Below are 85,065 nucleotides of genomic sequence, written 5' to 3'. Positions count from 1 at the left end.
CCGCCGCCGCGGCCACCCAGCCGACGCCACGTCGGACCCGGAAGAGGGCGGCAGCCGCTCCTCTGCTGGCCGCCGAGGCCGACGCCGAGGCCGCGCCCAAGCCGCGCCGGACCCGGAAGGCTGCCGAGGCCGCCGTCGACTCCGCCGAGGGCACCGAGGTCAAGCCCCGCCGCACCCGCAAGGCGACCACAGCCGCCGCCACCGCGGAGATCCCGGCGCAGGCCACCGAGGAGCCGGAGGCCAAGCCGAGGCGACGCACCACCCGCAAGGTCGCCGAGACCGTCGTCGTATCCGCCGAGGCGGCCGACGCGGAGGCGAAGCCGAAGGCCCGCCGCACCCGGAAGGCCACCGCCGCGGCCCCCGAGGCCTGAGCGCGTCCCGACGGCCCGGACCACCCCGTGTGGTCCGGGCCGTCGGCGTTTGCGCAGCGCACGGCTCGTCCCGGTGCCGGGATTCACCCACCGGCTCCCGGTCGGTCACCGCGCTCCGGATACCCTCTGCCTCATGAGCAGGCCTCGTACCTTCGTCCCGCCCGCCGGTGCCCGTGCGTATGCGCTCGCCACCGACCGGGGTGAGTTCGCCGTCGTCGACGCGCCCGTGGCCGCCGGGGTCGGGTCCAGGGGGGTCGCACTGTTGCTGCCCGGATTCACCGGCAGCAAGGAGGACTTCAACCGGCTGCACGAGGCGCTGGGCCGGCGCGGGTACCGGACGGTCGCCGTGGACGGGCGCGGGCAGTTCGAGTCGGACGGGCCGAAGGACGACGAGTCGGCGTACGCGCAGGAGGAGTTGGCGCGGGACGTACTCGCGCAGGCGGCGGCGGTCGGCGCGGGCCGGCCGGTGCATCTGCTGGGGCACTCCCTCGGCGGTCAGATCGCACGAGCGGCCGTGCTCCTCGACCGCACGCCGTTTCGCTCGCTGACTCTGATGGCCTCGGGCCCGGCGCAGATCTCCTCCTCCCAGCAGCAGCGCGTGAAGCTGCTGCGGGACGCGCTCGCCGTGATGTCGATGGCCGAGGTGTGGGACGCCATGCAGGCCCTGGAGGCACCGGAGGAGCTGGCGGAACCGGACGCGCTGGACGACGACCCGGAGGACGGCGAGGATCTGCGGCGCCGCTGGCTGGGCAACAAGCCGGCCCAACTCCTCGCCACCGGACGCCAGTTGTGCACCGAGCCGGACCGCGTCGCGGAACTCGCCGCCGTACCGCTGCCGTTCCACGTCCTGTCGGGCGCCCGGGACGACACCTGGCCGGTACCGCTGCTGGACGACATGGCGCTGCGGCTGCGGGCGCACCGGACGGTCGTCGAGGGGGCGGAGCACTCGCCCAACACCGACCGGCCCGCCGCCACCGCCGAGGCGATCGCCGACTTCTGGGACGGCATCCGGGACCAGGACGAGGGCCAGGGCGAGAACCGGGACTAGTACTGCGTCTGGAGGTGCTCCCAGAAGCCGTCTCGCAGGGCGCGGCGCAGGTCGGCCTGGCCGCGCAGGGAGTACTGGAGCATTCCCTCGGCCTCGACGAGGAGGTCCTGGTCGACGGGGCCCGGCAGGTAGGGGTGGCCGGGCAGCAGCTCGACGAGCGCTTCGCGGCCCCGTGCGGAGAGCCACTTCGCGGCGATCTGGGCGCCGACGAAACGGACGTCCTCGCGGGTGGGTCTGGTGGTGCCGGCCTCGTAGGCGGGAGCGGCGCGCCTGGAGACGTACGGCTTGAAGAACTCGAGGTCGAGGGTGCGCTGGCTGTCGACCTCCCAGAGCAGCGGCTCGGCCTGGTTGCGGCCCTCGGGGGCCTCGATGCCCCACAGGTGCACGCGGGCGCCGTAGCCCTGGGCGGCCTCGACCGCCGATACCAGGTCCTCGTCGCCGCCGAGCAGGGCCGCGTCGCTGATGGCGCGGTGCCGGGCGAGTGACTCCAGGTCCGTGCGGATCAGGGAGTCGACGCCCTTCTGCTGGTTGTTGGCGTTGAGGTTGCCGAGGCGGACCTTGACGTCGGGGAGTTCGGCGATGGTCTGCTGCTCGGCGGTGTGGATGCGGCGGCGGGCGCCGTCGTACCAGTAGACGCGCAGCAGCCGGCTGTCGGCGAAGATCTGGCGCGCCTTGTCGATGAGCGCCTCGATCAGGCCCTCGGCGTCGAGGTCGAAGGCGCGGCGGTCCTCCGTCCCGGCGACGAGCCGGCCCGTGGCCGCGTAGAGGTAGCCCGCGTCGACGAAGATCGCATGGGTCGAGGGCGTCTTGGCCACTTCGGCGAGCATGCGGGTGAGCAGCTCGTTCGTGCGGTCGATACGGGCTTGGAGGGGGGCGAGGTCGTCGTTCATCGCCTCCATTGTCCCGGCGGTCACGCTGCGAACACAACCGGTCCCGGTCAGTCTCCTAGAGACTCGTACCGGTCGGTAATTAGGCGTTCGAAAAATTTCTTTAGCGTAGGGAATGTTTGTAACACGCAAGTCGTTGACTCAGAAGGAACAAGACGACGAAGGGAGAGGCCATGCGCTTCGAAATCATGCGACTCGACGAGGTCGACGGCACCACCGTGGACAGCACTGTCGTGGACGCCGCCTCCGTCAGCAGGATCGTGCAGCAGGCCGCCGCCGTAGGGCAGCGCCTCTGGATCCGACCGGCCGAGACCCAGGCTTCGTAACGAGGCCCTCGTTACGAGGCTTCGCAACGAAGCTTCGTAAGAAGACGACGCGACACGACAGACGAACAGCAGCCGCAGCGACGGCACGCGGAGCACCGCACAGTCTTCAGAACCCCCGTACGGCACCGGCGCCGTGCGGGGGTTCTGCGTTCGGAGCCTGGGCCCGCGCCCCTCTACGCACCCTTGATCACCTGGGTGACACCGTTGATGATCTGCTGCACGGCGATCGCGGAGAGCATCATGCCCGCGAGGCGCGTCACCAGGACCACGCCGCCGTCCTTGATGACCCGGATGATCAGCAGCGAGTAGCGCATCACCAGCCACAGCACGACATGGATGGCGAGGATCGCGGCCCACACGGACACCTGCATGGCCACGCTGTCGGCCTTCTGCACGGCGAGGATGACCGACACGATCGCGCCGGGACCGGCCAGCAGCGGCATGCCCAGCGGCACCAGCGCCACGTTGACGTCCTTGGTCTGCTTCGGCTCGTCGTTCTTGCCGGTGAGCAGGTCCAGGGCGATGAGCAGGAGCAGCAGCCCGCCCGCGATCATCAGCGCGGGCACGGAGACGTGCAGGTAGTCGAGGATCTGGTGGCCGAGGAGCCCGAAGACGGTGATCACCCCGCCCGCCACGCAGACGGCCTGGAAGGCCATCCGCTTCTGCACCTTGCCGGGCCGGCCGGCGGTGAGGGCGAGGAAGATCGGGGTGATCCCCGGGGGATCCATGATGACGAAGAGGGTCAGGAAGAGGGAGCCGAAGACGGCGAGATCGAACATGGCAGTGCTACAGGCCTTGCGGGAGTGAGGGACTTGGACGTGCGGGGCCGGACCTCAGGCCCCGCCGGTCCCCGGCACCGGGAACGCGCCCGTCGCCCGGCGCGTGATCTCGCCGTACACCTCGGGGTCGGTGGTGTACTCGCCCAGCGTCACCGTCTTGCGGCTGCCGTGGTAGTCGGACGACCCCGTGACCAGCAGCCCCAGCTCCCCGGCGAGCCCCCGCAGCCGTGCGCGGGTGTCCTCGTCGTGGTCCATGTGGTCGACCTCGATGCCGTCGAGACCGGCCGCGGCCAGCTCGGCGATCGCCGACTCGGGCACCGTACGCCCGCGCTTGGCGGCTCCGGGGTGCGCGAACACGCACACTCCGCCGGCACCCTTGACCAGCCGGATCGCCTCGAAGGGGTCGGTCTCGTGCTTCTCCATGAAGGCCCGGCCGCCGTCGGCCAGCCACTCCTCGGTGAAGGCGTCGCTCACGGTCGGTACGACACCGAGCTCGACCAGCGCTGAGGCGACATGCGGCCGCCCGACCGAACCGTCCCCGGCGATCCGCTTCACCTGCTCCCAGGTGACCGGCACCCCCAGCGCGTTCAGCTTGGCGATCATGCCCTGGGCGCGCGGCACCCGGTCGTCCCGGACCAGCTCGCGCTCGGCGAGCAGGCCGGGCTCCTCGGGATCGAAGAGGTAGGCCAGCATGTGCATGGAGACACCGTCGACACGGCAGGACAGCTCCGCCCCGGTCACCAGGGTGAGCCCCGCGGGCAGTGCGGCGACGGCCTCGGCGTATCCGCGGGTGGTGTCGTGATCGGTCAGCGCGACGACGTCGAGCCCGGCAGCGGCGGCATTGCGCACCAGCTCGGCCGGGCTGTCCGTACCGTCGGAGGCGGTGGAGTGGCAGTGCAGATCGATGCGCACGACGCGGACTCCAGCGGGACGGTAACGGATGGGAACGCGTCAAGGATAACGGCCGGCAGGGGATGCCCTGTCACACCCGCAACCTGTGAGCGCCCTTTACATGACCTACCCAGGAGCGCGAGGCTTATCGATATGCGGCTCCGCCGCGTGGGCGCGACCAGCCACAACGGCGCCGCAGCCGCCCACGTACGGCACCCCCCTACGGCTCCAGCAAGCGCGGCGACAACGCCCCGCACGGCACCAGATCCAGCTCCGCCCCCGCGTCCCGCAGGTCCGTCAGCACCAGCTCGTCGTACATCAGCAGACCCGTCTGCTCGGGCCACACCACGATCCAGAGCCACAGCCCGCGGGCCTCCCCCGCGAAGACGGCCCTGTCGTCCGGCGCCCCGGAGACATGCCACAGCGGCGCCGGCCGCCCGGCCGCCAGCACCTTCGCCTGGGCCGGCTTCTCCACGTTCATGTACGGTCCCGGATCCGGCCCGTCGATCCCCGCGTACCGCGCGCCGAGCCCGACGCCCAGTTCCTCGGCGACCAGGATCATCTCCCCTATGCCGCCGAGCGGCGCGGGCCCGGAGCAGGCGACGGCGGTCGCGCGCCCCCCGCTGCGGTCGTCACCGGCGCACGCCACACCCGTGAACAGCCAGCCGACCGGCAACGGCCAGGGCATCCACACCGGAACCTGGGTGCGGTGCAGCACCACACCCAGGGCCTCGACGCTGGGCGGGATCACGGGCTGTACCGGATGCACGGTCCCGTGCACATCGCACTGCCAGGTGTCGGCGAAGAGTCCGGGAGCCCTGACCCGGCCACCACACTTCGGGCAACTGGGTTCGCCCCTCATAGAGCCCCACGGTCCTACCCCGGATCCCCCACGTCAAGGACGATCACCCGTCCAGCGCACGCGACCTCGCGGATGAACGGCCGTCCGTGGGAGGCCGCAGAAACGGCCCCGGCGCGGCACGGCGCGGACACCGGAGCCGGGGCAGCGGCACGGTCTTTGCCAACTGACGTTCCCCGAGCGGCGCTTGGTGAGCTTGCTCACCCCGCCCGGTCAGTCCAGCGGGACGGATGTGCGGTGCGGGTCCCGGAGGTCCGTCCCGTTCGCGAGCCAGCGCTCCTGGAGCGCCCCGGCGCCGTGCACCCGCTTCCAGGCGGCCTCGTTCGGCGTCATCGGCAGCAGCGGCAGGAACCGTACGGGATCGAGAGGCTCGTCCAGCTCCAGATCCTCGACGAGACCGCCCGGCTCGCCGACCAGGACCGAGGTGAAGGGCGCGCCCGGCCACAGCGGGTCGCCGACGTCCAGCGATGCGCCCGGCGCCACGACCAGCCCCTCCACCTGCGGGGACGCGGCGAGTACGGCGAGCGCGCGGAGCACCTTGTCGGTCTCGGCGAGCCCGGCCCGGACCGACAGGACCAGTTCGGCACGCGGCCCCTGCACGGGGTCCGCGACCATCGCGGTGGGGTCGGCCATGGGGTGCGCGGACATGCCGAGCGTGGCGTAGCGGACGACGTTCTCGCCCTGGAGGTCCTCGTGGAAACGGAGCACCTCGATGCGGTCCGTACCGAGGAAGGTGACCGCCGCGCGCGCGTCCGGTGCACCCAGCGTGGTGGTCAACCGGGCCTCGACCAGAGGAAGAACTTCAACCATGTCGTGAGCATAGAACTCGTCAGTACCGGGCAAAGCGGCGCCTTGACACTGAGGGCTACTGCTACTCTGGCCGCGGCGGTTCGGGGCAGCACGCAGTGCGTCGCGGTCAGACCCCGACGCCGACAGGACTCCCTTACGAGGGACCGGCTGGAGGAGGTGGGGCTGTCATGGATCGAAGTCACCCGTGCAGTACCACTCGCTCTTCCTGCCTCTGATTTCTTCTCTGGCTGGCTGCCGCCTTCTTGTGCGCGTTGTCGTTCGGAAGAGCACTTCGTTTCGCTTGCCTGATCCCTTTGACCGGTCCGCTCCGGATCTGTCTGGATCCGTTCGTCTGATCTGAATCAGTAGCGAAGTCGCCACCGCAACGGTGCGGTGCTCCCCGCTTTGTGGACGTGCCAAACATCCGCAGTCAGGACGTCCCCATTCCGGGTAGTTCCACCCGTTCGCCCGCGGTCTTCCGCTGCCTGTCGCGAAGGAGCCTGCCCATGTCGATGATCCGCGACCTCCGTGCCGTGGTCCGCCCCTCCCGCCCCTCGCTGCGCAAGAGTCTGCGTCCGGACAACGGCGCGTACGACACCACCCGCGACCCCGGTACGCCGTCGGCCGTCGTCGACTGCGCCGTCTACCGCGACGGCGCCCGGATCGAGACGGGCAAGCCGCTGACCCCGCACGAGGCGATGCGGCTGGTGCGCCGGGACGGCGGGTTCGTGTGGATCGGCCTGCACGAGCCGACCGAGGCCGAATTCGCCGGTATCGCCGGCGAGTTCGGGCTCCACCCGCTGGCCGTGGAGGACGCGGTCCAGGCCCACCAGCGCCCGAAGCTCGAACGCTACGACGACTCCCTCTTCACCGTCTTCAAGACCATCCACTACGTCGAGCACGACCAGCTCACCGCCAACAGCGAGGTCGTGGAGACCGGTGAGGTCATGTGCTTCACCGGGCGGGACTTCTTCATCACCGTCCGGCACGGCGGGCAGGGCTCGCTGCGGGCGCTGCGGCACCGGCTCCAGGACGACCCCGAGCTGCTCGCCAAGGGCCCCTCGGCCGTGCTGCACGCCATCGCCGACCACGTCGTGGACGGTTACGTCGCCGTCGCCGACGCGGTGCAGGACGACATCGACGAGGTGGAGACCGAGGTCTTCACGCCGGGCCGCAAGGGCGGGGTCTCGCGAGGTGTCGACTCGGCGCGGATCTACCAACTCAAGCGTGAGGTGCTGGAGTTCAAGCGCGCCGTCTCCCCTCTCCTGCGCCCCATGCAGCTGCTGAGCGAGCGCCCCATGCGGTTGGTCGACCCCGACATCCAGAAGTACTTCCGGGACGTCGCCGACCACCTCGCCCGCGTCCAGGAGCAGGTCGTCGGCTTCGACGAACTCCTCAACTCGATCCTCCAGGCCAACCTCGCGCAGGCGTCCGTCGCGCAGAACGAGGACATGCGGAAGATCACAGCATGGGCCGCGATCATCGCCGTACCGACGATGGTGTGCGGTGTGTACGGCATGAACTTCAAGTACATGCCGGAGCTGCACTGGAAGTACGGCTACCCGGTGATCATGGGCATCACGGTCTGCATCTGCCTCGGCATCCACCGCACGCTGAAGCGCAACGGCTGGCTCTAGGGTGGGTGCCATGACAAGCGAGCTGCTCGACCAGGCCCTCGTCGAGGAGGCCACGAAGAAGTCCGGCCTCATCTGGGTGCGGGGCGCGGGGGCGGCGGCCGCGCGTGCGGTGTGGCACGCGTGGGCCGACGGCGGCGTGTGCCTGGTCGGCGACGGCGCCGAGCAGCCGTTGGGCGAGCTGGCCGACGGGGGGTCGGCGGAGGTCACCGTCCGCAGCAAGGACAAGGGCGGCCGGCTGGTCACCTGGACGGCGACGGTCACGGAACTGCCCGCCGGCACCCCGGAGTGGGACGCGGCGGTGGCGGAACTGAAGGGCAAGCGCCTCAACGCCCCCGACGGCGAGGCGATGACCGCCCGCTGGGCAAGGGAGTCCAGAGTGCTCCGCCTGACCCCGACGGGAGCGGTACGGCCCCTCCCGGAGGGAAACCTGGCAGAAGCGCCGCTCCCGTCCCCGGCAACGACCCGCCACCCGATTCCGGCCGGCCTGCCACGCCTCCTTACCCGCCGCCGAAAACCCAAGCAGCAGTAACCGAGCCAAAGCCAACTTCGGCACCACCGACCCCGACCGCCGTGGTGAATCACCGTTGCGGCGGAATCCGGGGAGCCACCGCCCGATGTCCCGAACGGCCGGTTCCACAAGCCCACGAACTCTCCGGAGGACCGGCGGATCCGTGGGAACGGCAGAGCCGCGAGACCGGCGGATCTGTGGGTACGGCAGGTCTGTGGGAACAGCAGATCCGCGAGACCAGTAGAGCCGCGAGACCAGCAGAGCCGCGAGACCAGCAGATCCGCGAGACCAGCAGATCCGCGAGACCAGCAGGCCCGTGAAACCGGCAGGCCCGCGAGACCAGCAGAGCCGCGAGACCAGCAGGCCCGTGAGACCAGCAGAGCCGCGAGACCAGCAGGCCCGTGAAACCGGCAGGCCCGCGAGACCAGCAGATCCGCGAGACCGGCAGGCCCGCGAGACCAGCAGATCCGCGAGACCGGCAGGCCCGTGAAACCGGCAGGCCCGCGAGACCGGTGGTTCTATCGGACCGGCGGGCTTACGGAGTCGGCAGGCCTATCGGGTCGGTGGAACTGTGGGGCCGGTGGTTTCGCAGGGCGCCCGCCGGTCCTCTCGACCCACCGGTCCTCTGGATCCGTCGGTCCTCTGGATCCGCCGCAACGGTGCTCAGCCCCCGCGGCGGTGGTCGGCGGTGCCGAGCCGCCGGAGATGTTGCGGCCGCGCGCCGCCGCCTCCTACGACGTCGGCAGCTGCTTGCCGTAGTCCACCGTCTCGTTCTTCTCCGGTTCGACCACGCTGAAGTCCTTGCCCCAGTCGGAGAAGGTGAGGGTGCCGGCGCCGCCGGCGCGTTCCAGGCGGAGGGGGTAGGGCCTGCCCTCCAGGGAGACGTCGAGGGTGCCGCCGGAGCCGTCGTCGCCGGCGATGCGGATGGTGCGGGTACCCGACTGCTCGTGGTGACCGTCCGTCGAGAGCGAGCCGTGCAGGGTCAGAAGGCCCGAGAGGAGAACGTCCTTGTCCGTGAAGCCGCTGAACTTCTTGTACGCGGGGTCCGTCCGCGGCACCTTGACGTACTTGCCGTCGAGCTTGGTCGCGGCGGTCGTGTCGCTGCCGTCGGCGTGGTTCCAGAACCCCGCGTCGGCCTGGAGATACAGCGTGTCGCCGACCCGGACGAGCTGGAAGGTCGAGCCCTTCGACGTGACCGACCCGGTCCCGCCGTCCTTGTTCAGGCGCATGTCCAGCTGGTACGTACGCCCGCTCGTGACCACGGTCCCCGACATCCGTACCGTCGCCGCCGCCGAGGCGGCCGCCCGCGTCTTCGACTGGATCACGTCCGGCGCCAGCTTCCCCACCCCGTTCGTGCCCGCGTCCGGATCCCCGCTGCACGCGGTGAGGACGGCCACCGCGCACACGGCGGTGACCAGTGCGACGCGGCGAGTACGGCCCGGAGCGATCAGGGTCACGGACAGAGCCACCTTTCTGAGGGGTCCGGCACGGCGTACCGCAGCGTACCGGTGCCCCACCCGCCCGGCGGAGCCAGTCCGTCCGGACCGCCCACCAGGGCGTATCCGATCGGTACGGGCTAGCCTGAAGCCCACCGAGCGGGCAAAAGGGACTCAAAGCAAACCAGGCAGCACTTCGGTAGGTAAGGAAGCAACCCCATGGCAGCCGGCGCTCCCCGCATCTTCGTGTCGCACCTCGCCGGTGTCCCCGTCTTCGATCCCAACGGCGACCAGGTGGGCCGCGTCCGGGACCTCGTCGTCATGCTGCGCGTCGGCCGCAAGCCCCCGCGGGTGCTCGGCCTGGTCGTCGAACTGTCCACCCGGCGCCGTATCTTCCTGCCCATGACCCGGGTGACCGGCATCGAGTCCGGCCAGGTCATCACCACCGGCGTGGTCAACGTCCGCCGCTTCGAGCAGCGCCCCACCGAGCGCCTGGTCTTCGGCGAACTCCTCGACCGCCGGGTCCAGCTGGTCGAGACCGGCGAGGAGGTCACCGTCCTCGACCTGGCCGTGCAGCAGCTCCCGGCCCGCCGGGACTGGGAGATCGACCGGATCTTCGTCCGCAAGGGCCGCACGGGCACCTTCCGGCGGACCAGGGGCGAGACGCTCACCGTCGAGTGGTCGCAGGTCACCGGGTTCTCCCTGGAGGAGCACGGCCAGGGCGCCGAGAGCCTGCTCGCCACCTTCGAGCAGCTGCGCCCCGCCGACCTCGCCAACGTGCTGCACCACCTCTCCGCCAAGCGCCGCGCCGAGGTGGCCGCGGCCCTCGACGACGACCGCCTGGCCGACGTCCTGGAAGAACTCCCCGAGGACGACCAGATCGAGATCCTCGGCAAGCTGAAGGAGGAGCGGGCGGCGGACGTCCTGGAGGCCATGGACCCGGACGACGCGGCCGACCTGCTCGCCGAACTCCCCGAACAGGACAAGGAACGGCTGCTGAGCCTGATGGAGCCGGCGGACGCGGCCGAGATGCGGCGCCTGATGTCGTACGAGGAGCACACGGCGGGCGGTCTGATGACCACCGAGCCGATCGTCCTGCGCCCCGACGCGACCGTCGCCGACGCCCTCGCCCGGGTCCGCAACGCCGACCTCTCCCCGGCCCTCGCCGCCCAGGTCTACGTCTGCCGGCCGCCCGACGAGACCCCGACCGGCAAGTACCTGGGCACCGTGCACTTCCAGCGGCTGCTGCGCGATCCCCCGTACACCCTGGTCAGTTCGCTGGTCATCGACGACGACCTGCAACCCCTCGACCCCGACGCCACGCTCCCGGTCATCGCCGGGTTCTTCGCCACGTACGACATGGTCGCGGCGCCCGTGGTGAACGAGGCGGGGTCGCTCCTCGGCGCGGTGACCGTGGACGACGTCCTCGACCACATGCTGCCGGAGGACTGGCGGGAGACCGAGTTCCACCTGGACGAGGAGGAGCCCGCGGAGGAGAAGACGGACGAGAAGGGGGCGGGGATCCATGGCGGCTGAGCGTGAGGGCACCCGTGAGCGGACGCCGTCCGGCGCCACCGCCGCCGGCCGGCCGCGCGGGCCCCGTCTGGACCAGCCGCGCCCGCCGCGGCGCAGGCTGCTGCCCGAGTGGGACCCGGAGGCCTTCGGACGGCTCTCCGAGCGCATCGCCCGCTTCCTGGGCACCGGGCGGTTCATCGTCTGGATGACGTTCGTGATCATCCTCTGGGTGATCTGGAACATCGCGGTTCCCGGCAAGCTGCGCTTCGACGAGTACCCGTTCATCTTCCTGACCCTGGCCCTGTCCCTGCAGGCCTCCTACGCGGCCCCGCTGATCCTGCTCGCGCAGAACAGGCAGGACGACCGCGACCGGGTCAACCTCGAACAGGACCGCAAGCAGAACGAGCGGTCCATCGCCGACACCGAGTACCTGACCCGGGAGATCGCCGCGCTGCGCATGGGCCTGGGCGAGGTGGCGACCCGGGACTGGATCCGCTCCGAGCTCCAGGACCTGCTCAGGGAGATGACGGACGAGCGACGGGACGGGCAGGTCGTATTCCCGGCAGAACGGTCGGCGCGGCGTGACGTAGACGACCGCTGAGGGGCGTTATAGGGGGCCTGTGCCGCGCCGTACCATCGTCAGTATGGCTAGCGAAGACGCGGTGCGCGAAGCACTGGCGACGGTGAACGACCCCGAGATCAACCGACCCATCACCGAACTGGGGATGGTCAAATCGGTGGCGATCGGGGAGGACGGCGCGGTCGCGGTCACCGTGTACCTGACGGTCTCCGGCTGCCCCATGCGGGACACGATCACCCAGCGTGTCACCGAGGCGGTCTCCCGGGTCGAGGGCGTCACCCGGGTCGACGTCACGCTGGACGTGATGAGCGACGAGCAGCGCAAGGAGCTGGCCACCGCCCTGCGCGGCGGCCAGTCCGAGCGCGAGATCCCCTTCGCCAAACCGGGCAGCCTCACCCGCGTCTACGCGGTCGCCTCCGGCAAGGGCGGCGTCGGCAAGTCCTCGGTCACGGTGAACCTCGCCGCCGCGATGGCCGCCGACGGCCTCAAGGTGGGCGTCGTCGACGCGGACATCTACGGCCACTCCGTCCCGCGCATGCTCGGCGCGGACGGCCGCCCGACCCAGGTCGAGAACATGATCATGCCGCCGTCGGCGAACGGCGTGAAGGTCATCTCCATCGGCATGTTCACCCCGGGCAACGCCCCGGTGGTCTGGCGCGGCCCGATGCTGCACCGCGCCCTCCAGCAGTTCCTCGCGGACGTCTACTGGGGCGACCTGGACGTCCTCCTCCTCGACCTCCCGCCCGGCACCGGTGACATCGCCATCTCGGTCGCCCAGCTGGTCCCGAACGCCGAGATCCTCGTCGTCACGACGCCCCAGCAGGCGGCGGCGGAGGTCGCGGAGCGGGCCGGCTCCATCGCGGTCCAGACCCACCAGAAGATCGTCGGCGTGGTGGAGAACATGTCGGGGCTGCCCTGCCCGCACTGCGGCGAGATGGTCGACGTCTTCGGCACGGGCGGCGGCCAGACGGTCGCGGACGGCCTCACCCGCACGACGGGCGCGACGGTCCCCGTCCTCGGTTCCATCCCCATCGACGTCCGCCTCCGCGAGGGCGGCGACGAGGGCAAGCCGGTCGTCCTGACCGACCCGGACAGCGCGGCGGGCGCGGCACTGCGGGGCATCGCGGGGAAGCTGGGAGGCCGCCAGCGGGGCCTGTCGGGCCTTTCGCTGGGGATCACCCCGAAGAACAAGTTCTAGAGCCGCTACGACGAAGGGGGCGCTGTCCGTCACGGCAGCGCCCCCTTCGTGCTACTCCGCCGCCCGTCCCGGGCAGAGGTCGAGCGGGGTGCAGAGCTGGATCACCTCATAGCGGCCACCTTCAGCGGCCTCGGTATGCGGCAGGAACCGCCACTGCGAGGCCTTGGTGTGCCGAGTGCCGTCCGCCTTCTCCACATGGGCGTGGAGGGTGCGGGTTCGGGGGTCGTTGGTCTCCACCAGTACCTCGTCGGCGGCGATCGGGAAATGATCGTGCAGCAGGCACAGACCGAACCGGTTCAGATTGCCGTGCTTGGCCAGTACCGCGGCCAGATCCCGCACGAACTCGGCGTCCTGAGGGCCTAGCGCCTCGGCCTCCTCGAAACCGGGAAGCGAAATTCTCGGCGCGGAAACGTTTATGCCAGCCATAACCCCTCCGTCGAATAGCTGACGGTGATCGGATTCCATTATCAGTCACTGACTGCTTTCCTGCAATTCGGGAGACTGGGACGAAGGGGTGGGGTTGCCCCTGCTCCGCAGTGCGCCTGGGTGTGACACGTGGAACATGTGTCTAAATTCTCCGGGCAGGAGGTGCTGGAGTGATGCGAAAGATCAGGTGGTGGTGGCTCCTGCCACTGGTGGCAGCGATGGCATGGTGGGGGTGCTCCCCAGCGGAGGCACGGGAGAGATCCCACAAAGGCTGCTTGACGGATCAACTTGGCTCCAGCACCGTGCAGGCCGAGCTCCAGTTCTTCCAGCACCGCCAGACCTACATCAAGGTGTATTCCGCCATGACGGTCAAAGCGCCCAGGAAATGGGACCTCGCCAGAGACCTCACATTCAGCGAGAAATCCGAGGAATATCGCAGGGCGATGCGCTGCCTACTGCTCGGTCCGAAGGGCAGCAGCGGCAGCAGCGAAGTGCGCCCCCACGATCCGAAGGTAGTCGCCAAGGGCAACTGGGTCACGGTCAAGTACGACGCGTTCCTCTGGATCCAGAATTACGGAACCATTCGGATCGGCCCCTGGACGGTTTCCGGTGACGCGCAGAAGAACTGGAAGGTTGCGCTCGAGCCGCAGAGCCTCGACCAGGTCCGCTGGGACGTCACAGCAAGGCTGGACGGACTGAATTTCGACGATCACTCCAACCCGGGGGCGTCGTACGCCGACGCCAACAAACTGACGTGGAACCACGAGATGCCCAAGCACGTCGCGTTCGACGTCGATCTCCCGTGGCAGCATTCCCTGGCACTGTCCTTCGGCCAGTCATGGAACACAGTGGGCGTTGCGGCATGGTGGATGTGCGCCTCGTGCGTGATCGTGCTGGCCGCGCTCCGTGCTCAGCGCCTGCATCCGTCCACTGGTACGGCCGCACAATCAGGACAGCGCGCCGGCGACACCCGCGGCGAAAGCCCCGTAGGGACGATGCTGCAGTGGGGCCTGCTCAGCACGGCGGTCGCCCTGACCCTTCTTCTGATCATTCCGAAGGATTCCATTCCGCTGTACTGGCGCAGCTTCCTCTGCATTCCCACCGGACTGGCCCTGCTCCTCGTCGCCCGCCCTTGGCGTGGCGGACTGTCGCCCGCCGCGCCCGACACCGAGGCTGACGGGGTCGCCCATACCGAGGCAGTCCAGCGTCGCCGGGCTCGCATCGTCATCGCGACCGCCTCCGGAGTGGCGGCTGCCGGCCTGTTGGTGGTCGTGGCCCCCGCGCTCTTCGGCCTGCCGGACAACCTGGTATCCAGTAAGGCTCCGACGGTCTCCGGTCTCATCGGGCTCATGCTGATGGGGCTGGCGACCGTGTGGCTCTGGCTCGCCGCAATGGTCGCCTGGGCATGGCGCTTCGCGCGAGAAGGAGGCCTGGTCCCCATCTCTTGGACGCACAAGTGGGACACCTCCATCGGCCGCTGCACCGCCGTGGCCGGAACCCTGCTCGCGGTGGCTGCCGGGGCCTTGCTCGCCAGCGCCTGGGCGGCGGCCGAACGTCAGTGGACTCGCTCGAACTGGCTCACCTTCAGCAATGATTCCTTCACTGCCGCGCCGTCCTTCAACAAGTTCATGGCGAATTTCTCCTTCAGTGACCTGCTTTGGACTTTCTCATACAGCTGGATTTTGACGGCCATCGCCCTCGCCGCACTCCTGTACTTTCGCGTCCGGGCTCAGCGGATCGAGCCCGAAGGCAGAAAAGAGGAACTCTCCTTTCGTCCGGGCACGCCCGACCTCCTGCTGATCGCAGCGCTGTTCGCCTTTCTCGTGGGCCTGCAGGGCAGAAAATTCGCAAATCAAGCCTCGTTGTACGGGCTCTGGATCCCGCTGAATATTTTCTCGCTGTACGCGATCGTCACCCTGGGACGACGACGGTCAGTACTGGGGCGGCTGGGAGATTGCTTCTACGAAAAACTGCTGGGCAGCAAGAAGCGTCGCCGTGAGTTGCTGGTCAAAGCCCGGCTTTATCGCAGCCTGAACCACGAACTCTACTTGCTGGACCAGGGCCGCGGCGGCAGCGTCACACGCCAGGAATTGGCGGACGAACTACATGGACTGCATCAGTGGCTGATTGCCGAGTGCCACGGGGAACGCCCACCCGAGCATCTTTCCGTGCTGGACGTCGCCCTGGCTTGGGGACCACAGGGGCACTGGTGGTCCAACGCCATGCGCGCCACCCGCCTGGCATTCTGCTTCGGAGCCCCGGCCAGCACGGCCCTTGTTTTTCTCGATCTGAGAGACACCTATCACTGGCTGGAACTTCGCTATGGACCTACCGGTATTCCGGATACCGTAGCCAGTTTCTTCACCTACCAGATGGCATGGGCCGGTGCGGGATTCGTCCTGGGCGCGCTGTGGCGTCTGCTGCCGGGACATCGCAGTCCCGCCCGGGCGTGGAGCCTGACCATCGCCTATGCCCTGCCCATCTGCATCGCGGTGTTGATCATCAAGCTCACCGACGCGGGCTTCGGTCAGGTGTTCCTCTACTCCCTGCTCATGCTCAGTGTCCTGACGCTCACCAGCATCTGGATGGATCTGGCGACCTTCAGGCGCGAGCAGGAACTCTGGCCGAGCCGTTTCGCCCTGCTGCTGTCGATCTACCAGGTGCGCGGCTTCTCCACACAGCTCGCCTGGCTGGTCACCCAGCTGGCCGCAGCCGCAGGTATCTGGCACCAACTCGCCCGCGGCTGAGGCATCCCGCGGCCGGCCCCGGGCGTCGCTCGCCGGGGCCCGCTTCCCTCAGGCGTACGCGGCAATGTCCTTGATCACGGCGAACCCCAGCCCGTACGCCGACATCCCCCGGCCGTACGCCCCGAGGTGCACCCCCTCCCCGGTCGACCCCGCAAGCACCCACCCGAACTCCGACTCCCGGTAGTGGAACGGCGTCGCCACCCCGTCCACCGGCAGCGACAGCGTCGACCACTCCGGTCCGGTCAGCTCGTCGGCCAGCTCCCACGCCGTCTCGGTCTGCTGCTCCAGCCAGTCGTCCCGCAGGCTGTGGTCCATCTGCCCCGGCCAGGTGAAGGACAGCAGCCCGACCCCGGCCAGCCACGCGGCGGACGACACCGACGTGGCCTCCAGCAGCCCCGTGCCGTCGGCGCTCCGCCGGGACGGGCTCGCCGCGACGGTCACGACCACCGCGAACTTCTCCCGCGGCTCACCGACGGCCGAGGCGAGATGCTCGTTGCGCACCGACGGCTCGTCGCCGTGCCCGATCGACCCGTGCTCCACCGCACCGTCGGCCGCCGTACCCACCTGCATCAGCCAGCGCGGCCCCGTGAAGGCCTCGTCGAGGCCGTACCAGGGGAAAGGCGCCTCCAGGTAGCCGTCGACCGTGCGGCGGGCGGCAGGGAGCTGCTGCTCGCCCTCCGCGACCGGCGCCTGTCCGTCCACCCGACTTGTCGTCTCCATCTGCCGGACGCCTCCTAGCTCTCGTCGGTCCGGGGCGGCCCGCCCCCCTTCGGGCGCACTCGTCCGGTCCGCACAACAACTCGGCAGCATATCGACACCGCCGGGACCAGCAGCGAAACCGCCCGGTGCGTGGGTCGCACGGGCGGCGGGTTCGGGCTGTAAGAGACGTATGAGCGGCGCACACGCGGTATGAAACGCGTCACGTGCGCCGCTCGTGCACGGGTCGGTGATCCGGCCTCAGGTGGCGTCCGCGTCGAAGGGCGGACGCTCCTCCTTGCCCGGGTCCTCCGGCTTCTTCGTCATGTCGATCCGGCCGCTCCCCGAGGAACCGCTCCCGGAGGACGCCGGCGGGGAGTCGGCCTCGCGGCTGTGCACCGCGTCCGTGACCTCGGCCATCTCCTTCTTCAGGTCGAAGCCGTTACGGATCTCCTTCAGCCCCAGCTCGTCGCTGTCCAGGTGCTTTCGGATGAAGGTCTTGGGGTTGAGGTCCTCGAGCTCGAAGTCCTTGAACTCCGGGCCGAGTTCCTGCCGGATGTCTTCCTTGGCGCTCTCCGAGAACTCCCGGATCTTGCGGATGGTCCGCATGACGTCCTGGATGACCTTCGGGAGCTTGTCCGGACCGAAGACGAGCACGGCGAGGACGACGATCGTCACCAGCTCTAGTGGTCCTATGTCATTGAACACCTGAAGCTCCTTGCGATGTCCTCGGTCCTCGGCCCTCCGGTCGCTGTTGCGGGTGTTCCGTGGTCCGGGCCGGGTCCACGGTACCCGGCGGACGTGTCCGACCGGTACTGCCCGAGGTGTCCGACTGCGTGTGTACGACCGGTTTTCCGGGTTGTTTGCCTAGTCGGGGCACGCATGGGGCCTCGCCTGTGAGGTTTCTGTCAGTTCCTGTCCGAGGGGCCGGGCGGCAGCGGGGTGAGGCGGTGCACACCGTGCACCCGGACGCGCCCGCAGGTGTCGAGGACCAAGCCCGTGCCGGTGGCCCGTCCGCCGACACCGGACGGCAGCCCGGGTGGCGGCCCGGGCGGCGGGCCCGGCTGGGGCAGGTGTACGGCCTCCACGCCGCCGGTGCGCTCCAGCGAGGCGCCTACCAGCCCGCCGGCCGCACCGGCGACCACGGTGAGCAGCAGTGCCCCCATGACGAGCGTCCGCCGGGTCCGTGACCGCCGCCGCTGCGCCGCAGGTGACGTCGGTATCGCCTCGTCCATGGTCTCCTCGCGGGCTCGCCGCGGCCCGTGCACGGGCGGGCTCGCGGAAGGTCGGCTCCGTGCCCGCGGCAGTGCCACGGGCATGGCTGGCTCACAGGATTCAACCAGGTTCGCGAGTCGCCGCGCAGGGCCGTTCAGCAGCTGGGCGGTGCCCGGTCAGCGAGGTGCGCGGGAGGAGCGGGAGGGGGACAGGGACGGGGAGGGCGCGGAGGTCGTGTCGGGGGCGGGTGCGGCGAGCAGGCCGGTGCCGGTCGTCCCGGGGCTGGTGGCCCACGAGGTGAGGGCGAACGGCGGGTTGGTGCTCAGCGGCCGTATCAAGGGGGAGACCGCGGCCGCGCCGGCCATCACCGGTGCGGTCAGTTCCCGCAGCATCTGCTGCCCGGCGGCCGGGGAGGGCACTCCGGGGAGCAGCGGCGCGGACACCGAGGTGGGCATGGCGGGGGCGCCGCCGAGCAGGGTGCCGGACGACAGCAGCGGGGTGAGCAGGCGGCGGCGCTGGGAGTCGGCGGCCCCGGTGGTGCCCGCTCCGGCCGTGCCGGCCGGGGCGACGCTGCCGCCGCCGCTGCGGGCGTCGGCGGCCGGGGTGCCGGGCAGGCCGGCGGTGACCCCGCCGAGGGCAACGGCGGCCAGCGAGACCGCGCCGGCGGCGACGAACGCGAACCGCATGCCTCGGGAGGCGGAGCGGTCGTTGTCCGGGCGGCCGACGGGGTGGATGCGGAAGCCCCGGCCGGCGACCGCGGCCGGGTCGTGCGGGCGGGCCGGGACGTAGCCGAACTCGAAGCGGTCGTCCCGGCTCATGCCGAAGACCCCGCCGTCGGATCCGCGTCCCGAGGGGTCTCCCCCGCCGAACGGCGATCCGCCGTCCGGGTCGCCGCCCGCGGGCAGCCCCTGGAGGCGGGCCAGGAAGCTCTCGGAGGGCGGGGGCGGGGCGGCCGCCGCGAAGGCGTTCTTCAGTGCGCGCTGCGCGTCCGCCTCTGCCTTGCACCGGGCGCAGGTCGCCAGGTGGGCCAGGACGCGCTCACGCGTCTCGTGACCGAGCTCTCCGTCCACCAGGGCGGAGAGCCGGTCTCCCAGGTGCTGCTCGGCGAGCTGTCGCTCGGCCGGTTTCGGTCGTGATCCACTCACGCGGTCGCGCCCCCTCCTCCCAGTGCGGCAACACGGGGCACGAAGGAACGGCGCTCGGCCTTGCGGGCCTCCGGCGAGCGGTGCGCGAGGGCCTTGCGCAGCTGGGAGCGGCCGCGGTGGATGCGGGAGCGGACCGTGCCGAGCTTCACGCCGAGGGTCGCGGCGATCTCCTCGTAGGACAGCCCCTCGATGTCGCAGAGCACGACGGCGGCGCGGAACTCGGGCGCGAGGGTGTCCAGGGCCTGCTGGACGTCGGCGTCGAAGTGCGCGTCGTTGAAGGCCTGCGAGGGGGTGGGCTCGCGGCTGGGCAGGCGCTCGGCCGCGTCCTCGCCGAGGGCGTCGAAGCGGATGCGCTGCTTGCGGCGGACCATGTCGAGGAACAGGTTGGTGGTGATGCGGTGCAGCCAGCCCTCGAAGGTTCCCGGCGAGTAGGTCGACAGGGAGCGGAAGACGCGGACGAAGACCTCCTGGGTGAGGTCCTCGGCGTCGTGCTGGTTACCGGTGAGGCGGTAGGCAAGGCGGTAGACGCGGCCGCTGTGCGTGCTGACGATCTCCTCCCACGTGGGCGGAGTCCATGCCTGCCCGTCCGCGTCGGTGGAGAAGGTCGCGGTCCGGTCCTCACCCGTGGCGAGGACGTCGGCGTGGCTGGGGTCAGCAACGGTGTCGTTCACGGATTTCGGCTTGCCTGCCGATCCGAGGAAGCGCCGCAGCACTCCTCCCCGATCCCCAGGCGCAGCCGCACCTCCCCTGTCGGCTCTGGTGGTGTCCAGTGGAGCCCCTACCATAACCACCTCGCCCGTTAGCACCGGATAAGCGGTTTTACGAGAATTTGATCTCTGCTGGTACGGCTCATCCGGCCGCAACAGCAGGTGGCCGACCGCCGTCTCGTCATCGTGATCCATTCGTGTCCCCCCGCCTTGTCATCCACCCCTCTAAACGCCCGGTCCCATCTGCGGGTTCCCGGTGCCAACGGATACAGTCACGCCCAGGCAACCACGGGGACAGGAGAGGGTCATTACCGGCAACCGGCAGACGAGCTGGGCGTTCGCCGACGCCTACGTCGCCGAGGACGAAGCGCTGCGGTGGGCCCGTGACCGGGCCCGCGAGGCAGGGCTGCGCTCGGTGTCGCCCGGCACGGGCGCCGCGCTGCGCATGCTCGCCGCTTCCGTGGACGCCAAGGCGGTCGCCGAGATCGGCACGGGGTGCGGGGTGTCCGGGATGCATCTGCTGCACGGCATGCGCCCGGACGGGGTGCTGACCACCGTGGATCCCGAGCCGGAGCACCAGCAGTTCGCCCGGCAGGCCTTCCGCGCCTGCGGCTTCGCCAGCAACCGGGCCCGCTTCATCCCCGGCCGCGCCCTCGACGTGCTCCCCCGCCTCGCGGACGCCGGCTACGACCTGGTCTTCTGCGACGGCGACCGGCAGGAGTACTCCGACTATCTCGCTGAATCGTTGCGCCTGCTGCGTCCGGGGGGCCTGGTGGTCTTCGAGGGCGTCTTCGCCAACGGCCGCACCGTCGACTCGGGTCCGCAGCCGACCGAGGTGCTGCGGCTGCGCGAACTGCTGCGCACGGTCCGGGAGACCCCGGAGCTGGTGCCGTCGCTGCTGCCGGTGGGCGACGGGCTGCTGTGCGCGGTCAAGCGGTAGCCGTCGCGGACGGGACCCTGGCGGGCAAAGACCCCGAAGACGGCAGCGCCCCGGCATCGCTCAGGATGCCGGGGCCGCCGAAAGGGTATGGTCGCTGACGCCTCAGCCGACGACGTTCTTGAGGGCGTCGGCAAGCGCCGCGGCCTCGTCAGGGGTCAGCTCGACGACGAGCCGACCGCCGCCTTCGAGCGGAACGCGCATGACGATGCCCCGCCCCTCCTTGGTCACCTCGAGCGGGCCATCACCCGTCCGCGGCTTCATGGCCGCCATGCTCGTTCCCCTTCCTGAAAACAGCTCATCGTCTACCGACGGCCCTCGAGGGCACGCGTGATCCTCACGGGACACGCGACACCGGCATCGAACACATTGCTTCCAAGCCATTATCCCGCATCTCAGGACCCGATGACCAACATCAGTCGGCATCGCTTGGGCAACGCACGCGAGCAAAACCACTCAATTCGGCGATGTGACTGCGATACTTCGCCGCCACGCGTCCTTACGCCGACCGAGTCGGCTCCGGATTTCTTTGACGCAGGTCACACGCCGGGTCCGGCGATCTCCGCCATGCTGTCCTTCGGGCATCGACGTACTGAGCGGTACGTCAGCCGCGAAGACGGAGACGACGGAGGGGACGCACCATGACCGACACCGTGCGCTACGAGGTGAGCGACGGGCTCGCGACGATCACGCTGAACCGCCCCGAGGCGATGAACGCGCTGAACATCGCGACGAAGGTGGCCCTTCGGGAGGCCGCGCAGGAAGCGGCGGCCGACACGGCCGTCCGGGCGATCCTGCTGACCGCCGCCGGGGACCGGGCGTTCTGTGTGGGCCAGGACCTCAAGGAGCACATCACGCTGCTCGCGTCCGACCGGGAGACCGGGGCGGGGCAGACGATGACGACGGTGCGGGAGCACTACAACCCGATCGTGCGGGCGCTGGTGGGGGCGCCGAAGCCGGTGGTGGCCGGCGTGAACGGGGTCGCGGCCGGGGCCGGGTTCGGTTTCGCGCTCGCCGCGGACTACCGGGTGGTCGCGGACACCGCCGCCTTCAACACGTCGTTCGCGGGGGTCGCGCTGACCGCGGACTCCGGAGTGTCGTGGACGCTGCCGCGGGTCGTGGGGCCGGGGCGCGCCGCCGATCTGTTGCTCTTTCCGCGGAGCATCAGTGCGCAGGACGCGTATGAGCTGGGCATCGCGAACAAGGTCGTGCCCTCGGCGGAGCTGCGGGCCGAGGCCGAGAAGGTGGCACGGAAGTTGGCCGAGGGACCGACTGTGGCGTACGCCGCGCTGAAGGAGGCCGTCGCCTACGGGCTCACGCACTCCCTCGACGAGACCCTCGACAAGGAGGACGAGCTGCAGGCGCGGGCCGGGGCCGCCGAGGATCACGCGATCGCCGTTGCGGCGTTCGTGAACAAGGAGAAGCCGAAGTATCTGGGGCGGTGACGGTTGGGGGGAACTGCGGGTGCGTCGTGGCTGTCGCGCCCGCGCGGCGGAGCCGCATATCGATGCGGCCCCGCGCCCCTAAGGGGCGCTACGGGCGACGCATGTTTCCAAGTGGTCGTCGACCAGGCCGCATGCCTGCATGAGGGCGTACGCCGTCGTCGGGCCGATGAAGCGCAGGCCGCGCTTCTTCAGGGTCTTGGACAGGGCCGTCGACTCGGGAGTCACCGCCTGCACGTCGGCGATCGTCTTCGGGGCGGGATACGTGCCCGGCTTCGGGGCGTGCGACCAGATCAGCTCGTCCAGCTCGCCCGGGGCCCACTCCGCCAGCAGCTTCGCGTTGGCCATCGTCGCGTCGATCTTCGATCTGTTGCGGATGATGCCGGGGTCGGCCAGCAGGCGTTCGCGGTCGTCGTCCGTGAACGTGGCCACCTTCTCGATGTGGAAGCCGGCGAAGGCGGCCCGGAAGCCGGGGCGGCGGCGCAGGATCGTGATCCAGGAGAGGCCGGACTGGAAGGCCTCCAGGCTGAGGCGTTCGAAGAGGGCGTCGTCGCCGTGGACCGGGCGGCCCCACTCCTCGTCGTGGTACGACACGTAGTCCTCGGTGGACAGCGCCCAGGGGCAGCGCAGCCTGCCGTCCGGCCCGGCCACCGCCGCTCCGTCGATGATGTCGGGCACGTCGGTCATGGCCGGTCCTCCGCCTCGGGCTTGTCCAGCGAGGCGTGCGCGGTGTGCGGCGCGGCCTGGGCACCGGCCAGCGCGGACTCCAGGTCGATGATCCGGGCGTCGCGCTCCGCGAGCTCGGCGCCGAGGCGGCTGAGCGCGTCGTCGACGTCCGCCATGCGGTAGCCGCGCGGGACGAGCGGGAAGCGGAGGCTCTCCACGTCCGCGCGGTTCACCGGGCGGTCCGGGGGCAACGGGTCCTGGAGCCGCTCGGGCGCCACCTCGGGCAGCGGTCCGCTCTCGCCGCCGCTCACCACGGAGAGGGTGACCGCGGCGACCACGATCGCGAGCGCGACGACCAGGAACAGGAACATAACCATCGCGGTGGGCCCCCAGGCTCGATGAAGCTCAGTGTGCTCGGTGTCGAATGTGTCTGTGTCCGATCGTGCCATGCGCGTCTGACAGTTAGGGTCGCAGGCGGTCGTACCGAGGGAATTACTACGAGAGGTCACAGGCGATGCTCAGGCTGGGCAGGCGGGAATTCGCGCCGAACGAACCGGTGATCATGGCCATCGTGAACCGGACGCCGGACTCCTTCTACGACCAGGGGGCGACCTTCCGCGACGAGCCGGCCCTCGCGCGCGTGGAGCAGGCGGTCGCCGAGGGAGCGGCGATCATCGACATCGGCGGGGTGAAGGCCGGGCCGGGCGAGGAGGTCACCGCCGAGGAGGAGGCGCGGCGCATCGTCGGGTTCGTCGCGGAGGTGCGCAGGCGCTTCCCGGACGTCGTGATCAGCGTGGACACCTGGCGGGCGACGGTCGGGGAGGCCGCCTGCGAGGCCGGGGCGGACCTGCTGAACGACGCGTGGGGCGGGGTCGACCCGGGGCTGGCGGAGGTCGCGGCGCGGTACCGGGTGGGGCTGGTGTGCACGCACGCGGGCGGGGCCGAGCCCCGGACACGGCCGCACCGGGTGACGTACGACGATGTCGTCGCCGACATTCTGCGGGTGACCCTGGGGCTGGCCGAGCGGGCCGTCGCGCTGGGGGTGCCGCGGGAGTCGGTGCTGATCGATCCCGGGCACGACTTCGGCAAGAACACCCGGCACAGCCTGGAGGCGACGCGGCGGCTCGGGGAGATGGTGGAGACGGGGTGGCCGGTGCTGGTCTCCCTGTCCAACAAGGACTTCGTGGGTGAGACCCTGGACCGGCCGCTGAAGGAGCGGGTGATCGGGACGCTGGCGACGACGGCGGTGTCGGCGTGGCTGGGGGCGCAGGTGTACCGGGTCCATGAGGTCGCCGAGACGCGGCAGGTGCTGGACATGGTGGCGTCGATCGCCGGGCACCGGCCTCCGGCGGTGGCCCGGCGAGGGCTGGCGTAGCCCGACGGCCGCACCACACCCTGGGGGCTCCGCCCCCAGCCCCCCGAACCCCTCGCCCACCCACCACCCGACTCGGTAGGCGAAAAGGTTCACGAACCGACCCGGCAGGTCGAGAAGCACACCACCGGACACGGCAGGTGGAGAAGCACACCACCCGACCCGGTGGGCCGAGAGGCACGCGACCCGACACGGCAGGTGGAGAAGTCCACGAGCCGACTCGGCAGCCCGAGAGACACACCAACCGACAGGGCAGGTCGAGAGACACACCAGCCGACACGGTGGACCGAGAAGCACCACCACCGACCCGGCAGGTCGACAGGCACACCCCCCGACCCGGGAGGCCAAGAAGCACACCACCGACCCGGCAGGTCGAGAAGCACACCACCCGACCCGGTGGGTCGGGGGATGTGCGAGTCGGTTCGGTTGGTCGGCGCGGTCGCGCTGGGCCCTCGGCCTCGGCTTCTCGGGAGAGCGAGTCGGGTGGGTGGGTGGGCGGGGGTGGTTCTAGCGGCCCGCTTCCTTCGATACCAGGGCCACCGCCTCCGCCACGTCGTCCGTGACATGGAAGAGGAGCAGGTCCTTCTCGCTCGCCTTGCCCTGGGCGACCAGCGTGCCGGTCAGCCAGTCGACCAGGCCGCCCCAGTACGCGCTGCCGAACAGGACGATCGGGAAGCGCGTGACCTTCTGGGTCTGGACGAGGGTGAGGGCCTCGAAGAGTTCGTCGAGGGTGCCGAGGCCGCCGGGCAGGACCACGAAGCCCTGCGCGTACTTGACGAACATCATCTTCCGCACGAAGAAGTAGCGGAAGTTGAGGCCGATGTCGACGTACGTGTTGAGGCCCTGCTCGAAGGGGAGCTCGATGCCGAGGCCGACCGAGACGCCGCCCGCTTCGAGGGCACCCTTGTTCGCCGCCTCCATGGCGCCGGGCCCGCCGCCCGTGATGACCGCCCAGCCGGCCTCGACCAGGCCCCGGCCCAGCTTCACGCCCGCGTCGTACTCGGCCGAGTCGGCCGCCGTCCGCGCGGAGCCGAACACGCTGATCGCGGGCGGCAGTTCGGCGAGCGTGCCGAAGCCCTCGATGAACTCCGACTGGATGCGCAGCACCCGCCAGGGGTCCGTGTGGACCCAGTCGGAGGGGCCGCCCGCGTCCAGCAGGCGCTGGTCCGTCGTGCTCGCGGTCACCTGACCGCGCCGTCGGAGGACCGGTCCCAGGCGCTGCTCGTCCGGCGGCACCTTCTTCCCCTCGGGGTTCCCGGTAGGCATATGTGCGCTCCCTCCGCTTGCAGGTGTATCCGCCCCAGCGTAGATCCGCGCGGGTTACAGGCGCGGGACGTCGGCATGTCGGGCACGAAGCGCCGTCGTGCGGGTCAGTCGGTCAACCAGGTGCGCAGCCGCTCCTCACCCGCCAGGATCTTGGCGGTTTCCACCCTTTCGTCCCGCTTGTGCGCCAAGTGCGGGTTGCCGGGGCCGTAGTTGACCGCGGGGACGCCGAGGGACGAGAAGCGGGAGACGTCGGTCCAGCCGTACTTGGGCATCGGCATGCCGCCGACCGCCTCGATGAAGGCGGCCGCGGCCGGGTGGGAGAGGCCGGGCAGCGCGCCGGGGCTGTGGTCGTCGACCACGAACTCCTCGACCCCGCAGTCGGCGAAGACCTCGCGGACGTGGGCGACGGCCTCGGCCTCGGAACGGTCCGGGGCGTACCGGAAGTTGACGGTGACCACGCACTCGTCGGGGATGACGTTGCCGGCGACCCCGCCGGAGATGCCGACCGCGTTGAGGCCCTCGCGGTACTCCAGGCCGTCGATGACCGGGTAGCGGGGCTCGTAGGCGGCGAGGCGGGCCAGGATCGGGGCGGCCGCGTGGATCGCGTTGGCGCCCATCCAGGAGCGTGCCGAGTGGGCCCGTTCGCCCGAGGTCTTCAGAAGGACGCGCAGGGTGCCCTGGCAGCCGCCCTCGACCTCGCCGTTCGAGGGCTCCAGCAGGACCGCGAAGTCTCCGGCCAGCCACTCGGGGCGGGCCTCGGCGACGTGCTTGAGGCCGTTGAGGTCGGCGGCGACCTCCTCGTTGTCGTAGAAGACGAAGGTCAGGTCGCGGTTGGGGGCCGGGACGGTGGCCGCGATGCGCAGCTGGACCGCGACGCCGGACTTCATGTCGCAGGTGCCGCAGCCCCACAGCACGCCGTCCTCGTCGAGGCGGGAGGGGACGTTCTCCGCGATGGGGACGGTGTCGATGTGGCCGGCCAGGATCACGCGCTCGGGGCGGCCGAGGTCCGTGCGGGCGATCACGTTGTTGCCGTACCGGTCGACCGTCAGGTGCGGCAGGGCGCGCAGCGCGCTCTCGATCGCGTCCGCGAGCGGCTTCTCGGTGCCGCTCTCGGACGGGAAGTCGACGAGCTGCGCGGTGAGCGCGGCGGCGTCCAGCGTGAGGTCAAGGGAGGTGTCGGCCATGACCTCGACCCTAGCGCGCGCCACCCTGCGAGCTGGTTCACAGGCTTCCGGACCCGGGGGTGGGCGGCTCGTACTCTCCAGTATGTTGTACGCGTGCCAGAGCCGTCCCCCATCCGCCCCAAGCGTCGCGGCCGTGTCCTGCGTTTCGTGTCGGGTTTGCTCATTCTGTGCGCCGTCGCGGCCTATCTCGTCGTCCAGTACGTCACCGGCGGCGGTGGCGCCGAGGGCTGCAAGGTCGTCTCGGGCCGCAGCGACGGCGAGTCGTACGAGTTCACGCCCGAGCAGGCGGTGAACGCGGCGACGATCGCCGCCGTCGGCACCGGCCGCGGGATGCCCGAGCGGGCGGTGGCCATCGCCCTGGCGACCTCGATCCAGGAGTCGGGGCTGCTCAACATCGAGCACGGCGACCGGGATTCGCTGGGCCTGTTCCAGCAGCGGCCCTCGCAGGGCTGGGGCACCGAGAAGCAGATCCTGGACCCGGCGTACGCGGCGGGCGTGTTCTACGCCCACCTGGCCAAGGTGCCGCACTACGAGACCCTGCCGCTGACGGTGGCCGCGCAGCGCGTGCAGCGCAGCGGCTACCCGGAGGCGTACGCCAAGCACGAGACCGACGCCACGCTGCTCGCGGCGGCCCTGACCGGGCAGGCCGCGGCCACGCTGACCTGCGACGGGCGCCAGGCGGCCACCGGCACGCAGGCGGCGGCGGGGACGGTCACGGGTACCGGCACGGACGCGGTACGGACCGCGCTGGTACGGGACTTCGGACGGGACGCGGTCGAGGAGGCCGGCGCGGAGGTGACCGGTACGTCGGCGAGCTCGCCGACGCCGACACCGAGCGTGACCGCCACGGCGCACGGGCGGACCGTGACCGTGCCGGTGCCGGAGGGGAAGAAGACCGACAAGTCGGGGCGCACCGAGACCGAGCGCGGCTGGCAGCTGGCGCACTGGGCGGTGGCCAACTCGTCGGCGCTGCACATCCAGCGGGTGTCGTACGCGGGCCGGGAGTGGGCCGCCGGGAGCACGGACAGCCAGTGGGAGACGGCGTCCGGCACGCAGGGCACGGGCGGAGCGGAGAAGTCCGCGGGCTCGGTACGGATCGTGACCGGGCAGTAGTTCGGGGGGTCCCTCCGGCGGGTCAGCCGGGACACGCCGCATGCATGGTGTGCTCACGTTTTCGCACGGTCACTCCGGCATGCGTGAAATCCCTTGGGAGCGCTGGGCCGTAAGGATTCTGCGGAGGCGTCGGCAGAGCGCCGTTTGCCCGCTTTTCCCCACACCCGATAATGCGATGCGTTATCAATTCTTTACCTTGGGCCTCCGCAACCTTCGCGGGCTTCGAGCGGTAGTCACGGCGATCACGTTCCCTCCCGTCGAATGGAGCATCATGTCCCTCCCTCTGACCCGCCGGATCGCCCGTGCCGCGCTGCTCGTCGCAGCGGGAGCGGCTGCCGGGGTCGGTGCGGCCGGCTCCGCCGGTGCGGCCCCGAGTCTGCCGGCCGGCGCCCCGAACCTGGGCGGTCTGACCGCACTGGACGGGGCGAGCGTCGGCAACACCGCTGACGCGGCGGCGCAGACCGTCACCGGGACCGTCGGCCGCACCGGTGGCGCGGCGGTCGAGTCGGCGGTGCCGGCCGCGGGCCAGACCGGCGGCAAGGCCGTCAAGAAGGCGGCGCCGGTGGTGCAGCACACCGCGGGCGACGCGGCCGGCTCCGCCGGTGGGCTGCTGGGCGGTACGGCGGCCACCGCGACCAAGGGTGGGCTGCCGACGGGTGGGCTGCCGGTGAAGGGGCTGCCGCTCGGCTGAGTGGCCCAGCCGCCGCTTCTCGGAAGGGGACCCGGGGTATTCCCCGGGTCCCTTCTCGTTGTGCTTCGACTGCGGGCCGGTGGGGGTTGTTCGCGCAGTTCCCCGCGCCCCTTACGGGGCGCTCCGGCCGGGGCGGGTTCAGGAAAGCCGCGCCCCTTGGGCCAGCCGCGCCACCGCTGCCTGGATGCGCTCGTCCGTCGCCGTCAGGGCCACGCGGACGAAGTTCTCGCCGGCCTCGCCGTAGAAGTCGCCCGGGGCGACCAGGATGCCGAGGTCCGCCAGGTGGGACACCGTCTGCCAGCAGGACTCGTCGCGGGTCGCCCACAGGTAGAGGCTTGCCTCGCTGTGTTCGATGCGGAAGCCGTGGGAGAGGAGGGCCTCGCGGAGGAGGCCACGGCGGGTCGCGTAGCGCTCGCGCTGCTCGTGGACGTGGGTGTCGTCGGACAGGGCCGCCACCACCGCCGCCTGGGTCGGGGCCGACGTCATCATGCCGCCGTGCTTGCGGATCTCCAGGAGGGGGCCGAGGACCGCCGGGTCACCGGCCAGGAAGGCCGCGCGGTAGCCGGCCAGGTTGGAGCGCTTGGAGAGCGAGTGGACGGCGACGATGCCGTCGTACGAGCCGCCGTTGACGTCCGGGTGCAGGACCGAGACCGGGTCGGCCTCCCAGCCCAGTTCGAGGTAGCACTCGTCGGAGAAGAGCAGGATGCCGTGGGCGCGGGCCCAGGCGACGATCTCGGTGAGTTCCTGCTTGGCCAGGACCTTCCCCGTCGGGTTGGACGGGGAGTTCAGCCAGAGGAGCTTCAGGTTCGCCGGGTCGAGGTCGCGCGGGTCGTCGTAGACCTCGTACGCGGCGCGGGCGAGGCGGGCGCCGACCTCGTAGGTCGGGTACGCCAGGCGCGGGTAGGCGACCCGGTCGCCGGGGCCGAGGCCCAGCTGGGTGGGGAGCCAGGCGACGAGTTCCTTGGAGCCCACGATCGGGAGGACGTGGCGGTGGGTGACGTCCCGGGCGCCGAGGCGGCGGGTGACCCAGGCGGTGATCGCGTCGCGCAGCGCCGGGGTGCCCCAGACCGTGGGGTAGCCGGGCGAGTCGGCCGCGTCGATCAGCGCCTTCTGGATCAGGTCGGGGACCGGGTCCACCGGGGTGCCGACCGACAGGTCGACGATGCCGTCCGGGTGTGCCGCTGCCGTCTTCTTGTACGGTTCCAGCTTGTCCCAGGGGAAGGTGGGCAGACGGTCGGAGACTGCGGACACGATTCCTTGCTCACTTTCTTCGGTACGACCGGTTTCCTCGGCACGACCGGTACGGCAAACGCCTCGGTCCCGTACGGCGCCGATCGGGCGTGATCAGGCCGTACGGGACCGAGGCGGCACGCTGTCGCGGCGGGGCCGCCGGTGCGGGTGCTACTCGGCTTCGGCCTGCGGGGGCAGCGCGGCGATGAACGGGTGATCCCGCTCGATCAGGCCCAGCTTGCTGGCGCCGCCCGGGGAGCCGAGGTCGTCGAAGAACTCGACGTTGGCCTTGTAGTAGTCCTTCCACTCCTCGGGGGTGTCGTCCTCGTAGAAGATCGCCTCGACCGGGCAGACCGGCTCACAGGCACCACAGTCAACGCATTCGTCCGGGTGGATGTACAAGGACCGCTGGCCCTCGTAGATGCAGTCGACCGGGCACTCCTCGATGCACGCCTTGTCCTTCACGTCGACACAAGGCTGCGCGATGACGTAGGTCACGCTGTCGTTCCTCCTCGATTGGGCGCCGGCGGGCCTCCGTAGGCTCCGCCGCCTGGCGCGCGGGAGCGCGGCGTCGTCGATGCCCGCCCCTAGTATCTCCGTTCCTGGGCATGATCCGAACAGGAGGGGTGAACTGACCAGTGGAAATCTCTGCCGCAGGACGCTTCGAGGTCCGTATCACCACTGCTGACGTGGGTAAACGCGTATCGGTGCGGCGTTTGACCGGAAATGGTGTCGCCACGGAGAAGTTCACCGACACGGTGGGTGTTCTCACATCATGGGACGACGACGGCATGCTGACGATCACCCGGCGGGACGGGGAGATCGTCCGGATACCGGAGTCCGCGCTGGTGGCGGCGAAGGTGGTGCCGGCCGCTCCGGCGCGCCGCCGGGGACCCGCCGCGACCTATCGGGAGCTCGCGCGTGTCGCCGCGCGCGGGTGGCGGCCGGTGGAGAGCGAGCGGCTCGGCGAGTGGGAGCTGCGGGCGGCCGCGGGGTTCACCCGGCGGGCGAACAGCGTGCTGCCGCTCGGTGACCCCGGGCTGCCGCTGGACGAGGCGCTGGCGGCCGTACGGCGGTGGTACGGCGAGCGGGGGCTGCCCGCGTACGTGCAGACCGCGACCGGCGCCGAGGGCACGCAGGAGGTGCTGTGCGCGGAGCTGGAGCGGCGCGGATGGGTGCGTGAGGTGAGCGCCGAGCTGTGGACCGGCGGGCTGGCGCCGCTGACGGACCGGGCGGCGGGGGCCAAAGTGGTGCTCGCCCGGGCGGCCGGCGAGGACTGGCTGGCTCGGTACCAGCGCAAGGGGGTGAGCGAGGTGGCGTTGAAGGTGCTGGGGAGCGGGCCGTCGGTGTGGTTCGCGACCGTGCCGGGCGAGGTCTCCGGTGCCGCCCCGGCGGCCATCGGGCGGCTGGTGGTGGACGGCCGGTGGGCCGGGTTCGCCGCCGTCGAGGTGGATCCGGGGCTGCGGCGGCGGGGGCTGGCCACCGAGGTCATGGCGGCGCTCGCGGGCCGGGCGCTGGAGGAGGGCGCGTCGGCGGCCTGGCTCCAGGTGGAGACGGACAACGAGGGGGCGCGGGCGCTGTACGGGCGGCTGGGCTTCGCGGCGCATCACGCGTATCACCACTACCGGGCGCCGGGGGCCGGCGGCTCCTGAATCCGGCGGGCGTGAATCCGGCGGGCGAGGCGGTACCGATCATTCCGAAGGGGCACGAGACAGCTATGGCTTCCGGTCAGCCACACCCACGTCCGCCGTCCTCCGGGCGGGCCGCCGAGGTACGGCAGCGGTTCGCCGAGGAGGTGCGGTCCGAGCGGCCCGATCTGGCGACGCTGTGTCTGCTGCTGGGCGCGGCGGCCGACGACTCGCTGGACGAGGCCGGGATCGACGCGGCGCAGATGGAACTGGACCGGCTGGCCGGGCAGCTTCCGTACCGGCCGGACGGGCCGCATGCCTGGGCCACGGCGGCGCACCGGGTCCTTGGCGAGCGGTTCGGCTTCCGGGGCGCCGCCGCGGACTACCAGCGGCTGGAGTCCTCGCTGCTGCACGAGGTGCTGCGGCGGCGGCGCGGGCTGCCGATCCTGCTGTCCGTGGTGTGGCTGGAGGTCACGCGGCGGGCGGGGGCGCCGGTGTACGGGGTCGCGCTGCCGGGGCACTTCGTGGTGGGGTTCGGGGCGGCGGAGGAGCAGGTGCTGGCCGATCCGTTCGACGGGGGGCGGGTGCTGACCGGGTCGGACGCGGAACTGCTGGTGGTGGGGGCGGCGGGGGTGCCGCTGGAGCCGGCGATGCTGGAACCGGCCGATGCCCTGGACGTCGTGCGGCGGATCCTGAACAACGTGCGGGCGTGGGCCGCGGCCCGTCCGGAGCGGTCGGACGTGGGCCTGTGGGGGGTGGACCTGTCCCTGCTGATGCCCTCGCATCCGGCGCGACTGCGGTACGAGCGGGCGCGGTTGCTGGTGGAACGGGGCGACTTCATGGACGGGGCCGAGGAGTTGGAGGAGTACGCCGGGCTGATCGACGTGGTCGACGAGAGGGCCGCGGAGAAGGTGCGGGGGGAGGCACGGGCGGCACGGGCTCGTCTCAACTGAGGGGGTGGGGCCCGTTCGCGGAGGGGGCGGGGGTGGCTGCGTGGGTACGGCTGCGGGTGGGTGGGGGCCAGCAGCCTCTTCGCCGTTGGGCCGCTTGCCGGTTTGCGACTGCGGGAGCGCGGGGGCCGGTCGCGCAGTTCCCCGCGCCCCTGAGTTGACTGCCGTGCCCGGCAGCAATACGCCTCCGTCAACCATCCCCATCCCCGGGAGTCCCCCTGTCCCCACCAACCCCCTCACCCCATCAGTCCGCTATCCACCAGCCCCATCCCTCCGCCGGTCCCCTTGCCTCCGCCGGTCCGCTTGATCCGCCGGTCTCCCCCGATCCGCCGCGACGGCGCTCAGCAACCGCGGCGCAGTAACTGGTGGAGAGGCCGTATCCCGAGGATGCGCTATTCACGGATGCCTACTGCCTCCATCGCACGCTGACGGGTCGCACTCCAGGTCGCGGCCGACGCGGTTGCCGGGGCAACGAGGGCGCAGAGCGCGACGGTCCCCCAGATCTGGGTCCACGGGATCACCGTCGGCGCACCGGTCACGAGCTTGCTGAGCGAGGCGTGCTGGGTGACCGCGGCGAGCACGGTCGCCACGGCGGCGAGCACAGTGCCGACGACGACCGCCAGGACGGACTCGGCCGCGGTGACCTTCACGATCTGTCCGCGCGTGGTGCCGGCGAGCCCGAGCAGCGCGAATTCCCGCCGTCGCCCCGCCATCGCCATGATCAGCGTGTTGGCGACCGCGATCAGCGCGTAGGCCAGTGCAATCCCCAGGATCACCACCGCGGCGTTGTCCGTCTGCCGCGCGGCATGCGAACTTTGGGCCTCGAGGTAGGCGTCGTACGTCATGACATGGGCGCCGGAGTCCGCCAGCGCCCGGTTCACCGCGGCCGTCTGCCGTGCGTCGAGTTCCCTCCCGGTGCCCGCTGCGGAGTCGACGTAGACGTGGCTCGTCACCAGTCCGTCGGCCAGCGAGGAGGAGACGTACGTGTCGTCCCCGTGCAGGCCGCGCGCGACGACGGCGGCGATGACGGTCGGGAGCCGGCGGCCGGTCGGCAGCAGGGCGACCACGTGCCGCCCCACCGACAGGTCGTCGGATTCGGCCGCGTGCTGGTCGATGACCAGGAAGTTCTCGGGCAGCGAGGCGAGAGAGCCGGACAGCACGGGCGGCCGGACGGTGTCGCCCATCGCCTTGGTGGGCACCGCGTTCGTCGTCAGCGAGTCGATCTGGTCGCCGGGGGCCGTACCGATCCGGACGTTCATCGTGGCCACCGGGGTGACCCGGACGCCGGGCACGGCCCGGAGCCGGGCCAGGGTCCTCGCGTCGATCCCCAGATCGCCGCCGGGCACCACGACGGCCGCCGCGCGGATCTCCTGCCGCTGCCGGGCGAGTACCGCGGCGTCGCCGGACTTCTGCATGGTCAGCAGCGTGCCGACGAGGCCGACGGCCACCACGATCGGCGCCACGGTGGCGGCCGTGCGGCGCCGGGAGGTGAGGATGTTCTCGCGCACCAACAGCGGGCCGGCCTTGGCCGAGCGGCGCAGCGGACCGATCAGGAGCCGGGTGACCGGACGCAGCAGGATCGGGGAGAGCAGGGTGACCGCACCGACGTAGAGAACCGGGACCGCCTCGTACTTGCGTACAGTGGCCGCCAGATACGGCGTGGTCCGGGCGATCTCGATGCCCGCGACGACCGCGCCCGCCAGCATCCCGAGCCCCAGCAGCCAGCGGATCGGTGTCATGCCGCGGCGTTCCGTCGCACTCTCGCGCAGCACCTCCACCGGCCGGATCAGCGAGACGCGCAGCAGGGTCGCGGCCGAGCCGGCCAGTGCCGCGGCCACGCCGATGACGAAGGAGATCAGCAGCGGCACGACGTTGAACGGGATGGTGAACCACGACGGCGCCACACCGTGGTGAAGCATCCAGAAGCGCAGCGGCACGGTCCCGAGCGGGGCGAGCAGGCATCCGGTGACCGCCGCGGCCAGGCCGATCAGGAGGGCCTCACCGAGCACCATGCGCCGCACCTGCCGGGGCGCTGCGCCCACCAGCCGCAGCAGCGCCAGTTCCCGGCGGCGCTGCTCGGTGGCGAAGGCGAAGGTGGCGACGACGACGAACACCGCGACGCACACGGCAAGTCCGGTCGTGCTGCCCGCCATGGCCTGGGCGTTGGCCAACTCCGCGGACCCGCCGGTGTCGTCGGGGTCGATCCGGGTCAGGTCGTCGCCGGAGAGGACCACGGCCCGGCCGCCCACGAGCGAGGAGAGCCCGCCCGCGTCCTGGTCGGTGACGAGGGCGTTGACGCCCGGGGACAGCCGCGCCGCCTCCGCGTCGCTGAAGAAGACCGCGCGCTCGAACCAGAGCGCGCCGGTGACGCCCACCACCCGGTAGCGGTGCACGCCGTCGCGCGTCGCCACCTCGGTCTGATGCCCGATCAGCGCCTTGGAGCCATCGCCCACGGCGATCTCGTCCGTGGCGCCCGGCGCGCGCCCCGCCACCAGGCGGTAGCCCGCGTAGCGGGCCGAGGACCAGGGGTGGCCGGTGGTGTCCGCGGGGCCGGAGGCGAGCCGCGCTGGGAAGCTGCGGTCGGGCGTGCCGTGCCCCGCTGCGGTCACCTTCGCGACGACGGCCGCCGAGAGGACCGCAGGCGCCTCCATCGGGCTCCCGTCGAAGCCCCGTGGCGCCACCACGGCCGAGGCGTCCTTGAACCGCTGCGGCCCCGGGTGCGGCGTCCCGAAGGTCGCCGCCAGGGTCAGCGTCATCATGCCGATCATCGTGGTACCGAGCGCGAGGGCGACGAAGGCGCCCACGAAGCCCATCAGACGGTGGCGCAGGGTGGCTGCGGCGATCTTCAGCACGCCTTCGTCTCGCTCCCGCCGGGCTCCAGCTGGGCCATCCGCAGGGCGACGGACTCGACCGTCGGCTCGGCCAGTTCACCGGTCACCCGGCCGTCGGCGAGGAAGACCACGCGCTGCGCGTACGAGGCGGCCACCGGGTCGTGCGTCACCATGACCACCGTCTGCCCATGCTGCTCCACCACGCCGCGCAGCAGCGCCAGGACGTCACGCGCGGTGCGGGAGTCCAGCGCGCCGGTCGGCTCGTCGGCGAAGATCACCTTGGGTCTGGTCACCAGGGCACGGGCGATGGCGACCCGCTGCTGCTGGCCTCCGGAGAGCTCGGCGGGCCGGTGCCCGCCGCGCTCGGCGAGGCCCACATCGGCAAGGCCGCGGTCGATGGCCACCGCGTCGATCTCGCGCCCGGCCAGCCGCAGCGGCAGCTCCACGTTCTGCCGGGCGGTCAGCGCCGGGATCAGGTTGAAGGACTGGAAGATGAAACCCATCTGCTCGCGGCGTAGCTCGGTCAGCGCGCGTTCGGAGAGCCTGTGCAGCGGCACCCCGTCGAGCAGGACCTGGCCCGTGTCGACCCGGTCGAGACCCGCCGCGCATTGCAGCAGCGTCGACTTGCCGGAGCCCGACGGACCCATGATCGCGGTGAACGTGCCGGTGACGAAGGACAGACTGACCCCGGCCAGGGCAGTGATGCGGTGATCGATGCTGCCGTATGTCTTGTGCAGAGCGGACAGGGTGATGACCTCGCGAACGCTCGCGGCGCCGACGGCGGATAAGTCCGAAGCCAATGCCTGGCCGGGTGATCGCGATGCTTTGAAAGCCTTGTTCCGGAACACTCTCTCGCCTTCTCCGTGGGGCGTTGCTCATCCGCCACACGCACGTTAGGGCCGCGTGCGGCATCCCCACCTCCGGACTGCCCCTGAGATCGCCCCTGAGGAACCCCTGACTGCAGGAGGCTGCAAGCAGTCCTCTCTTGGGTGGCCATGCGGGCTGCGAGGTAGGCGCGACAGTCCTCTTCGAACAGTTCACCCATCTCTGTGACGCGTTGGGATGCATGCCGAAGAGGTCGGCGACCACGATGGGCGGGAGGCCGGTGACCGCTTCGATCATGGCGGCGTCGCGTGCGGAGAGGACGGGCAGGACCGGACTGCCGACGTATCCGTGAATCGGTCGCGGGCCGGGCGATCTGTTCCTCGATGAGGAGTGCCGGCTTCGGCGGCAGGAGCCCGGGGTGGCGGTCGAGGGTGAAGTGGGCACCGTTCTCGTCACGGTGGAAGCGGTCGGTGGTCAGTTCGACGATGCGGGAGGCAGGGACGGCATAGAGCCTGACCGGGGCACCGATGATGCGCGCTTCCCGGGGAAGGGTGTCGTCGTTCAGACAGCGCCGGAGCTGCTCCCGGAGGTCTTGCTCGTCCAGGAACCCGGAAGAGCTCCTCTCGGGCGGTCGGGAGATGACGAGCTTGCCGGTGATGCGCCGGGCACCGCCCACTGGATGAACGTGACGACGGTCCGGTGCAGGGAAGAGCGGTCACCGAGCCGGCGGTCCAAGCCGCTCTGGGTGGTGTCCTGCAGGTCGATCTCGCGCGTGTCCAGCCAGGACATGAAGTCGATGGCGGCCTTGACGTCCCTGATGTCGCCGTCGACGGCCAGGGCGCCGTAGCGACCCCGGGCCGCGCGCCGGCGGGCGTCGCGGACGACGTGCCACTCGCCTGCAATCTTCGCGTTCCCGGCGGTGCCCGACCCAGCGCACGCCGACCTCTTACAGCCAGCCCTTCTCTCTCGCGATCCGTACCGCTTCCGCCCTGTTCCTCGCCGCCAGTTTCTGGATCGCCGTCGAGAGGTAGTTCCGTACCGTGCCCTGGGAGAGGTGCAGGGCCTTCGCCAGTTCCGCGTTGGTCGAGCCGTCGGCCGCCGCGCGGAGGATCTCGCGTTCGCGGTCGGTCAGGGGGTTGGCGCCCTCGGCGAGGGCCGCTGCCGCGAGGGTGGGGTCGATGACGCGTTCGCCGGCCAGGACCTTGCGGACGGCTTCGGCGAGTTGGGCGGCGGGGGCGTCCTTGACGAGGAACGCGTCGGCGCCCGCCTCCATCGCGCTGCGGAGGTAGCCGGGACGGCCGAAGGTGGTGAGGACGACCAGTTTCACCGCCGGCAGCGCCTTGTGCAGCTGGGCCGCCGCCTCGATGCCCGTACAGCCCGGCATCTCGATGTCGAGCAGGGCGACGTCGATGTCGTGCCGGCGGGCCGTCGGCAGCACCTCGTCGCCACGGGCGACCTGGGCCACGACCTCGATGTCGTCCTCCAGGCCCAGCAGGGCGGCCAGCGCCTCACGGACCATCGACTGGTCCTCGGCTAGGAGGACCTTGATCGTGCTGCTCATGCCCCGGATCCTACGGCCCCGCCGGAGGTGAGCGGGACCCGGGCGACCAGCCGGAAGCCGCGCTTCAGGCGGCCAGTCTCCAGGGTGCCGCCCGCCTTCTCCAAGCGCTCGGTGAGACCGGTGAGACCGTTGCCGGGCCCCTGGCCGGAGCCGCCCGAACCGTTGTCCTCGACGGCGAGTTCGAGGACCGGGCCGTCGAGGGTCTGGCGGTGCAGCAGTTCGACCGTGCAGCGGGTCGCGCCGCTGTGCCGGACGACGTTGGTGATCGCCTCCCGCAGCGCCCACGCGAGGGCCGCCTCGCCGTCCTCGGGTACGCCGGCGAGGTCGGGGTCGGCCGGGATCTCGGCGGTGACCGAGGCGGCGGTCAGGGCGACCTGGGCACCGGCCAGTTCGGCGGCGAGCCGGGCCCGACGGTAGCCGGTGACCGCCTCGCGGACGTCCACCAGGGCCTGGCGGCTGACCTGTTCGATGTCGGAGACCTGCTGGGCCGCCTTGTCGGGGTGGCCGGGGAGCATCCGGCCGGCCAGCTCGCTCTTCAGGGTGATCAGGGAGAGCGAGTGGCCCAGCAGGTCGTGCAGGTCACGGGCGAGCCGCAACCGCTCCTCGTTGGCGGCCAGTTGGGCGACGGTGGCGCGGGCCTTGCGCAACTCGACGGTGGTGGCGACGAGTTGCCGTACGCCGGTCATGGAGTAGCCGACCAGGAGCACCACCAGGAACAGGCCCCAGGCCTCGTCCATGTCGTGGACGTACCAGCCCGCCAGCATCATGGCGGCGGTGGTCAGTGGGATCGTCCAGTAGGCGACCCGCAGCGGGAAGGTCACTCCGCACATCACGGAGACGTACACGAACAGGCCGAACCAGGAGCCGCCGAGGCTGAAGGCCAGGACGACCGCGAGTACCCATTCCACGGCGATCGCGGCGGCGACGGTCCAGCCCCGGAAGGGCCGGCCCATGGAGCGGAAGACGATGGTCAGGTAGATCCCGACGAAGGCCGTCAGGCCCGCCCAGCCGGCCGCCGTCGCCCCGCCGGTGTGGTGGCCGGAGGCCAGGTCGTCCGCCGGGGAGGCCAGGAAGAACAGCCAGGGCAGGACCCACACCAGCTTGCGCATCGCCTCGCCCCGGTTGCGGGGCGGCTGGCCGATGCGTACCAGCCGGTCCGCCCGGGCTTCCTCGTCGGGCCGCAGGTCTTCCGTCATCGCGCTCACGCCTTCAGCGTGTCCTTCCGGTACAGCCAGGCCGCGCCGCCGACGAAGAGGGCGAAGAAGACGACGAGGATGGCGATGTCCTGGGCTTTCGGGGCCTGGCTCTGCTCGATGGCCCGTCCCAGGGCAGCGTACGCGTGCGTGGGCAGCCACTTCGCGATGTCCTGGAGCCAGGTCGGGAAGGAGGAGGACGGCCACCACAGGCCGCCGAGGATCGACAGGCCGAAGTAGGTGATCATCGTGATCGGGCGGACCGCGTCGCCGCTCGCCAGGTACCCGATGGCGACACCCAGCGCCGCGAAGACCAGGCTGCCGGCCCAGATCGCGCCGGTGAGGGCGAACCACTGCCAGGCGTCGAGGCGTACGTGCTTGACCGAGGCGGCGATCAGGAAGACGACCACGATGGACGGGAGGCTGACCACGGCGGCGCTGGCGGTCTTGGCGAGGACGTAGCCGCGGCCGGGCAGGGTGGTCAGCCGCAGCTGCCGTACCCAGCCGCTCTCGCGCTCCCTGGCGATGCGTTCGCTGTTGCCCATCAGGACGGCGGTGAGGGCGCCGAAGGAGGCCATGGACACCATGACGTAGGCGGCGACGGACAGGCCGGAGTTGTCCACGGTGGCGCCGGTCCCGCCCTGGCTCGCGACCAGCAGGAAGATGATCGAGGGGTAGATCACCGAGAAGAACAGGAACTTGCGGTTGCGCAGGGCGCGGGCGAGCTCCAGCTTGATCAGGGCGTTCATGACTGCGTGGCCTCCTTGGCCTCTTCGGCCTCCGTGATGGCGACGAACGCCTGCTCCAGGCCGAGCCCGGCGACTTCGAGGTTGTGGGGGTAGACGCCCAGGCCGTACAGGGCATGGACGGTGGCGTCGGCGTCGGACGACTGGATACGGATCGTCTGGCCCGAGATGTCCACGGCCGTGAGGAAGGGCAGCGCCCGCAGCGGCGCCTCGTCGATCTCGCCCTCCAGGTCGAAGGAGATCCTTCTCGCCCCCGCCTTCGCCTTGATCTCGGCGGCCGTCCCGTCGGCGAGGAGCCGGCCGCGGTGCAGCACCAGCACCCGGTCCGCGATGGCGTCGGCCTCTTCGAGGTAGTGGGTGGCGAACAGGACGGTACGGCCCTGGTCGGCCTGTTCGCGCATGGTGGCCCAGAACGCCTGGCGGGCGGAGACGTCCATGCCGGTGGTCGGCTCGTCCAGGACGATGAGGTCGCTGTCGCCGGCGGTGGCGAGGGCGAAGCGGACCCGCTGGGACTGGCCGCCGGAGAGCTTGTTGACCTTGCGGTCGGCGATCTGCGAGATGCCCGCGCGGGCGAGCACGTCGGTGACCTTGTAGGGCTTCGGGTGCAGGTCGCAGGCGAGCTTGACCAGTTCCCGGACGGTGACCTCGTCCATCAGGCCGCCGCTCTGGAGCATCGCGCCCACCCGTCCGGCGACGATGGCCTCGCGCGGGCTCAGGCCGAACACGCTCACCGTGCCGCTGTCGGCCTGCTTGAGGCCGAGCAGCAGGTCGAGCGTGGTCGACTTGCCGGCGCCGTTGGGCCCGAGCAGGGCCACGGTCTCCCCCGGGTGCAGCCGCAGCGTAAGCCCGTCGACGGCCTGCACGTTCCCGTAGGTCTTGCTCACTTGGTCGAACCCGACCACCACCGGGGTTCCGGTGGCCGTCGTCGCCGCTGTCGTTGTCATGCCTCCATGCTGGCCGCGAGCACCCGGCCCAGGGCAGTGTCGGGCGTCCGGAGAGCCGCATGACAGATGTCATGGGCGGCGCCCGGCACACGCGAAGGGGCGCCCGGTGAGCACCGGGCGCCCCTTCGGCAACGCGTCAGCTCGGGTTGGTGTCGATGACTCCGATCCGCTCCGCCGTCGTCTTGCCGACCAGCGCCTTGCGCAGTGCGGACGCGACGTCCTGCGGCGTGACTGCCGTCTTCTGGCCGGTGCCCCGGGTGATCAGGACACCGTCGAAGGTGCTGCCGTACGCCGCCTTGAGCGCATCGAGGTTGTACGTCTCCACCAGCTTGCCGTCGACGGCCTTGAAGCCGAGGATCTTCGGCAGTGACAGGGCGCCGAACGGGATGCTGTGCGCCGCGTCCGTCTGCACGATGACGTTCTTCGACATGGCCGGCTCCGCGAACGCCTTCATCTCGCGGTCGACCTCCGCGTTGGAGACCGTCGGCTGCACGGTGGTCGTCGGCACGTTCACCACGGAGGCGGTGCCGGTCTCGACCATCGTCTTGTACGCCTGCTCGACCGCCGCCGTGGAGGCGGCCGCGTCGATGCCCTTGCCTGCCTTGCCGTAGACCGCGACGGCCTTGCCGCCGGCGAACTTGATCGTGCCCTCGGTGGCCGAGCCGGAACCGCTGCCGAGATCCTTGAGGGCGGCCTGGAGCTTCTCCTCGTCGACCGGCATGACGGGCTCGACGACCCGCTTCTGGCCGAACAGGGAGCCGATCACGGAGATCGGGTTGTAGTCGCTCTTGGCGGCCGCCTCGACGGTGTTCTGCGTGTCGAACTGGAGGCCCGCCTGGTCCGGCGGCAGCGAGACGGTCCTGCCGCCGACGGACAGCTTCAGCGGCTGGTTCACCCGCTTGCCGAAGGCGTCGTCGAGCTTCCTGGTCGCGTCGTCGCGGGTGCCGCCGCCGATGTCGACGCCGAGCACGGTGGTGCCCTTGGGCACGTCGGAGTGGTTCATGAGCAGCCCGGCACCGTAGAGGCCGAGGCCGGCGACCACCACGACACCGCCGAGCAGCGGCAGCTTGCCGCGCTTCTTCTTGGCCTTCGCCTTGCTCTTGCCCTTGGCCTCGGCCGGGGGCGGCGAGACCGGCTCGGGGAGCTTCGGGGGCGTGTGCGGCAGCGGGCCGTCGGTGGGCGCGCCCGGCGCGAACGGGGCGTTGGCGCCGGGCGGCACGACCGGGATGCCGCTGGTGACGGTGTGCCCGGAGACGTTGTCCGCCGGGGAGCCGTAGCCGGGCATGCCCGGTTCGGGGGCGGGCTTCTGCGGGGTGAGGATCGCGGTGTCGTCACTCAGGCCGCCGCCGGGGAGGCCGGGGCCGGTGCGGGCGGTGCGCGCGCCGGGCCCGGTCTGGGCGGCACGGGCACGAGGGCCGCCGGGACCACCGGGGCCGCCGGGGCCTGCGGGACCGCCAGGGCCAACGCCGGGACCGCTGGGACCACCGGGACCGCTGGGCGTGCCGAACGACTCGCCGCCGCTGAAGCCCTGGCCCGCCGGGCCGCCGAAGGGCTCGCCGCCGTTGACCGGCGGGACGAACGGGCCGTCGCCGGTGACCGGGCCGCCGGTGGGGCCGGCCGGGCCCTGCGGGCCGCCGAGGCCGCCGGGACCGCCCGGCCCGTTGAAGCCGCTGGGGCCGCCGGGACCTGCCGGGCCGCCGCCGGGCGCGCCGGGACCGGCCTGGGCGCCGTTCTGGCCGCCGTTCTCGGAGAAGTACGGCAGTTCGTCGCGGCGGGATTCACCGCCGCCCTTCGCGCCGCCCCGGGCACCGCCGAGCGGGCCCGCGGCGAGCGCCTCGGTCACGTCGAAGGAGCCGGTGCCGCCGCCGTGCCCGGGAGCCACCGGACCGCCGGTCGCACCCGTGGGCAGCCCCGCGCCGTTGGTCGCGCCGGGCCGGGGCGTGCCGGGCACGCTCATGGAGCCGACGACACCGCCGGGACGGCCGCCGTTCGGACGCGCACCGCCCTGGGTCGCCGGGCCGTTCGGCGGGTTCGGTGCCGCGGCGGGCGAACCGCCGGGCGTCGCGCCGCCGTTGCCGGCGCCGCCGCGCGGACCGGGTTTGGCCGGGCCGGACTTGCGCGGCGCGAACCAGTCGCTGGCCTTCTCCTCGGCGGCGGGCGCGGGCGCGGGCGCCGGCTCGGCGGCGGGCGCCTCGACGGTGCCGGTGGACATGGCGGCGCCCGTCGGCCGCGCGTGCGTGCCCGTCTCCTCGCCGGTGCCTCCCACGGCGGCCGCGGCAGCGCCCTCGACGTCCGCGACGGGAGTACGGACGACCACGGGCGGAATCGGCCGGGAGCCGGGGATGTTGATCCGGATCCGGGTCGTCAGCGTGGTCTCGGTCTTGCGTTCCTCCGGCTGCGCGGCCGAACGGGCCGCGTCGGTACCGTCGTCGGAAGCCATGGGGGTCCCGTACGGCGGCGTGCCCGAAGGGTATGCGGATCCTCCGCGCCCGTTGGGCCCGGAGGACGGAGTGTCAGTTTCACGACTCAAGGCAGGTTCTCCCGGTTGGCTCCACCGCCGGTGACGACCTTGCTGGGGCGGCTCGGCGGCGCGCACCACCATACTGGCCACTTCTGACGCTTATCCCACGACCGCTGGGGAAACCCACACCGGACTCGCACGGGCGCCTCACGGCGAAGTGGTACGTCACTTGCCAAGTCGGACGCCGTCCGCGTGAGGTTGCCGCCCCAAACCCATTGTGGCGCAGATCACAGCCAGCGCCATGCCGCCGAGCAGGAAGAGGTACGAGCCGGCTCCCGCGCCGAACAGGAAGTCGCCTTCCGGTCTGCTGGCGGTGAGGAAGATGACGGCGACGACCCAGCCGAACGCGGGCGCGACGGCTCCGGAGCGGCTCGTCAAGGCCCGGGCTCCGCCGAGGAAGAGCCCGGCGGCGCCGGCCAGGGCGAGCAGCAGCCCGCCCGGGAACCAGCCCGCCTGGACGAGGGCCCCCGCGACGCCGACCACGGCTCCGAGCACGACCAGCCCGAGGAGAGCCGCGGCCCTCCCGGCCGAGGGCGCCTGCAACGGTTGCGCGAGCATCGACCCGCGTCCACCGGAACTCATGACGCCTCCCCGAGGCCCGCGAAGAGATCGGTCTCACGCGCCGTGCCCGGCTCGCCGCCCAGCAACTCGTAGTACTCCGTGCTGAACACCGGCTGCGCCAGCTCGTTGGAGAGCGCGAAATAGCCGGCGCCGTGCGGTGCCACCTCGACCTGGGTGGCATGGGCGGCCATCGCGGCGGTCTTCGCGGCGGCATAGGCGGTGCCGTCGACCTCGGTGGTGACCCGGTGGTCGTCGACCACGCCCGGTACGTCGTCGACGGCGGCGGACTTGGCGAAGGGCAGCCCCGGCAGGTCGTCCCGGAGCCGGGCGAAGGCGGCCTCGGCGACCGTGCGCGGGACGCGGTTCCAGTAGACCTTGGGGATGCGGTGGCCGGCCTCGGCGGCCAGCTCCACGGCTCTCATGGCGACGCGGTGGGCCTGGATGTGGTCCGGGTGGCCGTAGCCGCCGTGGTCGTCGTAGGTGACGAGGACCTGGGGGCGGGTCTCCAGGATCACCTCGGCCAGGTGACCGGCGGCCTCGTCGACGTCGGCCTGCCAGAAGCAGTCGGGCGCCTCGTTGTCGGGCAGGCCCATCATTCCGGAGTCGCGGTAGCGGCCGGGGCCGCCGAGCAGCCGGAAGTCGTCGACGCCGAGTTCGCGCATGGCGGCCGTGAGCTCGCCCAGGCGGTACTCGCCCAGGGCGGGGCCGGTGAGATGCCCGAGCCCGGGCGGGATCACCTCGCCGCCCTCGCCGAGGGTGCAGGTGACCAGCGTCACATGGGCGCCCTGGGCCGCGTAGCGGGCCATGGTGGCGCCGTTGTTGATCGACTCGTCGTCCGGGTGCGCGTGCACGAGCAGCAACCGCAGGGCGGGCAGTTCCGTCATGTGCCCACCCTACGAAACGACACCGACAGTGCCGCGCAGCCCCGGGTGACCGGGGTCAGAACTTGATGCTGCCGATCATGCTGGCGACGTTGGTCGTCAGGTCGCTGATCGTCGGTGCGACGGTCGAGGAGGCGAGATAGAAACCGAGCAGCATGCACACCACGGCATGACCGCCCTTCAGACCCGACTTCTTGATCAACAAGAAGACGATGATCGCCAGCAGCACCACCGCCGAAATCGAGAGTGCCACGGCGGCTCACCTCCAAAGATCCCAGGGACGCGGGGGGTTCGGACTATGGGGGTTGTAGATCGGTACAGCAATTCCATGCGTAGGCCAGCAGGTTCATACCCACTCAGCGGTAGTGATCATAACTATGCGTGCTCGCGCATCGCTCGGCGCACGGCCGCACAAGGGGGCGCATGGCCAATATGGTCAGGGCATGACGACCGAGGCTGTCTCATTCCCCCGCCGGCACGCCCGCACCCGGCGTTTCACGCTCGGCGCGCCGCGCGCGTTCACCGTGGCCCCCGACGGCTCCCGCGTGGCGTTTCTGCGCTCCGGTTCCGGCACGGACGCCGCCAACTCCCTGTGGATTCTCGATGTGCCGAGCGGCGCGGAACACCTCGCGGCGGACCCGGGTGTCCTGCTCGGCGGTACCGAGGAGCACCTCTCGCCCCAGGAGCGGGCCCGCCGCGAACGCAGCCGTGAGAGCAGTGCCGGCATCGTCGGCTACGCCACCGACGCGGCCGTGGAGTTGGCGTCTTTCGCCTTGTCAGGGCGGCTTTTCACCGCCGAGCTCAGGGCCGGCACCACGCGCGAACTCCCGGTCCCCGGACCGGTGATCGACCCACGCCCGTCCCCCGACGGCCGCCATGTCGCGTACGTCGCGGAGGGCGCCCTGCGCGTGGTGGGCGTCGAGGGCGAGGGCGACCGGGTGCTCGCGGAGCCGGAGTCGGAACAGGTCACCTGTGGATTGGCCGAGTTCATCGCGGCCGAGGAGATGGGCCGTTCGCGCGGCTTCTGGTGGTCGCCGCGGTCCGACCGGCTGCTCGTGGCGCACGTGGACGACACGCCGGTACAGCGGTGGTGGATCGCCGACCCCGCCCACCCGGAGCGTGAGCCACATCATGTCGCCTACCCGGCGGCGGGCACCGCGAACGCGGACGTACGCCTGTTCGTGCACGACCTCGACGGCGGGCGCACGGAGGTCTCCTGGGACCGGGCACGCTATCCGTACTTGGCGCATGTGCACTGGTCAGAGGCGGGTGCACCACTGGTGCTCGTGCAGGCGCGCGACCAGCGCAGCCAGCTGTTCCTGGCCGTGGACCCGGAGTCCGGGGCGACCCGGATGGTGCACGCCGACGAAGATCCAACATGGCTTGAACTGTTCGGTGGAGTGCCCTGCTGGAGCCCCTCCGGACAGCTGGTCCGGATCGCCGACGAGGGCGGCGCCCGGGTGCTCGCGGTGGGTGAACGGCCGCTCACGGGACCCCAGTTGCACATCCGTGCGGTTCTCGACGTGACCGCCGATGACGTGCTCGTTTCCGCGTCCGCCGGCGAGGAGGCCGAGTCCCCCGAGATCGGCGAGGTGCACGTCTACCGCGTGAACGAGCTCGGCGTGGAGCGCGTGTCGCAGGAGCCCGGCGTGCACACGGCGGTGCGCGCCGGGGGCGTGACCGTACTGGTCTCCGCCACCCTGAACAGCCCGGGCGCCCGGGTCCAGGTACTGCGCGACGGAAAACACCTGGCAACTGTCACGTCATACGCCGAAGACCCCGGTTTGTCCCCGCGCGTGACGCTCACCGAGGGGGGCGCACGCAGAATTCCGTGCGCCGTGCTTATGCCACAGGACTACCACGGGGACACTCCCCTTCCGGTTTTGCTCGACCCCTACGGGGGTCCGCACGGCCAGCGCGTGGTCGCCGCGCACAACGCCCACCTGACCTCCCAGTGGTTCGCCGACCAGGGCTTCGCGGTGATCGTCGCCGACGGCCGGGGCACCCCGGGCCGCTCCCCCGCCTGGGAGAAGTCCATCAGGGACGACCTCGCGGCGATCGTCCTCCAGGACCAGGTCGACGCGCTCCACGCGCTCGCCGCCGACTTCCCCCTCGACCTGACCAGGGTGGCGATCCGCGGCTGGTCCTTCGGCGGCTACCTCGCCGCCCTCGCGGCCCTGCGCCGCCCGGACGTCTTCCACGCGGCGGTGGTGGGCGCCCCGGTGACCGACCTGCGCCTGTACGACACCCACTATCAGGAGCGTTACCTCGGCCACCCGGCCGAGCAGCCGGACGCCTACCGCCGCAACTCGGTGATCGACGACACCGGCCTGGTCGACGCCGCCGAACCCCACCGCCCGATGATGATCATCCACGGCCTCGCGGACGACAACGTGGTGGTGGCCCACTCCCTGCGCCTGTCCAGCGCCCTGCTGGCAGCGGGCCGCCCGCACGAGGTACTCCCCCTGTCGGGCGTGACCCACATGACCCCGCAGGAGCAGGTGGCGGAGAACCTGCTACTGCTTCAGCTGGACTTCCTGAAGAGGTCACTGGGCTTGGCGTAACGCGCCCCAAAGGGGCGCGGGGAACTGCGCGATCAGCCACACACAACCAGCACACGGCAACGGGCCGGAGCGACATGGCGCGCTCCGGCCCGTTTACGGCACCCGCACGGCCGTACGCTGTTAAGCGTGCCGCGTCCGTATATCGAGACCGGGTCGGCGAAGTTGCCTGTGTGTTAACGAGATTGATGCACATACGCCCCGTTATGCACCCGGGTCGCCAAGATCGTCCGGCGGCACCACCCGCTTCTCCTCCGCGAAGTGGCAAGCCGAGTCATGCGCCGCCGGCCCCGGTGCGAGGCGGAACACCGCGGGTACCGCGAGCATCGGCACCTCCAGCGCGCAGCGCTCCTGCGCCTTCCAGCACCGCGTACGGAACCGGCACCCCGACGGAATGTTCGTCGGCGACGGCACGTCCCCGCTCAGGATGATCCGCTCCCGGTGCTCCCGCGCCTCCGGGTCCGGTACCGGCACCGCGGAGAGCAGCGCCTGGGTGTAGGGGTGGGTCGGATGGTCGTAGATCTCCTCGTCCTTGCCGATCTCCACGATCCGCCCGAGGTACATCACCCCGACCCGGTCCGAGATGTGCCGCACGATCGACAGGTCGTGGGCGATGAAGACGTACGACAGGTCGAATTCGCTCTGGAGCCGGTCGAGCAGGTTGATCACCTGGGCCTGCACGGAGACGTCGAGCGCGGACACCGGTTCGTCGGCGACGATCACCTCGGGGCGCAGCGCCAGCCCCCGCGCGATGCCGATGCGTTGCCGCTGGCCGCCGGAGAACTGGTGCGGATAGCGGTTGATGTACTCGGGGTTGAGCCCGACGACGTCCAGCAGTTCCTGGACCCGCTTGCGCCGGTCGCCCTTGGGCGCCGCCTCGGGGTGGATCTCGTACGGCTCCCCGATGATGTCGCCCACGGTCATCCGGGGGTTGAGGGAGGTGTACGGGTCCTGGAAGACCATCTGGATGTTGCGGCGGACCGTTTTGAGCGCACGGCCGCTCAGCCTGGTGATGTCGTCGCCCTTGTACTTGATCGACCCGGCCGTGGGCCGCTCGAGATTCACGAGCATCTTGGCGACTGTCGACTTGCCGCAGCCGGACTCCCCGACGATGCCGAGGGTCTCTCCCTTGTCGAGCGTGAAGTCAACACCGTCAACGGCCTTGACGGCACCGATCTGTTTCTTGATCAAGATGCCCCGGGTCAAGGGGTAGTGCTTGACCAGTCCACTCACTTCAAGGATCGGATCAACCACCGCGTCAACCATTGAGGCACTCCCTCCAGAAGTGACAGGCACTGCCCCGGTGTTGATCCACCTCGTACAGCGGTGGTTCGTCGGTGCGGCACACGTCCTGGGCCATCGGGCAGCGCGGGTTGAAGGCGCACCCCGGAGGGATGTTCATGAGGTTGGGCGGCAGGCCCTTGATGGCGTAGAGCTCCTGGCCCTTCTGGTCGAGGCGCGGGATGGAGTCGAGGAGCCCGCGTGTGTAGGGGTGGGCGGGCGCCTTGTAGATGTCGTGCACGGGCGCGGACTCGACGATCCGCCCCGCGTACATGACGGCGATCCGGTCGGCGACGTCCGCGACCACGCCCAGGTCGTGGGTGATCAGGATCAGCCCCATGCGGTACTCTCGCTGCAACTCCGCGAGCAGGTCCATGACCTGGGCCTGGACCGTCACGTCCAGCGCCGTGGTCGGCTCGTCGGCGATGATCAGCGCCGGTTCCAGGGCCAGCGCCATGGCGATCATGATGCGCTGGCGCATGCCGCCGGAGAACTGGTGCGGATAGTCCCGCACCCGCTGGGCGGCGCCCGGGATCCGCACCCGGTCCATCAGCTCGACGGCCTTGGTCCGCGCGTCCTTCTTGGACATCCCCCGGTGCACGACGAACATCTCGGCGAGCTGGTCGCCCACGCTCAGCACCGGGTTCAGCGCCGACAGGGCGTCCTGGAAGATCATCGCCATCTCGGCGCCCCGGATCTTCCGTCTCTCGTCTTCCTTCAGCTTCAGCAGATCGCGGCCCCGGAAGAGGATCTCGCCCCCGCCGATCCGCCCGGGCGGCATGTCGAGGATCCCCATCACGGCCTGGGCGGTCACCGACTTGCCGGACCCCGACTCGCCCAGCACGGCCAGCGTCTCCCCCGCGTCGACGGCGTAGGAAACCCCGTTGACGGCGTGAGCGACCCCGTCCCTCGTCCGGAACTCCACGTGCAGATCGCGCACTTCGAGCAGCACGGCGGCGCTCACCTCAGCTTCGGGTCGAGGGCGTCGCGCACCGCGTCGCCGAGCATGATGAAGGCCAGGACGGTGAGCGCGAGCGCCCCGGAGGGCCACAGCAGCGCGTGCGGGGCGTTGCGGATGTAGGGCGAGGCGGCCGAGATGTCGATGCCCCAGGAGACGCTGGGCGGCTTCAGACCGACGCCGAGGTACGACAGGGTCGCCTCCAGGGCGATGTACGTACCGAGCGCGATGGTCGCGACGACGATCACGGGCGCCACCGCGTTGGGCGCGATGTGCCGCAGCAGGATCCGGGAGTTGGAGGCGCCGAGGGCGCGGGCGGCCTGGACGTAGTCGTTCTGCTTGGCGGTGATCACCGAACCGCGGGCGATCCGGCAGATCTGGGGCCAGCCGAGCAGCACCATGAACCCGATGACCGGCCAGACCGTATTACTCGTCACCACCGAGAGGAGGACGAGACCGCCGAGGACGACCGGGATCGCGAAGAAGACGTCGGTGAGCCGGGAGAGCAACGAGTCCCAGAACCCGCCGAAGAACCCGGCGAGCCCGCCGAGCACCGACCCGAGCAGCGCGACCCCGAGCGTGGCGCAGACGCCCACCGTGACGGACGTACGGGCCCCGTAGACGGTCCGCGTGTAGACGTTGCAGCCCTGGCCGTCGTAGCCGAACGGAGCGCCCGGCTGGGAGCCCTCCTGGGCCTTGGACAGGTCGCACTTGAGGGGACTGCCGGAGGCGATCAGGGACGGCCACAGGGAGATGACGACGAGGAAGAGGATGACGAGGGCGGAGACGAGGAAGACGGGATTGCGGCGCAGGTCCCGCCAGGCGTCGGACCAGAGGGAGCGGGGCTTGGCCGCCGGCCCCGTGCCCAGCGGTCCGCCCGGGGTCGTCTCCAGCGTCCGCGCCTCGCTCGTCGCGAGGTCCATCGCCCCGCCCGCCCCGGTCCCCGCGATCGCCCGGCCGGGCTCGAACGGCTGCTCAGGCATAGCGGATCCTCGGGTCGAGTACGGCGTAGAGCAGGTCCACCAGGAGGTTGGCCACCAGGAACACCAGGACCAGCACGGTCACGAAGCCCACCACCGTCTGGGTGTTCTGCCGCAGGATCCCCTGGTAGAGCTGGTAGCCGACGCCGTGGATGTTGAAGATCCGCTCGGTGACGATCGCGCCGCCCATGAGCGCGCCGATGTCGGTGCCGATGAAGGTGACGACGGGGATGAGGGAGTTGCGCAGCAGGTGCCGTGTGATGACCCGGCGCCTGGGCAGCCCTTTGGCGACGGCCGTACGGACGTAGTCGCTCCGTTTGTTCTCGGCGATGGAGGTGCGGGTCAGCCGGGTGACATAGGCGAGCGACACGGAGGCGAGCACCAGCCCCGGCACGATCAGCTCGCCGAAGGCCGCGTCCGGGGAGACGGAGGGTTTGATCCAGCCCCATTCCACGCCCAGGAGCAGCTGGAGCAGCAGACCGGTCACGAAGGTCGGTACGGAGATGACGACCAGGGTGGCGAGCAGCACGCCCGTGTCGACGGGCCGGCCGCGCCGCAGTCCGGTCACCACACCCAGCGTGATGCCGATGACGATCTCGAAGAGGATGGCCACGATGGTCAGCCGGATGGTGACGGGGAACGCGGTGGACATCAGCTCGGTGACCGGCTGTCCGTTGAAGGCCGTACCGAAGTCCCCGGTGAAGACCTTCCGCATATAGGTGAGGTATTGCTGCCACACCGGCTGGTCGAGGCCGAACTCCTTCTTCAGCTGGGCGGCGGTCGCCGGGTCGCAGGCGCGCTCCCCGCACAGCCCGGCGATCGGGTCGCCCATCACATTGACCATGAGGAAGATCAGCAGCGTGGCTCCGACGAACACCGGGATCATCTGGAGCAGCCGCCGGACGACATAGCGTCCCATGGCGGTTCAGCTGACCTTGATCTCGTTGTAGACGGGGACGCTGAACGGATTGAGGGCCACGTTCGACAGCCGCTCGGAGTAGCCGGCGCTGCCGTTCTGGTACCAGAGCGGAATGGCGGCCATGTTGTCGCGGACGACGCCTTCGGCCTGCTGGAAGGTGGACACGGCCTTGGGGGTGTCGGTCTGGGCGTTCGCCTGGTCGACGAGCTTGTCGAAGTCCTTGTTGGACCACTTGCCGTCGTTGGAGGAGGCGTTCGTGTAGTAGAGGGGCTGGAGGAAGTTCTGGATGAGCGGGTAGTCCATCTGCCAGCCCGCGCGGAACGGTCCGGTCATCTTGTGCTGCCCGATCTGGTTGCGGAAGTCGGCGAAGGTGCCGACCGGGTTCCCCACACACGCCTTGTCGTTGCCCAGCGCGTTGTTGATGGAGTTGCACACGGCGTCCACCCACATCCTGTGCGAGCCGGTGTCGGCGTTGTACGTGATCTTGAGCTGTCCGCCGGGCAGTCCCCCGCCCTCCTGGACGAGCTTCTTGGCCTGGGCCGGGTCGTAGTCGCAGGCGCTCCCGCACAGCCCTTCCTTGAAGCCGCCGGCCGCGCCGAGCACCGGCGAGGTCCAGTCGGTGGCCGGGGTGCGGGTGTTCTGGAAGATGGTGTCGGTGATCTGCTTCCGGTTGATGGCCATGGACAGGCCGGTGCGGACCTTCTCCGATCCGCTCTTGTTCCAGGCGCTGTCGTAGTAGGGGAAGGCGAGCGTCTGGATGATGCCGGCCGGGGTGTTGATGTAACGGTCACCGAGGTCGTTCTTGACGTTCTTGAGCTGCGAGGCGGGAACGTCGTCGACGAGGTCGAGGTTGCCGGCGATGAGGTCGGTGTAGGCGGTGTCGTTGTCGGTGTAGACCTTGAGGGTCACGCCGTCGTTCTGTGCCTTGTCGGCTCCGGGATAGCCGTCCCACTTCTTCAGGGCCATCTGCGAGCCCTTGGTGTAGGACTCGATGCGGTACGGCCCGTCGCCGACCGGTTGCTTCAGCCAGCCGGCGTGGTCGGTGAAGAAGGACTGCGGCAGCGGGGCGAAGGCCGCGTAGCCGAGGGTGTCGGGGAAGCTGGAGAACTTCTGGTTGAGCGCGACGGTGAAGGTCCTGTCGTCGACGGCCTTCAGACCGGAGAGCGTGTCGGCGCTCTGTGAGCCGGTGTCCGGGTGGACCTTGTCGTAGCCCTGGATGTAGCCGAAGAAGTAGGCGTTCTTCTGGTTGTTCCTGAGACTCGCTCCGTAGTTCCAGGCGTCGACGAACGACTTGGCGGTCACCTTCTCGCCGTTGGAGAAGGTCCAGCCGTCCTTGAGCGTGATCGTGAAGTTCTGCGAGTCGCTCGTGTCGATCTTGTCGGCGAGCATGTTCCCGGCCTTGCCGGTCTTCGGGTCGTACTTCTTCAGCCCCCGGAAGATCATGTCGAGGACCTTGCCGCCCTGGACCTCGTTGGTGTTGGACGGCTCCAGGGGGTTCTGCGGGTCGCCCCAGGAGGAGCTGAGCACGCCGCTCTCGCCTCCGCCGCCACCGCTGCCGCCTCCGCCCCCGCAGGCCGTGGCCGCGAGCGCCACCACCACCGCGCAGACCGCCCCTCGGGCGTGCGTGGCTGAACGCATGGCGTGCCTCCTCCGTGAAGGGTGATCCGTGAACAGTCCCCTATCGGTCAATATCGACCAAACAGGTCGATATCGCTCACCCACTGCCCCGAACGGCGGCGCCCCGAGGAGCCCATGACGACCTTTAGGGGGACACGTCACCCGATTGCAGGCGACCCCCGGAAAGGGTCTTGCGGATCTTGTGTCGGCTATGCAATGGATCTCCGCGTAACGATGCCGAAACGTTGGATTGTGACCTGTCGATGTACGCATTTCGGCACCCACGCGTCCGCATAACGAACTCCTTGCCCGTTTCGCCCGATTCGCCCGAACTAAAGCACGGTGCGATTACGAGGCGCTACCCGCGTAGCTACGGAACGGTCAACCCCAGGCAAAGAAAGTAAAGACAAGCCCAAGTCGGCCGAGAATTTATTGACCTTGAATGAATTGCGTTGAAAAAGTCCGGCGTAGCCCGTAGGGGAGTGCCCTGCGGAGTCATCAGACCCTCCCTTGGGCCAGGAGCACCATGACCCCCCCAACTCCATCCGCGGCCCCGCTCGAGGTGACCGACGAGAGCGCCGAGAAGTCGATCACTTCTCCCGACTCGAAGGCCGGCGAGAGCAGGTCCCCGGGACAGCTCGCGTGGCGCCGCTTCAAACGCGACCGTACGGGCGTCATATCGGCGATCATCGTGATCTTCTTCTTCGTGATCGCGCTGGCCGCGCCGTTGATCTCCAAGCTGTACGGGAAGGATCCGTACACGACGTACGCGAGCCAGGACCCGAGCCTGCTGGACCCCTTCTCGTACCCGGCGGGCGCGAACGGCGGCATGAGCTCGCAGTTCTGGTTCGGGATCGAGCCGCAGCTGGGCCGTGACGTCTTCACCTTCCTGATCTACGGCATCCGGACCTCGTTGGGCATCGCCCTGGCCGCCACCCTGATCACCACCGCCGTCGGCGTCGTGGTCGGCGTGACCGCGGGCTACGTGGGCGGCAAGACGGACTACCTCGTCGGCCGGATCATCGACATCGTGCTGTCGATCCCCTCGACGCTGTTCATCATCGCCTTCATGCCGGTGGTGTTCGGGCTGTTCGTGGCCGCCGACGACAACATCCCGACCTGGCTGCGGGCCGTCGCGCTCATCTTCATGATGTCCTTCTTCGGCTGGGCGTCGATCGCCCGTCTGCTGCGCGGCCAGGTACTCGGCCTGCGCGAGCGGGAGTTCGTCGAGTCCGCCAAGGTGACCGGGGCGTCACCGATGCGCATCGTGTTCAAGGAACTCCTTCCCAACCTGTGGACCCCGATCCTGATCCAGTCCACACTCATGCTCCCGGCTTACGTGACCGCGGAGGCGGGCTTCGCCTTCCTCGGTGTCGGCATGATCGACCCGACCCCCGACTGGGGCGTCATGATCCAGCGGGGCGCCCAGTTCTACACCCAGGACTTCACCTTCATGCTCTTCCCGGGCCTGTCCATGGTGATCTTCGTCCTGGCGTTCAACCTGCTCGGCGACTCGGCGCGCGACGCGCTCGACCCGAAGTCCAAGCGCTGACCCATCTCTCATCTGCCGGTCCGGTCAAAGTAGTCCGGCTGGTCCCGTCCCACCCATAAGGCAGGGTTACTGTGTCTTTTTCCCGTAGAAACTTCATGATCGCCACTGGCGTGGCGGCCGCATCGAGCACGGTGCTGACCGCATGTGGCGGCGGCGGCAACAAGACGGCGGACAACAAGATCCCCTCGGTCAGCAAGGCCAAGCAGAGCAAGATCGCGGTCGGCACGAAGGCCGACTCGACGGGCCCCGCCCCCGAGGTGGCCGGCGCGGTCAAGGGCGGGACGATCTACGGGCTCGACCAGTTCGACATGGACCACCTGGACCCGGCGCAGATCTACGTCTCCACCGAGATCCTCATCACCACGCCGATCATGCGCGGCCTGACCGGCTACAAGCTCGACTCCAAGGGCGGCGCCACCCTGGTCGGCGACGCGGCCACGGACGCAGGCACGGCCAAGGACGGCGGCAAGACCTGGTCGTTCACCATCAAGGACGGCATCAAGTGGGAGGACGGCTCCGACCTCTCCATGGACGACGTCCGTCACACCTTCGAGCGCCTCTTCGCCTCCTTCGTCACCGAGGGCCCGCGCTACGTCCAGCAGTTCCTGGTGGGCGGTGACAAGTACAAGGGCCCCTACGACGGCAAGAGCCTCGACTCCATCGAGATCGACGGCAGGACCATCACCTTCCGCCTCAACCAGGCCCGCGGTGACTTCAACTTCACGCTCGCCGAGCGCGCGTACTCCTTCGTGAAGAAGTCGAAGGACACCAAGGAGAAGTACGACAAGCAGCCGTTCTCCTGCGGCCCGTACAAGATCTCCGCCCGCGACATCGGCAAGTCCCTGACGTACACCCGCAACGAGCACTGGGACGCGGCGACGGACCCGATCCGCAACGCCTACCCGGACAAGTACCTCTTCCAGTTCGGCTTCGAACTGCTGGCCTCGACCGACCGCTACATCGCGGACAAGGGCAACGACCAGTACACGATGTCGATCTTCAACGAGGTCGCTCCCGAGCGCATCGCCACGGTCCTCACCAACGCGAAGCTCAAGCAGCAGGTGCTCACCGCGGTCGACACGGTCACCTACTACTGGCCGATCAACACCACCCGGATCACGGACGTCAAGGTCCGCCAGGCCATCAACTACGCCTGGCCGAACCAGCAGCTGCAGACCATCCGCGGCGGCGCGTCCACCAGCGAGATCGCCACCACGATCTTCTCCCCGGTGACGCCCGGTTACACGGACTTCGACCTCTACGGCAAGACCAAGAAGCCCGGCGGCGACCCGGTCAAGGCCAAGGCCCTCCTCAAGGAGGCCGGCAAGCTCGGCCAGAAGCTGGTCATCGCCTACCAGACGTCGGACAACGCGGTGAAGCAGGCCGTCGCGATCAAGAACGCGCTGGAGGCCGCCGGCTTCACGGTCGTCAACAAGCAGATCGACAAGTCGACCTTCTACACCCAGATCGGCAAGATCGACAACCAGTACGACCTGTTCGCGGCCGGCTGGAGCCCCGACTGGCCGGGCGGCTACTCGGTCTTCTACCCCTGCTGGGACGGCGACAACATCGGCGACGGCCGCAGCAACTACGCCCAGCTGAAGAACGCCAGCGTCGACAAGGCCATCGCGGCGGCCTCCCTGATCACCGACGCGGACGAGGCCAACAAGGCCTGGGGCGCGATCGACAAGCAGGTCATGGAGCTCGCGGCCTGTGTCCCGGACTACCACGCCATCCGCAACTGGATGCACGGTACGAAGGTCGGCGGCTTCGTCTACGACGCCGGAAACACCGGCATCGCGCTCACGAGGCTCTACGCCAAGGCGTAGGCGCCACACGGCATCAGGGGCGGCCCCACCCGGGCCGCCCCCCACCGGCTCCACACCCCTCACGCCCCGGCAACGGCGCCCCGTCCGGAAAGTCCTGACCCCATGTTCCGCTTCCTTGTCCGCCGTACGATCGGCGCGCTGGTCATTCTGCTGATCATCACCGCCATCACGTTCTGGCTCTTCTACGCCGTCCCGCGTGACCCGGCCATGATGTCCTGCGGCAAGAACTGCACGCCGGCCTCGCTGGCGCAGATCCGGCACAACCTGGGCATCGACCATCCGATACCGGTCCAGTACTGGTACTGGCTCAAGGGCATCTTCGTCGGGCGTGACTACAGCGGCTTCGGGCACTGCAACGCGCCGTGCCTCGGCTACTCCTTCGCCAACAACGAGCCCGTCTTCGGCACGATCATGGACCGGCTGCCGCTGACCCTCTCGCTCGCCTTCGGGTCGGCCGTCATCTTCCTGACCTTCGGTGTCGGCACCGGCATGATCGCGGCGCTCAAGCAGGGCAAGTTCCTGGACAAGCTCGCGACCTCGACCTCGCTGCTCGGCTCCTCGCTGCAGATCTACTTCGTCGGCTACATCGCGCTGTACTTCCTGACCTTCAAGACGGGCATCCTCGACCAGCCCGCGTACACGCCGCTGACCGACAACCCCGTCTCGTGGTTCTCGGGCCTGCTGCTGCCGTGGATCGTGCTGTCGATCATCTTCACCGCCAACTACACCCGTATGGCCCGCTCCCAGCTGGTCGAGCAGCTCAGCGAGGACTACGTCCGCACCGCCCGCGCCAAGGGCCTCTCACGCGCGAACGTCTTCCTGCGCTTCGCCTGGCGCGGCGCGATGGGCCCGATCGTCACCGTGTTCGGCATCGACCTGGGCACGCTGATCGGCGGCGCGATCATCACCGAGCAGGTCTTCAGCCTCCAGGGCATCGGCCGCCTCGCGGTGACCTCCGTCAACCAGAGCGACCTGCCGATGCTGCTCGGCGTCACGGTGCTGTCCGCGGCCGCGATCGTGTTCTTCAACATCATCGTCGACGCCGCCTACGCCTTCATCGACCCGCGGATCCGGCTCGCCTGACCTCCGCCCCCACCCCCTACCCCCCGCATCACCCCCAGGAGCGTCCCCGTGACGAGCACCGATCAGCAGCCGTTCCTCTCTGTCAAGGACCTCAAGGTCCACTTCTCCACCGAGGACGGCATCGTCAAGGCCGTCGACGGGCTCTCCTTCGACCTCGCCAAGGGCAAGACGCTCGGCATCGTGGGTGAGTCGGGCTCCGGCAAGTCCGTCACCAACCTGACGATCCTGGGTCTCCACGACCGCGACCGTACGGCGATCGACGGCGAGATCCTGCTCGACGGCAAGGAGCTGCTCACGGCCTCCGAGCGGGAGCTGGAGAAGCTGCGCGGCAACAAGATGTCGATGATCTTCCAGGACGCGCTGGCCTCGCTGTCGCCGTACCACACCATCGGCACGCAGATCTCCGAGGTGTACCGCAAGCACACCGGCGCCTCCAAGAAGGAGTCGCGGGAGCGGGCGATCGAGATGCTGAAGCGCGTCGGCATCCCGCAGCCGGACGTCCGGGTGGACGACTACCCGCACCAGTTCTCCGGCGGTATGCGCCAGCGCGCCATGATCGCCATGGCCCTGGTCTGCGACCCCGAACTCCTGATCGCCGACGAGCCGACCACCGCGCTCGACGTGACGGTCCAGGCCCAGATCATGGACCTCCTCAAGGACCTCCAGCAGGAGTTCGGCACCGCGATCATCTTCATCACCCACGACCTCGGTGTCATCGCCGACATCGCGGACGACGTGCTGGTGATGTACGGCGGCCGGTGTGTGGAGCGGGGCACCAAGAAGGAGGTCCTGGGCTCTCCGCAGCACCCGTACACCCTCGGCCTGCTCAACTCCATGCCGAGCCTGGACGGGCCGGTCGACGTCCCGCTGTCCCCGATCCCCGGCTCGCCGCCGTCGCTGCTCAACCCGCCCACCGGCTGCCGGTTCCACCCGCGCTGCGCGTTCGCGGACAAGGTCCCGGGCGGAAGGTGCTCCAGCGAGAGTCCGGTCCTCGAACTGGTCGAGGGACGCGGCTCCGCCTGCCACCTGGAACTGAGCCAGCGCGAGGAACTCTTCGCCGACTACGCCGCGACCAGCCACAACTGACGGACAAGACGGGACTTCACGATCATGAGCAACACGAACCCCCTCCTGGACGTCTCCGGGCTGAGCAAGCACTTCCCGATCAAGGGCGGTTTCCCGATCCGGCGGACCGTCGGCGCGGTGCAGGCGGTGGACGGCCTGGACTTCCAGGTCGCCGAGGGCGAGAGCCTGGGCCTGGTCGGCGAGTCCGGCTGCGGCAAGTCCACGACCGGCCGGCTGATCACCCGCCTGCTGGAACCGACGGGCGGCAAGATCACCTACCGCGGCCAGGACATCACGCACGCCAACCGCAGGCAGCTGGCGCCGATCCGCTCCGAGATCCAGATGATCTTCCAGGACCCGTACGCCTCGCTGAACCCGCGGCAGACGGTCGGCAAGATCATCGCGGGTCCGATGGAGATCAACGACATCAACCCGGCGGGCGGCCGCGAGAAGCGCGTCCGGGAGCTGCTGGAGATCGTCGGCCTCAACCCCGAGCACTACAACCGCTTCCCGCACGAGTTCTCCGGCGGCCAGCGCCAGCGCATCGGCGTGGCCCGCGCCCTGGCCCTGCAGCCGAAGCTGATCGTCGCCGACGAGCCGGTCTCCGCCCTGGACGTCTCCATCCAGGCCCAGGTGGTCAACCTCCTCCAGAAGGTCCAGCAGGAGCTGGGGATCGCGTTCGTCTTCATCGCCCACGACCTGGCGATCGTGCGGCACTTCTCGCAGCGCGTCGCGGTCATGTACCTCGGCAAGATCGTGGAGATCGCCGACCGCGAGGACCTGTACGACAACCCGCGCCACCCCTACACGCGGGCCCTGCTGTCCGCGGTACCCGAGGCGACGGTGGAGGCGGAGCCGCGCGAGCGGATCCGGCTGGTCGGAGACGTCCCGTCGCCGATCAACCCGCCGTCCGGCTGCCGCTTCCGCACCCGCTGCTGGAAGGCGACGGAGAAATGCGCGACGGAGGCCCCGCCGCTGGTCCAGGTCGACGGCAACAAGCCCGGCCACCTCACCGCGTGCCACTACCCTGAGGTGCGGGACATGGTTCCCGCCCCGCGTCTCGCCAAGGACCCCGAGGCAGCGGCCTGACACACCCCTTTCCGTCAGCCGCCGCCCGCGGACGGACTTTCACCGGCCCATTGACCCGAGCCCCGAACGTCCGCTCCAGGGGAGCAAGGGCCCGCACCTTCCCGGGTGCGGGCCCTTCTCACTGCCCCTGGGCGCTCTCAGGAACGCGCGGACCCGCCCTGGCCGGTGCCGGGGGCCGGCCCGTCCGCCTGCGGCGAGGCGGCCGGTGTCGCCGTACCGGCTTCGAGGGGCTCGGGCCGGTCGGCACCCGGTGCCGACCGCAGTGACCGCACCCCGGGCGACAGGAGAGCGGCGAGGCTGGCCGTGACGATCAGGATCGCGCAGACCACCAGCATCCGGTCGGTGCCGTAGGCGTCGGCAGCGGGTCCCGCCGCGGCGAGGCCGAGCGGGGCGAGGGCGAGCGAGCCGAACCAGTCGTAGGAGCTGACCCGGGACAGGGCCTCCTCGGGGACTTCACGCTGCACGGTGGTGGACCACAGCACACCGAAGAAGTCCATGCTGACGCCTGCGGTGAAGGCGCCCCCGGCAACGGCCCACAGCGGCGCTCCGGCCCCCAGGAGGGCCAGGGGCAGGGCGGCGGGGAGGGTGAACAGGACCGCCGCCAGGATCGGCCGGGTGACGCGCGTACGGGCCGCGATGCCGGCGCCCGCCACGGCCCCCAGGGCCTGCGCGGCCACCACCAGCGACCAGGCCCGGGCCCCACCGAAGTGGGCGCGCGCGGCCAGCGGACCGAGTACGCCGGCGTTGGCGTTGGTGGCGGCTATCACTAGGGAGAACTGGACGACGACCACCCACAGCCACTGACGGGAGGCGAACTCCCGCCAGCCCTCGCGCAGATCGGCCCAGCCCGAGGCGGACTTCCGTGGCCGGCGGTGCAGCCGCAGCGAGGCGGTGAGCGCGGCGCTGGCCACGAAGGACAGACCGTTGACGGCCAGCGCCCAGCCCGCACCGACCCATGCGACGGTCACGCCCGACAGGGCCAGCCCCAGCAGCAGGGAGGTGTTGGTGCCGACCCGCAACAGGCCGTTGGCTCGCTGGAGAGCCTCGGCCGGCACCAGTTGCGGGACGACCCCGTCCATCGCGGGCGCGAAGAGGGCGGTCGCGGTTCCCGCCGTGACGGCGAGCGCGCACAGGGCGGCGACGGGGGCGTGACCGCTGAGCACCATGGCCGCGAGGCCGCCGTAGGAGAGGGCGCCCAGCACATCCGACACGGCCATCAGCGCGGAGCGTGAGACCCGGTCCGCGATCACACCGCCCACCAGGACCAGAGCGAGCTGCGGTACCGCCTGGCAGGCGACGACGAGGGAGAGCTCGCCCGGGGTCGCACCGGGCAGTGAGAGCACCGCGAAAGCCAGCGCGATCCGGGCGAATCCGTTGCCGAGGACGGAAATGATCCGGGCGAGCGCGAGACGCACGAAACCGGCGTTGCGCAGCAAGGAAGGGGGGTGCTCAGCGGCAGACATGAACGGGCACCTTACGCCCTCGCCGCCTGGGGCAGGTCGCCCTCACGCCCTCTTCCCGCCAAGTCCGAATCACGCGCCGACGGCATGAGGCACAGCCTCGGCGTGGAGTTCCCGCACATCTCCGGCCTGTTCCGGCTCGGGAGGCAAGCACCTTCCCGGGTGCCGTCAAAATCCGCTGCTCAGCGAGAAGTTGATAGCTGCTCAAGAAGAAGGCCGTTCCTGACCCGGCGTTCAACATCGTGTGGCACACTGCCGCGGTGGTCGATCATTCGTACGCGGATCTCTCGCTCGCCGCGCTCTACGACAGCCTCAACCCGTGGGGGCCGGGTGACGACTTCTACCTGGACCTGGTGATGTCCGCCAGGTCGGTGCTCGATGTCGGCTGCGGTACCGGGCGGCTGCTGCGGCAGGCCCGCGAGGAGGGGCACGGCGGGCGGCTGATGGGGCTCGATCCGGCCGCCGCGATGCTCGTGCAGGCCCGGCGTGCGGAACCCGCCGTCGAGTGGACGCTCGGTGATCTGCGTTCCCGCCGCTGGGACGCCGACGACTTCGACCTCGTCGTCATGACCGGCCACGCGTTCCAGGAACTGCTCGGGGACGAGGAGTTGAGGGCGGCACTGACCGCCGTACGCAGTGCGCTGTCCACGACGGGGCGCTTCGTGTTCGAGACCCGTAACCCCGCCGCCCGGGCCTGGGAGGGCTGGACCCCCGACCGCGCACGGCATGTCACCGGCCCCGACGGCCGCGCCGTCCGGGTCTGGCACGAGGTCGAGGGGCCGCCGAGCGGGGAACGGGTGACCTTCACCGAGACGTACGAGGGCGGGGCCTGGGCGCAGCCCCAGGTGTGCCGCTCCACCCTCCGCTTCCTCGGCCCCGACACCCTCGCCGGTTTCCTGGGCGCCGCCGGTCTGGAGGTCGTCGAGCAGTACGGCGACTGGGCGCGCGGGCCGGTCACCTCCGGCAGCCCCGAGATCATCACCGTCGCGCGGCACCTCTAGGAGCGGTTACGGCGGTCCCGCCGCCGCTGCCGTGAACCGCGCCCCGAGCGCCGCGACCGCGGCACGCAGTTCCGCCCCGCCCTCGACGCGGAACGGGAACGGGACCCGCGCCAGCCACTCCTGCGCGTACATGTCGGGGTTGCGGGTGCTGCCGACCAGCACGCACCGGTCCGCTCCGAGGGGCTCGACCCGTCTCATGGGCGGCCGGATCCACGGGGCCACCTCGGCCAGGGGGGCGTCGAAGACCACGCGGGTGGCGAGTTCCCAGCCGAGGCCCAGGTTCTCCTCCAGCACCGCGACCGGGTCCAGGCCCTTGGGAGGAGCGAACCCGCGTCCGGTCGGCCGGACCCCGCGGACCCGGTCGCCCCGGTAGGTGCGGATCCCGTCCACGCGATGGGAATGGCACAGCAGGTACCAGCGCCCGTAGCGGACGACGAGGGACCAGGGATCCACCTCCTCCTCCCACTCGTCGCCGGCCTCACTGCGGTACCCGACCGCGACCCGGCGCCGGGCCGCGACGGCGTCGACCAGTTCGCTGGTGACGGCCGGGTCCGGGCGCGTCGAGTACGGGTCGGGCGCGGCCGACGCGTACTCGCACAGCTGAGAGTCCGGGGTCGGGGCGTCGCCGGTGCACGGCAGGTATCCCGGGTGCAGGGTGCCCGGGTATCGGCTGCGCTGTTCTTACGGCTTGTACGCGGTGGTGAGGAAGTCCAGGACGAGGGGGCTGGCGTGGGTGCGGAACTCCTCGAAGTAGGCGTGCCGGGCTTCGGGGATCAGATGGAGTCGGGCGTTGGGGATGCGGACGGTGAGCAGGTGTGCGTTGGCGGTGGGGTTGAGCAGGTCGTCGCTTCCGTGGACGACCAGGGTGGGTGCGCTGATGTCCGGCAGGATGTCCCAGGCGTCGTGCCGGTTGCTGGCCGCGAGGTGGTGGCGCCGGACGTGGGCAGGCATACCGGGGTCGCCGAGGGTGTGGTGCGAGCCGGGATGGGAGGCGAGCCATCGGGGGGTGTACATCAGCTCCAGCAGGGCCTGTCGCGCGGCTCCAGGCTGAGGTTGCGCCAGGGCTTGGCGGACGTCGTCGCCCCGTTCGACGCTGTGCGGGCCGCCGGGTGAGGTGCAGCCGAGAACCAGGGCACCCACCCGGTGGGGGTGGCGGGCCGCGAGCTGCTGGGCCACCCGTCCGCCCATGGACGCACCGTAGACGTCGGCCCGGTCGATGCCGAGTTCGTCGAGGACGGCGATGACGTCCTGGGCGAACAGTTCGGTGCTGTAGGGGGTGTCGGGCTTGTCGCTGTCGCCGGTGCCACGGTAGTCGAGCGTGAGGGTGCTGCGAGCGGCATGGAAGTCGGCGCGAATCGCGTCCCACCAGTGGTGGTTGTTGGCCTGACCCGCCAGCAGGACCAGCGGCGTCCCCTGGCCCTGGAGCTGGTAGGCGATGCGGGTTCCGTCCGGTGTCATCGCGTGCGTCATCGGCTTCCTCGCTCCCGCGTGGGATCTGTCCGGGCCTGAGTGGGCGGTGAAGCCGGGGCGACCGCCTTGGTGTGCTCTGTCGCCACCAGCCGTGCAGGGCAACCTGTACCGGCCCGGCCCTCAGACACCCGCTGCCACCGCGGCGCCCAGCCCCAGCAGGACGACGCCGGTCGTCACACTGAGCCCCCGCAGGACAGTCGGCCGCGACACCAAGGCGCGCCCCCGGCCGACGGCCCAGGTGAGCAACAGGTACCAAGAGGCACTGACGAGCGCCCACAGAGCTCCCAGGGCGACGGTCGACAGGAACACCGGGCCCTTCGCCGTCACGAACTGGGGCAGCACCGAGACGGCGAACACGCCGGCCTTCGGGTTGCCGAGGTTGGTGCTCAGGCCGGTGAGGTATCCGCCCGCGAAGCCGGTGCGGCGCCCGCCCTCGCGGGGCGGACGGCTGGATGCGGTGGTGAGCGCGGTCCGCAGCGTGTTCACCCCGAGGATCATCAGCACGATGCCGCCTGCGATCCGGAGCACCGCGTACGCGTGCGGGCTGGCCAGCAGGACAGCGGACAGCCCGGCCGCGGCGGCCGTGGACCACAGCAAGAAGCCGGTGGCGTTGCCCGCGAGCGTGCCTCGGACGGTGCGTTGCCCGCCTTCCAGAACCTGCCGGATCATCATGGCCTGACTCGCGCCTGGCAGCATCGCCAGCAGCAATGTGGTGGCGATGAAGACGGGCACATGCGTAGGCATGGGGAAAGAACCCTTCCAGGGATTGCGGTCAATGGGTGCACCACCAGGCTTCCTCTCCCGCACCTATAAGAGAAGTTAAAAGAGAACGGTGCAGCGTTAGGGTTAGTGAATGGTGGTGGACCCGGGACAACTCCGGCTTCTCGCGTTGATCGAGCGGCACGGCTCCTTGACGGCGGCGGCTCACGCCCTGAAGCTCTCGCCCGCGGCGGTCACACAGCAGGTGGTCAAGGCCGAGCGCGACTGGCAGGTGCCCCTGGTCATCCGTGGTCCTCGGGGAGCAACGCTCACCGCAGCCGGTGCGCTGCTCGCCTCCCACGGTCGAACCGTGGAGGAGGCGTCGGACAAGGCCGAGGCACAACTGGCCGCGCTGCTCGGTCACCTCTCCCTACGGCTGCGGATCGGAACGTTCCAGGCTGCTGCCCTGCACCTGCTGCCACCCGCCCTGACGGCCCTGCGGCACCGCCATCCGGACGCCGACGTCTCCGTCGTGGACGTGGTGTCCGGACGCGGAGCGGACGAGATCAGCGCAGGGCGCCTGGACCTCGCCATCGTCGCGTCCTGGGGCACACCGCTCGCGCCGCCACCGCACCTTCGCGCCCACCCGCTCCTGCTGGACCCGATGGTCGTGGTTCTCCCCGACGACCACCCACTGGCCACCGGGCAGCCCGCGGACACCGAACTGCGCCTGAAACAACTGCGCGACGAATCGTGGGTTTCCATCCTGGCCGGCCACGCCGCCCGCGAACAGTTCCACGACACCGCCCGCGAGGCCGGCTTCACTCCCACCGTGCGGTTCGAGACCGAGTCCTACGACGTTGTCCAGGCCCTCGTCGGGACAGGCAGCGCTGTGGCTCTGGTATCGCGCCTGGCCCTGACCCATGCGCCCGGCACCACCCATCGCGAACTGGCCCACCCCAGGCCCTACCGCCAGCTCTACGCCCTGACCAAGACCGACGCCAGCCTCACACCACTCGCAGACATGCTGATCGACCTCCTACGCGATGTGGCCCGCGACATCACCGCCACCTGGGAGGCTCCCTTGCAAGAAGAACAACGCTCGTCGGACTCACCGCACGGAGCCTGAAAAGCCCCGGTCCTGAATCGACACCGCCTGGTCGCCGGCCGGCCTCGCCGTAGCCCGGGGGTGGCAGAAGCCACGGCAGTCGGCGTTGGCCACCCCGCCGCGTCGTCGGCGCTTCACGCGGACTGGAGCAGGTGCAGCGCGAGCATGCTGACCTCCTGGGACTCCTTGTCCGAACCGGCCAGGTCGCCGAGGATGCCGCGTCCGGGGTGCGATCCGGGCTGCCGACACCGGGCGGTATTGGGATGGTCTTCGTGTGACCGGGCTGGTCACGGCGTCCGAGGCGTCCTGGCCGCCGCCGCTGAGCGCCTTCGGCGAGCTGGCGAGCTGCGGCTGGCCGACGAACGGCGGTTCGACGTCCCGGTCGTCGTCGTGTGCCCGGAGTTCACGCCCGCGCAGGCACAGGAGTGGATCGACGGCGGAGACGTCCCGGAGCTCGCCCGGGCCAAGCACGTCGACTTCGCCGACATCGACTCGGGCCATTGGCCCATGGTGACCCGGCCCGCCGAGCTGGCCCGGCTCCTGGCCACGGCGGCGGACACGGCGGAGGGCACGGCCGCGAACACGGCCTGACCGGCCCGCCACCGCCCGGCGTCGAGAGGGCCGAGGGCTGGGCGGGTCCGGTGAAGTCCGCTGCGGTTCGGCAGCGCCTCGAAGGGACGCGGGGCTGTATCACTATGCGGCTGCGCCGCGTGGGCGCGACCGGCCACGACGGCCCCGCAGTCGTCAGCCGGCAGATCGCGGCGCTTCCGGCGGAGCGCTCAGCCCTCCTCCTCCAGTGCCACCAGCGCCGGGTCCAGCACGATGTCCTCGTCGCGGGCCTCCGTCGTCGGGTCCTCCGGGAAGTGGCAGGCCGTGAGGTGGCCCTCGTCGTTGCCGGAGATCCGGACCAGCGGGGGTTCCTCCGTCGCGCACTTGTCCTGGGCCTTCCAGCAGCGGGTGCGGAAACGGCAGCCGGAGGGCGGGGAGATGGGGGACGGGACGTCGCCGGCCAGCCGGATGCGCTCGCGGCCGACCGACTCGCCGTCGTCCGTGAGGCTGACCTCGGGGACGGCGGACAGGAGGGCATGGGTGTAGGGGTGGCGGGGGCGGGCGTAGATCGCCTCCCGGTCGCCGACCTCGATGATCTTGCCGAGGTACATCACCGCGACCCGGTGCGAGAAGTGCCGCACGATCGCCAGGTCGTGGGCGATGAAGAGGAAGGCGATGCCCAGTTCGCGCTGCACCTCCTGGAGGAGGTTGACCACCTGGGCCTGGATGGAGACGTCCAGGGCGGAGACCGGTTCGTCGGCGACGATCAGCTTCGGTTCCAGGGCCAGGGCGCGGGCCACGCCGATGCGCTGGCGCTGGCCGCCGGAGAACTCGTGCGGGAAGCGGTTGTAGTGCTCGGGGTTGAGGCCGACGATCTCCAGCAGCTCCCTGACTCGCTTCTCGCGGCCGCCCTCCGGCTCTATCCCGTTGATCTCCATCGGACCCGCGATGATCTTGCCGACCGTCTGGCGCGGGTTCAGCGACGAGTACGGGTCCTGGAAGATCATCTGGATCTCGGAGCGGATCGGCGCCAGTTCTCTGCGCGAGGCGTGGCTGATGTCCTGGCCGCGGTAGCTGATCGTGCCGTTCGTCGGTTCCAGCAGGCGGGTGATCAGCCGGCCGGTCGTGGACTTGCCGCAGCCGGACTCGCCGACCAGGCCGAAGCTCTCCCCCACCCGTACGGTCAGGTCGATGCCGTCCACGGCCTGGACGTGCCCGACCGTGCGCCGGATCGGGAAGCCGCCCTTGACCGGGAAGTACTTGGTCAGCCCGGAGACCTCCAGGAGAGGCTCCCCCACGGTGACCGGTTCGCGCTGTGCCGGGAGGACCATGTCCTCAGTCATGACGTGTCCTCCAGGACCTAGGCCAGTCGGGGTTTGATCTCTTCGAGGAAGATGGTGCGTTTCTGGTCCGCCGTCAGGTGGCATGCCGAGGCGCGGTCGGGGGCCAGGAGCGGGCGTTCGGTGACGCAGCGGCCGGCGCCCGCCACCCGGTCCTGAAAGGTGCAGCGCGGGTGGAAGCGGCAGCCGGAGGGCGGGTTCAGCAGGGAGGGCGGGGCGCCGGGAATCGGGTGCAGCGGCGTGTCCAGGTCGGAGTCCAGGCGCGGCATCGAGTTCAGCAGGCCCCAGGTGTACGGGTGCTGGGGCGCGCGCAGCACCTCGGCCGTCGTGCCGCGCTCCACCGCGCTGCCCGCGTACATCACCATGATGTCGTCGGCCATGTCGGCGATCACCCCCAAGTCGTGGGTGATGAAGATGATGCCGGATCCGAACTCCTGTTGCAGGTCCTTGAGCAGGTCCAGAATCTGCGCCTGGACGGTCACGTCCAGGGCGGTGGTCGGCTCGTCGGCGATGAGCAGGTCGGGGTCGCAGACCAGGGCCATGGCGATCATGGCGCGCTGGCGCATGCCGCCGGAGAACTGGTGCGGGTAGTCCTTCGCCCGCTCCTTCGGGTTGGGGATGCCGACCTTGGCGAGCATCTCGACCGCCCGCTCCCAGGCCGCCCGCTTGGAGGCGCCCCGGTGTTTCATGAACGGCTCGGCGATCTGCCGGCCGACCGTGTAGTACGGCGACAGCGCGGTGAGCGGGTCCTGGAAGATCATGGCGGCCTTGTTGCCGCGTACCTTCTCCAGTTCGGACTCGCGGGCGGTGATCAACTCCTGGCCGTCCAGGAGGATCTCGCCCTCGACCGTGGTGAACTGGGGGTTGTGCAGGCCGAGGATGGTCAGGTTGGTGACCGACTTCCCGGAGCCCGACTCGCCGACGATCCCGAGGGTCCTGCCCCGCGCCACGTCGAAGGACAGCCCGTCCACGGCCCGTACCACGCCGTCCTCGGTCTTGAAGCTGACGTGCAGGTCCCGCACCGAGAGGAAGGCACCCGCGTCGGCCGGGGCGGGGGTGCCGGCGTCCTTGGTCTGAGTAGTCACGACGGTTCTCCTCCTGCCCGGCCTAGGCCAGCCGGACACGCGGGTCGATGAACGCGTAGGCCGCGTCGACGATGATGTTGCACAGCAGGATCATGGAGGCGGAGAACAGCATGACGCCCAGCAGCAACGGCAGATCGCTGAACTGCACGGATTCCACCGCGAGGCGCCCGAGGCCGGGCAGTCCGAAGGTGTACTCCGTGATGATGGCACCGCCGAGCAGCGAGCCGAGGTCGATACCGAAGATGGTGATGATCGGGATCAGTGAGCCGCGCCAGGCGTAGCGGAAGAAGACGTATCTGCGGGACATGCCCTTGGCGCGGGCGGTGCGGACGTGTTCCTCCTGGAGCTGCTCGATCATCGACGAGCGCGCCATACGGGTGTACTGCGAGGCGAAGATCGTGGAGAGCACCACCCACGGGATGATCAGCCCGGTGAACCAGGTGACCGGGTCCGCGGTGAAGTTGTTGTAGGCGGGCTTGTCGAAGATGTGGGACTGGTAGACAAGGGCGGCGAGGGCCAGTGGTCCGAGGAAGTAGATCTGCATCGAACTGACCACCATCGAACCGGCGGTGACCGTCTTGTCGAGCAGTGTCCCCCGCTTCCACGCGGCGAGCATCCCGGTGCCCAGACCCGCGATCAGGAACACCACCGCGGCACCCAGGGTGAGCGAGAACGTGGTGGGCAGCCGGTCTGTCATGGTCGACCAGACCGGGTCGTTGGTGTGGTACGAGTACCCGAAGCAGGGGGCGGGGCAGGGGCCCTGGGCGAACTTGTCGCTGCCCAGGATCAGGTTGTGCAGGAAGATCCAATACTGCTCGGGGATCGGCTTGTCGAGGCCCAGCACATGGTGGATGTTGGCGAGGCTGGTCGGATTGCAGGTCTTGCCGCACATCAGCAGCGCCGGGTCGCGTGGCATCCCGAAGAACAGCAAGAACGTCACGATGCTCAACAGAAAGAGGATGACGACGGCACCGAGGATCCGGCGGACGAGGAAGCGCAGCATGCGAGGGGCTTTCTGACGTCGGCGGGCCGGGCGGTACCCGGTGCGATGACGCTCTCGGCGGTCTCACGCACCGGGTACCGGTCGGACAGGTGGGATTACTTGAGGTACAGGCGACGCGGGTCGATGCCGCCGATCACGTCGTCGTAGACGAGGCCGCCGACCTTGGATCCGGCGATCTGGACCTGCTTGTAGTAGATGGTCGGGACGGCGTTGATGACGTCCTTGGCCAGGTACTGGTCGATCTTCTCCCACGCGGCGGCCGACTTGACCGGGTCGCTGATCTTGTTCGCGGCGTCGATGTCGGCGTTGACCTTGGCGTCGTTGACGTGCGAGTAGTTGGGCGAGCCGTCGGCGACTCCGCGGCCGTCGAACACCGGCGGGATCACGGTCGAGGCGGACGGCCAGTCGGCGCCCCAGGCGGAGGCGTAGATGTCGTAGTTGTTGTCGACCTTGCCGACCTGGTCGTAGTACGTCTCGGCGGGGATGTCCTGCCGCTGCACGTTGAAGCCGGCCTTCTCCAGGGCCGCGGCGATGGCGGTGGAGTACTGCTGGCCCTCGGGCGTGTTCTGGTAGCCGTAGGTCAGCTTCAGACCGAGCTTGCCGGCCTTCTTCAGCAGTGCCTTCGCCTTGGCCGCGTCACCGCCCGGGTTCTTCCTCTTGCCCCACGGGTCGAAGGAGGCGTCGTAGCCGCTGACCGTCGGGCTGATGAAGCCGCCGGCCACCTCCGCGGCCGAACTGCCGCCGAAGGCACGGATGATCGGGGTGATCGGCAGGGCGTAGGCGATGGCCTCGCGGACCGTCTTGTCCTGCAGCGCCGAGTGCTTCATGTTGATGTTGACCTGGCCGACGTAGGGCTGGTAACCGGCGACCGTGCGGGCCTTGACGGCCGCGTCGCCGCCGAGGACCGCGGAGATGTTGCCCGCGTCCACCGAGTTGTTGAAGCTGATGCCGGTCTGGTCGGCACCCGTGTCGGCCAGGAGCGCCTTGGTGGAGTCCTCGTACTGGACGTTGAAGGAGAAGTCCATCTGGTCCACGTACTGGTTGCGGATCGGGTCCGTCTTCGGGTCCCAGTTGGTGTTCTTGACCAGCACCATCGACTTGCCGGACTTGAACGACTGGATCTTGTACGGGCCGCTGGTCACCGGGGCCTTGTCGTACTTCTCCTTCGTGTCGCCCTTCTTGGAGACGACCGCGTAGCCCGCCATGGCGAGCGCGTACGGCAGGTCCGGGTGCGGGGTCTTGAAGTGGAAGATGACGGTTTTGCTGTCCGGGGTCTCCAGGATGCTGTCCGGCAGGTGCTTGCCCTTGTAGGGGCCGTCCGGGAGCAGTTTGCGGTAGTCGGCGCCGTTGGTGTCGGCCAGCCACTGCTGGAGGTACGTCGGGCCCTGGTTGATGAAGGACGCGAAGAGCCGCTCGTAGGTCTGGCGGAAGTCCGCGGACGTGATCGGCGTCCCGTCGGAGAACTTGATGCCGTCCTTGAGCGTGTACTTCCAGGTCTTGCCGCCGTCCGTGGTGGTGCCGGAGTCGGTGGCCAGGTCGCCGACGACCTCGTGCTTGCTGCCGTCGGTGCCGGTGGCCTTGTAGCCCGTGAGGCCTCTGTGGATCAGCGTGGCGAGCGAGCCCTCGTCGGAGACGTAGATCTGCCCGGGGTCGAGGTGCGCGTAGGAGTCGCGCTGCAGCACTTCCAGGGTGCCGCCGGTCTTCGCGCCCGGCACGGCGGCCGCGGGTCCTGTCGAGTCCTTCGCGTCGCCGAACTTGATCGACGCCTGCTGCCGTTTGGCGTTCTGCTGGTCCTTCTTCTCGTTGTCGCTCGCGTTGCTGCCGCCTTTGCTGCAACCGCTGAGCACGAGTGCCCCGGCCGCGAATATCGACAAAGCGGCGTATGCATGGCGTCCGCCCCTACTCATCACTGTGGTATCCACCCATCTGTGTGTACGCCGGTGCGAAGGAAATGGCCGTGCGGTATCCGGGCGCGGACGCCCACAAACTGTCGGTCAGCGCGCCGTCTTGGGGTCGAAGGCATCCCGGACCGAGTCCCCGAGCAGGTTGAAGGCGACGATGAAGACGACCATCGAGACGCCGGGGAAGAACATGTACGTGATGTCGTTCTGCAGGACGAGTTCGGTCGAGGCCTTGGAGAACATCTGGCCCCAGTCGGGCGTGGGCTCGACGATGCCGACGCCGAGGAACGACAGGCCCGCCTCGCTCGTGACGAGGTACGGAAGCGTGTACGTGGTCTGCACCAGCAGCGGTGTCACCACGTTCGGCAGGATCTCCTTGCGGATGATCCGCCACGGCGAGGCGCCGCTCACCTTGGCCGCCTCGATGAACTCCCGTTCTCGCAGGGCCAGTGTCGTGCCGCGCAGGATGCGGGCGAGGCTCATCCAGCCGAGCACCCACTGGACGGCGATCAGCGCGACGACGCGCACGTAGGTCGGCGTCTGGTCGCGCGGGCTGACGAACAGCGAGACCACCACCGGCATGCTGGCGATGAAGAACAGCTGCGCGGGGAAGGCGAGCAGGAAGTCGATGAGCCGCCCGATGAAGAAGTCGGTCTTGCCGCCGAGGTAGCCGGCCGTGACACCGAGGAGGATTCCGGTGAGGACGACCGCGACAGTGACCGCCACGGAGATCATCAGCGAGGTCCGGATGCCGTAGATCAGCTTGGTGAACACGTCGTAGCCGTTGCCCGGTTCGAGGCCGAACCAGAACTCGCTGCTGATGCCGCCGTTGGGCTGCACCGGCACACCCGCGCTGTCGAAGAGTTCCGGGCGTTCGTCGGCGTAGATGGTGTACGGGTTCTTGCCGTACAGCTTCGAGATCAGCGGGGCCGCCGCCGCGACGACGAAGAAGAAGGCCACGACGAACGCCGAGATGACGCCGGTGCGGTCGCGCTTGAAGCGCAGCCACATCAACTGGCCCGGGGACCGACCCGTAAGCTGTTCGGCCTGGGTCTTCGTGTCGGGCTCCGGTCCGCCGTCCACGACGGCCGACCTTCCGCCACCCTCAATGTCCGTAGGACTTGTCACAGTTCGTCCAATTCACAGGTGTGGGTGTGCCGAACCCGCGGCCGGCACGAGGGCGCGGCCGCTGCGGCATGATCCGATGAAGCGTGATCCGACGAAGCGTCAGGACATCCCCGGAGCAAGCGGGAATGCCGCAGCCGGACGCGCGTAGGCGAGCGACGGCGCTACGCGACCGGCCGCTGCTTCAGAACCGACCGCCGGACGAACATGGGCAGTCGGACAGAGCGGCCGAAGCCGCCGACGGAACCCGCCTGGTGCCTGTGACAGTGCACATGGGACTTCTCCTCATGACTTCACGTGTTCGCCAACAGGAGGCTTCCGTCCATACCCTCCGACACCCCTGACGGAGGGTCAGACACCCCCAGATGCTCGTGAGTCGGGCGCTGTCCCCACAGCGCGAGACCCATTGACCCGAGCGCTACGCGGCTAACTATCTGCCATGAGCCAGGTGCCGACCACCGTCTTTAAATCTCAATTCAGTCACAGCTGGCGCCTAGTTCTTCCGAAAAATGGACAAAGTGTTCGACGGGAGAAGGCCGCGAAACGGACTTGTTACATGGGTATCGGGCGTGGATCTCCGCATTTCGGACAACGGGGCGGGGATGGCCGACTTCCGCCCGCTCGAAAATGGGTTGCAAAAAGCCCGGGCACCCCCATCATGGGGGCACCCGGGCTCAGATGTCCTGCGATCAGCCGTGCTTGGCGCGGCTGGCGGCGCGGGCCCGCTCGCGGGCGTCCAGGTTCACCTTGCGAATGCGAACGGCCTCCGGGGTCACCTCGACGCACTCGTCGTCGCGGCAGAACTCCAGCGACTGCTCCAGGGAGAGCTTGCGCGGCGGCACGATCGCCTCGAACGAGTCGGCCGAGGAAGACCGCATGTTCGTGAGCTTCTTCTCCTTGGTGATGTTCACGTCCATGTCGTCGGAGCGCGAGTTCTCGCCGACGATCATGCCCTCGTACACCTCGGTGCCGGGGTCGGTGAACAGCACACCGCGCTCCTGGAGGTTCGTCATCGCGAAGGCGGTGACGGCACCGGAGCGGTCGGCGACCAGCGAGCCGTTGTTACGGGTCTGCAGCGGGCCGAACCAGGGCTCGTGACCCTCGTGGATGGAGTGGCCGATGCCCGTGCCGCGGGTCTGCGTCAGGAACTCGGTCCGGAAGCCGATGAGACCCCGGGACGGCACCACGAACTCCATGCGGACCCAGCCCGAGCCGTGGTTGGACATGTTGTCCATCCGGCCCTTGCGGACGCCCATGAGCTGCGTGACCGCGCCCATGTGCTCCTCGGGCACGTCGATCGTCATGCGCTCGACGGGCTCGTACGTCTTGCCGTCGACGTCCTTCGTGACGACCTGCGGCTTGCCGATGGTCAGCTCGAAGCCCTCGCGGCGCATCTGCTCGACCAGGATGGCGAGCGCCAGCTCACCGCGGCCCTGGACCTCCCAGGCGTCCGGACGCTCGGTGTCGAGCACCCGGAGCGAGACGTTGCCGACCAGCTCGCGGTCGAGGCGGTCCTTGACCTGGCGGGCGGTGACCTTGCGGTCCTTGACCGCGGCCTTGTTGTCGGCACCCTTGCCGGTACCGCCACGGCCGACCAGCGGCGAGGTGTTCGTGCCGATGGTCATCGAGATCGCCGGCTCGTCGACCGTGATCAGCGGCAGCGGGATCGGGTTCTCGGGGTCGGCGAGGGTCTCGCCGATCATGATGTCCGAGATACCCGCGACGGCACAGATGTCGCCCGGTCCTGCCATCTCGGCGGGCTTGCGGGTGAGCGCCTCGGTCATCAGCAGCTCGGTGATGCGCACGTTGGACATCGTGCCGTCACGCTTGATCCACGTGACGGTCTGGCCCTTGCGCAGCTCGCCCTGCTCGACACGGAGCAGCGCGATACGGCCGAGGAAGTTGTCGGCGTCCAGGTTGGTGACGTGCGCCTGGAGCGGGGCCGACTCGTCGTACTCGGGGGCCGGGACGTGCGACAGGATGGTGGAGAAGAACGGCTCCAGGCTGTCGCTGTCCTGCGGGACGGTGCCGTCCTCGGGCTTGGTCAGCGAGGCCACGCCGTCCCGCGCACACGCGTAGACGATCGGGAACTCGATCTGGTCCTCGTCGGCGTCGAGGTCGAGGAAGAGGTCGTAGGCCTCGTTCACGACCTCGTCGATGCGCGAGTCGGGGCGGTCCGTCTTGTTGATGCACAGGATGACGGGCAGGCGGGCCTGCAGCGCCTTGCGCAGCACGAAGCGGGTCTGGGGCAGCGGGCCCTCGGAGGCGTCGACCAGCAGCACCACCGCGTCCACCATCGACAGACCGCGCTCGACCTCGCCACCGAAGTCGGCGTGGCCCGGGGTGTCGATGATGTTGATGGTGATGACGTCGCCGCCATCCTTGGGGTGGTACTTCACGGCCGTGTTCTTGGCCAGGATCGTGATGCCCTTCTCACGCTCCAAGTCGTTCGAGTCCATCATTCGGTCGTCGAGCGACTCGGCGGCGTGCGCTGCGAAGGCACCGGCCTGCTTCAGCATGGCGTCGACGAGGGTCGTCTTGCCGTGGTCGACGTGGGCGACGATGGCGACGTTGCGGATGTCGTGGCGCGTGGCCATGATGCGGCGTACTCCCGGAGTGTGAGGAAGGGGCCTGCGCGTACGTCGGTGTTACGCGGACCCTGCCGGGCTGAACACGCCACGGCCTCACCCCATGGTACGGGGCCGCCGACGCTGGGGCGCGCCGGGATACGTCAGTGCACTTCAGCTTGGCTTCTGCGCACCCGGCGCTGCGGGCCGTGCCCACCCGTTCCGCCCTGCGGAACGCCTGCCCACGGCGGTCATCCACACGGCGGTCACTTGCTCGGGCTCGGCGACACCTTCGCCCCCTTCTTCAGGAAGCCCATGTCCTCGTAGACCGGCGTCTGGAAGCCGAAGGCGCCCACGTTCACCAGGTCCTTGCGGGCGCCCACGAGCTGCGGCCGCTGGTACAGCGGCAGCGACCCGGCCGACGCCCAGATCCTGGAGTCCGCCTTGCGCAGCAGCCCGTCCGCCTCGTCCTCGTCCAGCGTGCCCAGCGCCTGGTCGAAGAGCTGGTCCACCTGGTCGGTGCCGACCCGCGTGTAGTTCTGCTCGACGTTCAGCGACCCGTCGGCCGCCACCACCGGCTTCGCGTAGATCGGCCGCGCGTCCGTCGCCGGGAACGCCGACGACGGCCACGAGTACAGCGCGAGGTCGTACTGCCCGGACGCGATGTGGTCCTTGAAGTAGCTGTCGTCCGAGACCTTGTGGATCTCGGTCGCGATGCCCACCTTGTCCAGCATCTTCGAGATCTGCCCGGCGACCGTCTGGAGCGTCTCCGAGCCCGGCCCCGACGGCAGCACGAACCGCAGCGAGAGCGCCTTGCCGTCCTTGGCCAGCGGCCCGGCCGGCGCCCCGGCGCCCCTGGGTGCCGCCGTGCCCCTGGGCGCGTACGCCCCCGGCGCCCCGTGGGCGTGGTCCTTCTGGTGGTCGCGGGTGTCCTTGTCGTGGGCCTTGTCGTCCTCGCCGACGATGTACTGCCCGTCGTGCCCGCCGTCGGACTCGTCGCCCTGCTCCCCCTTGTCGCCCTTGTCGCCCTTGTCGCCCTTCTTCTCGTCCTCCGCGCCGGCCGCCTTGCCCGCGGCCTTGACCGGCCCGCCGGCCACCCAGCCCGCGTCGGCGAGCAGCGCCTGCGCCTCGTGGGTGTCGAGCCCGCCGATGGCCCCGCTGCCGTCGGTGTAGGCGGCCTGCCCGGACAGGGCGACGTGGCTGCCCACCGGCACCGCGGGCAGCCCCAGCGGGGTGAGCACCAGCTTGGCGAGCGACTGGCGGTCGAGGGCGCGGGCGACGGCCCGGCGCACCCGGTCGTCGGCGAGCGGGCCCTCGGAGCCGTTGAGGGCGAGCTGGGTGTAGGCGGGCTCCAGCGACCTGCGGACGTCGAAGTCACGCAGTTCGTGCTGCTGCTCCAGCCACTTGGCGATACTCCGGCGGAGCTTCTTCGGCCCGTCGGGCAGCTTCTCCTCGTCCATGCCGAGGGTCAGCGCCCAGGACCGCAGCTTCTTGGCGGAGGTCTTCCCGGCGCCCTGCAACGGCAGGCCGGTGCCCTTCTCGCGGCCGGCGATGGTGATCCGCTCGGCCTCGGCGGCGTCGATGTCGGCGACGTCGACCGTGCCGGCGGCGAGCGCGGACGCCCGCTTCTCGCGGTCCACGGCGTGCAGGTCGATCTCGTCGAGCTTGGCCGGGCGGCCCCACCAGCGCGGGTTGCGGGTGAGGATCACGTCCTTCTTGGCGGTGTCGACCTTGTCGACCCGGAAGGGGCCCGCGGTGACGGCGAGCTTGCGGCGGGCACCGTCGTTGAAGGCGTCCGGGGTGCCCATGACGTCCTTCGGGTACAGCGGCGAGAACAGCGACTTCCAGTCGGCGTACGGCCGGTCGAAGGTGACCCGGACCTCCAGGTCGTTGGCGCCGCGTTCGATCTGGGCGATGCGGTCGTAGCCGGCGTTGCGGGCGGTCCAGTAGGCGGAGTCCTTGCCGGACAGGGCGCGCCACTGGGCGGCGAAGTCGGCGGCGCCGATCTCCCGGCCGTCGCTCCAGACGGCCTGCTGGTCGAGCTTGTACAGGACGACCTGGCGCGGCTCGGTCTCGATGACCTTCGCGGACTCCAGGTAGTCGGGGTTGCGGACCGGCTTCCCGGTGGCGTCGATGGTGAACATCGACGGCAGGACGGCCTGGGCGACCCGGGTGGTGCCCGCGTCGGCGTCGGCCTGGAAGGTGTTGAGGGTCTCCGGTACGGCGTCCACGGCCATCTTCAGGGTGCCGCCCTCGGCGACCGCGTCCCTGGCCACCGGCACGATCTCCTGGCCGGCCAGCGGCTTGCTCGCCTCGTCGCCGGAACCGCAGCCGGCGAGGAGGGGCACGGCGAGGGCGCCCGCGGCGAGGAAGGCGAGGCTTCGCTGGTAGCGCCGGGGAGTGCCGCCGTCGTTCGGCTGCGGCGCCGTCGTGGCTGGTCGCGCCCCGCGGCGAAGCCGCAAGTCGATGCGGTCCCGCGCCCCTGACGGGGCGCTCCGGCTGACGCCGTGGTGAGACATCTCTGCTACCTCCGGGAGGCCCGTCACACGGGTGCGGTCTATGCACATTTGGGGGTATTTTGGAGTTGATCACATGTACGTCAGAAGTACGGACCCCACTGAAATCGACGGGGTCCGTAGGCCGGGTACGACACGGCGGCGGGGGCTGCGAAAGCCCACTCGTACGGCGCAATGTCCCGGCGCACACAGAGCGCGTGCGGGCGTGCGACGGAGGCGTGCAATCCGCCAATCGCTGCACATGGCTTCACATCAGTAGGTGTGACGCGCAACACTCGCAGGCGCATGAACGTTGCCGCCTTGGACCATGAAGTCCGCGGAAGTGAGGTCACGTCATGTCCGTGCACGACGACCTGACGTCAGTCCAGCGTTGCCTAGAAGACCTGAACCGGTCCGTCGGCCGCCTGGAGCAGCAGCTCGGGAGCGGCGGACTGGAGATGCGCCGCGTCCGATCCGACGCCGATCACCTGCGCGAGAGCGTGGCGCTGCTGCGGGAGGCGGCCAACACCGGCGCCCCGGGCAAACGCCCCGAGCTCGTCACCATCTCCGACGATCCGTACGACATCAACCTGTGGACGGACACGGACGACGAGGGTCTCGGCGCCCGCGACCGGCACGCCCCGTAGGAGCGCCGCCCGCAGGCCCCCGCCCCCGACCCGACCGGAGTCATCCGTTGGCCACTGGTACGGAACCACATCAGAACAGCGGCGGCGTACGCACCCGTACGCGCGCCGCGATCTCCGCCCCGCACCTGCGGACCGACCGCTGGTGGCTGGCACCCGCCGTCACCGCGGCCGGTCTGTTCGCGTTCGTCGTCTACTCGACCTGGCGGGCCTTCTCGAACGCGCACTACTACTCGGCGCCGTACGTCTCGCCGTTCTACTCGCCGTGTCTGGCCGAGAACTGCAAGACCATGCCGTCCGGCCCGAACGCCGACCTCTTCGGCAGCTGGTGGGCGATCTCCCCGGCGATCATCGTCCTGATCTTCCCGCTGGGCTTCCGCCTGACCTGCTACTACTACCGCAAGGCGTACTACCGCAGCTTCTGGGCGTCCCCGCCGGCCTGCGCGGTGGCCGAGCCGCACGCGAAGTACACCGGTGAGACCCGCTTCCCGCTGATCCTGCAGAACGTCCACCGGTACTTCTTCTACTTCGCCCTGCTGGTCGCCGGCGTGCTGACCTACGACACGGTCCTGTCGTTCCGGGACACCCACGAGAACTGGGGCCACATGGGCCTCGGCACCCTCGTCTTCCTGGTCAACATCGTGCTGATCTGGGCGTACACGCTGTCCTGCCACTCCTGCCGGCACATCGTCGGCGGCAAGCTCAAGCACTTCTCCAAACACCCCGTGCGCTACAAGGCCTGGCAGGTCGTGGGCAAGCTCAACGCCCGCCACATGCAGCTCGCCTGGGCGTCGTTGGTGAGCGTGGCGCTCGCCGACTTCTACGTCTACCTGCTCGCGTCCGGTGTCTTCGACGATCCGAGGTTTTTCTGATGCCCGTGGTGGACCGGCAGGAGTGGGACGTCGTCGTGGTCGGGGCCGGCGGCGCGGGCCTGCGCGCCGCGATCGAGGCGCGCGAGCGGGGCGCCCGTACGGCGGTGATCTGCAAGTCGCTGTTCGGCAAGGCGCACACGGTGATGGCCGAGGGCGGCATCGCGGCGGCCATGGCCAACGTCAACGAGCACGACAACTGGCAGGTCCACTTCCGCGACACCCTGCGCGGCGGCAAGTTCCTCAACCAGTGGCGGATGGCCGAGCTGCACGCCAAGGAGGCCCCGGACCGGGTCTGGGAGCTGGAGACCTGGGGCGCCCTCTTCGACCGCACGAAGGACGGGAAGATCTCCCAGCGCAACTTCGGCGGCCACGAGTACCCGCGCCTCGCCCACGTCGGCGACCGCACGGGCCTCGAACTGATCCGGACCCTGCAGCAGAAGATCGTCTCGCTCCAGCAGGAGGACAAGAAGGAGACCGGCGACTACGAGTCCCGGCTCAAGGTCTTCCAGGAGTGCACGGTCACCAGGATCCTCAAGGACGGCACACGTGTCTCCGGGGTCTTCGCGTACGAGCGGGAGACCGGCCGCTTCTTCGTCCTCGAAGCGCCCTCCGTCGTCATCGCGACCGGCGGCATCGGCAAGTCCTTCAAGGTGACGTCGAACTCGTGGGAGTACACCGGTGACGGGCACGCGCTCGCCCTGCTGGCCGGCGCGCCGCTGCTCAACATGGAGTTCGTGCAGTTCCACCCGACCGGCATGGTCTGGCCGCCGTCGGTGAAGGGGATCCTGGTCACCGAGTCGGTGCGCGGCGACGGCGGGGTGCTCAGGAACTCCGAGGGCAAGCGGTTCATGTTCGACTACATCCCGGACGTCTTCAAGGAGAAGTACGCCGAGTCCGAGGAGGAGGGCGACCGCTGGTACGAGGACCCGGACCACAACCGGCGTCCCCCGGAGCTGCTCCCCCGCGACGAGGTGGCCCGCGCGATCAACTCCGAGGTGAAGGCGGGCCGCGGCTCCCCGCACGGCGGGGTCTTCCTGGACGTGTCGACGCGGATGCCGGCCGAGGTGATCCGGCGCCGGCTGCCGTCCATGTACCACCAGTTCAAGGAGCTGGCCGACGTCGACATCACGGCGGAGGCGATGGAGGTCGGGCCGACCTGCCACTACGTGATGGGCGGGGTCGCGGTGGACTCCGACACCGCCGCCGCCCGTGGCGTGCCGGGGCTGTTCGCGGCCGGTGAGGTGGCCGGCGGCATGCACGGCTCCAACCGGCTCGGCGGCAACTCGCTCTCCGACCTGCTGGTGTTCGGGCGCCGGGCGGGCTGGCACGCGGCCGACCACGCGGCGGGCCTGGACTCCCGGCCGGAAGTGGACGACGAGCAGATCGACGCGGCGGCGGCCGAGGCGCTGCGGCCCTTCTCCGCCGAGGGCCAGGACCCGGACTCCGGCCCGCCGGAGAACCCGTACACCCTCCACCAGGCGCTCCAGCAGTCCATGAACGACCTGGTCGGCATCATCCGCCGGGAGGGCGAGATGGAGCAGGCCCTGGAGAAGCTCGCCGAGCTGCGGGTGCGGGCGCGCCGGGCCGGGGTGGAGGGGCACCGGCAGTTCAACCCCGGCTGGCACCTCGCCCTGGACCTCAGGAACATGCTGCTGGTGAGTGAGTGTGTGGCGCGTGCGGCCCTTGAGCGCACCGAGTCGCGCGGCGGGCACACCCGCGAGGACCATCCGGTCATGGACCGCCGGTGGCGCCCCGTCAACCTGCTCTGCCGACTGGCCGACCCCACCGGCGGACTGGCGGCCACCGACCCGGAGCGCGGCCAGATCACCCTCACCCGCGAGACCACCGACCCCATCCGAGCCGACCTGCTCGCCCTCTTCGAGAAGGAGGAGCTGGTCAAGTACCTCGCCGAAGAGGAGCTGTACGAATGAGCGGCTACACGGCCCACTTCCGGGTGTGGCGGGGCGATGTCGAGGGCGGCGGCCTGGAGGACTTCAAGGTCGAGGTGAACGACGGCGAGGTGGTCCTGGACATCATCCACCGCATCCAGGCCACCCAGGCCGCCGACCTGGCCGTCCGCTGGAACTGCAAGGCGGGCAAGTGCGGTTCGTGCTCGGCGGAGGTCAACGGCCGCCCGCGGCTGATGTGCATGACCCGGATGTCGGTCTTCGAGCCCGACGAGACGATCACGGTCACGCCCCTGCGTGCGTTCCCGGTCATCCGCGACCTGGTCACGGACGTCGGCTTCAACTACCAGAAGGCCAGGGAGGTCCCGTCCTTCGTACCGCCTGCCGACCTCGGCCCCGGCGAGTACCGGATGTACCAGGAGGACGTGGACCGCTCGCAGGAGTTCCGCAAGTGCATCGAGTGCTTCCTGTGCCAGGACACCTGCCATGTCGTGCGCGACCACGAGGAGAACAAGACGGCCTTCGCCGGCCCGCGTTTCCTCATGCGGGTCGCCGAACTGGACATGCACCCGCTGGACGCGGCGGAGGCGTCCGGCCTGGACCGCAAGCGCACGGCCCAGGACGAACACGGTCTCGGCTACTGCAACATCACCAAGTGCTGCACGGAGGTCTGCCCCGAGGGCATCCACATCACGGACAACGCCCTGATCCCCCTGAAGGAGCGGGCGGTCGACCGCAAGTACGACCCCCTCGTGTGGCTCGGCTCGAAGATCAGGAGGCGCCCCGCAGGAGGCTGAGCACCTGCCGGAGGTTGGACTCGGCGATGTCCCGCATCGGCTCGCGCTCCGGGAAGTCGCCGTCCAGCAGCCGCAGCGGCCCGGCGACCAGGTTGAGGTGCATCGCCAGCCGGTACAGCGCCGTCCGGTCCTCGTCGAGGTCGGCGGTGCGCAGCAGGTCGTAGGCGGGCCCGAAGCGGTGCTGGAGGAAGACGTGCTCCCATTCGGCGTCGAAGTACATCAGGCCTTCGATGTCGATGAGCGCGGGATCTCCCGCCTCGGTCACCAGCACGTGGTCCGGGCCGAGTTCGCCGTGCACGAGGGAGGCGTGGTCGCGCGGCTCGACCGCGTCGTAGAGCTCGTGCACCCGCTCGGCCAGCGCCTGCCGCACCTGGCGCACCCGGGGATCCCGTGCGCTCACCTCCGCGATGTCGCGCAGCGCGCGGTCCGCGACGATCTGTTCGCAGGAGCTGCCGAGCGGTTTCCCGCCCTCCTCCACCAGGGCGGCCTTGCCGTACCCGGCGGAGACGCACTCGCGGAGCGCGCCGAGCGTCCCCGCCAGCCGGGCCAGCGGCACCCGGGCGGCGCCCGGGTCGCTGCGCAGCAGCAGCTCCAGGCTGCCGCCGCGGACGTCCTCGACCACCGCGGCGTAGGCGGGCAGGTGTTCGGTGTCCTCGTCGGCGAACAGCAGGCGCGGGGTGCGCACGCCGAGTTCGGTCAGCAGGTCGTGGGCGGACAGGAAGAGGCCGAGACCCGAGGCGTGTGCGAGGGGGTCGCGGATGTCGGCGTCGGCGGGCCCCCAGTAGTCCTCCTCCGGGGACCAGACGTACGCGATCGCGCTCCGGCCGTTGTCGAGGACGAGCCGGTAGACGCCTTTCTTGCTCCCTCCGCGCAGCCGGTTGACGGCGGCGGGGGCACGGCCGAGGGCCTCGCGGGAGAGCGACGCGAGGTCGTCACGGGTGAGGTGGGCACGAGCGGTTGTCATGACGTACGAACCCAGTCCTTCCGATAGGAGGTCCAGTCATCCTCGGTGGCGGCGAAGTCGACATACAGGGCGACGCCGAAGGTAGCGCGATCCGCGTCCGTCCGTGACAGTCCCAGCCGAACCCCTCGCACGGCCGCCGGTACGGTCTCGGCGTGCGCCCAGTGCCCGAACCGGTTCTCGTGGTAGAAGGGCAGCCCCATCAGAAGGTCCGTCCCCGGCGGTGTGACCTCCAGTGCGAGGCTCGTCTGCTGGGCGACGTACCCGCCGTACAGGCTCTGGAGCGGCTGCATGGTGTCGTACGACATCACCGCGATCTGATCCACCCGACGGGCTACTTGCCCGAAATACTCCTGTGACCACCATTTGGGATGACCGGTGACGGTACCCCAGAAGGAGTGAAAGGCCGGGAGCGGGTCGATCTGGTGTGCGGCGACGGAGAGCAGCGGGGTCGCGGGGCGCAGGGCGTCGAGGAGGGCGAGGTAGTTCCGGTCGCCGGAGTGCAGGGGCTCCAGGTCGAAGTGCACGCCGTCGAACCCGGCGCCGACGACCTGCCGGGCGGAGGCGACGACAGCGTCCCGCGTCTCCTTCTTCTCCAGATGCATGGCGTACGGCTTCTCGGGCGCGACCTCGTCGCCGAGCCAGGCCTGCACCCGGACGCCGGGGAGTTTTCGATGCACGGCTGTTATCAGCCAACGGGCCTCGGGATAGGCCGATTTGGGCAGCGTGCCGTTGTGTTCCAGTGGTCCGGCATGGACGTAGAGGTCGCGTATGCCGGTGTCCGCGAGCCGGGCGGCGAGGGCGGTGACGTCGGCGTCGGTCTTACGACCGTCGACCCAGGCGTGCCCGAGCCAGAGGGCGTCCCGGCTCCGGCTGTAGGTACCGGCCCCGGGGTCGCCGGTGTAGTTGATGCGGAGGGCGGTCTCGGCGATGAGGAGGGGGAGCAGCAGCACGAAGGCGACGCGTAGCGTCCATTTCCCGATTTTCTTCCCAGCCGCCCAACCCGGGCGGCGCTCGTCGTCGGGTGCGGGTGGCCCCTGTGGGGGCTCGGACGCGTCGGCGGCTGCGGGCGGGACCGGTACGGGGTCCGGTGCGCCGGAGGGTGCGGATGCCGCCTGTGGGGAGTTCGGTTCGGCGGTACCTGCGGGGTCTTTCTCTGGTTCCGGGCTCCGTTTCATGTTCTGTCCCCCTTGTCTCGTCGTCCCCCGGCCGTCTCCGTCCCGGTCGCGAAGGCGACTGGCTGCCCATACCCTCCGAAATGTGACGTCATCCTTGTTCCGGGGTCGGCCGAGGCATGCCACCGGGCACATAGGTGTGCGGGTGGGGCATGCGGTGCTGGGCGGGGTGGCCGGGGTGGCTTGGCTGGTGTTGCCGGTGATGACGAGCACGGCTCAAGATCCGGTTCCCGTGGCGGGCGGCGGGACGGTCGCCGCGGCCCAGGCCGCGGACGGGGCGTCGGCCACCGACTACGTCCTGCCGCTGGTCGCCGTCGCGGCGGCCGGCGCCCTCGGCGGCTACGGATACGTACGCCGGATACGGCGGGCCCGCTCCCGCACCACGCCGGGGATCCTCTCCCCCGCCCCGCCGGCTCCGTCGCCCGTCGACGTAGAGCGGCAGGCCCGCGCCTCCCTGGTCCTCGCCGACGACTGCGTACGCACCAGCCGGGAGGCGCTCGGGTACGTCGACGGGGGCGAGTCCGTCGTACGGGCCCTGCGGGCGGCCGCGACCGAGCTGTCGGCGGCGTTCGCGATATGGCGGCGGTACGAGGAGGGGGTGCCGGGGGACGACGCCGGCCGGCGTCAGGCGCTGGTGGGGGTGGTCGGGCGGTGTGCCGAAGCGGGGCGGCAACTGGACGCGGGGGCGGCGGAGTTCGATGCCGGGTGGGACGCGGGGGATGCGCTGGCGGTGGCCGAGGGGCGGTTCCGGCAGCTGGCCGGGCGGACCGGCGGGGTGGCGGACGAGCTGGCCGGGGCGGGTGAGCGGTACGGCACGGCCGCGGTCGCCTCCGTCGTCGGATACGTCGAACAGGCCAAGGACCGGCTGGTGTTCGCGACCTCACGGCTCAACCAGGCTCGCCAGGACGCCGATTCGGGCGACGGTGACGGGTCCCGGCGGGGGGTGCGGGCCGCCGAGGGGGCCGTGGCGCAGGCCGGGGTGCTGCTGGGCGGGGCAGAACGGCTGACGCGGGAGCTGCGGACGGCGGCGGAACTGGTACCGGCCGCTCTCACGGGCGCGGAGGCGGAGCTGGCGGGGCTGCGGGCGACCGCCCTGCCGCCGCGGCTGACGCATGCCGACGCCGCGCTGGCCGCCGTACGGGAGGAGGTGACCGGTGGGCCGTACGACCCGTTGGACGCGCTGCGCCGGGTCGTACGGGCGGTGGAGGCGATGGGGGGCGGGCGGTCCGGGGTGATCGCGGCGGGGGCGGCGCTGGTGGCGCGGAGTGCGCTGGGGGCGGCGGACGACTTCGTCGGGACGCATCGGGCGGCGGTGGGGGCGGAGGCGCGGGCGCTACTGGCGGCGGCGGGGCGGGCTGCGCCCGCGGACGCCGACCGGCTCGCCCGTAAGGCACGGGAGCTGGCGGAGCGGGATGTCCGGGCCCACGGCAACCCGTTCGCCGGGGAGACGGCGCATGGGAGCGGGTTGGCGGGGGCGGTGCTCGGGGGTGTGCTGCTGGGCGAGGAGGGGGACGGGGGGCCGGTGGTGGCCTTCGGGGGGCCGGAGAGCAGGGGGAGGCTGGGGTAGCGCGCCAGGGGGGTGCCAGGACGGGTTCTCGGGCGGCCGCGGGCGCGCGGGGGTTGCTCGCGCAGTTCCCCGCGCCCCTTTGGGGCGCGTTCTAGTGGACGTC

Annotated in this window: 75 protein-coding genes and 3 pseudogenes; 31 read left to right on the top strand and 47 right to left on the bottom strand. The window is 70.3% G+C overall.

What is annotated here, in order from left to right; translation table 11 throughout:
- A pseudogene (locus ACWGKQ_RS34160) lies at positions 1-371 on the top strand (DEAD/DEAH box helicase); the annotation flags it as partial.
- 133 nt (positions 372-504) lie between these two features.
- Positions 505-1,419, top strand: a complete 915-nt coding sequence (locus ACWGKQ_RS34155; protein WP_453295892.1) for an alpha/beta fold hydrolase — start codon at positions 505-507, stop codon at positions 1,417-1,419.
- On the opposite strand, the gene ACWGKQ_RS34150 is transcribed toward ACWGKQ_RS34155, so the two are convergent.
- Positions 1,416-2,309 carry an NYN domain-containing protein gene (locus tag ACWGKQ_RS34150; protein ID WP_453295891.1) on the bottom strand — a complete coding sequence of 298 codons (894 nt, stop codon included), beginning with the start codon at positions 2,307-2,309 and terminating at the stop codon, positions 1,416-1,418. The genes ACWGKQ_RS34155 and ACWGKQ_RS34150 overlap by 4 nt on opposite strands.
- 170 nt (positions 2,310-2,479) lie before the next feature.
- Here ACWGKQ_RS34150 and ACWGKQ_RS34145 point away from each other — a divergent pair, with 170 nt between their 5' ends.
- Complete coding sequence (locus tag ACWGKQ_RS34145; protein ID WP_089098921.1) at positions 2,480-2,632, top strand: hypothetical protein; 153 nt, start codon at positions 2,480-2,482, stop codon at positions 2,630-2,632.
- A gap of 173 nt (positions 2,633-2,805) precedes the next feature.
- On the opposite strand, the gene ACWGKQ_RS34140 is transcribed toward ACWGKQ_RS34145, so the two are convergent.
- The 4 genes from ACWGKQ_RS34140 to ACWGKQ_RS34125 form a co-directional block, all read right to left on the bottom strand.
- Positions 2,806-3,411, bottom strand: coding sequence for a MarC family protein (locus ACWGKQ_RS34140; RefSeq protein WP_450473660.1), 606 nt, complete (start codon positions 3,409-3,411; stop codon positions 2,806-2,808).
- Positions 3,412-3,465: 54 nt separating this feature from the next.
- Entirely contained in the window at positions 3,466-4,323 is an 858-nt protein-coding gene (locus tag ACWGKQ_RS34135; RefSeq protein WP_453295890.1) for a PHP domain-containing protein, read from the bottom strand.
- 199 nt (positions 4,324-4,522) lie between these two features.
- Positions 4,523-5,164, bottom strand: coding sequence for a DUF6758 family protein (locus tag ACWGKQ_RS34130; RefSeq protein ID WP_453295889.1), 642 nt, complete (start codon positions 5,162-5,164; stop codon positions 4,523-4,525).
- Between the two features lie 210 nt (positions 5,165-5,374).
- A complete protein-coding gene (locus ACWGKQ_RS34125) occupies positions 5,375-5,971 on the bottom strand; it encodes a suppressor of fused domain protein (protein ID WP_453295888.1) in 597 nt (198 codons plus the stop codon).
- A gap of 485 nt (positions 5,972-6,456) precedes the next feature.
- On the opposite strand from ACWGKQ_RS34125, the gene ACWGKQ_RS34120 reads away from it, so the two are divergent.
- Both ACWGKQ_RS34120 and ACWGKQ_RS34115 read left to right on the top strand, forming a co-directional pair.
- A complete protein-coding gene (locus tag ACWGKQ_RS34120; protein WP_384032588.1) occupies positions 6,457-7,587 on the top strand; it encodes a magnesium and cobalt transport protein CorA in 1,131 nt (376 codons plus the stop codon).
- 10 nt (positions 7,588-7,597) lie between these two features.
- A complete protein-coding gene (locus tag ACWGKQ_RS34115; RefSeq protein WP_453295887.1) occupies positions 7,598-8,116 on the top strand; it encodes a hypothetical protein in 519 nt (172 codons plus the stop codon).
- Between the two features lie 710 nt (positions 8,117-8,826).
- Here the strand turns inward: ACWGKQ_RS34115 and ACWGKQ_RS34110 are convergent.
- Positions 8,827-9,552 carry a hypothetical protein gene (locus tag ACWGKQ_RS34110; RefSeq protein WP_453295886.1) on the bottom strand — a complete coding sequence of 242 codons (726 nt, stop codon included), beginning with the start codon at positions 9,550-9,552 and terminating at the stop codon, positions 8,827-8,829.
- A gap of 198 nt (positions 9,553-9,750) precedes the next feature.
- Between ACWGKQ_RS34110 and ACWGKQ_RS34105 the strand changes: the two genes are divergently transcribed.
- Genes ACWGKQ_RS34105 through ACWGKQ_RS34095 form a run of 3 tightly spaced genes read left to right on the top strand, consistent with a single transcriptional unit; the run spans position 9,751 to position 12,824 of the window.
- On the top strand, positions 9,751-11,067 hold the full coding sequence (locus ACWGKQ_RS34105) for a magnesium transporter MgtE N-terminal domain-containing protein (RefSeq protein WP_453295885.1): 1,317 nt from the start codon (positions 9,751-9,753) through the stop codon (positions 11,065-11,067).
- Positions 11,057-11,647 (top strand): DUF1003 domain-containing protein, encoded by a 591-nt coding sequence (locus ACWGKQ_RS34100; RefSeq protein ID WP_453295884.1) that lies wholly within the window; start codon positions 11,057-11,059, stop codon positions 11,645-11,647. The genes ACWGKQ_RS34105 and ACWGKQ_RS34100 overlap by 11 nt, the downstream gene beginning before the upstream one ends.
- A 43-nt stretch (positions 11,648-11,690) precedes the next feature.
- Positions 11,691-12,824 (top strand): Mrp/NBP35 family ATP-binding protein, encoded by a 1,134-nt coding sequence (locus ACWGKQ_RS34095; protein WP_453295883.1) that lies wholly within the window; start codon positions 11,691-11,693, stop codon positions 12,822-12,824.
- Between the two features lie 51 nt (positions 12,825-12,875).
- Here ACWGKQ_RS34095 and ACWGKQ_RS34090 read toward each other — a convergent pair whose 3' ends face one another.
- A complete protein-coding gene (locus tag ACWGKQ_RS34090; protein WP_453295882.1) occupies positions 12,876-13,250 on the bottom strand; it encodes a hypothetical protein in 375 nt (124 codons plus the stop codon).
- A gap of 275 nt (positions 13,251-13,525) precedes the next feature.
- Between ACWGKQ_RS34090 and ACWGKQ_RS34085 the strand changes: the two genes are divergently transcribed.
- Positions 13,526-15,997: a DUF6185 family protein gene (locus tag ACWGKQ_RS34085; protein WP_453295881.1), complete on the top strand. Its 2,472-nt coding sequence runs from the start codon at positions 13,526-13,528 to the stop codon at positions 15,995-15,997.
- Positions 15,998-16,045: 48 nt separating this feature from the next.
- Here ACWGKQ_RS34085 and ACWGKQ_RS34080 read toward each other — a convergent pair whose 3' ends face one another.
- The 5 genes from ACWGKQ_RS34080 to sigE form a co-directional block, all read right to left on the bottom strand.
- Positions 16,046-16,717 (bottom strand): hypothetical protein, encoded by a 672-nt coding sequence (locus tag ACWGKQ_RS34080; RefSeq protein ID WP_453295880.1) that lies wholly within the window; start codon positions 16,715-16,717, stop codon positions 16,046-16,048.
- Positions 16,718-16,954: 237 nt separating this feature from the next.
- The gene (locus ACWGKQ_RS34075; RefSeq protein ID WP_453295879.1) at positions 16,955-17,401 is read right to left on the bottom strand and encodes a sec-independent translocase; all 447 of its coding nucleotides are present in this window, start codon (positions 17,399-17,401) and stop codon (positions 16,955-16,957) included.
- Positions 17,402-17,601: 200 nt separating this feature from the next.
- Positions 17,602-17,928: a hypothetical protein gene (locus tag ACWGKQ_RS34070; RefSeq protein ID WP_453295878.1), complete on the bottom strand. Its 327-nt coding sequence runs from the start codon at positions 17,926-17,928 to the stop codon at positions 17,602-17,604.
- Positions 17,929-18,084: 156 nt separating this feature from the next.
- Positions 18,085-19,053, bottom strand: a complete 969-nt coding sequence (locus ACWGKQ_RS34065; protein ID WP_453295877.1) for a zf-HC2 domain-containing protein — start codon at positions 19,051-19,053, stop codon at positions 18,085-18,087.
- A complete protein-coding gene (gene sigE / locus ACWGKQ_RS34060; RefSeq protein ID WP_453295876.1) occupies positions 19,050-19,766 on the bottom strand; it encodes an RNA polymerase sigma factor SigE in 717 nt (238 codons plus the stop codon). The genes ACWGKQ_RS34065 and sigE overlap by 4 nt, the downstream gene beginning before the upstream one ends.
- 250 nt (positions 19,767-20,016) lie before the next feature.
- Here sigE and ACWGKQ_RS34055 point away from each other — a divergent pair, with 250 nt between their 5' ends.
- On the top strand, positions 20,017-20,700 hold the full coding sequence (locus tag ACWGKQ_RS34055; protein ID WP_453295875.1) for an O-methyltransferase: 684 nt from the start codon (positions 20,017-20,019) through the stop codon (positions 20,698-20,700).
- A 102-nt stretch (positions 20,701-20,802) separates the two neighbouring features.
- On the opposite strand, the gene ACWGKQ_RS34050 is transcribed toward ACWGKQ_RS34055, so the two are convergent.
- Positions 20,803-20,970, bottom strand: coding sequence for a DUF3117 domain-containing protein (locus tag ACWGKQ_RS34050; protein ID WP_069751535.1), 168 nt, complete (start codon positions 20,968-20,970; stop codon positions 20,803-20,805).
- A 368-nt stretch (positions 20,971-21,338) separates the two neighbouring features.
- On the opposite strand from ACWGKQ_RS34050, the gene chcB reads away from it, so the two are divergent.
- Positions 21,339-22,142, top strand: coding sequence for a 2-cyclohexenylcarbonyl CoA isomerase (chcB, locus tag ACWGKQ_RS34045; RefSeq protein WP_453295874.1), 804 nt, complete (start codon positions 21,339-21,341; stop codon positions 22,140-22,142).
- A 78-nt stretch (positions 22,143-22,220) separates the two neighbouring features.
- On the opposite strand, the gene ACWGKQ_RS34040 is transcribed toward chcB, so the two are convergent.
- Both ACWGKQ_RS34040 and ACWGKQ_RS34035 read right to left on the bottom strand, forming a co-directional pair.
- Entirely contained in the window at positions 22,221-22,808 is a 588-nt protein-coding gene (locus ACWGKQ_RS34040) for a DNA-3-methyladenine glycosylase I (RefSeq protein ID WP_453295895.1), read from the bottom strand.
- Between the two features lie 14 nt (positions 22,809-22,822).
- Entirely contained in the window at positions 22,823-23,182 is a 360-nt protein-coding gene (locus tag ACWGKQ_RS34035; RefSeq protein WP_453295873.1) for a DivIVA domain-containing protein, read from the bottom strand.
- 137 nt (positions 23,183-23,319) lie between these two features.
- Between ACWGKQ_RS34035 and folP the strand changes: the two genes are divergently transcribed.
- Positions 23,320-24,180 carry a dihydropteroate synthase gene (gene folP, locus ACWGKQ_RS34030; RefSeq protein ID WP_453295872.1) on the top strand — a complete coding sequence of 287 codons (861 nt, stop codon included), beginning with the start codon at positions 23,320-23,322 and terminating at the stop codon, positions 24,178-24,180.
- 504 nt (positions 24,181-24,684) lie between these two features.
- On the opposite strand, the gene ACWGKQ_RS34025 is transcribed toward folP, so the two are convergent.
- Complete coding sequence (locus ACWGKQ_RS34025) at positions 24,685-25,443, bottom strand: LOG family protein (RefSeq protein ID WP_453295871.1); 759 nt, start codon at positions 25,441-25,443, stop codon at positions 24,685-24,687.
- 104 nt (positions 25,444-25,547) lie between these two features.
- A complete protein-coding gene (gene dapE, locus ACWGKQ_RS34020) occupies positions 25,548-26,627 on the bottom strand; it encodes a succinyl-diaminopimelate desuccinylase (RefSeq protein WP_453295870.1) in 1,080 nt (359 codons plus the stop codon).
- A 93-nt stretch (positions 26,628-26,720) separates the two neighbouring features.
- On the opposite strand from dapE, the gene ACWGKQ_RS34015 reads away from it, so the two are divergent.
- The gene (locus ACWGKQ_RS34015) at positions 26,721-27,740 is read left to right on the top strand and encodes a heavy metal transporter (protein WP_453295869.1); all 1,020 of its coding nucleotides are present in this window, start codon (positions 26,721-26,723) and stop codon (positions 27,738-27,740) included.
- 271 nt (positions 27,741-28,011) lie between these two features.
- Positions 28,012-28,431 carry an ATP-binding protein gene (locus ACWGKQ_RS34010; protein ID WP_453295868.1) on the top strand — a complete coding sequence of 140 codons (420 nt, stop codon included), beginning with the start codon at positions 28,012-28,014 and terminating at the stop codon, positions 28,429-28,431.
- 138 nt (positions 28,432-28,569) lie between these two features.
- Here ACWGKQ_RS34010 and ACWGKQ_RS34005 read toward each other — a convergent pair whose 3' ends face one another.
- Positions 28,570-29,682: a bifunctional succinyldiaminopimelate transaminase/glutamate-prephenate aminotransferase gene (locus tag ACWGKQ_RS34005; protein WP_453295867.1), complete on the bottom strand. Its 1,113-nt coding sequence runs from the start codon at positions 29,680-29,682 to the stop codon at positions 28,570-28,572.
- A gap of 150 nt (positions 29,683-29,832) precedes the next feature.
- The gene (gene fdxA, locus ACWGKQ_RS34000) at positions 29,833-30,159 is read right to left on the bottom strand and encodes a ferredoxin (protein WP_046730523.1); all 327 of its coding nucleotides are present in this window, start codon (positions 30,157-30,159) and stop codon (positions 29,833-29,835) included.
- 140 nt (positions 30,160-30,299) lie between these two features.
- On the opposite strand from fdxA, the gene ACWGKQ_RS33995 reads away from it, so the two are divergent.
- Positions 30,300-31,313 (top strand): GNAT family N-acetyltransferase, encoded by a 1,014-nt coding sequence (locus ACWGKQ_RS33995; RefSeq protein ID WP_453295866.1) that lies wholly within the window; start codon positions 30,300-30,302, stop codon positions 31,311-31,313.
- A gap of 65 nt (positions 31,314-31,378) precedes the next feature.
- A complete protein-coding gene (locus ACWGKQ_RS33990; RefSeq protein ID WP_453295865.1) occupies positions 31,379-32,242 on the top strand; it encodes a transglutaminase-like domain-containing protein in 864 nt (287 codons plus the stop codon).
- Between the two features lie 389 nt (positions 32,243-32,631).
- On the opposite strand, the gene ACWGKQ_RS33985 is transcribed toward ACWGKQ_RS33990, so the two are convergent.
- Positions 32,632-35,091, bottom strand: coding sequence for an FtsX-like permease family protein (locus tag ACWGKQ_RS33985; RefSeq protein ID WP_453295864.1), 2,460 nt, complete (start codon positions 35,089-35,091; stop codon positions 32,632-32,634).
- The gene (locus tag ACWGKQ_RS33980; protein WP_453295863.1) at positions 35,085-35,870 is read right to left on the bottom strand and encodes an ABC transporter ATP-binding protein; all 786 of its coding nucleotides are present in this window, start codon (positions 35,868-35,870) and stop codon (positions 35,085-35,087) included. Before ACWGKQ_RS33980 ends, ACWGKQ_RS33985 begins: the two co-directional genes overlap by 7 nt.
- Positions 35,871-36,313: 443 nt before the next feature.
- Between ACWGKQ_RS33980 and ACWGKQ_RS33975 the strand changes: the two genes are divergently transcribed.
- The gene (locus ACWGKQ_RS33975; RefSeq protein ID WP_453295862.1) at positions 36,314-36,742 is read left to right on the top strand and encodes a hypothetical protein; all 429 of its coding nucleotides are present in this window, start codon (positions 36,314-36,316) and stop codon (positions 36,740-36,742) included.
- 99 nt (positions 36,743-36,841) lie between these two features.
- Here the strand turns inward: ACWGKQ_RS33975 and ACWGKQ_RS33970 are convergent, their stop codons facing one another.
- The 8 genes from ACWGKQ_RS33970 to ACWGKQ_RS33935 form a co-directional block, all read right to left on the bottom strand.
- Entirely contained in the window at positions 36,842-37,456 is a 615-nt protein-coding gene (locus ACWGKQ_RS33970) for a response regulator (protein WP_453295861.1), read from the bottom strand.
- A complete protein-coding gene (locus tag ACWGKQ_RS33965; protein WP_453295894.1) occupies positions 37,453-38,652 on the bottom strand; it encodes a sensor histidine kinase in 1,200 nt (399 codons plus the stop codon). Before ACWGKQ_RS33965 ends, ACWGKQ_RS33970 begins: the two co-directional genes overlap by 4 nt.
- A 5-nt stretch (positions 38,653-38,657) precedes the next feature.
- Positions 38,658-39,398 (bottom strand): ABC transporter permease, encoded by a 741-nt coding sequence (locus tag ACWGKQ_RS33960; protein ID WP_453295860.1) that lies wholly within the window; start codon positions 39,396-39,398, stop codon positions 38,658-38,660.
- A complete protein-coding gene (locus ACWGKQ_RS33955) occupies positions 39,395-40,339 on the bottom strand; it encodes an ABC transporter ATP-binding protein (RefSeq protein ID WP_453295859.1) in 945 nt (314 codons plus the stop codon). Before ACWGKQ_RS33955 ends, ACWGKQ_RS33960 begins: the two co-directional genes overlap by 4 nt.
- Positions 40,340-40,475: 136 nt before the next feature.
- Positions 40,476-42,869, bottom strand: a complete 2,394-nt coding sequence (locus ACWGKQ_RS33950) for a peptidoglycan binding domain-containing protein (protein WP_453295858.1) — start codon at positions 42,867-42,869, stop codon at positions 40,476-40,478.
- 156 nt (positions 42,870-43,025) lie between these two features.
- Positions 43,026-43,442 (bottom strand): DUF6113 family protein, encoded by a 417-nt coding sequence (locus ACWGKQ_RS33945; protein WP_453295857.1) that lies wholly within the window; start codon positions 43,440-43,442, stop codon positions 43,026-43,028.
- Positions 43,439-44,305 (bottom strand): N-acetyl-1-D-myo-inositol-2-amino-2-deoxy-alpha-D-glucopyranoside deacetylase, encoded by an 867-nt coding sequence (mshB, locus tag ACWGKQ_RS33940; protein ID WP_453295856.1) that lies wholly within the window; start codon positions 44,303-44,305, stop codon positions 43,439-43,441. The genes ACWGKQ_RS33945 and mshB overlap by 4 nt, the downstream gene beginning before the upstream one ends.
- 55 nt (positions 44,306-44,360) lie before the next feature.
- The gene (locus ACWGKQ_RS33935) at positions 44,361-44,555 is read right to left on the bottom strand and encodes a hypothetical protein (RefSeq protein ID WP_046733847.1); all 195 of its coding nucleotides are present in this window, start codon (positions 44,553-44,555) and stop codon (positions 44,361-44,363) included.
- Positions 44,556-44,745: 190 nt separating this feature from the next.
- On the opposite strand from ACWGKQ_RS33935, the gene ACWGKQ_RS33930 reads away from it, so the two are divergent.
- Positions 44,746-46,866 carry a prolyl oligopeptidase family serine peptidase gene (locus tag ACWGKQ_RS33930; protein WP_453295855.1) on the top strand — a complete coding sequence of 707 codons (2,121 nt, stop codon included), beginning with the start codon at positions 44,746-44,748 and terminating at the stop codon, positions 46,864-46,866.
- A 201-nt stretch (positions 46,867-47,067) separates the two neighbouring features.
- On the opposite strand, the gene ACWGKQ_RS33925 is transcribed toward ACWGKQ_RS33930, so the two are convergent.
- Genes ACWGKQ_RS33925 through ACWGKQ_RS33905 form a run of 5 tightly spaced genes read right to left on the bottom strand, consistent with a single transcriptional unit; the run spans position 47,068 to position 52,639 of the window.
- Positions 47,068-48,129: an ABC transporter ATP-binding protein gene (locus tag ACWGKQ_RS33925; RefSeq protein ID WP_453295854.1), complete on the bottom strand. Its 1,062-nt coding sequence runs from the start codon at positions 48,127-48,129 to the stop codon at positions 47,068-47,070.
- Positions 48,122-49,096 carry an ABC transporter ATP-binding protein gene (locus ACWGKQ_RS33920; protein ID WP_453295893.1) on the bottom strand — a complete coding sequence of 325 codons (975 nt, stop codon included), beginning with the start codon at positions 49,094-49,096 and terminating at the stop codon, positions 48,122-48,124. Before ACWGKQ_RS33920 ends, ACWGKQ_RS33925 begins: the two co-directional genes overlap by 8 nt.
- An 8-nt stretch (positions 49,097-49,104) precedes the next feature.
- Positions 49,105-50,085: an ABC transporter permease gene (locus ACWGKQ_RS33915; protein WP_453295853.1), complete on the bottom strand. Its 981-nt coding sequence runs from the start codon at positions 50,083-50,085 to the stop codon at positions 49,105-49,107.
- Positions 50,078-51,001 carry an ABC transporter permease gene (locus tag ACWGKQ_RS33910; RefSeq protein WP_453295852.1) on the bottom strand — a complete coding sequence of 308 codons (924 nt, stop codon included), beginning with the start codon at positions 50,999-51,001 and terminating at the stop codon, positions 50,078-50,080. Before ACWGKQ_RS33910 ends, ACWGKQ_RS33915 begins: the two co-directional genes overlap by 8 nt.
- 6 nt (positions 51,002-51,007) lie before the next feature.
- Complete coding sequence (locus ACWGKQ_RS33905) at positions 51,008-52,639, bottom strand: peptide ABC transporter substrate-binding protein (RefSeq protein ID WP_453295851.1); 1,632 nt, start codon at positions 52,637-52,639, stop codon at positions 51,008-51,010.
- Positions 52,640-53,144: 505 nt separating this feature from the next.
- Between ACWGKQ_RS33905 and ACWGKQ_RS33900 the strand changes: the two genes are divergently transcribed.
- The 5 genes from ACWGKQ_RS33900 (at position 53,145) to ACWGKQ_RS33880 (ending at position 59,236) form a co-directional block, all read left to right on the top strand.
- Positions 53,145-54,170, top strand: coding sequence for an ABC transporter permease (locus tag ACWGKQ_RS33900; RefSeq protein WP_453295850.1), 1,026 nt, complete (start codon positions 53,145-53,147; stop codon positions 54,168-54,170).
- 95 nt (positions 54,171-54,265) lie between these two features.
- Entirely contained in the window at positions 54,266-55,999 is a 1,734-nt protein-coding gene (locus tag ACWGKQ_RS33895; RefSeq protein WP_453295849.1) for an ABC transporter substrate-binding protein, read from the top strand.
- Positions 56,000-56,101: 102 nt separating this feature from the next.
- Positions 56,102-57,082 carry an ABC transporter permease gene (locus ACWGKQ_RS33890; RefSeq protein ID WP_453295848.1) on the top strand — a complete coding sequence of 327 codons (981 nt, stop codon included), beginning with the start codon at positions 56,102-56,104 and terminating at the stop codon, positions 57,080-57,082.
- Between the two features lie 48 nt (positions 57,083-57,130).
- Positions 57,131-58,168, top strand: a complete 1,038-nt coding sequence (locus ACWGKQ_RS33885) for an ABC transporter ATP-binding protein (RefSeq protein ID WP_453295847.1) — start codon at positions 57,131-57,133, stop codon at positions 58,166-58,168.
- Positions 58,169-58,192: 24 nt separating this feature from the next.
- Complete coding sequence (locus tag ACWGKQ_RS33880; protein WP_453295846.1) at positions 58,193-59,236, top strand: ABC transporter ATP-binding protein; 1,044 nt, start codon at positions 58,193-58,195, stop codon at positions 59,234-59,236.
- A gap of 137 nt (positions 59,237-59,373) precedes the next feature.
- Here ACWGKQ_RS33880 and ACWGKQ_RS33875 read toward each other — a convergent pair whose 3' ends face one another.
- Positions 59,374-60,699 carry an MFS transporter gene (locus ACWGKQ_RS33875; protein ID WP_453295845.1) on the bottom strand — a complete coding sequence of 442 codons (1,326 nt, stop codon included), beginning with the start codon at positions 60,697-60,699 and terminating at the stop codon, positions 59,374-59,376.
- Between the two features lie 257 nt (positions 60,700-60,956).
- On the opposite strand from ACWGKQ_RS33875, the gene ACWGKQ_RS33870 reads away from it, so the two are divergent.
- Entirely contained in the window at positions 60,957-61,697 is a 741-nt protein-coding gene (locus tag ACWGKQ_RS33870) for a class I SAM-dependent methyltransferase (RefSeq protein ID WP_453295844.1), read from the top strand.
- Between the two features lie 6 nt (positions 61,698-61,703).
- Here the strand turns inward: ACWGKQ_RS33870 and ACWGKQ_RS33865 are convergent.
- From ACWGKQ_RS33865 to ACWGKQ_RS33855, 3 genes and pseudogenes are all read right to left on the bottom strand, one after another.
- Positions 61,704-62,297 (bottom strand): annotated as a pseudogene (locus ACWGKQ_RS33865) (helix-turn-helix transcriptional regulator); the annotation flags it as partial.
- 81 nt (positions 62,298-62,378) lie between these two features.
- Positions 62,379-63,167 (bottom strand): alpha/beta fold hydrolase, encoded by a 789-nt coding sequence (locus tag ACWGKQ_RS33860; RefSeq protein ID WP_453295843.1) that lies wholly within the window; start codon positions 63,165-63,167, stop codon positions 62,379-62,381.
- 120 nt (positions 63,168-63,287) lie between these two features.
- Positions 63,288-63,911, bottom strand: a complete 624-nt coding sequence (locus tag ACWGKQ_RS33855; RefSeq protein WP_453295842.1) for a LysE family translocator — start codon at positions 63,909-63,911, stop codon at positions 63,288-63,290.
- A gap of 109 nt (positions 63,912-64,020) precedes the next feature.
- Between ACWGKQ_RS33855 and ACWGKQ_RS33850 the strand changes: the two genes are divergently transcribed.
- Together ACWGKQ_RS33850 and ACWGKQ_RS33845 are read left to right on the top strand one after the other, a co-directional pair.
- Complete coding sequence (locus ACWGKQ_RS33850; RefSeq protein ID WP_453295841.1) at positions 64,021-64,995, top strand: LysR family transcriptional regulator; 975 nt, start codon at positions 64,021-64,023, stop codon at positions 64,993-64,995.
- 318 nt (positions 64,996-65,313) lie between these two features.
- Positions 65,314-65,565, top strand: a pseudogene (locus ACWGKQ_RS33845) (alpha/beta fold hydrolase); the annotation flags it as partial.
- Between the two features lie 188 nt (positions 65,566-65,753).
- On the opposite strand, the gene ACWGKQ_RS33840 reads toward ACWGKQ_RS33845, so the two are convergent.
- The 7 genes from ACWGKQ_RS33840 to ACWGKQ_RS33810 all read right to left on the bottom strand — a co-directional run bounded on the left by ACWGKQ_RS33840 (position 65,754) and on the right by ACWGKQ_RS33810 (position 77,063).
- Positions 65,754-66,866 carry an ABC transporter ATP-binding protein gene (locus ACWGKQ_RS33840; protein ID WP_453295840.1) on the bottom strand — a complete coding sequence of 371 codons (1,113 nt, stop codon included), beginning with the start codon at positions 66,864-66,866 and terminating at the stop codon, positions 65,754-65,756.
- A gap of 17 nt (positions 66,867-66,883) precedes the next feature.
- Positions 66,884-67,948: an ABC transporter ATP-binding protein gene (locus tag ACWGKQ_RS33835; protein WP_453295839.1), complete on the bottom strand. Its 1,065-nt coding sequence runs from the start codon at positions 67,946-67,948 to the stop codon at positions 66,884-66,886.
- A gap of 22 nt (positions 67,949-67,970) precedes the next feature.
- Positions 67,971-68,951 carry an ABC transporter permease gene (locus ACWGKQ_RS33830; RefSeq protein WP_453295838.1) on the bottom strand — a complete coding sequence of 327 codons (981 nt, stop codon included), beginning with the start codon at positions 68,949-68,951 and terminating at the stop codon, positions 67,971-67,973.
- A gap of 95 nt (positions 68,952-69,046) precedes the next feature.
- On the bottom strand, positions 69,047-70,858 hold the full coding sequence (locus tag ACWGKQ_RS33825) for an ABC transporter substrate-binding protein (RefSeq protein WP_453295837.1): 1,812 nt from the start codon (positions 70,856-70,858) through the stop codon (positions 69,047-69,049).
- 87 nt (positions 70,859-70,945) lie between these two features.
- Positions 70,946-71,980: an ABC transporter permease gene (locus ACWGKQ_RS33820; RefSeq protein ID WP_453295836.1), complete on the bottom strand. Its 1,035-nt coding sequence runs from the start codon at positions 71,978-71,980 to the stop codon at positions 70,946-70,948.
- A 686-nt stretch (positions 71,981-72,666) separates the two neighbouring features.
- Positions 72,667-74,574 carry a translational GTPase TypA gene (gene typA / locus ACWGKQ_RS33815; protein ID WP_453295835.1) on the bottom strand — a complete coding sequence of 636 codons (1,908 nt, stop codon included), beginning with the start codon at positions 74,572-74,574 and terminating at the stop codon, positions 72,667-72,669.
- A gap of 236 nt (positions 74,575-74,810) precedes the next feature.
- Positions 74,811-77,063 (bottom strand): ABC transporter family substrate-binding protein, encoded by a 2,253-nt coding sequence (locus ACWGKQ_RS33810; protein WP_453295834.1) that lies wholly within the window; start codon positions 77,061-77,063, stop codon positions 74,811-74,813.
- 332 nt (positions 77,064-77,395) lie between these two features.
- On the opposite strand from ACWGKQ_RS33810, the gene ACWGKQ_RS33805 reads away from it, so the two are divergent.
- The 4 genes from ACWGKQ_RS33805 to ACWGKQ_RS33790 are packed head-to-tail and all read left to right on the top strand — an operon-like array spanning position 77,396 to position 81,259.
- Entirely contained in the window at positions 77,396-77,686 is a 291-nt protein-coding gene (locus ACWGKQ_RS33805) for a hypothetical protein (RefSeq protein WP_351489927.1), read from the top strand.
- Between the two features lie 47 nt (positions 77,687-77,733).
- A complete protein-coding gene (locus ACWGKQ_RS33800) occupies positions 77,734-78,555 on the top strand; it encodes a hypothetical protein (protein WP_453295833.1) in 822 nt (273 codons plus the stop codon).
- Positions 78,555-80,486, top strand: coding sequence for a fumarate reductase/succinate dehydrogenase flavoprotein subunit (locus ACWGKQ_RS33795; protein ID WP_453295832.1), 1,932 nt, complete (start codon positions 78,555-78,557; stop codon positions 80,484-80,486). Before ACWGKQ_RS33800 ends, ACWGKQ_RS33795 begins: the two co-directional genes overlap by 1 nt.
- Positions 80,483-81,259 carry a succinate dehydrogenase/fumarate reductase iron-sulfur subunit gene (locus ACWGKQ_RS33790; protein WP_453295831.1) on the top strand — a complete coding sequence of 259 codons (777 nt, stop codon included), beginning with the start codon at positions 80,483-80,485 and terminating at the stop codon, positions 81,257-81,259. The genes ACWGKQ_RS33795 and ACWGKQ_RS33790 overlap by 4 nt, the downstream gene beginning before the upstream one ends.
- On the opposite strand, the gene ACWGKQ_RS33785 is transcribed toward ACWGKQ_RS33790, so the two are convergent.
- Positions 81,234-82,223: a phosphotransferase family protein gene (locus tag ACWGKQ_RS33785; RefSeq protein ID WP_453295830.1), complete on the bottom strand. Its 990-nt coding sequence runs from the start codon at positions 82,221-82,223 to the stop codon at positions 81,234-81,236. The genes ACWGKQ_RS33790 and ACWGKQ_RS33785 overlap by 26 nt on opposite strands.
- On the bottom strand, positions 82,220-83,398 hold the full coding sequence (locus tag ACWGKQ_RS33780; protein ID WP_453295829.1) for a glycoside hydrolase family 18 protein: 1,179 nt from the start codon (positions 83,396-83,398) through the stop codon (positions 82,220-82,222). The genes ACWGKQ_RS33785 and ACWGKQ_RS33780 overlap by 4 nt, the downstream gene beginning before the upstream one ends.
- A gap of 82 nt (positions 83,399-83,480) precedes the next feature.
- Between ACWGKQ_RS33780 and ACWGKQ_RS33775 the strand changes: the two genes are divergently transcribed.
- Complete coding sequence (locus ACWGKQ_RS33775; RefSeq protein ID WP_453295828.1) at positions 83,481-84,962, top strand: hypothetical protein; 1,482 nt, start codon at positions 83,481-83,483, stop codon at positions 84,960-84,962.
- The last annotated feature ends 103 nt before the right edge of the window (positions 84,963-85,065 follow it).

It is taken from the genome of Streptomyces sp. NPDC054770, from assembly GCF_053611985.1.
The sequence above is the reverse complement of the archived record's forward strand: the minus strand, read 5'-3'. Positions and strand labels throughout refer to the sequence as shown.

Excerpts from the sequence above, each read along its gene's own strand:
- ACWGKQ_RS33825 (WP_453295837.1), bottom strand. The coding sequence starts at position 70,858 with ATGAGTAGGGGCGGACGCCATGCATACGCCGCTTTGTCGATATTCGCG.
- mshB (WP_453295856.1), bottom strand. The coding sequence starts at position 44,305 with ATGACGGAACTGCCCGCCCTGCGGTTGCTGCTCGTGCACGCGCACCCG.
- ACWGKQ_RS34095 (WP_453295883.1), top strand. The coding sequence starts at position 11,691 with ATGGCTAGCGAAGACGCGGTGCGCGAAGCACTGGCGACGGTGAACGAC.
- ACWGKQ_RS33895 (WP_453295849.1), top strand. The coding sequence starts at position 54,266 with ATGATCGCCACTGGCGTGGCGGCCGCATCGAGCACGGTGCTGACCGCA.
- ACWGKQ_RS34070 (WP_453295878.1), bottom strand. The coding sequence starts at position 17,928 with ATGGACGAGGCGATACCGACGTCACCTGCGGCGCAGCGGCGGCGGTCA.
- ACWGKQ_RS34035 (WP_453295873.1), bottom strand. The coding sequence starts at position 23,182 with ATGGTTATGTTCCTGTTCCTGGTCGTCGCGCTCGCGATCGTGGTCGCC.
- ACWGKQ_RS34010 (WP_453295868.1), top strand. The coding sequence starts at position 28,012 with ATGTCCCTCCCTCTGACCCGCCGGATCGCCCGTGCCGCGCTGCTCGTC.
- ACWGKQ_RS34140 (WP_450473660.1), bottom strand. The coding sequence starts at position 3,411 with ATGTTCGATCTCGCCGTCTTCGGCTCCCTCTTCCTGACCCTCTTCGTC.
- ACWGKQ_RS34080 (WP_453295880.1), bottom strand. The coding sequence starts at position 16,717 with ATGGAGACGACAAGTCGGGTGGACGGACAGGCGCCGGTCGCGGAGGGC.
- ACWGKQ_RS33955 (WP_453295859.1), bottom strand. The coding sequence starts at position 40,339 with ATGACAACGACAGCGGCGACGACGGCCACCGGAACCCCGGTGGTGGTC.
- ACWGKQ_RS33795 (WP_453295832.1), top strand. The coding sequence starts at position 78,555 with ATGCCCGTGGTGGACCGGCAGGAGTGGGACGTCGTCGTGGTCGGGGCC.
- ACWGKQ_RS34105 (WP_453295885.1), top strand. The coding sequence starts at position 9,751 with ATGGCAGCCGGCGCTCCCCGCATCTTCGTGTCGCACCTCGCCGGTGTC.
- ACWGKQ_RS34130 (WP_453295889.1), bottom strand. The coding sequence starts at position 5,164 with ATGAGGGGCGAACCCAGTTGCCCGAAGTGTGGTGGCCGGGTCAGGGCT.
- ACWGKQ_RS33900 (WP_453295850.1), top strand. The coding sequence starts at position 53,145 with ATGACCCCCCCAACTCCATCCGCGGCCCCGCTCGAGGTGACCGACGAG.
- ACWGKQ_RS33830 (WP_453295838.1), bottom strand. The coding sequence starts at position 68,951 with ATGCTGCGCTTCCTCGTCCGCCGGATCCTCGGTGCCGTCGTCATCCTC.
- typA (WP_453295835.1), bottom strand. The coding sequence starts at position 74,574 with ATGGCCACGCGCCACGACATCCGCAACGTCGCCATCGTCGCCCACGTC.
- folP (WP_453295872.1), top strand. The coding sequence starts at position 23,320 with ATGCTCAGGCTGGGCAGGCGGGAATTCGCGCCGAACGAACCGGTGATC.
- ACWGKQ_RS33910 (WP_453295852.1), bottom strand. The coding sequence starts at position 51,001 with ATGGGACGCTATGTCGTCCGGCGGCTGCTCCAGATGATCCCGGTGTTC.
- ACWGKQ_RS33850 (WP_453295841.1), top strand. The coding sequence starts at position 64,021 with ATGGTGGTGGACCCGGGACAACTCCGGCTTCTCGCGTTGATCGAGCGG.
- ACWGKQ_RS33905 (WP_453295851.1), bottom strand. The coding sequence starts at position 52,639 with ATGCGTTCAGCCACGCACGCCCGAGGGGCGGTCTGCGCGGTGGTGGTG.
- ACWGKQ_RS33930 (WP_453295855.1), top strand. The coding sequence starts at position 44,746 with ATGACGACCGAGGCTGTCTCATTCCCCCGCCGGCACGCCCGCACCCGG.
- ACWGKQ_RS34090 (WP_453295882.1), bottom strand. The coding sequence starts at position 13,250 with ATGGCTGGCATAAACGTTTCCGCGCCGAGAATTTCGCTTCCCGGTTTC.
- ACWGKQ_RS34125 (WP_453295888.1), bottom strand. The coding sequence starts at position 5,971 with ATGGTTGAAGTTCTTCCTCTGGTCGAGGCCCGGTTGACCACCACGCTG.
- ACWGKQ_RS33790 (WP_453295831.1), top strand. The coding sequence starts at position 80,483 with ATGAGCGGCTACACGGCCCACTTCCGGGTGTGGCGGGGCGATGTCGAG.
- ACWGKQ_RS33855 (WP_453295842.1), bottom strand. The coding sequence starts at position 63,911 with ATGCCTACGCATGTGCCCGTCTTCATCGCCACCACATTGCTGCTGGCG.
- ACWGKQ_RS33925 (WP_453295854.1), bottom strand. The coding sequence starts at position 48,129 with ATGGTTGACGCGGTGGTTGATCCGATCCTTGAAGTGAGTGGACTGGTC.
- ACWGKQ_RS33990 (WP_453295865.1), top strand. The coding sequence starts at position 31,379 with ATGGCTTCCGGTCAGCCACACCCACGTCCGCCGTCCTCCGGGCGGGCC.
- dapE (WP_453295870.1), bottom strand. The coding sequence starts at position 26,627 with ATGGCCGACACCTCCCTTGACCTCACGCTGGACGCCGCCGCGCTCACC.
- ACWGKQ_RS34150 (WP_453295891.1), bottom strand. The coding sequence starts at position 2,309 with ATGAACGACGACCTCGCCCCCCTCCAAGCCCGTATCGACCGCACGAAC.
- ACWGKQ_RS34120 (WP_384032588.1), top strand. The coding sequence starts at position 6,457 with ATGTCGATGATCCGCGACCTCCGTGCCGTGGTCCGCCCCTCCCGCCCC.
- ACWGKQ_RS33840 (WP_453295840.1), bottom strand. The coding sequence starts at position 66,866 with ATGACTGAGGACATGGTCCTCCCGGCACAGCGCGAACCGGTCACCGTG.
- ACWGKQ_RS33970 (WP_453295861.1), bottom strand. The coding sequence starts at position 37,456 with ATGAGCAGCACGATCAAGGTCCTCCTAGCCGAGGACCAGTCGATGGTC.
- ACWGKQ_RS33880 (WP_453295846.1), top strand. The coding sequence starts at position 58,193 with ATGAGCAACACGAACCCCCTCCTGGACGTCTCCGGGCTGAGCAAGCAC.
- ACWGKQ_RS34050 (WP_069751535.1), bottom strand. The coding sequence starts at position 20,970 with ATGGCGGCCATGAAGCCGCGGACGGGTGATGGCCCGCTCGAGGTGACC.
- ACWGKQ_RS33810 (WP_453295834.1), bottom strand. The coding sequence starts at position 77,063 with ATGTCTCACCACGGCGTCAGCCGGAGCGCCCCGTCAGGGGCGCGGGAC.
- ACWGKQ_RS34025 (WP_453295871.1), bottom strand. The coding sequence starts at position 25,443 with ATGCCTACCGGGAACCCCGAGGGGAAGAAGGTGCCGCCGGACGAGCAG.
- ACWGKQ_RS33965 (WP_453295894.1), bottom strand. The coding sequence starts at position 38,652 with ATGACGGAAGACCTGCGGCCCGACGAGGAAGCCCGGGCGGACCGGCTG.
- ACWGKQ_RS33780 (WP_453295829.1), bottom strand. The coding sequence starts at position 83,398 with ATGAAACGGAGCCCGGAACCAGAGAAAGACCCCGCAGGTACCGCCGAA.
- ACWGKQ_RS33960 (WP_453295860.1), bottom strand. The coding sequence starts at position 39,398 with ATGAACGCCCTGATCAAGCTGGAGCTCGCCCGCGCCCTGCGCAACCGC.
- ACWGKQ_RS34145 (WP_089098921.1), top strand. The coding sequence starts at position 2,480 with ATGCGCTTCGAAATCATGCGACTCGACGAGGTCGACGGCACCACCGTG.
- ACWGKQ_RS33805 (WP_351489927.1), top strand. The coding sequence starts at position 77,396 with ATGTCCGTGCACGACGACCTGACGTCAGTCCAGCGTTGCCTAGAAGAC.
- ACWGKQ_RS33785 (WP_453295830.1), bottom strand. The coding sequence starts at position 82,223 with ATGACAACCGCTCGTGCCCACCTCACCCGTGACGACCTCGCGTCGCTC.
- ACWGKQ_RS34115 (WP_453295887.1), top strand. The coding sequence starts at position 7,598 with ATGACAAGCGAGCTGCTCGACCAGGCCCTCGTCGAGGAGGCCACGAAG.
- ACWGKQ_RS33915 (WP_453295853.1), bottom strand. The coding sequence starts at position 50,085 with ATGCCTGAGCAGCCGTTCGAGCCCGGCCGGGCGATCGCGGGGACCGGG.
- ACWGKQ_RS33875 (WP_453295845.1), bottom strand. The coding sequence starts at position 60,699 with ATGTCTGCCGCTGAGCACCCCCCTTCCTTGCTGCGCAACGCCGGTTTC.
- ACWGKQ_RS33945 (WP_453295857.1), bottom strand. The coding sequence starts at position 43,442 with ATGAGTTCCGGTGGACGCGGGTCGATGCTCGCGCAACCGTTGCAGGCG.
- ACWGKQ_RS33890 (WP_453295848.1), top strand. The coding sequence starts at position 56,102 with ATGTTCCGCTTCCTTGTCCGCCGTACGATCGGCGCGCTGGTCATTCTG.
- ACWGKQ_RS34100 (WP_453295884.1), top strand. The coding sequence starts at position 11,057 with ATGGCGGCTGAGCGTGAGGGCACCCGTGAGCGGACGCCGTCCGGCGCC.
- ACWGKQ_RS34155 (WP_453295892.1), top strand. The coding sequence starts at position 505 with ATGAGCAGGCCTCGTACCTTCGTCCCGCCCGCCGGTGCCCGTGCGTAT.
- ACWGKQ_RS33860 (WP_453295843.1), bottom strand. The coding sequence starts at position 63,167 with ATGACGCACGCGATGACACCGGACGGAACCCGCATCGCCTACCAGCTC.
- chcB (WP_453295874.1), top strand. The coding sequence starts at position 21,339 with ATGACCGACACCGTGCGCTACGAGGTGAGCGACGGGCTCGCGACGATC.